Origin of the sequence: Microbacterium sp. Root166 (assembly GCF_001427145.1) — a bacterium.
Lineage (GTDB): Bacteria > Actinomycetota > Actinomycetes > Actinomycetales > Microbacteriaceae > Microbacterium.
Map to the genome: position 1 here is coordinate 1575202 of NZ_LMGL01000001.1, position 115343 is coordinate 1690544.

The 115343-nt window shown below is 66.9% G+C and carries 102 protein-coding genes and 1 tRNA gene (2 of these 103 only partly in view); 59 read left to right on the forward strand and 44 right to left on the reverse strand.

Annotated elements, in window-relative coordinates:
- A protein-coding gene (locus tag ASD56_RS07115) for an ABC transporter substrate-binding protein (protein ID WP_055962981.1) crosses the window boundary here: on the forward strand, nt 1–481 show its final stretch. It extends 803 nt beyond the left edge of the window; only the last 481 of its 1284 coding nucleotides appear in the window; its start codon lies off the left edge, out of view; it ends in the stop codon at nt 479–481.
- 117 nt (nt 482–598) lie between these two features.
- On the opposite strand, the gene ASD56_RS07120 is transcribed toward ASD56_RS07115, so the two are convergent.
- The 4 genes from ASD56_RS07120 to ASD56_RS07135 form a co-directional block, all read right to left on the reverse strand.
- Nucleotides 599–1315: an ABC transporter ATP-binding protein gene (locus ASD56_RS07120; RefSeq protein ID WP_055963815.1), complete on the reverse strand. Its 717-nt coding sequence runs from the start codon at nt 1313–1315 to the stop codon at nt 599–601.
- Between the two features lie 74 nt (nt 1316–1389).
- Nucleotides 1390–2421 carry an ABC transporter ATP-binding protein gene (locus ASD56_RS07125; RefSeq protein ID WP_442922387.1) on the reverse strand — a complete coding sequence of 344 codons (1032 nt, stop codon included), beginning with the start codon at nt 2419–2421 and terminating at the stop codon, nt 1390–1392.
- On the reverse strand, nt 2411–3388 hold the full coding sequence (locus tag ASD56_RS07130) for a branched-chain amino acid ABC transporter permease (protein ID WP_055962984.1): 978 nt from the start codon (nt 3386–3388) through the stop codon (nt 2411–2413). Before ASD56_RS07130 ends, ASD56_RS07125 begins: the two co-directional genes overlap by 11 nt.
- A gap of 3 nt (nt 3389–3391) precedes the next feature.
- On the reverse strand, nt 3392–4717 hold the full coding sequence (locus ASD56_RS07135) for an ABC transporter permease subunit (RefSeq protein ID WP_442922388.1): 1326 nt from the start codon (nt 4715–4717) through the stop codon (nt 3392–3394).
- A gap of 294 nt (nt 4718–5011) precedes the next feature.
- Between ASD56_RS07135 and guaB the strand changes: the two genes are divergently transcribed.
- Nucleotides 5012–6514: an IMP dehydrogenase gene (gene guaB / locus ASD56_RS07140; RefSeq protein ID WP_055962989.1), complete on the forward strand. Its 1503-nt coding sequence runs from the start codon at nt 5012–5014 to the stop codon at nt 6512–6514.
- 27 nt (nt 6515–6541) lie between these two features.
- Nucleotides 6542–7165 carry a TMEM175 family protein gene (locus ASD56_RS07145; RefSeq protein WP_055962992.1) on the forward strand — a complete coding sequence of 208 codons (624 nt, stop codon included), beginning with the start codon at nt 6542–6544 and terminating at the stop codon, nt 7163–7165.
- Between the two features lie 39 nt (nt 7166–7204).
- Here ASD56_RS07145 and ASD56_RS07150 read toward each other — a convergent pair whose 3' ends face one another.
- Nucleotides 7205–8659 carry an MFS transporter gene (locus ASD56_RS07150; RefSeq protein ID WP_055962995.1) on the reverse strand — a complete coding sequence of 485 codons (1455 nt, stop codon included), beginning with the start codon at nt 8657–8659 and terminating at the stop codon, nt 7205–7207.
- Between the two features lie 95 nt (nt 8660–8754).
- Here ASD56_RS07150 and ASD56_RS07155 point away from each other — a divergent pair, with 95 nt between their 5' ends.
- From ASD56_RS07155 to ASD56_RS07175, 5 genes are all read left to right on the forward strand, one after another.
- The gene (locus ASD56_RS07155; protein ID WP_157535791.1) at nt 8755–9396 is read left to right on the forward strand and encodes a TetR/AcrR family transcriptional regulator; all 642 of its coding nucleotides are present in this window, start codon (nt 8755–8757) and stop codon (nt 9394–9396) included.
- Between the two features lie 110 nt (nt 9397–9506).
- Entirely contained in the window at nt 9507–9785 is a 279-nt protein-coding gene (locus tag ASD56_RS07160; protein WP_055963001.1) for a DUF2277 domain-containing protein, read from the forward strand.
- A 76-nt stretch (nt 9786–9861) separates the two neighbouring features.
- The gene (locus ASD56_RS07165) at nt 9862–11550 is read left to right on the forward strand and encodes an ABC-F family ATP-binding cassette domain-containing protein (protein ID WP_055963011.1); all 1689 of its coding nucleotides are present in this window, start codon (nt 9862–9864) and stop codon (nt 11548–11550) included.
- Nucleotides 11551–11673: 123 nt separating this feature from the next.
- Complete coding sequence (locus ASD56_RS07170) at nt 11674–12792, forward strand: GuaB3 family IMP dehydrogenase-related protein (protein ID WP_055963821.1); 1119 nt, start codon at nt 11674–11676, stop codon at nt 12790–12792.
- Nucleotides 12793–12872: 80 nt separating this feature from the next.
- Nucleotides 12873–13658: an SURF1 family protein gene (locus ASD56_RS07175; protein WP_082541374.1), complete on the forward strand. Its 786-nt coding sequence runs from the start codon at nt 12873–12875 to the stop codon at nt 13656–13658.
- Between the two features lie 68 nt (nt 13659–13726).
- Here the strand turns inward: ASD56_RS07175 and ASD56_RS07180 are convergent, their stop codons facing one another.
- Nucleotides 13727–14695, reverse strand: a complete 969-nt coding sequence (locus ASD56_RS07180) for a hypothetical protein (protein WP_157535793.1) — start codon at nt 14693–14695, stop codon at nt 13727–13729.
- Nucleotides 14696–15002: 307 nt separating this feature from the next.
- Between ASD56_RS07180 and ASD56_RS07185 the strand changes: the two genes are divergently transcribed.
- From ASD56_RS07185 to ASD56_RS07205, 5 genes are all read left to right on the forward strand, one after another.
- The gene (locus ASD56_RS07185) at nt 15003–15530 is read left to right on the forward strand and encodes a DUF3817 domain-containing protein (RefSeq protein ID WP_055963020.1); all 528 of its coding nucleotides are present in this window, start codon (nt 15003–15005) and stop codon (nt 15528–15530) included.
- Nucleotides 15527–17110 carry a glutamine-hydrolyzing GMP synthase gene (gene guaA, locus ASD56_RS07190; RefSeq protein WP_055963022.1) on the forward strand — a complete coding sequence of 528 codons (1584 nt, stop codon included), beginning with the start codon at nt 15527–15529 and terminating at the stop codon, nt 17108–17110. The genes ASD56_RS07185 and guaA overlap by 4 nt, the downstream gene beginning before the upstream one ends.
- On the forward strand, nt 17107–18489 hold the full coding sequence (locus ASD56_RS07195; protein WP_055963024.1) for a glycosyltransferase: 1383 nt from the start codon (nt 17107–17109) through the stop codon (nt 18487–18489). The genes guaA and ASD56_RS07195 overlap by 4 nt, the downstream gene beginning before the upstream one ends.
- 76 nt (nt 18490–18565) lie before the next feature.
- Nucleotides 18566–19195, forward strand: a complete 630-nt coding sequence (locus tag ASD56_RS07200) for a ClpP family protease (RefSeq protein ID WP_055963027.1) — start codon at nt 18566–18568, stop codon at nt 19193–19195.
- The gene (locus ASD56_RS07205; protein ID WP_055963030.1) at nt 19192–19779 is read left to right on the forward strand and encodes a ClpP family protease; all 588 of its coding nucleotides are present in this window, start codon (nt 19192–19194) and stop codon (nt 19777–19779) included. Before ASD56_RS07200 ends, ASD56_RS07205 begins: the two co-directional genes overlap by 4 nt.
- Nucleotides 19780–20071: 292 nt before the next feature.
- On the opposite strand, the gene ASD56_RS07210 is transcribed toward ASD56_RS07205, so the two are convergent.
- Nucleotides 20072–20788, reverse strand: a complete 717-nt coding sequence (locus ASD56_RS07210; protein ID WP_055963033.1) for an MBL fold metallo-hydrolase — start codon at nt 20786–20788, stop codon at nt 20072–20074.
- An 80-nt stretch (nt 20789–20868) separates the two neighbouring features.
- Between ASD56_RS07210 and ASD56_RS07215 the strand changes: the two genes are divergently transcribed.
- Nucleotides 20869–21393, forward strand: a complete 525-nt coding sequence (locus tag ASD56_RS07215) for a TetR/AcrR family transcriptional regulator (RefSeq protein ID WP_055963036.1) — start codon at nt 20869–20871, stop codon at nt 21391–21393.
- Here the strand turns inward: ASD56_RS07215 and ligD are convergent.
- The 3 genes from ligD to ASD56_RS07230 all read right to left on the reverse strand — a co-directional run bounded on the left by ligD (nt 21390) and on the right by ASD56_RS07230 (nt 24217).
- A complete protein-coding gene (gene ligD, locus ASD56_RS07220; RefSeq protein WP_055963039.1) occupies nt 21390–22634 on the reverse strand; it encodes a non-homologous end-joining DNA ligase in 1245 nt (414 codons plus the stop codon). The genes ASD56_RS07215 and ligD overlap by 4 nt on opposite strands.
- Before the next feature lie 118 nt (nt 22635–22752).
- Complete coding sequence (locus ASD56_RS07225; RefSeq protein ID WP_055963826.1) at nt 22753–23094, reverse strand: helix-turn-helix domain-containing protein; 342 nt, start codon at nt 23092–23094, stop codon at nt 22753–22755.
- A 214-nt stretch (nt 23095–23308) separates the two neighbouring features.
- Complete coding sequence (locus tag ASD56_RS07230; RefSeq protein WP_055963041.1) at nt 23309–24217, reverse strand: Bax inhibitor-1/YccA family protein; 909 nt, start codon at nt 24215–24217, stop codon at nt 23309–23311.
- A 152-nt stretch (nt 24218–24369) separates the two neighbouring features.
- Between ASD56_RS07230 and ASD56_RS07235 the strand changes: the two genes are divergently transcribed.
- The 3 genes from ASD56_RS07235 (at nt 24370) to ASD56_RS07245 (ending at nt 27587) form a co-directional block, all read left to right on the forward strand.
- Nucleotides 24370–25380 carry a glycerophosphodiester phosphodiesterase family protein gene (locus ASD56_RS07235; RefSeq protein WP_055963043.1) on the forward strand — a complete coding sequence of 337 codons (1011 nt, stop codon included), beginning with the start codon at nt 24370–24372 and terminating at the stop codon, nt 25378–25380.
- Between the two features lie 99 nt (nt 25381–25479).
- On the forward strand, nt 25480–26487 hold the full coding sequence (locus ASD56_RS07240) for an ABC transporter ATP-binding protein (RefSeq protein WP_055963047.1): 1008 nt from the start codon (nt 25480–25482) through the stop codon (nt 26485–26487).
- Entirely contained in the window at nt 26484–27587 is a 1104-nt protein-coding gene (locus tag ASD56_RS07245; RefSeq protein ID WP_055963050.1) for an ABC transporter permease, read from the forward strand. The genes ASD56_RS07240 and ASD56_RS07245 overlap by 4 nt, the downstream gene beginning before the upstream one ends.
- Nucleotide 27588: 1 nt before the next feature.
- Here the strand turns inward: ASD56_RS07245 and ASD56_RS07250 are convergent, their stop codons facing one another.
- Nucleotides 27589–28527: a DMT family transporter gene (locus ASD56_RS07250; RefSeq protein WP_055963051.1), complete on the reverse strand. Its 939-nt coding sequence runs from the start codon at nt 28525–28527 to the stop codon at nt 27589–27591.
- On the opposite strand from ASD56_RS07250, the gene ASD56_RS07255 reads away from it, so the two are divergent.
- The 3 genes from ASD56_RS07255 to ASD56_RS07265 all read left to right on the forward strand — a co-directional run bounded on the left by ASD56_RS07255 (nt 28526) and on the right by ASD56_RS07265 (nt 30837).
- Nucleotides 28526–29935 (forward strand): aminotransferase-like domain-containing protein, encoded by a 1410-nt coding sequence (locus ASD56_RS07255; protein WP_055963054.1) that lies wholly within the window; start codon nt 28526–28528, stop codon nt 29933–29935. The genes ASD56_RS07250 and ASD56_RS07255 overlap by 2 nt on opposite strands.
- A gap of 114 nt (nt 29936–30049) precedes the next feature.
- Nucleotides 30050–30523: an SRPBCC domain-containing protein gene (locus ASD56_RS07260; RefSeq protein WP_055963056.1), complete on the forward strand. Its 474-nt coding sequence runs from the start codon at nt 30050–30052 to the stop codon at nt 30521–30523.
- Nucleotides 30520–30837 carry an ArsR/SmtB family transcription factor gene (locus tag ASD56_RS07265; RefSeq protein WP_055963058.1) on the forward strand — a complete coding sequence of 106 codons (318 nt, stop codon included), beginning with the start codon at nt 30520–30522 and terminating at the stop codon, nt 30835–30837. The genes ASD56_RS07260 and ASD56_RS07265 overlap by 4 nt, the downstream gene beginning before the upstream one ends.
- Before the next feature lie 10 nt (nt 30838–30847).
- Here the strand turns inward: ASD56_RS07265 and ASD56_RS07270 are convergent, their stop codons facing one another.
- The 4 genes from ASD56_RS07270 to ASD56_RS07285 form a co-directional block, all read right to left on the reverse strand.
- Nucleotides 30848–31576, reverse strand: coding sequence for a DUF72 domain-containing protein (locus ASD56_RS07270; RefSeq protein ID WP_055963061.1), 729 nt, complete (start codon nt 31574–31576; stop codon nt 30848–30850).
- A 70-nt stretch (nt 31577–31646) separates the two neighbouring features.
- Nucleotides 31647–32516, reverse strand: a complete 870-nt coding sequence (locus tag ASD56_RS07275) for a DUF6999 family protein (RefSeq protein ID WP_235565549.1) — start codon at nt 32514–32516, stop codon at nt 31647–31649.
- A gap of 1 nt (nt 32517) precedes the next feature.
- On the reverse strand, nt 32518–33207 hold the full coding sequence (locus tag ASD56_RS07280) for an iron-containing redox enzyme family protein (RefSeq protein ID WP_055963065.1): 690 nt from the start codon (nt 33205–33207) through the stop codon (nt 32518–32520).
- Complete coding sequence (locus tag ASD56_RS07285; RefSeq protein WP_055963068.1) at nt 33204–34346, reverse strand: 3-oxoacyl-[acyl-carrier-protein] synthase III C-terminal domain-containing protein; 1143 nt, start codon at nt 34344–34346, stop codon at nt 33204–33206. Before ASD56_RS07285 ends, ASD56_RS07280 begins: the two co-directional genes overlap by 4 nt.
- Nucleotides 34347–34439: 93 nt before the next feature.
- Between ASD56_RS07285 and ASD56_RS07290 the strand changes: the two genes are divergently transcribed.
- The 4 genes from ASD56_RS07290 to ASD56_RS07305 all read left to right on the forward strand — a co-directional run bounded on the left by ASD56_RS07290 (nt 34440) and on the right by ASD56_RS07305 (nt 36600).
- Complete coding sequence (locus ASD56_RS07290; protein WP_055963072.1) at nt 34440–34790, forward strand: hypothetical protein; 351 nt, start codon at nt 34440–34442, stop codon at nt 34788–34790.
- 137 nt (nt 34791–34927) lie between these two features.
- Nucleotides 34928–35491: an RNA polymerase sigma factor gene (locus ASD56_RS07295; protein WP_055963075.1), complete on the forward strand. Its 564-nt coding sequence runs from the start codon at nt 34928–34930 to the stop codon at nt 35489–35491.
- Nucleotides 35472–36182: an anti-sigma factor gene (locus tag ASD56_RS07300; protein WP_055963078.1), complete on the forward strand. Its 711-nt coding sequence runs from the start codon at nt 35472–35474 to the stop codon at nt 36180–36182. Before ASD56_RS07295 ends, ASD56_RS07300 begins: the two co-directional genes overlap by 20 nt.
- 70 nt (nt 36183–36252) lie before the next feature.
- The gene (locus ASD56_RS07305; RefSeq protein WP_055963081.1) at nt 36253–36600 is read left to right on the forward strand and encodes a hypothetical protein; all 348 of its coding nucleotides are present in this window, start codon (nt 36253–36255) and stop codon (nt 36598–36600) included.
- 11 nt (nt 36601–36611) lie between these two features.
- Here ASD56_RS07305 and ASD56_RS07310 read toward each other — a convergent pair whose 3' ends face one another.
- From ASD56_RS07310 to ASD56_RS07320, 3 genes are all read right to left on the reverse strand, one after another.
- The gene (locus tag ASD56_RS07310) at nt 36612–37106 is read right to left on the reverse strand and encodes a hypothetical protein (RefSeq protein WP_055963083.1); all 495 of its coding nucleotides are present in this window, start codon (nt 37104–37106) and stop codon (nt 36612–36614) included.
- Nucleotides 37107–37256: 150 nt separating this feature from the next.
- A complete protein-coding gene (locus ASD56_RS07315; protein WP_055963086.1) occupies nt 37257–37487 on the reverse strand; it encodes a DUF1232 domain-containing protein in 231 nt (76 codons plus the stop codon).
- A gap of 58 nt (nt 37488–37545) precedes the next feature.
- Nucleotides 37546–38370, reverse strand: a complete 825-nt coding sequence (locus tag ASD56_RS07320; protein ID WP_055963088.1) for a hypothetical protein — start codon at nt 38368–38370, stop codon at nt 37546–37548.
- Between the two features lie 95 nt (nt 38371–38465).
- Here ASD56_RS07320 and ASD56_RS07325 point away from each other — a divergent pair, with 95 nt between their 5' ends.
- Nucleotides 38466–39608 (forward strand): flavin-containing monooxygenase, encoded by a 1143-nt coding sequence (locus ASD56_RS07325; RefSeq protein ID WP_055963091.1) that lies wholly within the window; start codon nt 38466–38468, stop codon nt 39606–39608.
- On the opposite strand, the gene ASD56_RS07330 is transcribed toward ASD56_RS07325, so the two are convergent.
- From ASD56_RS07330 to ASD56_RS07340, 3 genes are all read right to left on the reverse strand, one after another.
- On the reverse strand, nt 39605–40411 hold the full coding sequence (locus ASD56_RS07330; RefSeq protein ID WP_055963093.1) for an MBL fold metallo-hydrolase: 807 nt from the start codon (nt 40409–40411) through the stop codon (nt 39605–39607). The genes ASD56_RS07325 and ASD56_RS07330 overlap by 4 nt on opposite strands.
- An 86-nt stretch (nt 40412–40497) precedes the next feature.
- Nucleotides 40498–40881, reverse strand: coding sequence for an SHOCT domain-containing protein (locus ASD56_RS07335; RefSeq protein WP_200947465.1), 384 nt, complete (start codon nt 40879–40881; stop codon nt 40498–40500).
- 127 nt (nt 40882–41008) lie between these two features.
- On the reverse strand, nt 41009–41758 hold the full coding sequence (locus tag ASD56_RS07340) for a patatin-like phospholipase family protein (RefSeq protein ID WP_055963099.1): 750 nt from the start codon (nt 41756–41758) through the stop codon (nt 41009–41011).
- Between the two features lie 83 nt (nt 41759–41841).
- On the opposite strand from ASD56_RS07340, the gene ASD56_RS07345 reads away from it, so the two are divergent.
- Together ASD56_RS07345 and ASD56_RS07350 are read left to right on the forward strand one after the other, a co-directional pair.
- Nucleotides 41842–42186 carry a DUF7882 family protein gene (locus tag ASD56_RS07345; protein ID WP_055963102.1) on the forward strand — a complete coding sequence of 115 codons (345 nt, stop codon included), beginning with the start codon at nt 41842–41844 and terminating at the stop codon, nt 42184–42186.
- On the forward strand, nt 42183–42440 hold the full coding sequence (locus ASD56_RS07350; RefSeq protein WP_055963105.1) for a hypothetical protein: 258 nt from the start codon (nt 42183–42185) through the stop codon (nt 42438–42440). The genes ASD56_RS07345 and ASD56_RS07350 overlap by 4 nt, the downstream gene beginning before the upstream one ends.
- Here ASD56_RS07350 and ASD56_RS07355 read toward each other — a convergent pair.
- Nucleotides 42437–43207, reverse strand: a complete 771-nt coding sequence (locus ASD56_RS07355; protein ID WP_162249508.1) for an EAL domain-containing protein — start codon at nt 43205–43207, stop codon at nt 42437–42439. The two genes, ASD56_RS07350 and ASD56_RS07355, sit on opposite strands and share 4 nt — an antisense overlap.
- 168 nt (nt 43208–43375) lie before the next feature.
- Here ASD56_RS07355 and ASD56_RS07360 point away from each other — a divergent pair, with 168 nt between their 5' ends.
- Nucleotides 43376–44188 (forward strand): alpha/beta fold hydrolase, encoded by an 813-nt coding sequence (locus ASD56_RS07360; protein WP_055963111.1) that lies wholly within the window; start codon nt 43376–43378, stop codon nt 44186–44188.
- Nucleotides 44185–45564, forward strand: coding sequence for a sensor domain-containing protein (locus tag ASD56_RS07365; RefSeq protein ID WP_055963114.1), 1380 nt, complete (start codon nt 44185–44187; stop codon nt 45562–45564). The genes ASD56_RS07360 and ASD56_RS07365 overlap by 4 nt, the downstream gene beginning before the upstream one ends.
- Nucleotides 45565–45607: 43 nt before the next feature.
- On the opposite strand, the gene ASD56_RS07370 is transcribed toward ASD56_RS07365, so the two are convergent.
- Nucleotides 45608–47047, reverse strand: a complete 1440-nt coding sequence (locus ASD56_RS07370; RefSeq protein ID WP_055963117.1) for an MFS transporter — start codon at nt 47045–47047, stop codon at nt 45608–45610.
- A 71-nt stretch (nt 47048–47118) separates the two neighbouring features.
- Here ASD56_RS07370 and ASD56_RS15995 point away from each other — a divergent pair, with 71 nt between their 5' ends.
- The gene (locus ASD56_RS15995) at nt 47119–47328 is read left to right on the forward strand and encodes a homocysteine S-methyltransferase family protein (protein ID WP_082541299.1); all 210 of its coding nucleotides are present in this window, start codon (nt 47119–47121) and stop codon (nt 47326–47328) included.
- Nucleotides 47329–47553: 225 nt separating this feature from the next.
- On the opposite strand, the gene ASD56_RS07375 is transcribed toward ASD56_RS15995, so the two are convergent.
- From ASD56_RS07375 to ASD56_RS07385, 3 genes are all read right to left on the reverse strand, one after another.
- The gene (locus ASD56_RS07375) at nt 47554–47850 is read right to left on the reverse strand and encodes a hypothetical protein (protein WP_157535797.1); all 297 of its coding nucleotides are present in this window, start codon (nt 47848–47850) and stop codon (nt 47554–47556) included.
- 367 nt (nt 47851–48217) lie between these two features.
- The gene (locus tag ASD56_RS07380) at nt 48218–49981 is read right to left on the reverse strand and encodes an ABC transporter ATP-binding protein (RefSeq protein WP_055963123.1); all 1764 of its coding nucleotides are present in this window, start codon (nt 49979–49981) and stop codon (nt 48218–48220) included.
- A gap of 240 nt (nt 49982–50221) precedes the next feature.
- Nucleotides 50222–50863: a TetR/AcrR family transcriptional regulator gene (locus ASD56_RS07385; RefSeq protein ID WP_055963126.1), complete on the reverse strand. Its 642-nt coding sequence runs from the start codon at nt 50861–50863 to the stop codon at nt 50222–50224.
- Nucleotides 50864–51020: 157 nt separating this feature from the next.
- On the opposite strand from ASD56_RS07385, the gene ASD56_RS07390 reads away from it, so the two are divergent.
- From ASD56_RS07390 to ASD56_RS07425, 8 genes are all read left to right on the forward strand, one after another.
- Entirely contained in the window at nt 51021–52355 is a 1335-nt protein-coding gene (locus ASD56_RS07390) for an ABC transporter substrate-binding protein (RefSeq protein ID WP_055963129.1), read from the forward strand.
- A gap of 14 nt (nt 52356–52369) precedes the next feature.
- The gene (locus tag ASD56_RS07395; RefSeq protein ID WP_055963132.1) at nt 52370–53305 is read left to right on the forward strand and encodes a carbohydrate ABC transporter permease; all 936 of its coding nucleotides are present in this window, start codon (nt 52370–52372) and stop codon (nt 53303–53305) included.
- A complete protein-coding gene (locus tag ASD56_RS07400; RefSeq protein WP_082541300.1) occupies nt 53302–54213 on the forward strand; it encodes a carbohydrate ABC transporter permease in 912 nt (303 codons plus the stop codon). The genes ASD56_RS07395 and ASD56_RS07400 overlap by 4 nt, the downstream gene beginning before the upstream one ends.
- A gap of 182 nt (nt 54214–54395) precedes the next feature.
- Nucleotides 54396–55886, forward strand: a complete 1491-nt coding sequence (locus ASD56_RS07405) for a GH1 family beta-glucosidase (protein WP_082541301.1) — start codon at nt 54396–54398, stop codon at nt 55884–55886.
- On the forward strand, nt 55886–57748 hold the full coding sequence (locus tag ASD56_RS07410) for a glycoside hydrolase family 3 protein (RefSeq protein ID WP_442922389.1): 1863 nt from the start codon (nt 55886–55888) through the stop codon (nt 57746–57748). Before ASD56_RS07405 ends, ASD56_RS07410 begins: the two co-directional genes overlap by 1 nt.
- 162 nt (nt 57749–57910) lie before the next feature.
- A complete protein-coding gene (locus ASD56_RS07415) occupies nt 57911–59245 on the forward strand; it encodes an MFS transporter (RefSeq protein WP_055963135.1) in 1335 nt (444 codons plus the stop codon).
- A gap of 90 nt (nt 59246–59335) precedes the next feature.
- A complete protein-coding gene (locus ASD56_RS07420) occupies nt 59336–60925 on the forward strand; it encodes a DUF5597 domain-containing protein (RefSeq protein ID WP_268777905.1) in 1590 nt (529 codons plus the stop codon).
- 45 nt (nt 60926–60970) lie between these two features.
- Nucleotides 60971–63586 (forward strand): glycoside hydrolase family 3 N-terminal domain-containing protein, encoded by a 2616-nt coding sequence (locus tag ASD56_RS07425; protein WP_082541303.1) that lies wholly within the window; start codon nt 60971–60973, stop codon nt 63584–63586.
- On the opposite strand, the gene ASD56_RS07430 is transcribed toward ASD56_RS07425, so the two are convergent.
- The gene (locus tag ASD56_RS07430; protein WP_055963141.1) at nt 63577–64581 is read right to left on the reverse strand and encodes a LacI family DNA-binding transcriptional regulator; all 1005 of its coding nucleotides are present in this window, start codon (nt 64579–64581) and stop codon (nt 63577–63579) included. The genes ASD56_RS07425 and ASD56_RS07430 overlap by 10 nt on opposite strands.
- A 189-nt stretch (nt 64582–64770) precedes the next feature.
- On the opposite strand from ASD56_RS07430, the gene ASD56_RS07435 reads away from it, so the two are divergent.
- The 5 genes from ASD56_RS07435 (at nt 64771) to ASD56_RS07455 (ending at nt 72125) form a co-directional block, all read left to right on the forward strand.
- A complete protein-coding gene (locus ASD56_RS07435) occupies nt 64771–67218 on the forward strand; it encodes a glycoside hydrolase family 2 TIM barrel-domain containing protein (protein WP_235565553.1) in 2448 nt (815 codons plus the stop codon).
- Between the two features lie 28 nt (nt 67219–67246).
- Nucleotides 67247–69451 (forward strand): beta-glucosidase family protein, encoded by a 2205-nt coding sequence (locus ASD56_RS07440; protein ID WP_055963147.1) that lies wholly within the window; start codon nt 67247–67249, stop codon nt 69449–69451.
- Between the two features lie 21 nt (nt 69452–69472).
- Complete coding sequence (locus ASD56_RS07445) at nt 69473–70261, forward strand: SDR family NAD(P)-dependent oxidoreductase (protein ID WP_055963149.1); 789 nt, start codon at nt 69473–69475, stop codon at nt 70259–70261.
- A gap of 26 nt (nt 70262–70287) precedes the next feature.
- Nucleotides 70288–71463 (forward strand): glycoside hydrolase family 1 protein, encoded by a 1176-nt coding sequence (locus tag ASD56_RS07450; RefSeq protein WP_055963152.1) that lies wholly within the window; start codon nt 70288–70290, stop codon nt 71461–71463.
- A 74-nt stretch (nt 71464–71537) separates the two neighbouring features.
- Nucleotides 71538–72125: a GDSL-type esterase/lipase family protein gene (locus ASD56_RS07455; RefSeq protein ID WP_235565554.1), complete on the forward strand. Its 588-nt coding sequence runs from the start codon at nt 71538–71540 to the stop codon at nt 72123–72125.
- An 18-nt stretch (nt 72126–72143) separates the two neighbouring features.
- Here ASD56_RS07455 and ASD56_RS16485 read toward each other — a convergent pair whose 3' ends face one another.
- The 7 genes from ASD56_RS16485 to ASD56_RS07485 all read right to left on the reverse strand — a co-directional run bounded on the left by ASD56_RS16485 (nt 72144) and on the right by ASD56_RS07485 (nt 79220).
- Nucleotides 72144–72386, reverse strand: coding sequence for a recombinase family protein (locus tag ASD56_RS16485; protein WP_235565556.1), 243 nt, complete (start codon nt 72384–72386; stop codon nt 72144–72146).
- A gap of 304 nt (nt 72387–72690) precedes the next feature.
- On the reverse strand, nt 72691–74481 hold the full coding sequence (locus ASD56_RS07460; RefSeq protein ID WP_082541305.1) for an AMP-binding protein: 1791 nt from the start codon (nt 74479–74481) through the stop codon (nt 72691–72693).
- Between the two features lie 201 nt (nt 74482–74682).
- Nucleotides 74683–75516 (reverse strand): alpha/beta fold hydrolase, encoded by an 834-nt coding sequence (locus ASD56_RS07465; RefSeq protein WP_055963161.1) that lies wholly within the window; start codon nt 75514–75516, stop codon nt 74683–74685.
- A 10-nt stretch (nt 75517–75526) separates the two neighbouring features.
- The gene (locus tag ASD56_RS07470) at nt 75527–76477 is read right to left on the reverse strand and encodes an alpha/beta hydrolase (RefSeq protein ID WP_055963164.1); all 951 of its coding nucleotides are present in this window, start codon (nt 76475–76477) and stop codon (nt 75527–75529) included.
- A gap of 155 nt (nt 76478–76632) precedes the next feature.
- Nucleotides 76633–77637 carry an ABC transporter permease gene (locus ASD56_RS07475; RefSeq protein ID WP_055963167.1) on the reverse strand — a complete coding sequence of 335 codons (1005 nt, stop codon included), beginning with the start codon at nt 77635–77637 and terminating at the stop codon, nt 76633–76635.
- Entirely contained in the window at nt 77634–78380 is a 747-nt protein-coding gene (locus ASD56_RS07480) for an ATP-binding cassette domain-containing protein (RefSeq protein WP_055963170.1), read from the reverse strand. The genes ASD56_RS07475 and ASD56_RS07480 overlap by 4 nt, the downstream gene beginning before the upstream one ends.
- A gap of 9 nt (nt 78381–78389) precedes the next feature.
- Nucleotides 78390–79220, reverse strand: coding sequence for a sugar ABC transporter substrate-binding protein (locus ASD56_RS07485; RefSeq protein WP_162249509.1), 831 nt, complete (start codon nt 79218–79220; stop codon nt 78390–78392).
- Between the two features lie 365 nt (nt 79221–79585).
- On the opposite strand from ASD56_RS07485, the gene ASD56_RS07490 reads away from it, so the two are divergent.
- Together ASD56_RS07490 and ASD56_RS07495 are read left to right on the forward strand one after the other, a co-directional pair.
- Nucleotides 79586–80545 (forward strand): LacI family DNA-binding transcriptional regulator, encoded by a 960-nt coding sequence (locus ASD56_RS07490; protein WP_055963176.1) that lies wholly within the window; start codon nt 79586–79588, stop codon nt 80543–80545.
- A 76-nt stretch (nt 80546–80621) separates the two neighbouring features.
- Complete coding sequence (locus tag ASD56_RS07495) at nt 80622–81620, forward strand: alpha/beta hydrolase (protein WP_082541308.1); 999 nt, start codon at nt 80622–80624, stop codon at nt 81618–81620.
- A gap of 237 nt (nt 81621–81857) precedes the next feature.
- On the opposite strand, the gene ASD56_RS07500 is transcribed toward ASD56_RS07495, so the two are convergent.
- The 3 genes from ASD56_RS07500 to ASD56_RS07510 form a co-directional block, all read right to left on the reverse strand.
- A complete protein-coding gene (locus ASD56_RS07500; protein ID WP_055963182.1) occupies nt 81858–82817 on the reverse strand; it encodes a hypothetical protein in 960 nt (319 codons plus the stop codon).
- Nucleotides 82818–83011: 194 nt separating this feature from the next.
- Nucleotides 83012–83542: a DUF4365 domain-containing protein gene (locus ASD56_RS07505; protein ID WP_082541309.1), complete on the reverse strand. Its 531-nt coding sequence runs from the start codon at nt 83540–83542 to the stop codon at nt 83012–83014.
- 83 nt (nt 83543–83625) lie between these two features.
- Complete coding sequence (locus ASD56_RS07510) at nt 83626–84333, reverse strand: SOS response-associated peptidase (RefSeq protein ID WP_055963187.1); 708 nt, start codon at nt 84331–84333, stop codon at nt 83626–83628.
- A gap of 104 nt (nt 84334–84437) precedes the next feature.
- Between ASD56_RS07510 and ASD56_RS07515 the strand changes: the two genes are divergently transcribed.
- Entirely contained in the window at nt 84438–86939 is a 2502-nt protein-coding gene (locus tag ASD56_RS07515; RefSeq protein ID WP_055963190.1) for a glycoside hydrolase family 2 protein, read from the forward strand.
- Nucleotides 86940–87003: 64 nt separating this feature from the next.
- Here the strand turns inward: ASD56_RS07515 and ASD56_RS16005 are convergent, their stop codons facing one another.
- From ASD56_RS16005 to ASD56_RS07540, 4 genes are all read right to left on the reverse strand, one after another.
- Nucleotides 87004–88782 (reverse strand): family 43 glycosylhydrolase, encoded by a 1779-nt coding sequence (locus ASD56_RS16005; protein ID WP_082541310.1) that lies wholly within the window; start codon nt 88780–88782, stop codon nt 87004–87006.
- A complete protein-coding gene (locus tag ASD56_RS07530) occupies nt 88779–91256 on the reverse strand; it encodes a glycoside hydrolase family 78 protein (RefSeq protein ID WP_055963199.1) in 2478 nt (825 codons plus the stop codon). Before ASD56_RS07530 ends, ASD56_RS16005 begins: the two co-directional genes overlap by 4 nt.
- A 167-nt stretch (nt 91257–91423) precedes the next feature.
- Entirely contained in the window at nt 91424–94699 is a 3276-nt protein-coding gene (locus ASD56_RS07535; RefSeq protein WP_162249510.1) for a glycosyl hydrolase, read from the reverse strand.
- Nucleotides 94700–95126: 427 nt separating this feature from the next.
- Nucleotides 95127–96509 (reverse strand): endo-1,4-beta-xylanase, encoded by a 1383-nt coding sequence (locus ASD56_RS07540; RefSeq protein ID WP_055963205.1) that lies wholly within the window; start codon nt 96507–96509, stop codon nt 95127–95129.
- A 343-nt stretch (nt 96510–96852) separates the two neighbouring features.
- On the opposite strand from ASD56_RS07540, the gene ASD56_RS07545 reads away from it, so the two are divergent.
- The 8 genes from ASD56_RS07545 (at nt 96853) to ASD56_RS07575 (ending at nt 105529) form a co-directional block, all read left to right on the forward strand.
- On the forward strand, nt 96853–97887 hold the full coding sequence (locus ASD56_RS07545) for a Gfo/Idh/MocA family protein (RefSeq protein ID WP_055963208.1): 1035 nt from the start codon (nt 96853–96855) through the stop codon (nt 97885–97887).
- Nucleotides 97888–98264: 377 nt separating this feature from the next.
- A complete protein-coding gene (locus ASD56_RS07550) occupies nt 98265–100439 on the forward strand; it encodes an MMPL family transporter (protein WP_235565558.1) in 2175 nt (724 codons plus the stop codon).
- A 99-nt stretch (nt 100440–100538) separates the two neighbouring features.
- Nucleotides 100539–101705: a sensor histidine kinase gene (locus ASD56_RS07555; RefSeq protein WP_055963214.1), complete on the forward strand. Its 1167-nt coding sequence runs from the start codon at nt 100539–100541 to the stop codon at nt 101703–101705.
- Nucleotides 101702–102361, forward strand: a complete 660-nt coding sequence (locus ASD56_RS07560; protein ID WP_055963218.1) for a response regulator transcription factor — start codon at nt 101702–101704, stop codon at nt 102359–102361. The genes ASD56_RS07555 and ASD56_RS07560 overlap by 4 nt, the downstream gene beginning before the upstream one ends.
- A 6-nt stretch (nt 102362–102367) precedes the next feature.
- Nucleotides 102368–102595 (forward strand): hypothetical protein, encoded by a 228-nt coding sequence (locus ASD56_RS16155; protein WP_157535799.1) that lies wholly within the window; start codon nt 102368–102370, stop codon nt 102593–102595.
- Nucleotides 102513–103688 carry an ATP-dependent DNA helicase gene (locus tag ASD56_RS07565; protein WP_082541312.1) on the forward strand — a complete coding sequence of 392 codons (1176 nt, stop codon included), beginning with the start codon at nt 102513–102515 and terminating at the stop codon, nt 103686–103688. The genes ASD56_RS16155 and ASD56_RS07565 overlap by 83 nt, the downstream gene beginning before the upstream one ends.
- Nucleotides 103689–103782: 94 nt before the next feature.
- Nucleotides 103783–104400, forward strand: a complete 618-nt coding sequence (locus ASD56_RS07570; protein WP_055963220.1) for a hypothetical protein — start codon at nt 103783–103785, stop codon at nt 104398–104400.
- A complete protein-coding gene (locus ASD56_RS07575) occupies nt 104378–105529 on the forward strand; it encodes a tyrosine-type recombinase/integrase (protein ID WP_055963223.1) in 1152 nt (383 codons plus the stop codon). Before ASD56_RS07570 ends, ASD56_RS07575 begins: the two co-directional genes overlap by 23 nt.
- A 144-nt stretch (nt 105530–105673) precedes the next feature.
- Here ASD56_RS07575 and ASD56_RS16160 read toward each other — a convergent pair.
- The 3 genes from ASD56_RS16160 to ASD56_RS07585 form a co-directional block, all read right to left on the reverse strand.
- Nucleotides 105674–105748: transfer RNA gene (locus tag ASD56_RS16160), tRNA-Met, on the reverse strand.
- Between the two features lie 89 nt (nt 105749–105837).
- Nucleotides 105838–106320 (reverse strand): heme-degrading domain-containing protein, encoded by a 483-nt coding sequence (locus tag ASD56_RS07580; RefSeq protein ID WP_055963226.1) that lies wholly within the window; start codon nt 106318–106320, stop codon nt 105838–105840.
- 10 nt (nt 106321–106330) lie between these two features.
- On the reverse strand, nt 106331–107347 hold the full coding sequence (locus ASD56_RS07585) for a helix-turn-helix transcriptional regulator (protein WP_055963227.1): 1017 nt from the start codon (nt 107345–107347) through the stop codon (nt 106331–106333).
- A 61-nt stretch (nt 107348–107408) separates the two neighbouring features.
- Between ASD56_RS07585 and ASD56_RS07590 the strand changes: the two genes are divergently transcribed.
- From ASD56_RS07590 to ASD56_RS07610, 5 genes are all read left to right on the forward strand, one after another.
- Nucleotides 107409–108524, forward strand: coding sequence for an ABC transporter ATP-binding protein (locus ASD56_RS07590; protein ID WP_055963231.1), 1116 nt, complete (start codon nt 107409–107411; stop codon nt 108522–108524).
- A complete protein-coding gene (locus tag ASD56_RS07595) occupies nt 108521–109318 on the forward strand; it encodes an ABC transporter permease (RefSeq protein WP_055963232.1) in 798 nt (265 codons plus the stop codon). The genes ASD56_RS07590 and ASD56_RS07595 overlap by 4 nt, the downstream gene beginning before the upstream one ends.
- Nucleotides 109319–109449: 131 nt before the next feature.
- On the forward strand, nt 109450–112509 hold the full coding sequence (locus ASD56_RS07600) for a hypothetical protein (protein WP_055963235.1): 3060 nt from the start codon (nt 109450–109452) through the stop codon (nt 112507–112509).
- A gap of 190 nt (nt 112510–112699) precedes the next feature.
- Nucleotides 112700–115183, forward strand: a complete 2484-nt coding sequence (locus ASD56_RS07605; RefSeq protein ID WP_055963238.1) for an ATP-dependent helicase — start codon at nt 112700–112702, stop codon at nt 115181–115183.
- 39 nt (nt 115184–115222) lie between these two features.
- Nucleotides 115223–115343 carry the beginning of an SseB family protein gene (locus ASD56_RS07610; RefSeq protein ID WP_055963241.1) on the forward strand. 983 nt of this gene lie beyond the right edge of the window, so only the first 121 of its 1104 coding nucleotides appear in the window; it begins with the start codon at nt 115223–115225; its stop codon lies off the right edge, out of view.

Sequence of the window (115343 nt, forward strand, 5' to 3'; positions counted from 1 at the left end):
GCAGCTGTACCTGGTCGACGGAAACCTGAAGAACTTCGGTGCGGACGCCAAGTGGCCGGCCGACGCCAGCATGGAAGGCGCCAAGGGCACCACTCCTGCCGGACCGCTCGAGGCCGACACCAGCTTCCAGGACCGTCTGAACGAGTGGTGGACGGGTGAGGGCAACACCGACCTGACCGACTTCTCGTACGCCAACGAGTCCTACGACGCGGTCATCCTGCTCGCGCTCGCCTCGCTCGCAGCCAACTCGACCGACCCGGCCGAGATCGCCGGCAAGCTCCAGGAAGTCTCTGGCGGCTCCGGTGAGGGCGAGAAGTGCGACAACTACGCCGACTGCGCAGCCATCATCCTCGGTGGTGGCACGGCCGACTACGACGGCTTCTCCGGCCCGATCACGCTCGACGAGAACGGTGACCCGACCGAGGCCACCGTCGGCATCTTCCAGTACGGTGCCGACAACAACTTCGAGCGCATCGGCTGAGTCCCGCGCACGAAAGGAAGGGCCCCGGAGCGATCCGGGGCCCTTCCCCTTTGTCCAAGGGCAAAAGAGAAGAGCGGATGCCTCGGCATCCGCTCTTCTCTTTGCGCTGTGTGCGGGTCAGTTGCCTTCGGTGCCCAGCGTGCCCAGGTACAGGCCGATGACCTTCGGGTCGTTCAGAAGGTCGCGGCCGGTGCCCTCGTAGGCGTCGCGGCCCTGGTCGAGCACGTAGCCGCGGTCGCAGATCTGCAGGCAGCGGCGGGCGTTCTGCTCGACCATGATGATCGTGACGCCGGCTTTGTTGATGTCGGAGACGCGGATGAACGCGTCATCCTGTCGCACCGGAGACAGACCGGCCGAGGGCTCGTCGAGCAGGAGCACGGCCGGGTCCATCATGAGCGCGCGTGACATGGCCACCATCTGGCGCTCACCGCCGGAGAGCGAGCCCGCACGCTGCTTGAGCCGCTTCCCCAGCTCGGCGAAGATGCCGGTCACGAAGTCGAGGCGCTCGGCGTACTGCTTCGGAGCCTGGTACAGGCCCATCTGCAGGTTCTCCTCGATGGTGAGCGAGGGGAACACGTTGTTCGTCTGCGGCACGAAGCCGACGCCCTTGGTGACGAGCTTGTCGGATTTCAGCCCGATGACGCTGTCGCCGTTGACGTTGACGACGCCCGAGCGCACCTTCACCATGCCGAAGATCGACTTCAGCAGGGTCGACTTGCCGGCGCCGTTGGGGCCGATGATGCCGATCAGCTCGCCCTTGCGGGCGATGAGGTTCGCACCGTTGATGATGTTGATCCCCGGCAGGTAGCCGGCATAGAGGTCGGAGACCTCCACGACGACGCGGTCGGTCCGCGCGGCCTCCGAGGAGCCTGCCCCGGTGGTCGAGGGGGCGGTGCTGGCAGCGTTGCTCACTTGTTCTCCTCCTCGGCGTCGGCGATCCCGGCCTCTTCGGCCTCTTTGATCTCCTCCAGCAGTTCTGCGGCCGACTCGTCGAGGTCGCCGGCGACGCGGCCGGTCACCACGCCGAGGTCGACGTCCTGGTGGCTGCCCAGGTAGGCGTCGATGACGGCCTTGTCCTGCATGACGGTCTCGGGCGGTCCCTCGGCCACGACTCGGCCTTCCGCCATCACGACGACCCAGTCGGCGATGTGGCGCACCATGTGCATGTCGTGCTCGACGAAGAGCACCGTCATGCCGAGGTCCTTGAGATCCAGGATGTGATCCAGGAGCGACTCGGTCAGCGCCGGGTTCACGCCTGCCATGGGCTCGTCGAGCATCACCAGCGTGGGCGAGCTCATGAGCGCACGGGCCATCTCGAGCAGCTTGCGCTGGCCGCCCGACAGCGATGCCGCGTAGTCGTCGGCCTTCGCGTCGAGCTTGAAGCGCGCGAGCAGCTCCATGGCCTTCTCTTCGTTGGCGTCGTCCTGCTTGCGCCAGATCGCGGGGATGATGCTCGAGAGGAGCCGCTCGCCCTTCTGACCGGTCGCGCCGAGCTTCATGTTCTCGAGCACGGTGAGCAGCGACAGCGCCTTGGTGAGCTGGAACGTGCGCACCTGACCCATGCGGGCGACCTTGAACGACGGGATGCCGGACAGGTTCTTGCCGTCGAACGACCACGTACCGCTGTTGGGCTTGTCGAAGCCGCACAGCAGGTTGAACAGGGTCGTCTTGCCGGCGCCGTTGGGGCCGATGAGGGCGGTGATCGCTCCCCGAGGGATCTCGAGGTGCTCGACGTCGACGGCGGTCAGACCGCCGAAACGCCGCGTGATGTTGTCGATCACCATGATGGGGTCGTTCTTGGCGACCCCCGGGACGGGCTCGCCCTTGGCCAGGCCTGTCGTCTTGGGGCGACGGATGCTGCCGGTGGTGGTGGCCGCCGGCGTCGAGCCGGTCACCGGCTCCACCGGCGTGCCGTCGCTCGAGGTGCCGTTATTTGACAAAGGTCAGCTCCCTCTTGTTTCCGAAGATGCCCTGCGGGCGGAAGATCACGATGAGCATGAGCGCGACACCCACCAGGATGAAGCGGAGCGTGCCGGCCTGCACCGACGACAGCGGCAGGATGCCGGAGTTCGCCAGGGCGGGGAGCACGTTGCCGAGGAAGCCCATGATCACCCAGAAGATGACCGAGCCGACGACGGGACCGAACACGGTCGCCGCACCGCCGAGCAGCAGGATCGTCCAGATGAAGAACGTGAGCGAGGTCGTGTAGGTGGCGGGCACGACGGCCGAGGGGAGCGCGAAGACCACGCCGCCCAGAGCGCCGAAGATGCCACCGATGATGAGCGCCTGCATCTTGTAGGCGAAGACGTTCTTGCCGAGCGAGCGCACGGCGTCCTCGTCCTCGCGGATGCCCTTGAGCACGCGGCCCCACGGGCTGCGCATCAGCGCCCACACGAGGTAGACCGCGATGGCGAGCAGGATGATGCCGAACACGCGCACCCACAGCTGGTCGGCGGTCCACGTCCAGGGGCCGAAGCCGTACGTGCCTTCCGGGAACGGGTTTGCCGCGCGGAAGCCGGCGTGGTACCCGCCGAGTCCGTCCGCGGAGTTGGTCCACTCGTCGAACAGCTGAGTGGTCAGCGCCAGACGGACGATCTCGGCCGCGGCGATGGTGACGATGGCGAGATAGTCCGCCCGCAGTCGCAGCGTCGGGATGCCGAGGATGATCGCGAAGACCACCGAGGCGAGGCAGCCGACGATGATGCCGACCCACCACGGCCAGCCGAAGCTGAGGATGGAGATGGCGTAGCCGTACGCGCCGAGGGCCATGAAGCCCGCCATGCCGAAGTTGAGCAGGCCCGCGTATCCGAAGTGCACCGCGAGACCGGTCGCCGCCAGCGCGTACGCGATCGTCTCAGGGCTGAACAGCCAGTAGGCCGTGTTGTTGAGAATCTGTCCCCAATCCATGGCCTAGCCCAGCCTCTCTTTACGGCCCAGCAGGCCTTGCGGCCTCACCAGGAGGATGATGATCAGCACAGCCAGAGCTCCGACGTACTTCATGTCCGGCGGGATGCCGAGCAGGGTGGATAGTTCGACCAGGATGCCGACGATCAGCGAGCCGATGAGCGCGCCGAACGCGGTACCGAGGCCGCCGAGGGTGACCGCGGCGAAGATGAGCAGCAGCACCTGCACGCCCATGTCCCACTTGATGCCGGGGCGGAAGTAGGCCCACAGCACACCGGCGACGGCGGCGAGAGCGGCCGAGAGCACCCACACGATGCGGATGACTCGGTCGACGTTGATACCAGACGCGGCGGCGAGGCCGGGGTTGTCGGAGATCGCGCGGGTGGCCTTGCCGATGCGGGTGCGCAGCAGCCAGTAGGCGACGGCCAGCAGCAGGACGATCGAGACGCCCATGGAGAGGACGTCGATCCACGAGACGGCGATGGGGCCGATGCGGATGTCGCGCGATGCGCCGGCGCCGGGCAGCTGGTACGTGCCACCGCCGATGAAGAACTGGTAGGTGTAGCGGATCGCGAGCGACAGGCCGATGCTCACGATCATGAGCTGGACCAGCCCGAGACCTCGTCGCCTCAGTGGTCGCCAGAGACCGGCATCCAGGACCCAGCCGAAGGCTGCGCCGAAGAGGATGACGATCGGGATGACGATCCACATCGGCAGGCCGATGTTGGCGAAGATCAGCGCGATGATGGCGCCGTACGTCAGCATCTCGGCGTGGGCGAAGTTGGTCAGGCCCGTCGTGCCGAAGATCAGCGAGACGCCGACGGCGGCGAGCGCCAGGAGCAGGCCGAAGTTGAGGCCGCTGACGAGGCGCTCGGCGAGCTGATCGAGGAACGAGGTCGTCAGCCGCTCGCCCTCGCCGAGGAAGAGGTTGATGATCTTCGTGCCGGTGGCGCCGAAGGCGACGTCGAACGACGCGGTCGTCCCGGACTTCGGCTGCGTGCCCTCCGGCAGCAGCGCGGCGTCGACGATGACGCCGTCCGGGAGGGTGTCCTCGTCGACCGTGAGGACGTACTCCTCTTTCTCGGGCACGTAGAGACGCCACTTGCCCTCGGCGTTGGTGACGGTCTCGGCTTCGAAGCCGTTGCCCTCGATCGTCATGGTCACGCCTTCGACGGGCTCACCGTCGAAGGTGATGACGCCGCCGAAGTAGAAACCGGTCTGCTCTTGATCGCCGCCGGGGGTGTCTGGCGCCTCTGCGGACGCATGCGCGCCCGTCGGCGAAGCGAGCAGCACCATCGCGGCTGCCATCAGCACACCGATGAGGACGACCACCCAACGGGCGTAACTCCTCGCGGTCACAGTCGTAGGACCCACAAAACCTCCAGTAGCGGCACCACGCGTCACCGAAGCTCGGGTCGCATCGGCCGTGAGACGACAGTACGAATCTAATGTGTCGTCGGTGTTTCGCCTACTCACCCCCTCATGCGCTATAAGCCGGGACGTCCGGGCGGCCGACGCACGGGAACAAATGGCTTGTTCCGCCGCTTAGAATCGAGTACGGAGCGTCACCGCGCACCGGCCGTCGTCGTCCACATCGAGAAACGCGCCGCGCGCGCAGGAGAACCCATGGAGCACCACGACCCCTTCGGCTTCGTCGGACTGACGTACGACGATGTTCTGCTCCTGCCCGGGCACACCGACGTGATCCCCAGCGAGGCGGACACGTCGTCCCGCGTCACCCGCCGCATCACGGTGGCGACGCCGCTGGTCTCCAGCGCCATGGACACCGTCACCGAGGCGCGCATGGCGATCGCGATCGCGCGCGAGGGCGGCATCGGCATCATCCATCGCAATCTGTCCATCGCGGAGCAGGCCTCCATGGTCGACCGCGTGAAGCGCAGCGAGTCCGGGATGATCACCGACCCGATCACCACGACGCCCGACACCACGATCGAAGAGGTCGACGGGCTGTGCGCCACGTATCGCATCTCCGGTCTTCCGGTCGTCGACGGGGACGGGCGCCTGGTCGGCATCGTCACCAACCGCGACATGCGCTTCGTGTCGGGCTTCGAGCGCCAGACGACGCTCGTGAAGGACGTCATGACCACCGAGGGCCTGATCACGGCCAAGGTCGGGATCGGCGCGAACGACGTCATCGCGACCTTCGCCAAGCACCGCGTCGAGAAGCTGCCGCTGATCGACGACGACGGCAAGCTCGCAGGCCTCATCACGATCAAGGACTTCGACAAGAGCGAGAAGTACCCGCTCGCGACCAAGGACGAGCAGGGCCGCCTCCGCGTCGGCGCCGCCATCGGCTTCTTCGGCGATGCGTGGGAGCGCGCCGAGGCGCTGCGCGACGCCGGCGTCGACGTGCTCGTGGTCGACACGGCCAACGGCCAGTCGGCCGGTGTCATCGACATCGTCACGCGCCTCAAGGCCGACGCGAGCTTCGAGCACATCGACGTCATCGGCGGCAATGTCGCGACGCGCGAGGGTGCGCAGGCACTCATCGACGCCGGTGTCGACGCCGTCAAGGTCGGCGTCGGGCCGGGCTCGATCTGCACCACGCGCGTCGTCGCCGGAGTGGGCGTCCCCCAGGTGACGGCCGTCTACGAGGCCTACCTGGCTGCGCGCGAGGCCGGCATCCCCGTCATCGCCGACGGCGGTCTGCAGTACTCGGGTGACATCGCCAAGGCGCTCGTCGCCGGCGCGGACACCGTGATGATCGGCTCACTGTTCGCCGGCACCGACGAGAGCCCGGGCGAGGTGGTCTTCGTCGGCGGCAAGCAGTTCAAGCAGTACCGCGGCATGGGCTCGCTCGGTGCGCTGCAGACGCGCGGCAAGAAGACCTCGTACTCGAAGGACCGCTACTTCCAGGCTGACGTCCCCACCGACGACAAGCTCATCCCCGAGGGCATCGAGGGTCAGGTCGCGTACCGCGGCCCCGTCTCGGCGGTGGCGTATCAGCTGGTCGGCGGGCTCCGGCAGTCGATGTTCTACGTCGGCGCCCGCACGATCGACGAGCTCAAGTCCAAGGGCCGCTTCGTGCGCATCACCGCCGCGGGGCTGAAGGAATCGCACCCGCACGACGTGCAGATCGTGGTCGAGGCGCCCAACTACAAGCGCTGAGGCTGACGTCGTCGCTAGCCTGACAGCATGATCCGGCAGCGACGGCATCCCGCCGCCACGCAGCGCACCGCGCGGCTGGAGGCGTTCACCGACGGCGTCTTCGCGATCGCGGCGACGCTGCTGGTGCTCGATCTGACGATGCATCCGCTCGGCGACGCGAGCACCGATGCCGGCCTCTGGGCGGCCCTGCTCGACATGTGGCCGCTGTTCCTCAACTTCGCCCTCAGCTTCGTGCTGCTGTGCCTGCTGTGGATGACGCACGTCCAGCAGTTCGAGCACGTGGCCCGCGTCGACGCCATGATGATCTGGCTCAACAACGCGCGGCTGCTGTTCATCGTGCTCGTCCCGTTCGCCACCGGTCTCACCACCGAGTTCTCGGACGAACTGGCCGGCAGGATGGCCATGCCGGTGACGTTCTTCCTGGCGATCCTGTGCAGTCGCCTGCAGTGGCTTTGGGCGACCCGCCATCGCGAGGTGATGCTTCCCGATCTCACCGACGCCCAGGCTCGCGCCTACGGCCGCGGCGCGACCAGCGCTCTGGTCATCGCGGCACTGGTCGTTGCGCTGTCGCCCCTCATCGGGTCCGCCGCCTTCCTGCTGTTCCTCTTCGACGGCGTCCTGACCCGGCTGCTGCGCAGACAGGGCGACTGACGCGACCGGATGCCGCGCCCGCCGCCCTTTCGCGGGTGATCAGCCGACGGGCTGCAGCTCGGCCGCGTCTTCTGCCGACGCCGGGGCCGCGGCATCCGCTGTCGTGCTCGACCGTCCCGACGGCAGCCACAGCGCGGCGATCGTCGCGGCGAGGAGCACCGCCGCGCCCGTGAAGACGGCCGGTCGCGCCGCGTCGACGTAGAGCTCCGGGGTGAGGGCGCCGCCGGCGCTCACGAAGATCGCGGTCATCACGGCCGTGCCGAGGGCGACGCCGAGTTCACGCACGGTCGAATTGACCCCGGACGCCTTCGCGTGGTCGATCAGGCCGAGCGTCGCGAGCAGCGCCGTCGCCGAGGGGGCGAAGACGAGTGCCATGCCCACGCCGGCCATGACGAACGGCACGATCAGCGCGGGGTAGTCGAGGTCGGTGGACATGATCGTCGCGATCCACGCGAGGGCGATCGCCTGCAGCCCGAGGCCGGTCACCATGAGCACGCGCGTGCCGATCCGCGGCGCGAGCATGCCGGCGATCGGCGCCACGAACATCGGCGCGAGCGTCCACGGCGTCGTCTGCAGCGCGGCCTCGAACGGCGTCGAGCCCTGCACGACCTGAAGGTACTGGATCAGGATGAACACCGCGCCGAACGTGCCGAAGCTGAACGCGAAGCCGATGATGTTCGTGACCGAGAACGAGCGGTCGCGGAAGAGCCGCAGCGGCACGAGCGGAGCCTTGGTGCGGGTCTGCCACCACAGGAACGCGGCCAGCAGCGCGGTGCCGAGCACGATCTCGGTGATGACCCCCGCGGAGTCCCAGCCGTCGTCGTTGCCGCGGACGATGGCGTGCACGAGCGCCAGCACGCCCGCCGCGGCGAGCACGGCTCCGGGCACGTCGATCCGCACGCGGGCGCCGAAGTCGTTGCGCAGCACGACGAGCGCCAGCGGGATCGCGATGATCGCGACGGGCACGTTGATCCAGAAGATCGCCTGCCAGTCCCAGCCCTCCATGATGGCTCCGCCGACGAGGGGTCCGACCGCGACGCCGAGGCCCGAGATTCCGCCCCAAATGCCGATGGCCAGGGGCCGGCGCTCGGCCGGGACGGCGCCACTGAGCAGGGCAAGCGACAGCGGCAGGACGCCGGCCCCGCCGAGGCCCTGGATCGCCCGCGCCGCGATGAGCTGGCCGGGGTCGGTGCTCAGCGCGGCCAGCACGGAGCCGAGGCCGAACACCGCGATGCCGATCGCGAAGACGGTGCGGCGCCCGAAGCGGTCGCCGAGGGCTGAGGCCACCAGGATCGCCGCGGCGAAGGTGAGCGTGTACGCGTTGACGAACCACTGCAGCTCCTCGACCGAGGCGCCCATCTGCTCGTGCAGCACGGGGAGCGCGTTCGTCATCACGAGGTTGTCGAGCGTGGCCATGAACATCGGGAGGGATGCCGCGGCGATGACCAGTGCGAACGGTCTGGCCCGGCGAAGGGAAGGGGTCTGGGTAGTCACGAGGGTCTCCAGTAGTAATTGGATGATTACTTACGAGGATCAATGTAGTAATCGACTGATTACAAAGTCAAGTCATCCGCTGATAACCTGTGACCATGACTCCTTCGAGCTCGGACGTCGCCGTCGAGCAACCTGTCGCAGACCCGGTCAAGCGGCTCTCCTCGGATGCCCGCCGCCTCCAGATCCTGCGCGCGGCGCTCGCCGTGTTCGGCGCCCGCGGCTACGAGGGCGCGACGACCGACGAGGTCGCCCGCGCCGCCGGGGTCAGCCAGCCGTACGTCGTGCGCCTGTTCGGGACCAAGGAGGCGCTCTTCCTCGCGACGATCGAGGACGCCCTCGCGCGGATGCTCGCCGGCTTCCGCGCGGCGCTCGCTGACGACAGCGAGGAGCCCGTCGGCAAGCGCATCGGCCAGGCGTACGTCGAACTGCTCGAGATCCGCGGGCTGCACCAGACGCTGGCCTACGCGTACCTCATGGGGAGCCACCCCACCATCGGGCCGGCCGCCCGCCGCGGGTTCGCCACGATGTGGCGCTTCATGCGCGACGAGATGGGCCTGGATGCCGACGAGGCGCGCTCCTTCATGGCCGAGGGCATGCTCATCAGCACGATGATCGGGCTGCGCCTGGTGGACGACTACGGGTCGGATCCGCAGATCACCGAGCTGTTCCGCTCGTGCTTCCCCACCGAGCTCCCGCACGTCCTCGACCTGGTTCCCCGCGGCGCCGAGCCCTGGTGATCTCGGCGCCATAAGAGCCTCCGAGGGGCGCGCGTCAGCAAGCCGGGGGTCTGGGGCGGAGCCCCAGAAAGGGATGACGGATGCCGGACCCCCGGCGTATCGTCGGGGGCATGTGCCGGAACATCCACACGCTCCACAACTTCGAGCCCGCCGCGTCCTCGGACGAAGTGCACGCCGCCGCGCTCCAGTACGTCCGCAAGATCGCGGGCACGACCAAGCCGTCGAAGGCGAACCAGGAGGCGTTCGACCGCGCCGTCCACGAGATCGCGCACATCACGCAGCACCTGCTGGACGATCTCGTCGCCGTCGCGCCGCCGAAGAACCGCGAAGAGGAAGCCGAGAAGGCCCGCGCCCGCGCGATCAAGTCCGGCCGGTACGCCGCGGCCTGACGCGACGCGCGGGAGCCGATAGTCTGGTCGGCTCCCCGAACGGCGATGGATGCCGCACGGAGCAGACAGGATCACCGTGGGGTACATCGACATCGCCGCCGTCTCTTACGCGCTGCCGGACGGCCGGCCCCTGCTGGACGAGGTCTCGTTCCGCGTGGGGGAGGGCTCGACGACAGCCCTGATCGGGCAGAACGGCGCGGGCAAAACCACGCTGCTGCGCATCGTCCGCGGCGAGACCCCGGCCCTGTCCGGCGTCGTCTCGATCGACGGCGGGCTCGGCGTCATGGACCAGTTCGTGGGACACGGCGAGCCCGGACAGACGGTCCATGACCTGCTCATCGCGGTCGCCCCCGATCGCGTGCGGCGGGCCGCGCGCGAGCTCGAGGACGCCGAGGCGGCGATCATCGAGCAGGACGACCTCGACACGCAGATGCGGTACGCCGGCGCGCTGGCCGACTACGCCGAGGCCGGCGGGTACGAGTACGAGACGGTGTGGGACACCTGCACGACCGCGGCGCTCGGCATCCCGTTCGCGCGCGCCCGGTTCCGCGAGCTGACCACACTCTCGGGCGGCGAGCAGAAGCGCCTCGCGCTCGAGGCGCTGCTGCGCGGGCCCGACCAGGTGCTGCTGCTCGACGAGCCCGACAACTACCTCGACGTCCCCGGCAAGCGCTGGCTCGAAGCGCGGCTGCGCGAGACCCCGAAGACCGTGCTGCTGGTCTCGCACGACCGCGAGCTGCTGGCCCGTGCGGCGGACCGGATCGTGACGCTCGAGGCCGGCGGCGCGGGCAGCACGGCGTGGGTGCACGGCGGCAGCTTCCGCACGTATCACCGTGCTCGCACGGAGCGCATGGCCCGCCTCGACGAGCTGCGACGGCGGTGGGACGAGCAGCACGTGAAGCTCAAGGAACTCGTGGCCGCGCTCAAGGTCAAGGCGACCGCGAACGACAGCTTCACGTCCCGCTACCGCGCCGCCCAGACGCGCCTGCGCAAGTTCGAGGAGGCCGGGCCGCCACAGGAGCGTCCGCCCGAGCAGGACCTCGCGCTGCGGCTGCGCGGCGCCCGCACCGGCAAGCGCGCCGTCGTGGCCGAGCAGCTCGAGCTCACCGGGCTCATGAAGCCGTTCGACGTCGAGATCTGGTTCGGCGACCGCGTCGGCGTGCTCGGCTCCAACGGCTCCGGCAAGTCGCACTTCCTCCGCCTGCTGGCGCGGGGTGGCAGCGACCCCGATGCGCGCCTCGGTCACGTGACGACGACGGGGGCGGGCCTTGCCCCGGTGGCCCATTCCGGCCGCGGCGTGCTCGGCGCCCGGGTGGTCCCCGGCTGGTTCGCGCAGACCCACCGGCACCCCGAGTTCACCGGGCGCACGCTGCTCGACATCCTCCACCGCGGTGAAGACGCGCGGGCGGGGCTGCCGCGGGATGCCGCGAGCTCGGCCCTGGACCGCTACGGGCTCGTCGGACAGGCCGAGCAGACGTTCGAGAGCCTGTCGGGCGGGCAGCAGGCGCGGTTCCAGATCCTGCTGCTCGAGCTGTCGGGTGCGACGCTGCTCCTGCTGGACGAGCCCACCGACAACCTCGACCTGGTGTCGGCCGAGGCTCTCGAGGACGCGCTCGGCCGCTTCGAGGGGACGGTGCTCACGGTCACCCATGACCGCTGGCTGGCGCGGTCGTTCGACCGGTTCCTGGTGTTCGGCGCCGATGGACGGGTCGCCGAGTCGGATGTGCCGGTATGGGACGAGGCGCGCGTGGTGCGGGAGCGATGAGCGAGCCGAGACGGTGCCGAGAGTGCACGGGTGACGGCATCCGCTCATCGGTGACGGTGATTCGTGCACTCTCGGCTCCATTCGGGCCGCGGGATGGCGCGCGGGTAGGCTAGGCGGGTGAGCATGGACATCGAACTCGGTCGCGCCAAGCGCGCACGCCGCGCGTACACGTTCGACGACATCGCGGTCGTGCCCTCGCGGCGCACGCGCAACCCCGAGGATGTCTCCACGGCCTGGACGATCGACGCGTTCCAGTTCGACATCCCGGTGCTGGGCGCCCCGATGGACTCGGTCGTCAGCCCCCAGACGGCCATCATGCTCGGTCAGCTCGGCGGCCTGGGCGTGCTCGACCTCGAAGGCCTCTGGACGCGGTACGACGACCCGACGCCGTTCCTGGCGGAGATCGCCGGTCTCGAGAAGGCCGCCGCCACGCGCCGCATGCAGGAGCTGTACTCCGAGCCGATCAAGCCCGAGCTCGTGCGCGACCGCCTGGCCGAGATCCGCGCAGCGGGCGTCACCGTCGCCGGCGCCCTCACGCCGCAGCGCACGCAGGAGCTCTACGAGACCGTCGTCGCGGCGGGCGTGGACCTCTTCGTCATCCGCGGCACCACGGTCTCCGCCGAGCACGTGTCCTCGGTGGACCAGCCGCTGAACCTCAAGAAGTTCATCTACGACCTCGACGTCCCGGTGATCGTCGGCGGCGCAGCCACCTACACCGCGGCCCTGCACCTCATGCGCACCGGCGCGGCCGGCGTGCTCGTCGGATTCGGCGGGGGCGCGGCATCCACCACCCGTGCCACTCTCGGCCTGCACGCGCCGATGGCGACCGCGGTCGCCGATGTCGCCGGCGCGCGCCGCGACTACCTCGACGAGTCCGGCGGACGCTACGTGCACGTGATCGCCGACGGTGGTGTGGGCACCTCCGGTGACATCGTCAAGGCGCTCGCGATGGGCGCCGATGCGGTCATGCTCGGCGTCGCGCTGGCGCGGGCGACCGATGCCCCGGGCCGCGGCTTCCACTGGGGTCCCGAGGCGCACCACGCGAAGCTTCCTCGCGGTCGTCGCGTGAAGGTCGACCAGGTCGCGACGCTCGAAGAGGTCCTCTACGGCCCGGCGCCCGTCGCCGACGGCACGGCCAACCTCATCGGCGCGCTGCGCAAGTCGATGGCCACCACGGGCTACTCCGACCTCAAGGAGTTCCAGCGCGTCGAGGTCGTCGTCGCGCCCTACTCCGCGGGATGAGCACGGTCGTGACCGATCGCGACCCTGCGGGCGGCGCCCCGGCCGAGCCGGAAGTGTTCCCGCCGACCCTGCGCGAGGTCATGCTGCGTCCGCAGTGGATCGGGATGCTGCTGCTGTGCCTTCTCGTCGCCGGCGTCTTCGCCTGGCTCGGGCAGTGGCAGCTGAGCCGCGCGATCGACACCGACCCGCCGCCCGCCGGCGCGACCGAGCAGGTGCGGCCGCTCGAGGACGTCGTCGCCCCGGGGGAGTACCTCGGCGAGCCGCTGGTCGGTCAGCGCGTCACGACGACCGGCACGTGGGTGCCGGGTGACTTCCTCATCGTCGCCTCGCGCTACAACGAGGGCGTCGAGGGCTACTGGGTCACCGGTCAGCTGCGGCTCGACGGCACCGATGCGCCCACCTCGATCGCCGTCGCCGTCGGCTGGGCGCCCACCGAACAGGAGGCTCTCGCGGCGGTGGAGCGTCTGGAAGCGGATGCCGCGGCCGGCGACGCCGAGCCGATCGAGGTCGGCGGACGCGTCATCTCGGACGAGGGCCCGTCCCTTCCCGGCAAGAACGACGACCCGCAGACAATGACGCGGATGTCGCCCGCTGCGCTCCTGGGGCGCTGGCACGACGTCGAGCAGCTCGAGGTCTACCGTCCCTACCTGGCCTCGGCCGAGGCATCCGGGGGTCTTGAGCCCATCTCGTCGCCGGCGCCGGACGACCTGTCGACGGTCAACTGGCTCAACATCTTCTACGCGGCCGAATGGGCAGTGTTCGCCGGGTTCGCGTTCTACCTCTGGTACCGGCTCGCGCGCGATGCGTGGGAGAAGGAAGTCGAAGACATCGAGGATGCCGCGGCCGAGGGCTCCGGGGAGTCCTGAGCCCCGACGCACGGGCCTTCCGCTGAGGCACGCGTCTTCCGCTGAGGCAGGCCGATCATCCGCGTGCTTCACCGGCGGCAGCATGCGTCACGCGCGCGCGTCGGTCCGGCCGTTCGTGAGGAGCGCCTCCGGACAGGGATGGGCCGGGCGGATCCGACGCAGGCCCGCAGCCCGCAGGGCATCGTCGAGCCGGTGTGGTGTGAGGACGTCGGACCATCCCACCGCGCAACGGCCCTGACAAGCCGGCGCAGCTCCATCTCGCGCCGTCGCTCATCGCGGATGATCTCATCCGCGGCGACGGCACCGCTGAAGTACTTGGCGTTGCCGTCGGCTTCTCCGACGATGCCCTGGCCGCGCCAGAAGAAGTCGGTTCTCGCGTTCTTCGTCGACAGGCGGAAGGCGACCTGGAGTTCGGGTGCCGGATATCCGAGGGCGTCGATGAGGACGCGACTGATGCTTTCGAGCACCGACTCGGAGCGTGCGTCGCAGGCAGCGACGGCGCGGAGGACGGCGGAGCGGCCCCGGCGATTCGACTGCGAGGCAAGGACCTCCGCGACCTGTTCCACCCTCAGCCCTCGGCGAAGCGCGGCGTCGAGGAGCGCCACCCCGAGCGCGTGCGGAAGAAGGCGGAGAAGGTCGACGGTCGTGTCGGCGAGCGAGGTGGCTCGGACGCCGTCGATGCGGACGATCTGCTTCGCGTCCGCGCTCGCGTGCACGACGTGACCGCCGTGGCGGTACCCGCGGGTGCGATCGGGGGCGAATGTGTGCACGTCGTGGACCTCGCCGAAGACGGGGAGGCGATGGACGATCGCTGCCGACTCGAGCGCGAAGATCGGATCGTCGAGCATGACCGAAGCCGCCCGCACACGAAGCTCGTTGCGCTCGTGGGGCCGAAGCGCGCCCCACTCTGGCGCGGGCGCGAATACTCCCCGACGCACGGAGATCACCGCACCCCGACGCCGGGCGGCCGACATCTCACGAATCCGGTCCTCGTGCCCGCTGAACACCAGCAGCGAGGTGAGTTCTGAGACGGCCACACCGACAGGGTCGTGGACCACGTGCCGCGGCATCCGTTGTCTCCGCCCATCGGTGTACAACCGCCGACTCGTGCTCCCGGTTGAGAAGCCGGCGCGTGCCACGGCGGCCGACTCACCGAGACATGCGGTTCTCGCTGAGGCATACCGATGATCGGCATGCTTCGACAGGCGCTGCATGCATCGACGCGCGCCGTGTGCCTCGACACAAGCGGCGTGCTTCGAGGATGCCGCGGCCGAGGGCTCCGGGGAGTCCTGAGCCCCGACGCACGGGCGGGAGGGCCGGAAAACCGCCGGTAGACTGGGGGCCATGCCCCGCGCCCCCAAGCTCGCTTCGTTTCCGGCGATCCGCGGAGCCCTGAAGTTCTACCAGGTCTGCGCCATCATCACGGGCGTCGGCCTGCTGCTGCTCGTGGCCGAGATGATCCTCAAGTACACGCCGCTGCACGTCGAGCTGTTCGCGGGCGGATCGGGCGGGTTCCTGTGGTTCGCGCCCGTCATCGCCGGGCCGGACTGCCAGTGGTGGTCGCTGTTCCTGCCGACCACCAACGACTGCGAGATGATGTCGGCCGGGGATGGCTTCAACATCTCGCTGTTCATCCTCGTCGCGCACGGCTGGTTCTACGTCGTGTACCTGTTCTCGTGCTTCCGCCTGTGGAGCCTCATGCGCTGGCCGTTCCCGCGGTTCCTGCTGCTGGCGCTCGGCGGCATCATCCCGTTCCTGTCGTTCTTCCTCGAGGCCGCAGAGACCCGTCGTGTGCGCACCTACCTCGCCGAGCGCGAGGCCGCCGAGGCATCCTCGTCCGAATCCGTCCCCGCAGTGGAAGGCAGCCGTTGACCGAGCAGACCGAAACCTCCCAGCGTCCTGTTCTGGTCGTCGACTTCGGCGCGCAGTACGCGCAGCTGATCGCCCGCCGCGTCCGCGAAGCGGGCGTCTACAGCGAGATCGTGCCCCACACGGCGTCGGCCGCCGACATCGCGGCGAAGAATCCGGTGGGCATCATCCTCTCGGGCGGCCCGTCCTCGGTCTACGAGCCCGGAGCGCCCGCGCTCGACACCGGGGTCTTCGACCTCGGCGTGCCGACCCTCGGCATCTGCTACGGCTTCCAGGTGATGGCCCAGGCGCTCGGCGGCGAAGTGGCGAACACCGGGCTGCGCGAGTACGGCGCGACCGACGCCGCGGTCACCGGCGACGGCGGCGTGCTGCTCGGCGGCCAGCCCATCGACCAGAACGTGTGGATGAGCCACGGCGACCAGGTCTCGCGCGCCCCCGAGGGCTTCGACGTGCTGGCCTCGACGACGGCCACGCCCGTCGCCGCCTTCGGCAGCGACGAGAAGCGCTTCTACGGCGTGCAGTGGCATCCCGAGGTGAAGCACTCCGATCACGGCCAGCAGGTCATCGAGAACTTCCTGCACAAGGCCGCGGGACTACCGGCCGACTGGAACAGCGGCAACGTCATCGCCGAGCAGGTCGAGCGCATCCGCGCCCAGATCGGCTCCGGCCGCGTGATCTGCGGTCTGTCCGGCGGCGTCGACTCGGCCGTCGCGGCCGCCCTCGTGCACAAGGCCGTCGGCGACCAGCTGGTCTGCATCTTCGTCGACCACGGCCTGCTGCGGAAGGACGAGCGCGAGCAGGTCGAGCAGGACTACGTCGCCTCGACCGGCGTCCGTCTCGTGACGATCGACGCACGCGAGCAGTTCCTCACCGCGCTGGCCGGAGTCAGCGACCCCGAGCAGAAGCGCAAGATCATCGGGCGCGAGTTCATCCGCTCTTTCGAGGCCGCTGAGAAGGCGCTCCTGGCCGAGGCGGAGGCCGACGGCGAGCCGATCCGCTTCCTCGTGCAGGGCACGCTGTACCCCGACGTGGTCGAGTCCGGCGGCGGCACCGGCACGGCGAACATCAAGTCGCACCACAACGTCGGCGGCCTGCCCGAAGACCTGCAGTTCGAGCTCGTCGAGCCGCTGCGCACCCTGTTCAAGGACGAGGTGCGTGCCATCGGGCGCGAGCTGGGCCTGCCCGAGGTGATCGTGGGACGCCAGCCCTTTCCGGGCCCCGGCCTCGGCATCCGGATCGTGGGTGAGGTCACCGCTGACCGCCTCGAGATCCTGCGTGATGCCGACGCCATCGCCCGAGAAGAGCTGACGCGCGCCGGGCTGGACGACGAGATCTGGCAGTGCCCGGTCGTGCTCCTCGCCGACGTCCGCTCGGTCGGCGTGCAGGGCGACGGTCGCACCTACGGCCACCCCATCGTGCTGCGCCCGGTCTCGTCCGAGGACGCCATGACCGCGGACTGGACCCGCCTCCCCTACGACGCGCTCGCGCGCATCTCGAACCGCATCACCAACGAGGTGCGCGAGGTCAACCGGGTCGTGCTCGACGTCACGTCGAAGCCCCCGGGGACCATCGAGTGGGAGTGACCGGCGACACCTTCGCCGGGCTGCCCGACGCGGACTATGTGCTGCTGGGCAGCAGAGTCGCGCTCGTGCTCGACGGCGGGTTCGCCGTCGCGGTGCCTCGGCGCCTGCGCCTCCTCGCCGAGGCCGGAGCCGTCGACCCGCTGCTGCTGAGCGTCGACGGCGCGGCGCCCGACGTCCACGCCGCGCAGCGGCAGGCGTTCGTGGACGCCGGGCTGCTCGAGCACACGACCTCTGCCCGCAACCTGTTCGACGACGTCGTCGCCGACCCGTCCTGGCTATGGGCGGCCGGCGAGCCGGCGGGTGCTCCGGTCGCAGGGCTGGAGTATCGAGCAGTGACGGATGCCGCGGGCGCGGCGATCCTGTCGCTGCCGGTGCTGCCGAACAACCCAGAGTGGCATCTCTCGGACGCGCCGGTCGTGATCCACGCGCCGGACGGCGACCGGTGGCTGCGCGGCTTCCGGTCGCTGTACATCGCCTGGCTCGACCGCATCGCCGACGAACGCCGTGCCGTCGCCGGTGATCCCGACCGGCTCTTCGTCGTGATCGTCGAGTCGCGGCAGATCGGCGAGACCCTGGTGGGTTGGGACGACCCGCGCGTGCGACTGGTGCACGCCGTGCACAACTCCCACCTGCCCGCGCCCCACGACGACCCCGACGCCGAGGTTACCGGTCTCTGGCGCCGCTGGCTCGCGACCGCCGACCGCTACGACGCCGTGCTCTGGCCGACGCGCGCGCAGCGCGATGAGATCGCCGCCAGGTTCGGCGACCCGGGAACCTTCCACGTCGTGCCGAGCACGATCGACCTGGGCGACGAGCCGGTGACGGAGCGCGATGCGCGACGGGTCCTCATGCTGAATCGCCTCGCCGACCAGAAGCGCGTCGACCTAGCTGTCCGCGCCTGGGCCCGCGTGGCCGAGGCCGTGCCGGATGCCCGCCTCGACATCTACGGCGAAGGTCCCCTCGAGGCGGAACTCGCCGACCTCATCGAGGTGCTCGGGGTCGCGGATTCGGTGCGCCTGCTGGGCCCGACCGACCAGCGCGACGCCTTGTTCGACCGTGCGGGGCTGTTCCTCGTCTCGACGGCGTTCGAGGGTCAGGGGCTCGCGATCGCCGAAGCGCTGGCCCGCGGGTTGCCGGTCGTATCGTTCGACGCCCGCTACGGCCCCCGCGACGCGATCGGCGACGCCGGCGTGCTCGTCGCGCCCGGCGACATCGACGGGCTCGCCGATGCCGTGATCGCACTCCTGCGCGACGACGCTCGCCGCGAGGCCCTGTCGATTCGCGCGCGCGAGGTGGCGGCATCCTTCGCCCCCGACGCCGTGCGACCCGCACTGGTGGCCGCGATCCGCTCAGCCGTCGAGAACCCGCCGCGCCGCTAGCTCCGCTCTGCCGTGGGCGGAGCCGCCGACGGCGGAATCGGATGCCGCGCCCTGCCGTCCGGCGCAGGCTGGGGTCATGGCAGAAGAAGGCAAGATCCCGATGTTCGGCGGCGCGGCCCGACGCGAGCTGTTCCATCAGCGCGTGCTCGTGCTCGACGGCCCGCTCGACGACGACAACGGCACGCTCCTCGCGACGCAGCTGCTCGCGCTCGCGGCGGAGGACGAGGCATCCGACATCGCGCTGTGGATCCATTCGCCCGGCGGTTCGGTGCCGTCGATGCTGGCGATCCGCGACGTGATGCGGCTGATCCCCAACGACGTCGCGACCCTGGCTCTCGGCCTGGCGTGCAGCGCGGGTCAGTTCCTCCTCTCCGCCGGCACGCCCGGCAAGCGGCGGGCGCTGCCGCACGCGAGGATCCTCATGCACCAGGGCTCGTCCGGCATCGGCGGCTCCACGGTGGACGTCGAGGTGCAGGCCGGCGACCTGCGGCACATGCGCGACACGGTGCTTGGCATCATCGCGTCCGACACCGGTCAGAGCATCGACCGCATCTTCGAGGACTCGCTCCACGACCGGTGGTACACCGCCGCGGAGGCTCTCGACTACGGCTTCATCGACGGCGTGGTCGACGACTTCGCGCAGGTGGTCCCACGCCGTCGGCGGGCAGCGGGCCTCGGACTCGGACCGGCGGAGGTGGCGGCATGACCTCGTACACGATCCCCAACGTCGTGGCGCAGCATCCGCGCGGCGACCGCGTCATGGACGTCTACTCGCACCTGCTCTCAGAGCGCGTGGTGTACCTGGGCACGGGCATCGACGCGGGCGTCGCGAACGCGCTGATCGCGCAGCTGCTGCACCTCGACGCCGACAACGCCGATCGCGACATCCAGCTCTACATCAATTGCGAGGGTGGCGATCCGTCGGCGATGCTCGCGGTGTACGACACCATGCAGCACGTGCGGCCGGATGTCGCGACCACCGTCGTCGGGCAGGCCATCGGTGTCGGCGCGGTCATGCTCGCCGCCGGGGCGGCGGGCAAGCGAGCGGTGCTGCCGCACGCCCGGGTAGTCCTGCATCAGCCGGCCGCGCAGGCGAGGGGCGCGATCCCGGATCTGATCCTTCAGGCCGACGAGCTCGTCCGGGTGCGCGGCGACGTCGAGGCGATCCTCGCGCGGCACACCGGCAAGGACCCGGCGCGCCTGCGCACCGACACGGACCGCGACCGGGTCTTCACCGCGGCGGATGCCGTGGCCTACGGCCTGGCCGACCGGGTGCTCGAGGAGCGCTGACCCGTCTCGCCTGTTCGCGCGGGCACCAACTCCTCAAATCTGAGCCGGAGATCGCCCACGGCCCGCGTGATCTCGGCGGACTCGCGGCCGAGCGACGCGGGCTTTGAGGAGTTGTGGCACGCGCGTCGAGGCGACCAGGCTGGGCCAGGTCAAGCCCGGCCCGCGCGGCGCGTTCGATCGCGTGTGCACAACTCCGGCAACCCGCACCTCCGCTCGGCCTGTTGCGCGTGATCTCGGGGCGTGATCGGCGGCCGCCGCTCGGATTGCCGACGTTGTGCACGTCGGCGCGGGGTCAGTGGCGGGCGGCAGCGCGGACGGCTCCGGCGATGTCGGCCGGGGTGCCGTTCCAGGGCGCGCCGTGCCCCGGCAGCACCCAGACCGCGTCGACGCCGGCGAGCCGGTCGAGCGAGGCCAGTGCGAGCGCCGGATCGTCGGTGAAGGGTGCGGGCTGCGCGCCCCCGCGCCCGGTCAGGACGTGGCGGGTCGTGAGTGCGTCCCCGACGAAGAGCGCCGAGGCCGCCGGAACGTGGATCGCGATGCTCCCGGGCGAGTGGCCGGGCAGGCCGATGATCTCGGGTGCGCCGGGCAGGTCGAGCACATCGCCGTCGGCCACCTCGACGACCTCGCGCAGGTACTCGGTGCGCCAGCCCCTCTTACGCAGGGCGTAGCTGAAGAAGCCGAGGGTGGGCCCGAGGCGCATCGGGCCCATCGGGGTCTTCGGCTTGTCGCCGCCCTTCGCCCGATCGGCATCGGCGGCGTGCACGTGGATCGGAACGCCGTGGTCGCGGCGCAGCCGCTCCGCGAATCCGAGGTGGTCGCTGTCGCCGTGCGTGAGCACCACACCGCGGATGTCGCTCAGGGACCGGTCGATCGACGCGAGTTCGGCGGTCAGGTCGCTCCAATGCCCGGGCAGACCGGCGTCGATCACCGTGATCCCCTCAGGCGTGACGACGAGATAGGCGGCGACGATGTCGTTGCCGATGCGGTGCAGGTGCGGGCCGAGTCGCATGGTGTCCTCCGGTGATTGTGATCGCTATGCTACGTAGCTATGATGGCTTACGTCAATAGCCATCGCAGGAGGTCAGTCGAATGCCTACGCCGGAGCGCACGTCCCTCGCCGCCATCGTCGACGCCGGGCGCGTCCTGCTCGAAGCCGGCGGGCCCGCGACTCTCACGATGCAGGCGGTCGCGCAGCGCGTCGGGGTTCGTGCCCCGTCGCTCTACAAGCGCGTCCGCGATCGCGAGGCGCTCGTGCAGCTCGTCGCCGAGGCGACCGTCGAGGATCTCGGGCGCCGGCTCGCGGCATCCGATGGATCACTCACCGCGCTCGCGCGCGTCTACCGCTCCTTCGCGCATGAGCACCCGGAGGGGTTCCGGCTGATGTACTCGGTGCCTGGCAGCGCCGATGCGCTGCAGCGGGCCAGTGAACCTGTCCTTCGGGCGGCCGGCGAAGCCGTCGGCCCGGACGAGGCCCTCGATGCTGCCCGGCTGCTCACGGCGTGGGCGACCGGCTTCGTGAGCATGGAGCTCGCGGGTGCGTTCCGGCTCGGCGGCGACGTCGACCAGGCCTTCGAGTACGGGCTCGCCCGGCTCGAGAGGGCGCTCGGGAACTAGTCGGTGCCCGGCTTGCCCGGCCAGACCTTGCCGGCCCACGGGTCGTAGTCGGCGATCAGCGCCTCCTGCGCCGGGCGCTCGGGCTCGGGCACGTGCTGCAGGTTCACCCGCACGCGGTACCAGAGCGAGCTCGAGCCGCGCATGCCGTCCACCATCACGTCGGCCGGGTGCAGAAGCGGGACGACGGACGGATGCCGCGCCTTCCACTGCTCGAGAGCGTCCAGCGCTTCGGGCTTGGTCTTGGTGCGGGCCACCTCGATCAAGGGCATCGTCGACTGCCTGCGGCCGTCCGGCCCGCCGGCGCGCGGCGGCTTCTCGGCGGGTCCGAGCTCCTTCGCGAGTGCGAGCAGCCCGTCGAGCGTGCCGATCGCGTCGTCGATGCCGCGGTGCGGGTCGCCGATCGCCGCGAAGCGCTCGAGCACCGTGGCTACGGTGAACTCCTCCGGCCGGCGAACGGCGACCTCGTCCCAGTCCATCGGCGTCGACACCCGGGCATCCGGCAGCGGTCGGATCGAGTACGCGGATGCCACGGTCCGGTCCTTCGCGTTCTGATTGAAGTCGATGAACACGCTCTCGCCGCGCTCCTCCTTCCACCACCGCGCCGTCGCAAGTCCGGGCGCCCGGTTCTCGACCTCGCGCGCGAGAGTTTCGGCGGCAAGCCGGACCTGCTTGTAGTCCCAGTGCGGTGCGATGCGGACGAGGATGTGGAGGCCGCGGGATCCGCTCGTCTTGGGCCAGCCGATTAGCCCGACGTCGTCGAGCACCTCGCGCGCGACCATGGCGACATCGACGATCTGCGCCCAGTCCACGCCGGGCATGGGGTCGAGGTCGATGCGCAGCTCGTCGGGGTGGTCGAGGTCCTCGGAGCGGATCGGGTGCGGGTTGAGGTCGAGGCAGCCGAGGTTGACCACCCACGCCAGGCCCGCGGCATCCCGGATCACCGCCTCTTCGGCAGAGGTGCCCCGGGCGTACTGCAGCGTCGCGGTGTCGATGAAGTCGGGGTGGTTCTCGGGCACGCGCTTCTGGAAGAACGCCTCTTGATCGATGCCCTTCACGAAGCGCTTGAGCACCATCGGCCGTCCGCCCGCTCCGCGCAGGGCTCCTTCGGCGACGGCGAGGTAGTAGGTCACGACGTCGAGCTTGGTCAGCCCTGGCCCTGGGAACACGACCTTGTCGGGGCTCGAGATGCGGACGTCCTGTCCCTCGATCTCGAGGATCTCCTCTTTGCGTGCGGGACTCATCCGCCCACGCTAGCGGCGCGTCCCGACGTCGGCCAGAGGCTGTCGGCCCTGTTCATCTGTGCGAGTCAGACCCTCACGGGCGCCGCGAAGGTTGATTTCGCACAGACGACGCCGAAGCTCAGGCCGCGAGTGAGTAACTCGCGCGGACGCCGACCACCGCGCGCTCGACAGCGTGCGAGCGGAGGTCGTCCACGACCGCGGCGGTGAGCTCCACCAGCGTCACCTCGAGGGCTCCGGCGACGGCGGCGATCATCTCGCTCGAGGGCTCCTTGAGCCCGCGCTCGATCTCGGATAGGTACTGCGGCGAGACGCCGGCGCAGTCGGCCGTATCGGCGAGGCGCTCGCCGCGTTCGTGCCTCAGTCGCCGCAGCCTGTCGCCGAGCGCGTCACGCCACAGCGGCTCTGGCTCGCGAGGCGTCCGCGGTGCGGGCTTGGTCGGCAGGTGGATGATCTCGGCCATGCGGTCACGATAGAACGCGGATGCCGCAGCCTTCGACCCGTTCCGCTCAAAGCAGAACGGCCGCTCGTGCACAGAGTCGGAGATCCTGCGCGACACGCGGGGACGCGGCATCCGATGGCGGCGTGTTGCCCGCCGAATCCGATTCTGTGCACAGCGACAACGAGAACGGCCGCCCGGAGAACCGGGCGGCCGTTCGAGCGCGGAGCGCGTAGGGCTAGTTGCTGCCGCGCACAATGGCGATGATGCGCAGGATCTCGACGTACAGCCACACGACGGTGACCATGATGCCGAAGGCGCCGAGCCAGCCGTACTGACGGGGAGCGCCGTTGCGCACGCCCTGCTGGATCTGGTCGAAGTCGAGCACGAGCGAGTACGCGGCCATGATGACGACGAGGACGCCGATGATGAGGCCGAGCGGGATGCCCATGATCGTCTCGCTGAGCATGCCGAACGCACCGTCGGTGACGCCGGTCCACATGAGCACGATGTTGATCAGCGAGAAGACGAGGTAGCCGACCATGGCGATCAGGAAGACCTTGGTGGCCTTCTTCGAGGCGCGGATCTTGCCGCTGGCGAAGAGCGCCAAGGTCACGCCGACGACCGAGAAGGTCGCGAGCGTCGCCTGAACGACGATGCCGGGCCACATGAACTCGAAGAACGCGGAGATGGCGCCGACGAAGAGACCCTCGAACGCGGCGTAGGCGAAGATCAGCGCGGGGCGGACCTTCTTGCGCGAGGTGAAGATGATCACCATCGAGAGCACGAAGCCGCCGAGTGCGCCGATGAGCCACGGGGCCATCGACGGGTTCGGGTTGATGGCGGTGACGCCCGCCATCGTCCAGACCCAGCCGGCGACAGCGGTGACGAGCAGGACGGCGAACAGTCCGGCGGTCTTCCAGACGGTGTCCTCGACCGACATGCGGTCGGTCTCGATGGCGCCGGCGGCGGGGGCGGAGTACATGCCTTCCAGGTGCGCCTGGGCTGCGGCATCCGTTCCGGCGCGCTGCGCCGTGGCGTACTGCGTCTGCGCGGCGGGCGGCGGAGTCAGGCCGACCTGCCGGCCGCCGGCGGTCTTCGGGTCCTGGAAGGCCGGGCTGTTGAACGCGGGGTTGTTGAGGGCCACTGCTCTCACACTCCAAGTCGAGGGGTTCGGTACAGCGCGTTGCTGTGGATCAACGATATCCGACACGCCGCCCGATGAGGCAGACGGCGGCTGGAAGCTGGCTTTGATTCGGCGCCGGGAGCGGCGTCATCCCGCGCCGGTAGCCTGAGACGATGCCCCGCCGGACCCCGCTCGTGATCGGCCACCGCGGTGCGCCCGGATATCGCCCCGAGCACTCGCGCTCGTCGTACGACCTGGCGCTCGAGCTGGGCGTCGACGCCGTCGAGCCCGACATCGTCGTCACGCGCGACGGCGTGCTGGTGGTGCGGCACGAGAACGAGATCTCGGGCACGACGGATGTCGCGGATCGCCCCGAGTTCGCCGACCGCCGGACCACGAAGACCATCGACGGCACCGAGCACACCGGATGGTTCGCCGAGGACTTCACGTGGGACGAGCTCTCGACCCTGCGCTGCCGTGAGCGCCTGCCCGAGATCCGGCTCTCGAGCGCGAGCTTCGACGACGAGCAGCGCGTGCTGCGGCTGCGCGATGTGCTCGACCTGGTGCGGGCCGGCTCGCTCGAGCAGGGGCGCGAGATCGGCGTCGTTCTCGAGATCAAGCACGTGACGTACTTCGCCTCGCTCGGGTGGGACGTCGCCGCCATGGTCGATGCCGAGCTTCGCGAGGCCGGCTGGGCGTCGGGGGAGTGGCCGCTCACGATCGAGGCGTTCGAGTCGACGGTGCTCTACGCCCTGCAGGACCGCGGTGTCGTCGCCGCGTACGTCTACCTGCTCGAGGCCTCGGGTCGGCCGTTCGACCTGCTCACCGCGCACGGCAAGGCGGCGCTGACCTACCGGCAGACGGCGGCCCCCGCCGGGCTCGACCAGCTCGCCGGCCGGGTGGACGGCATCAGCGTCGACAAGCGCATGATCCTCGCGCCCGACAAGCTCGGACGCACCAGCGGACCGTCGAGCGTCGTGGCCGACGCCCATGACCGGGGTCTCCGGGTCTTCACCTGGACCTGCCGCCCCGAGAACCGCTTCCTGATCCCGCAGTTCCGCGGTTCGGGTGGTCCGTCGGCCTTCGGCGACTGGGAAGCCGAGTGGGCGGTGATCCGGGATGCCGGAGTCGACGGCGTCTTCGTCGACCACCCCGATCTCGGTGTGGCGTTCTTCCGCTCCTGAGCGCGCCGCGCGCCGGTCCGTCGCGTCTCGCCAAGCGAGGGCTCAGGTCCGCCGCGCGCCGGAGGCGACGGGATCGGGGGTGTGGCTAGGGTGAGTCGCGTGACCTCCCCCGGCATCGTCGTCGAAGGAGTCCGTCGCGCGTTCGGTGAGGTCCAGGCGGTGCGGAGCGTGACCCTTCGGGCGAGCGCCGGCCGCGTCACGGGACTCGTCGGCCCCAACGGCTCCGGCAAGACGACCCTCCTGCTCATGCTCGCCTCGCTGCTCGCCCCCGATGCGGGCACGATCCGCATCGGCGGCGTCGACCCGGTGACCGATCCGCACGCGGCCAGAGCGCTCATCGGGTGGATGCCCGATGCCCTCGGCGCCTGGAACTCGCTGACCTCGCGCGAGACGCTCGTCGTCACGGCGCGGCTGTACGGGATGCCGAAGGCCGACGCCGCGGCGCGGGCAGAGGTGCTTCTCGCCGAAGTCGGTCTGATGCCACTGGCGGATGCCCCGGCCAAGGTGCTCTCGCGCGGACAGAAGCAGCGGCTCGGGCTCGCCCGGGCGCTTGTGCACGACCCGCAGGTGCTGCTCCTCGACGAGCCCGCCTCGGGCCTGGACCCCCAGGCCCGCATCGACCTGCGCGTGCTGCTGCGCCGGCTCGCCGCCGAGGGTCGGACCGTGCTCGTCTCGAGCCACATCCTCTCCGAGCTCGAAGAGGTCGTCGACGACGCCGTCTTCCTGCTGGCGGGCGAGACCGTCGACCCCGGTCGCGTCGCTGCGGCCTCTCGCCGCGCGCGCACCTGGCGTGTGCGGCTGGCCGGGGCCGAGGCATCCGTCGCCGCACCTCAGGTCGCGGTTGCGCTGAGGATCGACGCTGCCGCCGCGGTCGTGGATCGCCGCGATGTGCTCGTCGCGTTCGACTCGGACGAGACCGCGGCCTCTGCCCTGCGCGAGCTCATCGCCGCAGGCCTCCCCGTCGCCGAGTTCGCCGCAGCGCAGGGCAGCCTCGAGCACACGTTCCTGGACCTCGGCAGCGGCGTTCCGCCTCAGGCGCCTCCGTCGCCGGCGCTGCCACCGACAGACCTGCCCACCGGGCCGACGAGCGAGGGGGCCTCCGAATGAACGCTCAGCGCCTCGGCACGGTCGTCCGCCTCGAGCTGACGCAGCGCACCCGCAGCATCGCCTGGTACGTCCTGCTCGGCGTGTTCGCGCTGTTGCTGCTCATCGTCACGGTGCTCTCGTTCCTCGCCTACAGCTGGGCGCAGCAGGAGCAGGGCTCGGCGATCTACTCGACGATCGTGTACATCACGCTGCTGCTCATCGTCCTGGTATCGCCGACGTTGAGCGGCAACTCGGTCAACGGCGATCGGGATGCCGCGACCCTCGCTCCCGTGCAGGTGACCCTCGCGACCACGGGCGAGATCCTCTTCGGCAAGGTCATCGCGGCGTGGATCACCGGCCTGGCCTTCGTCGCGGTGTCGGTGCCGTTCCTCATCGCCGCGACGCTGGCGGGCGGGGCGGATGCCGTCACCATCGTCGTCTCGCTGCTCGTGCTGATCGTCGAGGTCGGGATCATCGCCGCGATCGGCGTCGGCCTGAGCGGCATCATCGCGCGCCCGCTGTTCTCCGTCGCCACCACGTATCTCGTCGTCGCCGCCCTCGTCGTGGGAACGCTCATCGCCTTCGGGCTGATCGGCGCGACGATGCGCACCGAGCAGGTGAACAACACGCGGTCGATCGACTGGTCGGAGTACGAGGACGGCACCTTCCCCTGCATGCCGGGGGAGGAGTCGTCGGACGACTACCCCTGCGAAGAGGACCCCACGCCGGCGTGCGGCGAGTGGGAGCAGTGGACCTATGAGGTGCCGCGCTTCGACCGGGTGTGGTGGTTGCTCGCCGCCAACCCCTTCGTGATCCTCGCCGATGCGACGCCGAGCCAGTTCGACCGCTTCGGCAACCCGGTGGACCTCTTCGGCCAGATCAAGTTCGGCGTGCGCATGGCGCAGCAGCCGCCGGAGAGGGAGACCTTCTACGACGAGTGCACGCAGACTCCGCTCGAGCAGAATCCGCCGACCGCCGAGGAGACCATCGCGCAGAGCACGCCGAGCTGGTTCGTCGGGCTTGCGCTCCAGATCCTGCTCGCCGCCGGCCTGCTCTGGTGGGCCTACGCGCGGACCAGCACGCCGGCGCGCCGGCTGCCCCCGGGCACCCGCATCGCCTGACCTACGGGCCGCCGCGGAGGAGGCGCTTCGGGTCGAGCCGGCTGCGGACGGCGAGCCCTGCGCACAGGATCACGGCCGCGCCGCCGACGAGCGTCTGCCAGGTGAGCGGTTCGCCGAGGAGCAGCGCGGCCCACAGGATCGTCAGCACGGGCTGGACGAGCTGGATCTGGCTCACGCGGGACATCGGGCCGATCGCCAGGCCGCGGTACCAGGCGAAGAACCCGAGGAACATGCTGACGGCCGCGAGGTAGCCGAACGCCGCCCACTCCACCGGTGTGGCCGACGGCGGCTGCTGCATGACGGAGATCGCGGTGAGCACGATCATCAGCGGCGCGGCGAGGACGAGTGCCCACGAGACCGTCTGCCACGAGCCCAGCTCGCGCGAGAGCATCCCGCCCTCGGCGTACCCGATCGCCGCGGCGAGGACGGCGCCGAAGAGCAGCAGGTCCGACCAGTGCAGGCCGCCGAAGCCGCCGCTGTGCACTGCGGCGAACAGGACCGCTGCAACGGCGCCGAGACCCGCGAACACCCAGAACGAGCGGGCAGGGCGCTCGCGTGCACGGAGCACCGCGATCACCGCTGTCGCCGCCGGAAGCAACGCGATCACGACGGCGCCGTGGGTGGCCGAGGCGGTCGTGAGCGCGAAGGACGTCAGCAGTGGGAAACCGGCCACGACCCCGCCCGCCACGATGGCCAGGCGCGCCCACTGCCGGCGATCGGGCAGCGCCTGCCGGGTGAGCGCCAGGGCGGCCGCGGCGAGGGCTGCGGCGACCACTGCGCGACCGGCGCCGATGAACAGCGGGGGGAAGCCACCGAGGGCGATGCGCGTGAACGGGACGGTGAACGAGAAGGCGAGGACGCCCAGCAGGCCCCACAGCAGCCCGGCGCGCATGGATAGCGCTGGGGATTCGCGGACGATAACGCTACTCTGTGCTGACATGGGCAACGATAGCACCGACCGCATCGTCGCAGGACTGCGCCGCTGGATCTCGTCGGCGCCGCCCGGCGCCAGGGTTCCCTCGAGCCGGGAGCTGACCGCGGAGTACGGCGCGAGCCCGGTCACGGTGCAGAAGGCGATGCGCGCGCTCGCCGCATCTGGGCTCATCGAGAGCCGTCCCGGCGTCGGCACGTTCGTGCGGGCGACCCGCGCGGCTCGTCCGGTCGACTACGGGTGGCAGACGTCCGCGCTCGGCGCACCGCAGTCCCGGACGCTGGCACTGCCCGCCGCGCAGCGCTCGACGGCTCCGGATGCCATCGGGCTCCACGCCGGCTATCCCGACCGCGCACTGCTTCCCGAGCGGCTCGTCCGGGCCGCCATCACCAGGGCAGCGCGGACGGATGCCGTCATCTCGCGTTCGCCGGTGGCGGGGATGCCCGAGCTGCAGTCCTGGTTCGCGACGGAGCTGGCCCACGCGGCCCCGGCCGGCGTGACGCCCGCCACGGCGCGAGACGTTCTCATCCTCTCGGGGAGCCAGAGCGGACTGAGCTCGATCTTCCGGGCGCTCGTGGGGCCGGGGCATCCGCTCCTCATCGAGTCGCCGACGTACTGGGGCGCCATCCTCGCGGCGGCCCAGGCGAACGTGACCCTCGTGCCGGTGGCCTCCGGACCCGACGGCCCCGACCCCGTCGACGTCGAGCGGGCGTTCGAGCAGACGGGCGCGCGCGGCTTCTACGTGCAGCCGAACTTCGCCAATCCGACCGGGGCGCAGTGGTCCGTGCAGCGCGGCCGCGAGGTGCTCGAGATCGCACGGCGCCGCGGCGCATTCCTCATTGAGGACGACTGGGCGCACGACCTCGCGATCGACGCCGATTCGCGTCCCCTCGCGGCGTTCGACGACGACGGTCACGTCATCTATCTCCGCACCCTGACCAAGAGCGTCTCGCCCGCCCTGCGGGTCGCCGCCGTCACCGCGCGTGGGCCTGCGCGCGACCGCATCCTCGCCGACCGTGCGGCCGAGTCGATGTACGTGAGCGGGCTGCTCCAGGCGGCAGCGCTCGACGTGGTCACGCAGCCGGCCTGGCGCACGCACCTCCGGTCGGTGAGGGGTCTGCTGGGGGCACGGCGCGACCTGCTGGTGGCATCGCTGCGCGAGCACGCGCCGCAGGCGCACCTCGAGCTGGTTCCGCGCGGGGGGCTGAACCTGTGGCTGCGGCTCGCCGAGGGCACCGACCCTCAGGACCTGGCGCGTCGGTGCGAGAGCCGCGGCGTGATCATCGCCGATGGAACGGAGTGGTTCCCGGCCGAGGCATCCGCTCCCCACATCCGGCTGAACTACTCCGGACCCGATCCCGAGCGCTTCCCCGAGGCGGCCCGCATCATCGGCGAGGAACTGGAGCGCTCGTCCTGAGGCTTACTGCAACCGCATGGTTGCTTTCCGAGAGGCCTTGTGCAACCATCGAGTTGCAGTGACTGTGCAACTTCGAGGTTGCACGGCAAGGACGAAAGGAACAGGATCGTGAGCATGACAGTCAACCCGTCGTCGGTCGTCGACGACGCCGCATTCTCGGTGCAGCGCACCATCCGCATCTCGGCACCGGTCGAGAAGGTCTGGGCGGCCGTGACCGAGCCCGCGCACATCTCGCGCTGGTTCGGGCAGGCGGCCTTCGAGGGGACCGGCGCCGGCGCCCGGGGAACTCTGACGTGGCCGGATCGGGACCCGATCCCCGTCCGCATCGAGGCGATCGACCCGCGGCGCACCGTCTCGTACCGCTGGGGCAACGACGACGCCAGCGGCGTGGTGCCCGAGGAACTCGACGACGCACACTCGACCGTCTTCACCTTCACGCTCGCCGAAGTGGCCGGCGGGACCGAGCTGACGGTGGTCGAGACCGGCTTCGAGAACACCTCGGACCCGGCCGCGAACCTCGCCGACCACCGCGAGGGCTGGAACGGCGAGCTCGACAAGCTCGTCGCGCTCCTCGAAAGCGGCTCGTGACGACCGAGACCCTGGTTCCGGTGTTCGCCGCCCTCGGCGACCCCACCCGGTGGCGCATCCTGGCGGCGCTCGGCGAGGGGGATGCCTCGGCATCCGCCCTCGCCGGGCGCCTGCCGGTGAGCCGCCAGGCGATCGCCAAGCATCTGGCTGTTCTGCAGGAGGTCGGCCTGGTCGAGACGGTGCGCGTGGGCCGCGAGGTGCAGTACCGCATCGTCGGCTCAGAGCTGAGCGCCACCGCGCGACGCCTCGACGAGTTCGGCGCCGCCTGGGACCGCCGCCTGCAGGCCATCAAGGAGATCGCCGAGGGGCTCTGAGGAGCAGCGGTCATGCGCCGGTGAGAACCTTGAGCGTCCGCGCGTTGCGGACGGCATGACCCTCGCCGTCGTTGTTGAAGTACGCGTAAACGGTGTGCCCCGACCGACGCCATTCGCCGATGCGGTCGGCCCACCAGGCAAGATCGTCGTCCGAGTACGAGCCCGCGTAGAGATGCTCGGAGCTCGGTCCGTGCAGGCGCACGTAGACGATGTCGGCGGTGGCTCGAAGGATGCACGGCAGCTGAGCTCCGCTCATGACGCAGTACGCGCTGCGATGGCGGGACAGCAGATCGAAGACCTCGTCGTGATTCCACGACGGATGCCGCAGCTCGACCGACGTCCGCATCCACGGCGGCACCCGGCCGAGGAAATACCCCAGGCGTTCGTCGTCTCGCTCGAGCGTGGGTGGCAGCTGCACGAGCATCACCGCCCGGCGATCGCCGAGTTCGTGCCAGCCGGCGGTCATCCGGTCGACCCACACCTCCGGTTCGAACAGCTTGCGCGCGTGCGTCAGCCCGCGCGGCGCCTTCGCCGACATGGCGAACCCCTGCGGGAGCCGCTCAGCCCACCCCGCCCAGCGCGGCGCCGGTGGCCACCGGTAGAAGCTCGCGTTCAGCTCGACCGTGTCGAACTCGGCGGTGTAGACGTCGCGTCGCCTGGCCACCGGGAGGCCCGGGGGATAGAGGACGCCGTCCCAGTGGTCGTAGCTCCACCCAGACGTTCCGATCCGAACGGTCAAGCGCCCTCCCTCGTCGAACGGCCCCCAAGGTACGGCGGGTCGCGCCGGCGGGCGACGGGCTTGACAGCGCTCAGTCGAAGGCCGCCGGCGTCTCGCGCGGATACGCCCCGCCGGCGAGCTTCACCAGACGCGCGTGGGCGTACTCGCAGACGAGTGCGTGGCGGTAGACCATACGCGGCACGTCGACGTTCGAGTCCATCCAGAGGCTCAGCCCGCCGAGCTTCCAATGCCGGAAGGTGTCGTCGTCGCAGACCAGCGCCAGGATCTCCATGAACGAGTCGTCGAACCGGATCGAGTGCACCGCCCGGCGATACTCCTCGAGCGTGAGCGCCATCGAGAACGGGATGTTCATGAAGCACAGTGCCGTCTGGATGTCGAGGCGGAGGAAGCGGCGCTGATGCCGCTCGGCATCCAGCCAGGGGATGTCGAGCTGGGTGAAGTCGAGCGCGGCCGGCGCGGTCAGGGGCACGCCGTCCAGCGCGATGAGCACGTCGTACACGTTGACGTCGTGCTCGACCACCGCGGAGTCGCCGAGGCCGGCGAGCGTCTCCGGCCTCAGGGTCACCGGCTCCATCGGCACACTGGTGTTGCGGATGATGAAGTTCACCAGGTTCGTCTCCACCACGAAGTGGCGGATGAGCAGCTCGACGGCGTCGGGCGAGACGAAATGGCGCAGGAACCACACGCAGAGGAAGTCCATCGTCCGCAGCGGCATCCACCGGAACGGGAGCACGCGCTTCACGATCGAGATGAGCGCCACCAGGACGCGTGAGAAGACGCGCACGATCGGGTACAGCCAGCGCCGCGACAGGCGCCGCTGATCGTCGATGATCAGCCGCACCAGCGACCGGTCGAGCGGGACCGACGGATCCGAGTAGATCGCCTCCCACATGCTCGGGTCCGAGCGCACGAACTCCGGCATCGTCGGTCGCCCGGCCATCTCAGCGATCCAGCTCTTCCAGCTGCAGCGCGTAAAGGCGAGCGACCACCTGTGCGCAGCGCACGATGTCATCGGCGGCGGCATCGTCGATCATGCCGGAGGTGAGGATCGCATCCATGTCGCCGGTGTGCGCGGCGTCCGCCTGCTCGTGGTAGCGCATGAAGTGCACCTGATTGTCGGCCAGCCCGAGGACCTCCTGGAAGCGCGCGGCCCATCCGGCCGCACGCTTCGCGCCGAGTCCCTCGATGATGAACATCGCCCCCAGCAGCCCGACCGGGTTGGGCTGGGCCGCGTAGTGGAACATGTACCCGGACAGCGCTTCCGAGCCGACGTTCTTCCGCCCCGCCCGCAGCTCGGTGAGCGAACCCCCGACCGCGACGTAGTCCCGCTCGATCATGAGGTAGTCGCGGTGCTCCTCCTCAGCGTGGCGGATCGCGGCCGCTCGCAGCTCGAAGTGCTCGATGTCGAAGCTCGACGCCGCGCGTGAGATCCACGGCGAGCCGTCGACGACCTGCTGGCGGAGGTTGAACAGCAGCCGCTTGTAGTCATCGAGGGTCACGGTTCCCTCGTCGAGCCGGCGCAGCACGGGAACCTTCGCCAGGTGCTCCTCGAGCTGGGTCCACACGGCAGCGAGGCGGTCGGGCAGCGTGCTGGCATCCGTCGAGGCAGGAATGGTCGTGGTGTCGGTCATGCGGAGGCTCCTTGTGATCCGGGCGGGGCGACGACGGTCAGGTGGGCGAACGCGAACGAGAAGCGTCCGGACTCGGGCACAGCGAGCAGCACGGTCTCTCCGGGGGCGAACCGGCCGGCGTGCCACGCCTCTTCGAGCGCGATGAAGATACTCGCGGATCCGGTGTTCCCGCGGGTCTCGAGGTTCGAGAACCAGCGGTCGGTGTCGAGCGTGGGGATGCGGCGGCGCAGTGCCTCGAACGCGACGTCGCGGAACATGTTCGTGCTGTAGTGGCACACGACGTGGTCGAGGTGATGGACGTCGACCAGGCCGATGTCGACGAGCTCTTCGAACTGCCGGATGCCGGTCTGTGCGAGGTCGTCGAGCATGCTCACGTCCTGGCGCAGCACGAACATGCCACGTGCCTCGGCTTCGTCGATGCCGACGTCCTGCCAGGTGTCTCCCACACGGGTCTCGGGGCCCGCCATGCCGGCTCGCATGCAGACGTCGTGCTCGTGGGCGAGGGAGACGTGGCGCACCCAGTCGACGCGCAGCGACGGCTTGGTCGGGTGCGGCTGGAACTCCACGACGACGGCCCCGGCGCCGTCCGAGAGCATCCAGCGCAGGAAGTGCGAGTCCATCCCCGCCCGGATGCCGTCGAACCGGCGCTGGCGCAGGCTCCTGCTCGGCAGCTCGGAGCCGACGACGGCCGCGACCGGGTGGTCTCCGAGGCGGATCTTGCTCACAGCCGCGTCGAGCGCGGCGAGGCTGGACGCGCACACGCCGGACGCCGACAGCAGCTGCATCGGGCCGCCGCCGAGGCGGCCGTGCACCATCGAGGCGAAACCGGGGACGAGCACGTCGCCCATGGTGGTCGCACACGCCAGCATGCGAAGGTCGGCGGCTCCGATCCCGCGATCGTCGAGAGCGGCTTGCAGAGCCTTGACCGCCAGGCCCTCGTTCAGCTCGGTCGGCTCGCCGCGCTCGTCGAGCGCGTAGTGACGCTGACGGATGCCGTTCGACTCGAGGATGCGGCGGCGGATGCGCTCGGTGACCTTGTCGTCGCCGCCCAGACGAGCGACGATCCCGTCGTTGTCGACCGGATCACCGGGGAGGTACCGGCCGAAGCCGGTGAGGTACGCGGTGGCGGTCGTGCCCATGGGTCGACCCTAGGCCACGCGGCTCGGGCGGCGTCTTTGCCACGGCTGTCAAGCCCCTGCAGGCGCTGCGGCCGCCGCTTCTAGCGTGGAGTCATGACCGACACGACGGCATCCGATTCCTCTTCCGACGCAGTGCTCGGCACCGGCGACCCCGCCCTGCAGCCGCTCCGCGACGGAGACACCTCGATCGAACCCGACCCCACGCGGGACCCCGCCCAGGCGGAGTGGGACCGCACCGCCGCGCGAGACGAGGGCGTCGCCGACGACTTCGCCGGCCCGACGGCGACCGGCGACGATCCGGCTCACATCCCCTCGGACGACGACGAGATTCCAGCTGAGGATCTCCCGCGCCGCTCCGAGCAGCCCGAGACGCAGGGAGTCGACCCCACACTCGCGGGGCTCGGCGAGGAGGGTCAGGGGGACCTCTCGCCCGAGGACCTCTGAGTCCACTCCGCACGATCGGATGCACGCCCGGTGCATCCGAATCCGACCTCTGCGCCGAACACCACTGTGAGCCCGCACCAGGGCGTACGGTTGACGGCACCACGGGCACGGCGGCCCGAACGGGAGGCGAGAGTCGGATGGAGCGCGACGCGGAAGCGGAGGCGCTGCTGAACGCGCGTTTCCGCGCCGGCGACGACCGGGCGCTCGAAGAGCTCTATCGCCGGTGGTCTCCCGTCGTCTTCACCCTCGCGCTGCGCTCCCTGGGCGACCGCAGTGACGCCGAAGACGTCACCCAGCGCACCTTCGTGTCGGCCTGGACCTCGCGCACCAACTTCGACCCTGCCAAGGCCAGACTGTCGACCTGGCTGATCGCGATCGCGAAGCATCGGATCGCCGACACCCATGAGTCGCGCGCGAAGGTGCGGGCCATCCAGGCCGAGCTCCAGCGCACCACCCGACCGGAAGATCTCGTCCGCGAGCCGCCCGACCTCGCCGAGACGCTTCTCGTCGCCGCCGAGCTCCAGGAGCTCGAACCCGATGCGCAGGCGGTGATGCGGCTCGCGTTCTTCGACGACCTGACGCACCAGCAGATCGCGCACCGGCTCGGGATGCCGCTCGGTACCGTGAAGAGCCACATCCGGCGCAGCCTCACTCGCATGCGCAACAGTCTGGAGGTGACCCGTGTCGCACATCGACCCTGAACAGCTCGCGCTGCTCGCGATGGACGAGCCGGTCGAGTCTCCCGACGACCGCGCTCATCTCGCCGCGTGCCCCGCGTGCACGGCCGAGCTGGTCGCGATGCGCCACGCCGCCCTCGTCGGGCGCGCAGCCGTCGACGACAGCGGACTGGAGACGCCGCCCGATCGCGTGTGGCTGAGGATCTCGGAGGAGCTCGAACTGGGTGATCGCACGCCGGAGCCCGACGCCGAGCGCGAGAACGAATCACGGCCACGACGGCGTCGCGGTCGGACGGTATGGGTGCTCGCTGCGTCGCTCGCCTTCGTCGTCGCGCTCGGAGCCGGCGTGTGGGGGATCACGAACGCCGTGCGACCGACGGCGGTGGCCGCGGCATCCCTCACGGCCTTCCCCGATCATCCCGGCGCGAAAGGCACCGCCACCGTCGAGGAGGACCGGGACGGCACCGTCACGCTCACCGTCAGCCTGGACGGAGACGCCGGCGGAGACGGCTACCGCGAGGTCTGGCTCATCCGAGGTGACGCCTCCGCGCTGGTCAGCCTCGGGATCCTGGACGGAGACCGCGGCACGTTCGTGGTGCCGGCGGGCATCGATCTGGCGGAGTACAGCCTCGTCGACATCTCGGTCGAGCCGCTCGACGGCGACCCGTTGCACTCGGGCGACTCCATCGTGCGCGGCGAGCTGGAAGCGGCGTAGGGTCGTCCCGGGCCGCGATCCCGATGTCAAGGCCCGTGCCGACGAGCTCGACGCGGCCTATCGTGCAGTCATGAAGCACGTCACGTATGCCGAGAAATCGCTGCTGATGGATGACGAAGCCGCCGATTCGCTGCTGGAGTACGCCCGGGTGCTGGCGCTCGCCTCACGGGCGGACACCGTGTCGGTGCGCGCGATCGGAAGCGATGGAAACACCGTCGATGCGGCCTTTCTCCTGAACGAGGCGAGCATCATGATCGTGGAGTCCACGAACTCGACGGTCGAGGCGCCCGACAACCGCGAAGCGGTGCAGTACATGCAGGAACGCATCGACCGCCTCCGGAACCCGCGCGGCGCGGAGGCCGAGGAAGAGGGCGACCTGCTCCGGCATGGAGACATCGACCTGCCCGGATCTCCCTGACCGACGGTGCGTCAGTAGAACTGCCGCATGGCGGCGGCGTGGATCGGGATGTCCACGATGTCGTGCCAGCCGAGTGCGACGTCACCCGCTGCGCTCGCGTTGCCCGTGACGGCTTCGAGGATGCGGTCGCGCAGCAGCTCGCCGTCCTCCCAGCCCGTCACGTCGAGCGTGACCACGTCGATCGACTGGCCCCGCGTGCGCTCGAGGGTGGCGTGCATGCGCGTCGAGGTCTGTGCCGCCGTCGCCAGGCAAGTGCCTTCCGGCAGGGAACCGCCGTGGGTGTACGCGACGAGGACATGCGTGAGGCGCGGATAGGTCGCGGCGAATCCGGCGACCTCTCGCGACACCTGCTTCAATCGCTTCTGCGCCGCGTGGCGGGTGGCCTCATGCCGGAGGTCGAGCCCCCACACGAGCGCTCGCGGCGACTCAGAACCCGGCGCCTGGATGACGGTCAACGGGGAGAGTACGGCGAGGTGATCGCCGCGGACGATCAGGTCTGCAGTCATGGTGCTGCCTCTCAGTGCGCTGGTCGAAACGTGCCGACCAGACTTCCCGGCTCACCTGTCCCTCGGACTCTCCGAAGGACCGCGATAGACGATACGCCTCCGACGGGCAGGTGAGGGCCGCGGCGCGCGTGTCTGAAAACTCGCTGAGGTTCAGGTCTTCTTCGAGTCGATGCCGGCCCGCCAGCGACCGTGTTCGCGAGCAAAGAGGACGCCGAAGACAGCCCAGACGCCGAGGTCGTCGGCGAATCCGAGGGGTCCGAGGATCAACTCCGGGATGAGGTCGATCGGCACGAACGTGTAGACCACGGCAGCGATGCCGACGACCCAGGTCGTCGGCGCCACGCGATGCTCGCGGTTCTTGATCGCCTTGAGGAACCCCATGTGACCAGTCTGCGCCCATTTCTGGCCATGACCACTCGTGGCGCAGGATTCACGGTGACTATGGGGTATCGAGAAAGACCCCGATCCGGTCGCCCTCGAGCACGAACTGCAGAGCGCTGTCTTCAGGGAACTGCGCGCGGATCTCGTCCGGACTGCTGCTGTCGACGGGAAGCTCGAGCGAGGTGGGGAAGTCACCCACGCGGCAAGCGGAGTACATCATCCCGTTGTACGTCCAGCTGTCAGGCGTGGAGTCCGCCTCGGGAATGGTCTCGGTCGCGGCGGCGGCGATGCAATCGGTGCCCGTAGGACCGTAGAAGCCGCCGGTGGTCTCGAAGAGAGTCAAGCCGTTGAACTGCCAGACCCGTGAGCTGGGGCCGGCGCCCATCCACCCCGGGGGAATCGGAATCGCGGGCACCGGCTGGAGAGTCGCGATCTGCTCCGCGCCACTCGAGACGTTGACCGGGGCGATGTACGTCAGTCCGAACGTGATGGCTGCTGCTGCAGCAGCGGATGCCGCCACCGACAGTGCCCAGAGGACCTTGATCCCTCGCGACAGACGCCGCTTCTTCGGCGGGACGAGGTCTGCGACAACCGTGGTCGCGGGCTCGGGTTCCCCTGGCGACGACGTCGCAGCCGCCGGCGTCGCCGGAGCTGCCGGCGCCGGAATCGGCGCCTCGATCGGAACCTCGGCCCGCACGACGATCGGCGCAGGCGACGGAGGCTCTGCCGCGGTCGCGCCGGCATCGGCATCCGTCGCCGCGCGGCTCTGGGTCTCGAGCTCGTGGAGCCGGCGCAATGCCGCGGCATCCTGCTCGATGTCCGCGCCCGGGCCGTACGCCCGCGCGCGGAGCTCCTGCAGTTCGTCTCGACTCACGGTGTCCATCCGGTGCATCGTCTCACGGCGGGCACGGGAACCACCACGACGCGCGCTTCTCGACGCGGGAGGCGCACGGCACTAGCGTTTCGCGTGGAGGGGCTATGCGCGCGGACGTGCTTGTCGTGGGGGCCGGGCCGGCCGGACTCGCGGTGGCGGCCTGCCTGCGCCGTCGGGGAATCGAGGCGCTCGTGGTCGACCGCGGCGACGCCGTCGGAGGTTCGTGGTCCGCCCGCTATGACCGGCTCCATCTTCATACGCCCCGCATCCAGTCGGCTCTTCCCGGTCTGCGCATGCCTCGACGGTTCGGCCGATGGGTCGGCAAGGACGACATGGCCTGGTACCTGCGGGTGTACGCGCGGCATCATGCTCTGGAACCACGGCTGGGCACCGAGGTGCGGCGCATCGAGCGCGATGGCTCCGGATGGGTGGCCGTGACCGCCGACGAGAAGATCACGGCGCGGGATGTCGTCATCGCGACCGGGTACAGCCACACGCCGATCCAGCCGCGCTGGGCAGGTCAGGCCGGCTTCGGCGGAACGGTGGTCCACGCGTCCGAGTACCGCAGCGCCGGCCCGTATACCGGCAGGCGAGTGCTCGTCGTCGGCGCCGGCAACACGGGCGCCGAGATCGCCGCCGACCTCGCCGAGCACGGGGCCGCCGAGGTCAGCCTGTCGATCCGCACGCCCCCGAACGTCATCCCCCGACAGCTGGGTCCGGTGCCGACCACGCTGATGGCGATCCCGATGGACTTCCTGCCCGCGTGGCTGGTCGACCCCCTCAACCGCCTGCTGCAGCGCACGGTGCTCGGAGATCTCACCCGTTACGGGATGCCGGCGCCCGACCTCGGAGTCGTCGCCCAGACGCGCGCGACCGGTGTCACGCCGACCATCGATGTCGGGCTCGTCGCAGCGCTCCGCGCGTCGCGTGTCGTGCCGGTCCCGTCCCTGGAGCGCTTCGACGGACCGGAGGCGGTGCTGATCGACGGCAGCCGGCTCGCACCCGACGCCGTGATCGCCGCCACCGGGTACGCGACCGGGCTTTCGCCGCTCGTCGGTCACCTCGGTGTTCTCGACGAACGCGGTGTTCCGCTCGTGACCGGACCACGCGCTGCGCCGGGCGTGCCCGGCCTGCGGTTCGTCGGGATGTCGAATCCGCTGAAGGGCCAGCTCTTCCAGATCGGGCTTCACGCTCGCGCGGTCGCGAGGGCGATCGATCGTGACAGGCGATCCGGGCTTCGCGGCTAGCTGCGCGATCGGGTGACCTGCCCGAGCTGGAACTCGTGCACGTCGGGCAGCCACTCGAGGGGCGCTGCCGGGCCGATCCGCGGGTCGTCGAAGGTCCCGCCGTCACGCAGGGTCTCGACGTACGCCCGGTCCGACGCGATCCGCTCGCGCAGACCGCCGGCGTCGCCGACCGAGCCGTGCCCGGGGATGACGACGTCCACATCGTCTGTCAGCTCGTCGAACAGGCGCAGAGTCGCGAGATAGTCGTCGATCGGGCTCTCGGCCTGCAGATCGAGGAACGGCATCAGGATGTCCGAGAGCATGTCACCGGCGACCAGGACCCGGCCGCCCTCGATGACCAGCGCCGCATGCCCGGGCGCGTGGGCCTGGTGCTCGATGATCCGGATCGCGGGACCATCCCAGGGAATGTGCGAGGTGCCGGCGGGCAGGCCTGAGATGAGACCGAGCAGCTCCATCGGGATCTCGTCCGCGTGCTCAGGCGGCAGTCCCTCGGCGATCTGCTCCTTCCAGTCCGCGCTGGAGAGCACTTCTCGAATGGATGCCGCGCCCCGCGCGGTCCCGTACCGCGGCACGTCGCCGAACTCGGGATGCCAGAGCAGGTGGTCCCAATCGGGGTGCGTCGAGAACCCGGCGACGACGGGCTGCCCCAGGCCGCGAACATCGTTCGCGAGGCACTCCAGGTCGTCGAGCGTGATGCCCGGGTCGATCAGCAGCACGCCGTGCCGGCCCTGCACGACCACGGAGTTGCTTTGGAGGAATTCGCTCTCGTGGACGAACACGCCCGCGGCGATCTGCGTCAGCATCGCCCCAGTCTCGACGGTGGCCGGTCCGAGCGGAAGCAGAGAGAAGCCCGCGCCGGCAACGCCGGCGCGGGCTTCTCAGCGCGAGGTCAGGCCAGGGCCTTGGCCTTCAGCGCCTCGTACTCGGCCTGCGTGACCGCTCCCGAGTCGAGGAGCTTCTTCGCGGATTCGATCTCGCTCGTGGGCGAGGAGGTGCCGGCGACGCTGCGGATGTAGCTGTTCGCCTCGTTCTGAGCCTGACCGCGTCGCTCGAGCTCACGCTGGGTCATGCCCTGGCCGCGGGCGATCAGGTAGATCAGTGCGGCGAGGAACGGGAGGACGACCAGGAAGATGACCCAGCCGGCCTTGCCCCAGCCGTTCAGGGTGTGGTCGCGGAACAGATCCATGATGATCGTGATGAAGATCCAGATGCACGCGAACAGGATGTAGAACCAGAACACCCAGAGGAGAAAGTCCCAGAAGCTACCAGTCATGGCGATTGCCCTTCGTCTGCGCGGAAGTCCGCGGGTTGCGGCCGCTTATCGTGCCGATGCCACCTTCCCGCGTATCGGCGCGGGACTCATCACCCTCGAAGGATGACGAATGCGACGCGGCTCCCGGTCAGACGTCATCCAGTGCGGCGGTCGCCGCTCTCCGGCCCTCGGCGATGAGGCGCGGCACGTCCTTCATGGTCCATTGGGCCATCCGCTCCATTTCCGGCTGGACCAGCACGACGGTGGGATCGTTCGCCAGGTCCGCGATCTTGGTGACCGTCCGCATCATCCGCACGTTCTCCCATTTGGCGTGGAGATGGACCACGATCACCCGCTCGGCACCGAGCTCCCGCGCCGCCGTGTGGGGAACGTTGTCGACCATGCCGCCGTCGGCCAGGAGCCGGCCGCCGAGATGGACGGGCGGAAGCAGCCCCGGCACCGCGATGGTGGCACGCAGCGCTGCGCTCAGCGGACCTTTGTCGATCGTCACCGCCTGGCGGGTGCGCAGGTCGGTCGCGACCGCGCCGAATCTGCGTGGCAGGTCCTCGATGCGCGGGTCCTCGCCCAGCAGCCGGTGGATGGCGTCCGTGACGACGCGCGTGTCCAGCAGCCCCCAGCGCGGCTGGGCGGTGAAGCGCGCGATCCGGTTCCAGCGGAACCTCCGGGCGATCCGCTCGATCGCTTCTCCGTCGAGTCCGGCCGCATACGCGGACCCGACGAGTGCACCGGAGCTCGTCCCCGTCACGATTCCAGGTTGGATGCCGCGTTCCTCGAGGACCTGGAGAACTCCCACGTGCGCCGCGCCGAAGGCGCCGCCGCCGCTCAGCGTCACGGCGAGGCGAGGATCGCCGAGCGGGCGAGCGGACTGCGGGGGCACGCCGCCACGCTACTCGCGATCGGCTTCCGCGGAGGGCCGCGCGTTCCGCAAGCGTGCCAGACTTGCCTTCGAACGGAGGATGTATGGGCAAGCTGATCTATGGCGCGCCGACGTGGTCGATCGACTTCGATGACCGCGAGCTCGCACACCTGCGGATCGTGATCATGACGAAGCTTCGTCGTGGCGAATCGTTCTCTCTCTCGTGGGAGTCGGACTCGACGAGCGGGATGGGCCGCAACTCGATCTGGCTGCACCAGGCGATCCCGTTGCAGTTCGTCTTCTTCGGCGGACGCGAGCCCGCCCTCAACCGGGCATGGGTGGAAGCGCTGATGGCGAAGGCGAACAGCGGGTCAGGGCTCGAGGTCATTCCCGAGCCCGAGCCGCGCGGCACGCCGAGCCCCTCCAACGGCGACAAGGAGCAGACATGACAGTTTTCAACCGGCTGACCGTCGACGGACGGGACTACTTCCTTCCGGACCCGGTGACCGACCTGAAGGACAAGATCCTCGAGGCGATTCGCGCCGGCGGCGGGTACGTCACCATTCCCCCGTTGCGCTCCGGCCCGGGCATCGACGTGCTCTTCTCCCCAGGTATGCCCGTGACGTGGACGCAGATCGACGTCGGCGGCGAGACCGAAGAGACCTCCCGCGGCGCCTCGGCGGCGGAGTTCTCCGACCTCTAGTCCTGCTCCTGCTCGAGCAGCGCGTCGAACGCGGGACGCCCGAGGGGACGACTCACCAGAAATCCCTGGATGCGATCGCACCCGAGCTCCACGGCGCGCTCGAACTGGGCCTCTGTCTCGACACCCTCCGCCACGACTCGCAGGTCGCGTTCTCTGGCCAGCCGCATGGTGTCCATGAGGACGTCGTCCACTTCCGGACTGAGGGACTGGATGAGAAGCCGGTCCAGCTTCACCTCGCTCACGGGCAGCTGCTCCAGCTGTGCGGTGGAAGCATGTCCGGTTCCGAAGTCGTCGAGTGCCACGCCGATCCCCGCACTTCGCAGGCGCTCGAGCTCGCGCACGACGACGACGGCGTCGCCCAGGGGCTGCGACTCGGTGATCTCCACGATCAGCGACCCTGCCGAGATCGCGTGCTGTTCGAGCCTCTCCTGGAGGTGATCGACGAACCTCCCGTCGGTCAGCTGCACCGGCGACACGTTGACGGATGCCTCGATGGCCACGCTGCGCTTCTGCCAGTGGGCGATCAGATCGAGTCCGTGGTTCAGCATCAGCCGGCCGAGTGCCCGGATCGAACCGGTCTCCTCCGCGACCCGGATGAAATCCTCGGGCGGCACGAGCCCCCGGAGAGGATGCCGCCACCGGCAGAGCACCTCGGCAGCGACGATCGACCGCGTGCCGAGATCGAGCTGCGGCTGGAACACGGCGAACAGCTCTCCGCCGGATTGCGCCGAGAGGAGATCCGTCGCGAGCTCCGTGTCGATCGTCACGATGACAGTCAGCCCCACAACGGCCTTTGAGGCAAGCCTCCAGCGAAGACGGCGCCGACGGCGTAGAGTGCTCCTCCTTGCCACTCGGCTACTCGCCATTGGACCGACCAATCGCCTACGATCGCCTTGCGCGTCCGTCGGATGCCGAGAACGACCTCAGGAGTACGGATGGCAGCGGCCCGAGTGCTGGACCCCTTGCGACGGAACAACGTGAGCATCAGCGGTGATCCGGATGGACAGATCATGCTCTTCGCACACGGATTCGGCTGCAGTCAGGCGGCATGGGAACTCGTCGCCCCGCACTTCGAACGCGACTACAGGGTCGTCCTCTTCGATCACGTCGGCTCGGGCGATTCCGACGTCGCCGCCTACGATCGCGGCAAGTACGACTCCCTCGACGGCTACGCCGACGACGTCCTCGAGATCCTGCACGCGCTGGACGCACACGAGGTCGTGTTCGTCGGGCATTCCGTCAGCGCCATGATCGGAGTCCTCGCGGCGAATCGGGAGCCCTCCCGATTCAGCGACCTGATCCTGATCGGGCCGTCACCCCGCTACATCAACGACGAGTCGTACCGGGGCGGATTCGAGGCGACCGATATCGCCGGGCTGCTCGACACGCTGGACGCCAACTACCTGGGGTGGTCGGCGGCGACCGCTCCGATCATCATGGGAAACGACGACCGTCCTGAGCTCGGAGCCCGACTCACCGCGAGCTTCTGCAGCCTCGATCCCGAGATCGCACGGCACTTCGCGCACGTCACCTTCCTCTCCGATAATCGCCGCGACCTGTCGCAGGTGTCGGTTCCCACACTCGTCATGCAGGCCGGCCACGACGCGATCGCACCCGAGGACGTCGGGCGCTACGTGCACTCCGCCATCCCTGCGAGCGAACTCGTCCTTCTCGAGACCACGGGGCACGTGCCGATCCTCTCGGGCCCGGATGAGGTCGTGGCGGCGATGAGAGCCTTTCTGTCATGAGCTCTCCCGACGACCCGTGGTTCCGGCTCGCGCCGTGCGGTCTCATATCGATGTCGCTCGGCGGCGTGGTGACGGAGGCGAACGAGACGTTCCTGACCTGGACCGGGTACGCCGCCGAGGAGGTCGTCGGGCGCCCGTTCCTCGCCGTGCTCGATCCGGGAAGCAGGCTGTTCTTCGAAACCCGGCACCTGCACATCGTGCACCTGGAAGGGGCGGTCAACGAGGTCGCCCTGACCGTCATGCGCAAAGACGGCACGAGACTGCCGATGCTCGTCAACGCGTCGCTCGATCTCGAGGCTCAGCTCGTCCGGACCGCCCTCTTCAGCGCCAGCGAACGGCACCTGTACGAGACCGAGCTGCTGGCCGCCCGCAAGATAGCGGAGTCGTCCGAGGCCCGGGTCCGGATCCTTCAGGACGTGTCGAGCGCCTTCGGATTGAGCGCCAGCGACGAGGATGTCGCGCAGTCGTTCGTCGACGTGGCGCGGGAGGCGTTCGACGCGAAAGCCGCGATGGTCATGCTGCTCGACGACGAAGCCGTCCTCACGCGCGTCGCCGGCACCAATCCTCTGGAAGGACTGGTGGCCCCCGTCACGTCGCTCCGCAACACGGCTCACGTGACCGTGGTGGAGGAGACGAGCGCACGGGAGGAGTTCCCGGAACTGGCCGCGGCCATGCGCACCCAGCGGATCTCGTCGCTCAGCATCACGCCTCTGCTGGCAGACGACCGGCGGCTCGGCATCCTGATCTGCTTCTTCGGCCGGCGGACGGAATTCGACGAGCACTTCTTCGATCTGCAGCACGCGCTGGGGCGACAGGCGTCGCAGACGCTCGTACGCGTCCGGCTGCAGCGACAGCTCGCCTACCTCGCCCTGCACGATCAGCTGACGGGTGTCGCGAACCGCCAGCTGCTGCAGCAGCTGCTCGACGACGCGATCGACGACGCAGTGAGAACGTCTGAACCCCTCGCCGTGCTTTTCCTTGACATCGACTCCTTCAAGGAGGTCAACGATCGGTTCGGTCACGCCACCGGAGACGCAGTCCTCGTGGAACTGGCCGCACGGCTGCGCGACGGCGTCCGCGGCGGCGATGTCGTGGGACGCATGGGCGGCGACGAGTTCGTCGCCATCTGCGCGAACGCAGACATCAACGCCGCCGCAGCGATCGCCCACCGCATCCTCTCGATCACGCGGGCACCGTTCGCGGTCGGAGCCGCTGAGATCGCGGCATCCGTCAGCGTGGGGGTCTCGCTCTACACCCCCGGCGTCGACGAGCGCCCGGACGGCGCGAGCCTGCTCGTCCGTGCGGACGGCGCCATGTACGACTCGAAGGGCGCGGGCAAGAACCGGGTCACGATCGAGACGATCGCCCGCGGATAGCAGCGACGGGAGTCACCATGCACGTGATGCTCTCCCGCGCGTCTCAGGTTCCCGCATCCGCGTCGACGGGCCGCCGTCGTCGCCCCGTCAGCGATGGCCGCAGCGCAGGGAATGTGAGAACGGCGACGAGCACCGCTGCGGCAGCGGCGATGGCGGCCGCGAGGTTGGCGGCCTGAAGCCCCGCTTCCGCGGCTGCCAGCGTCGTGCCGCCGGCATCGAGGGTGGTGGCGCGCCGCGCGGCGTCGATCGCGCCGAAGACGGCGATGCCGATTGCTCCGCCGATCTGAGCGGTCGCAGAGGCGAGGCCTGAGCTGACGCCCGAGTTGCGGGCGGCAATGCCTTCCGCGATGACGAGGGTCGTGGGGGTGAAGCTGAACGCGACGCCCGCTGCGGCGACGATGAGCGCCGGGAGGACGCGGAGCAGGTACGAGTCGCCGTTGTCGACGGCGGCGAGCAGGAGATGCGCGATGACGAGCAGCACGAGCCCGATGGCCGCGACGCGCTGCGGACCGAGCCTGTTGAGCGCCTTCGGCAGGAGGAGGATGCTGACGGCGAAACCTGCGAGCGATGTCGGAAGCATGGCGAGGCCCGCGATCGCCGGGTCGTACTCGAGAACCTGCTGAAGCAGAAGGGCGACGAGCACGAAACAGGCGACGCGGGCGCCGCCGCCGAGGAGGTTGACCGCGATTCCGCCGCTGACCCGCGCGTCTCGGAGGATCCGTGTGGGCAGCACGGGGTCCGCGGCTCGCTTCTCGACGAGGCCGAAGCCGACGAGGCACAGCCCGGCGACGATGGCCGCGGCGATCACCTCGACCGAGAGGAGTCCGCTGTGCGGTGCCGAGAGCACTCCGAAGACGATGGCGACTGCCGCTCCGGTGAGGAGGGATGCGCCGGCGGCGTCGAACGGGCGTGCCTCAGCGCCCTTCCCGGTGGGCAGGATCGCCCAGCCGGCTGCGCCGATGACAGCTGCGACCGCCGCCGTCACGAAGAGAACGCTCTGCCAGCCGAACGCCGCCGTGAGCAGTCCGCCCACGGTGACGCCGGCCGCACCTCCCACGGTGGAAGCGGCTCCCCAGCCGCTCATCGCCCGCACCCGTTCGCGCCCCGTGAAGGTGGCGAGGATCACCGACATGGCCGCCGGGCTCAGCATCGCCGCGCCCACTCCCTGGACGAGACGCGCCGCGATCAGCATCATGTCCGTCGTCGCAAAGCCGCCGAGCAGGGAGCCTGCGACGAGGACTCCGGCTCCGAAGAGGAACATGCGGCGGCGGCCGAAGACGTCCGCGGCGCGGCCCGAGATCAGCAGCAGCCCGCCGAACGTGAGGAAGTAGGCGTTCAGGACCCAGGCGGTTCCGACCGGGCTGAGGCCCAGGTCTGTCGCGATGGACGGAAGCGCCACATTCAGGATGCTGGAGTCCAGCATCACCACGAACTGCGCGGCGACCAGGGTGAGGACAAGCGGCAGCGTCGGGGATCTACGCATGTGCAATCGCCTCCAACACCTGGAGAGCTTAGCCCCGTGTCAGGCAGGCATGCCGTGACGGAACTTTCGGGATGAGGCCGCAGCGTGCCGTCCGGCGACAGCCCTCGTGCACATCGGCTCCGGGGGAGACGTGGGATGGCGCCGCACGTCGATGGGTCGGTGAGCGCGGATTCGACATGGCGCTCACGACCGCCTGGGCCGAGGCCGGCGCGCGGTTCATCGGCGGATGCTGCCGAGTCGGCCCGTCAGCGATTGCCGCGATGGTGCGCGTGCTGAGTTGAGCTCGGGACGCTGCCTTCGCAGGTAGACGCGACGGCGGGAGTCGAACTCAGGCAGGGCGGTTTTCGGGCCACTAGATTTGGGCGAGATCCGCGGATTCATGCGGATATCGAGGTCCATGGATGCCGTTGGATTGCGGTGATTCTCGGCAAGTGTGGGCAAAGTGTGGGCACGGCGTGGGCGCCGGAGAGGCCACCGTGCCTGGTGGCTAGCGCCAGTCGAGCGGCTCACGTCTCGGAGGGCGCGAACAGTCGGACCGAACCCGGATGCAAACGCTCCAACTCCGTCGCCCACGCCCGATGCAAGCTCCCAGTCGCCTCGATCGCGATCACGACCCGCCCCCGGGCTGCGTGACCGTTGACCGCGTGTTCCAGCTTCTCGATCTCGGCGCGCGAGACCGGGCTCGAGGCTGGCTCCGTCAACAGCCCGTCACCATCGCTGACCCAGACCCAGTTCAGCACCTTCCCGGGGTCGATCGCCACCACCAGAGTCGAGAGTGTGAGCGGCGCTTGCAGCAACATCACCGAGCTCCTCACCCACCGAACGGCGATCAAGGCCGCGTCATCAGCGGTAGTCGCAAGTGATCACGACAGCCATCGCCTCGACGGCCCATCCTCAGCCTGCGCTCGTCGGTGTCAATGTCGTTCATGCTCGCTCCGCTGCGCGTGCTCCACATTGACATCTCCCACGCTCCGGCAGTGGCTGGCCGCCTATCGACGCGATGGCCTACTCATGACCTATCAGCAATCCCTCGTGTCGAGCACTTCGCCACCCGAGACCGCTGGATCGGTCTGATGTCGGGACGAGGATGCAGGCTGACTTCTTGTCTTGCTCATGTGCGAGCACCACCCGGGTTTGTGATCCGTTCCGCTGTTCCCCTCCAAGTCACTCTCAAGACGACTGGGTGAGATGGAGCTGGGCATAGCGGCCACCCCGGGTCACCAGGTCGTCGTGTTTGCCGATCTCGGCGACACGGCCCCGCTCGAGGACGACGATGCGGTCCGCCTTCCGGATGGTTGAGAGCCGGTGCGCGACGACGAGGGTCGTTCGTCCTTCCATGAGTCTCGCCAGCGCCTCCTTGACCAGGCCCTCTGACTCGGGATCCAGAGCGCTGGTCGCTTCGTCGAGGAGCAGGATTCGCGGGTTTCGGATCAGCGCGCGCGCAATGGCGAGTCGCTGTCGCTGACCGCCGGACAGACGCGCCCCTCGCTCACCTACGACGGTGTCCCAACCGTTGGGCTGGTTCTGGACGAAGTCGAAGGCGTTGGCGGCCCGCAGCGCGTCCGCGATCTCGGGATCCGTCACGTTGGTGAGTCCGTACGCGATGTTCTCCCGAATGGAACCCTCGAATAGGACTGAGTCCTGCGGAACCACGGACACGAACCGCCGGACGGCCCGCAGATCCAGTTCCTCCATATCGATGCCGTCAAGCAGGATGCGGCCACTGGTCGGACGGGCGAAGCCAAGCGCCAGGTTCAGCAAGGTGGACTTGCCAGAGCCTGACGAACCGACAAACGCAACGGTTTCACCTGCAGCGATGTCTATCCGAATGTCATGGATAGCATCGGCGTCCGCACCGGGATACCTGTGGCATGCGCCTTCGAAGGTCAGCTGGCCTGCGACTCTATCGACGCGACGCTTGCCTTCGTTGTGCTCCAGATCAGGTTCTTCCAAGACCTCCGCGATTGACCGCACCGACTCCACGCCTCGTGCCGTCACCGGTATCAGCATGAGGAGCGAGGTAAGCGCCTGAGTGAGGAGAGCAAAGTACGTCGAAAGGAGGACCACCTCCCCGGGCGTGACAGGAAGGAAGCCGGTGAGGGAAACGATTGCAGCCAGCGCGAGACACGCGACGCCGAGCAGTTGCATGGTGATCCACGAGACCGTCGACACGTGCGAGTTGAGGACATCGAGCCGTAGACCCGCGTTGCGGACACCGTCTGCACCGCGTGCGACCCGATTGACCGCAGTCCCTTCCAACCCGTGCGCTCGGGTAACAGGTATCAACGATGTCATCTCGCCGACTCGTGTTGCCAGCCCTTCCATCTCACGACGAAAGACCGCGTTCGGTCCGACCGTGCGTCGCCGCAGGGACGCGCGCAGTCCGATTGCGATGGGGACTGTGAGCGCGTATACAGGCAGGAATGCGGGAACTGCCAGAGCGGTCATCACTGTCGCACCGACGAGCACGATGACCGACGACAAGATCGGCGGCGTGACCTGCTGCAGCATCGTCTCAATGTTTTCGACGTCCCGAACGACCTTCGTCTGCAACACCGAGGAACTCACTCGACTGCGATAGCCGATGGATAAGATCTGCATCCGCGCCGACAAGGCGTTGCGCAGGTCCGCGCCGGTGTCGCGAACAATGGTCATGTACTGATGGGTGTAGAGCAGAGTGTTCGGGTAGTTCTGCACTAAGAGCAACGCCGCAACACCGAACCAAACGAGCACGTCGCTCACTGCGCCGCCGTCGGCGACCACGTCGATGATGGCCGCCGTTACGACCGGCAGGAACCAGACCGGTATCTCTTTGATTGCGAAGGCGGCAATGGCGACCGTCAGGCGGACCGGTCGCCTACGAAGAAGCCGAAGAATCGAACGGACGGGACGGGCGCCATCTACTCGTGGCGCGACAGCGTACCCGCCGCTCAACGCACGTCCCGGTGGGTTCCACGCAAATACATCGTCGTCTCCTCAGCGCCGATGCAACGGCGTCGCTCGCGCTCCGCCAACCCTATTGCGAATAAGAAACGCCTGGTACAAATTCTCGGGCCCAGATCGGCGACTCTCCGCCTATGGGTCGCGAGGAGTGATCACTTTCGGCGACTCACGTCCCATCAGTTGTGGGATCCTCCTGACGGGCCGCTCCTGACGAGTGCCGACAAGCAGCGGCTAGGCGACACCGCTAACAGTGCCCTCGAAGGCCTCGGGGATGGTGGATTCGAAGAACAGGCCCATGGGTTTTGCCATGTCAGCGGAGGGGTCGATCAGCCACTGCAGCTGGACCCCGTCCCAGGCCGCTAGCAACAGCCGGCTGAGCGTGTGCGGGTCTCGAGCGCGGTCGATTCGCCCAGCGCCCTGGTCGTACGCGAATGCTGCCGCGAGCTCCGCGGACTTGCGTTGATACCGAAGGGTGAACCACTCATGCGCGGGGTGGCTGGGCGAGGAGGACTCGGCGGCAAGGATCGCGAAAAGTCTGAGCAGTTCCGGGCGGTCGACGCTTGTCCGCACACGTTCGAGCGTGGCGAACACGACTCCACGATCTCTGCAGGCCGCGTCGAAATCGAAGTCTTCGTCGCCCGAAGTTGTCTTGTCCGAGCGCTCGAGCACCGCCTCGAGCAGCTCGTACTTGGTGCCGAAGTGGTGAACGATGCTCGTCAAGCTGACGTCGAGCTGGCGGGCGATGTCGCGGAGTGAGCCGCCGTGGTAACCGCTGGTAGCGAAGACCGTCGTCGCGGCATCGAGGATGTCGCTCGAACGTTGCGCTGACTTCGCGTAAGGGCCACGGGCTCCGGTCTTCTTCGGTGCGCTCATCTTCGTGACACTACCCATCTCCGGCCTGCCGCGTCATCTCCGACAGGTAGCCGCGAACCTCCATGAAAATGTAGCACGTGTTTTGGATTCGGTGTATGGTTTACAACACCAAGGGCGGCTTGCACTCGAGCCTCGCCATGTTCACAAGGAGGTAGACATGACCACACGCGCATCCCGCGCACGACGAATCGCTGTTGCAACGGGCGCGTTCGTCGCAGCATCGGTGCTTCTCGCCGGCTGCACCGGAGGCGGTACGGGCGGCGGAGACTCGGGAGAGTCCACCCTCGACGTGATGTTCGGAGCCCAGGACCTGAGCGATGAGCAGATCGCCGAGTTCGAAGCCGACAACCCCGGCGTCAAGATCAACGTCATCGTGTACGACCAGGCGCGCCTGAACACGATGCTCGCTTCGGGAAACCCGCCGGACGTAGCCTTCGGCAACGCCGTTGGCAGCGCGAACTTCAACGCACGAGGACTCGCGACGGACCTGACTCCGTACCTCGAAGAGAGCGACGTGCTGAAGGAAGATGACCTGCAGCCGGTCAACAACGCCTTCCGCTGGGACGGCGAGAAGGCTGGCGAGGGCCCGCTGTACGGCATTGTGAAGGACTGGAGCCAGGACAACGCGCTCTGGTACAACACGGCGCTGTTCGACGCCGCTGGCGTCCCGTACCTCAGCGACACCGAGCCCATCACCTACGACGAGCTCCTCGACATTTCGAAGAAGCTCTCTGTGATCAATGGCGGAACCACCGAGGTCTATGGCCTGGGTATGGAGTGGCAGTGGACCCTCTACGGCCCGATTGCAGCGATGGTGGAGAGCCAGGGCGGCAGCCTCTTCAACGACGACCTGACCGAAATCGACTTCACCAGCCCTGAGGCGCAGCGCGCGCTGCAGTGGTTCGTTGACTACGGCAAGTCGGGCGTCGGCCCCACCTCACTCAACCCGCTGCCGGACGGGTCGGACTACTCGACTTTCGCCGCGGAGCGTATGGCCATCAGCCAGGATGGCTACTGGTTTGGCGGGAACTTCGCCGGCGACGATGCTCTCAAGACGGTCCGGTTCGCGCCCGCGCCCGTGATGGGCGACACCCCGGTTCCGATGAGCTTCGGCGGCGCTGGCGCCTGGATCCCCGAGGGATCCGACAACAAGGACAACGCCTGGAAGTTCATGGAGTACTTCATGGCCGGTCCGCCGGCCGAGGCTCGCGCGTCCAGCGGGTGGGGCATCCCTTCGCTGAAGTCCCTGGCGGACAAGCTCCCTCAGGAGCAGGACTACCAGAAGCAGGCGTACGAGGTCGTGCAGAACCAGGCCGATCTCACCGTGCCGCTGCCGGACTCGCCGTACATCTCGGCCGGGCTCCTGCAGGACTCGATTGACAAGTACCTGCAGCAGGCAATCAAGGGTGAGGTGACCGTGGAAGAGGCGGGCGCGAAGCTCACCGATGAACTGAACGAAGCTCTCCAGCAGGGCATCGACCAGGTCGGCTAAGGAGAAGTACCGCGATGGCTCGCAAATGGAGCAGATACCCGAAGCGAACGTTCTACGCGTTCGTCTCACCCTGGGTGATTGGATTCCTGCTGCTCACCGCAGCACCCATGGTGTACGGCTTCGTTGTGAGCCTGACCAACTTCGATGGCAGCTCACCCAAGTTCAAGTGGGTGGGACTGCGCAATTACGTCGAACTCTTCTCCGACGGCGACATGTGGGCGGCACTGGTGAGGACACTCGCTTTCACCGCGATTGTCGTGCCGCTCACTGTCGGCGGATCACTGTGGCTCGCAACAATCATCAACCGGCGACTGAGGGCAGTGGGGCTATGGCGCACCGTCTTCTTCTTGCCCTCAGTCGTTCCGGTGGTCGCCATGGCCATCATGTGGAAGCTGGTCCTCAATAAAGACTCCGGCATCCTCAACGCCGCCCTCGGGGTGGTCGGTATTCCGCCCGTCGAGTGGCTTATCGACCCGACCGTCTTCTACTCCCTCATCATCCTGATGCTGTGGGGCCTTGGCGGCGGCATGATCATCATGCTCGCGGCGCTCCAGGGGGTCCCCGTCGAGTTGGAGGAGGCGGCCACCGTAGACGGCGCGAACAAGTGGACAGTATTCCGCCACGTCACCATCCCTATGATCTCGCCCATCCTGTTCTTCCAGGTGGTGACCGGAGTCATAGCGGCATTGCAGATCTTCATCCAGCCGATGCTCCTCACCAACTCCGCCGGAATCTCGACGGTCGGCGGAGTGCCGGAGAGCACCACGCTCTACATGGTGCAGGTCTACCAAGAGTTCTTCCTCAGTAACCGGTTCGGCTACGGCTCCGCGATGCTCTGGGTGTTCTTCATCATCATCCTCGGGCTGACCTTCGTTCTTCTGCGATCGAGTCGGTCCTGGGTCTACTACGAGGTCGATACCGAAGCCGAGCGCGAGGGAGCAGAGCGATGACTGTAACCGACACCCCGATCCCCGCAACGGAAACCGCTGCGCTCGTCACGCCCTCGACGCGCAGGTTAAAAGGGCGGAACAAGTCAAAGAAGCGGCCCGGCGCAGGGACCTACATCCTGATCCTTCTGTTGACCGTCTTCTTCATCGGCCCGTTCATATGGCTGGTGCTGGCGGCCCTGAAGACGCCTGCTGAGTGGGCTTCGCTACCCATCCAGATCCTTCCTGAGGTGCCACAATGGAACAACTTCGTTCGCGCCCTCGGTGACATCAACTTCCTCGGCTACGCCGGCAACTCCTTGTTCCTGGCGACGACCTACTCCGTGCTCATCACCTTGTCGAGTGCCTGCGTCGGATTCGGGTTCGCGCGGTTGCGCGCTCCCGGAAAGAACACGCTGTTCATCGTCGTACTGGCGACCATGATGATCCCGCAGATCCTGACACTGCTGCCGACGTACGTGCTGTTCTCTCGCATCGGTCTGGTGAACACCTACTGGCCCTGGGTCCTCTGGGGACTCGCTGGCTCGCCCTACATGATCTTCCTGTTCCGCCAGTTCTTCTCCTCGCTGCCGAAGGAACTGGAGGATGCGGCAATCATCGACGGAGCTGGATGGTTGCGGATTTTCACTACGATCTTCCTGCCGTTGTCGCGACCGGTACTCATCACGTCGTTCCTGCTGATGTTCACCTGGACATGGGGCGACTACATCGCCCCGGCGTTGCTGTTGGATCTGGACCGCACCACGCTGTCGGTCGCCATCACTGCGTTCTACCAAGACCCGAATGGCAACACGATTCCGACGATCCAGGCAGCCGCGGCAGTGCTGTACATCGTGCCGGTGCTTCTGATCTTCTTCTTCGCCCAGAAGTACTTCGTCAGGTCACAGGTCTCGTCGGGTATCAAGGGTTGACGACGGCCGGAGGCCGCCCCCACTGTCGTGAGCGCACGACTATGGCGAGCACTCACGAGGGGCGCTCTTTCTGGCGGAACCCGCGGCTGAATGAAGGCCGCCGCGCAGCAGCATCAAAGTCGCCAGACTCAGCACAACTGGTGGGCGACTTGCAGAACACACGTCAATGAAAGGACGTTTCAATGTACGAGGGCTTCGTCCAGTCCGGGCACCTCACCTTTCCGTCGGATTTCATCCTGGGCGCGGCGACCGCTGCCTACCAGATCGAGGGCGGAGCGACTGAGGGCGGACGCGGCCCGTCCATTTGGGACAGCTTCAGCCACACTCCCGGGAAGACCGAGGACGGGGCCACGGGCGACGTCGCCGCCGACCACTTCAACCGCACGCACACCGATCTCGAACTGATGTCCGCGCTGAACCTCGACGCCTACCGGTTCTCGATCTCCTGGCCGCGTGTCATGCCCGCAGGTGAGGACGTCGTGAACCAGGAAGGACTGACGTTCTACTCGAGGCTCGTCGACGGACTCCTCGCCAGGGGCATCGAGCCCGTCGTGACACTCAACCATTGGGACCTGCCTCAGGCACTCGAGGACAAGTACGGAGGATGGCGAGGCCGCGAGACCGCGTACGCGTTCGAGAAGTACGCCGAGATTGTCGGCGCGGCCCTCGGCGACCGGGTCGCCGTCTGGTCCACCCACAACGAACCGTGGAACAACTCCTTCTCCGGATACGGCAGCGGGGCATTTGCGCCCGGCGGGACGAGCCACGCAGATGCCCTAAAGGCGGCTCACCACCTAAACCTCTCGCACGGACTGGCGGTGCAGGCGCTCCGACGAACCGTCACACGGGCAGATGCGCGCATCTCAGTCGCCCTGAACGTCTTCCGAGTCGAAGCCGACACACCAGAGGATGCCGAGGCCGCGCGACTCTTCGATGCCGTGGCCAATCGCGTGTTCACCGGGCCCATGCTGCGCGGCGAGTATCCCGCAGATCTTCTTGAGGACACGAAGGCGTTCACCGACTGGAGCTTCTTGCAGCCGGGCGACCTTGAGATCTGCCACCAGCCCTTGGATCTGCTCGGGATCAACTACTACGAAGTGATGCACGTGCGTCTCGACCGCAGTTACGTGCCCGGTCAGGATAAGAAGGGCGGGACGGCTTTTCCCGGCTCCGAGCGTATCGAGTTCGTCCGCCGCGAGGACCTTGAGCGGACCGGGATGGACTGGGGCATCGAACCCCGAGGTCTCGAAGACCACCTGGTAGCGCTCTCGCGGGAGTTCCCGGGTCTGCCCATCATGGTCATGGAAAACGGAACCGCGTTCCCCGATGAGGTCCTCACCTCCGAAGCCGGGTCTTTCGTCGTCGACCGGCAGCGCGCACGCTACATCGCCAGTCATGTGGAGGCCACACATCGCGCACTTGAGCGGGGTGCGAACGTCGTCGGGTACCTCGTGTGGTCGCTGCTGGACAACTTCGAGTGGGCCGCCGGGTATGGACCACGGTTCGGCATCATCCATGTCGACTACGACACCCTCGAGCGCACACCGAAGCTCAGCTCTCATTGGTTTGCGCAGCTGTGCGCCTCCCGCACGATCCCGATCCTCGTCCTTCCAGCCGAAGAAGAGGCGCGCGTCCGCTCCTTCGTGTCCGCCGCGTCCCCCACAGGTATCTGATGGCGTACATGGGCGGTGGACAGCCCGAGCGATCAACCAGCCCCGATGGGATCCCGTACCGGGACCTGAACGGGAACGGGGTCATGGACCCTTACGAGGATCCACGCAGGACACCGCAGGATCGCGTGGAGGACCTTGTCGGGCGCCTATCCATCGAAGAGAAGGTCGGCCTGCTCTTCCAAACCGTGATCGAACCGGGCCCCGACGGGACGCTGTTGGAGACGCCTGGACGAATTAGCAAGTCGCCGACCAGCGCCGTCGTCCAGGGCAAATACATCAACCATTTCAACGTCCATCGGCTCGAATCGGCGCACCACGCGGCTATCTGGAACAACGCACTCCAGGCCATGGCGGAGAAGACGCCGCACGGGATTCCGGTGACCATCTCCACCGACCCGCGGCACTCCTTCACAGAGAACAGCGGCGTCGCGTTCTCCGCAGGGCCGTTCTCGCAATGGCCAGATGCCCTGGGGCTCGCGGCGATCGACGACCCTGACGTCATCGAGGACTTCGCGCGCCGTGCCGGCGAGGAGTACCGAGCAGTGGGAATCCGCGCCGCCCTCCACCCCCAGATCGACCTCGCGACAGAACCGCGGTGGGCAAGGCAGCTGCAGACGTTCGGCGCAGACTCAGAGCGCGTCGCCAGGTACACCAGCGCATACATTGCCGGTTTTCAAGGAGACGAACTCGGAGCGGAGAGCGTGGCTTGCGTCACCAAGCACTTCCCCGGAGGAGGCCCCCAAAAAAACGGGGAGGACGCGCACTTCCCGTACGGCCGAGAGCAGGTATACGCCGAAGGCGCCTTCACCGACCACCTCCGCCCGTTTCTCGCAGCCATCGAGGCGGGCACGGCCGCAATCATGCCCTACTACGGGATGCCGGTCGGGCTGGAGCTCGACGGAGAGCCCGTCGAGGAGGTCGGGTTCGGGTACAACCGCCAGATCCTCACCGGTCTACTCCGGGAAAAGCTCGGCTACGACGGCGTGGTCCTCACCGACTGGGAGCTCGTCAACGACAACTTCGTCGGCGATCGGGTCCTGCCAGCCCGCGCATGGGGTGTTGAGGAGCTTGACGCGAGCGGGCGAATGCTCAAGATTCTGGGCGCCGGCGCGGACCAGTTCGGCGGTGAAGAATGCACCGAAGTGCTTCTAGAACTCATCCGGAGCGGTCGAGTAGACGCGTCTCGCATCGACGAGTCGGTGCGGCGCATCCTTCTTGTGAAGTTTCAACTCGGCTTGTTCGACAATCCCTTTGTCGACCCCGAACATGCAGCCGCCGTCGTCGGCTCGGCGCCCCACCGCCAAGCGGGCCTGCAAGCGCAAGCGCGCTCGGTGACCGTGCTCGAGAATCGCGGCTCGCTCCTACCCCTCCGCCGAGGCCAGCGAATCTATCTCGAGGGAGTCTCGCCCGCTGCGGTCGCGGACTTCGCCACAATCGTCGATGACCCGGCAGAAGCGGATCTTGCGCTCATCCGCATACACGCCCCGTTCCAGCCTCGCGACGACCTCTTCCTCGAGGACTATTTCCATCAAGGCTCGCTGGAATTCGCTCCGGGACTGATATACCGGCTTCGGAATATCGGTGCCACCACCCCAGTGCATCTCGACGTCATCATGGACCGGCCGGCGATCTTGACTCCGCTTGCCAGCTACATGACGGGCCTCACCGCCAGTTTCGGCGTCAGCGACCACGCTCTTTTGCTCGCGCTCACAGGTGAAATCGCCCCACAGGGCGCTTTACCCATCGAAATTCCCCGCACCGCCGCCGCAGTCGAGAGCGCCCACGAGAGTCTTCCGGGGACGGATGACCCGCTCTACCCCCTTGGTTTCGGCCTTCACATTGAAGCCGTCGTCCGGCGGTGAGGAGCGCCGTGGAGCGGGTCGAAGTCACCACGGCAATGCGCGAAATCCGGAATTGACACGCGTCAAAATGAGTGCTTCCCTTGTCCAAACGACACCGACTTGGCCCCGCCAAGGCTCCGGAACCCGAGTGCCCGATGACGGGCCAATGACAAAGGCAAACCCATGAGACGCAAAGACGCGGCAAACATCCCGCCGAACAGCACCCCCATCGAGGAAGTGTCACAACTCACGCTGCGGGCCGAAGAGGTGGACGACGATCCCACGACCGCGGAGCTCCGAATCCCGAAGGTCGGCTTCGGATTCAAGTTCGCATACGGGCTGGCCTACTTCGGCTTCTTCCTCTGCCTCTTCATGCCCGCGCTGTTCAGCCTGCCCTACAAGATCCAGCTCATCGACCCGGCCAGTAAAGAGACCGCGCTCGGTCTGGTCGTCGGCATCAGCGCCATCGTGCTCCTGCCCATCGGGCCGATCTTCGGGGTGCTGAGCGACCGGAGCAAACTCTCTTGGGGGCGTCGCCGTCCATTCCTGCTCCTGGGCCTCGGTGCGTTTGCAGTCAGCGCGACCATCATCGCCATCGCGCCGACCGTCCCCGTAGTTCTCGTAGGCTATGTCATCGCTCAACTCGCCGGGGGGCTTGTCGGTGCTGCAATGAATCCGGCGCTGGCGCAGTACGTCCCGCCTGCGCAGCGCGGAAAGCTCGGCGCGCTCAGCGGGGTGATGGCGTCAATCGCGGGAGTCTGCGCCAGCCTTATCGGCAGCTTCCTGCTCGGCAACCTTCTGGTGCTCTTCCTCCTTCCGGTAGCCGTGTTCGCAGTCGGCGTGCTGATCTGGATCTTGGTCATTCCCGACGGGCCGGCTCCTGACAGGTTCCAGGCGGTGACCGTCGGCGCCTCCCTGCGTTCGCTGCTGTTCAACCCGCGCAAACACCCAGATTTCAGTTGGGTCTGGCTCGGCAAGTTGCTCATCGGAATCGCCACAGCGTTCTTCAGCACTTACCAGCTGTACTTCCTTCTCGACCGCTTGGGATTCACCGCAGAGCAGGCGGGCCAGCAGCTGGCGGCCGTCGGCGGTCTGGCGCTGCTCGCGACCATCGGCTTCACCATCGCGGGCGGCTACCTGTCGGACAAGCTCCGCCGGCGCAAGGTCTTCATCTACGTTGCAGCATCGATGATTGGCACCGGCATGGTCATCGCCGCGTTCTCTTCGAACATCACTGTTTACATCGTCGGTGCAGTCCTGCTGTCGGCAGGATCGGGGGCGTTCAACTCGGTGGACCTGGCCCTCGCCTCCGACGTTCTTCCCGATAAGGAAGCCGGTGGCAAGTGGATGTCGATCTACCAGGTGTCCGGCACCATCGCCACGGCAATCGGCCCCGTCATTGCACCGCTCCTTCTCGCAATCGGTGGCGGAGGGAACTACACGGCGATGTTCATCGCAGGTGGCCTGGTCGCCGCGGGAGCTGCATTCACCGCCTCGCGCGTACGAGGCGTCCGATAGCCCGAGCGCGGCGGGCGGTCCCGAATCGCCCGCCGCGCTCGCACCACCCAATGCCCATCCATCGATCCGAATGGAAGCCCGTTGAACAGAGTGACATCCCCCTGGATCGGCCCCTACCTCGCCGTTGACGGCCACCCTTTTGTCGTGGTCGGCGCCGAGGTACACAACTCCAGTTCCAGCACCACGCGGGCTATCAGCCGGTCCTTCGATGCGGTTCAGCAGTTGGGCGCGAATACTGTGCTGGCACCGGTCGCCTGGGATCTGTTCGAGCCGACCGAAGGCAGCTTCGACACGCACTTGCTGGACGCGATGATTCACGGTGCGCGAGCTCGCGGGCTCAAGCTCATCCCGCTGTGGTTCGGGTCGTGGAAAAACGCTGCGTCCACCTATGTTCCCAACTGGGTCAAGCGGAATCCCGACCGCTTCTCCCGTTCAGTGCTTGGCGACGGCCGGCGCATTCAGCATGTGACGCCATTCGGTGGGCAGGCGCGCGACGCGGACGCACGCGCTTTCGCGGCCGTGATGCGCCGGATCGCCGAGGTCGACACCGACCACACGGTCATCGCCGTGCAGGTGGAGAACGAGATCGGCTTGCTCGGTGACTCGCGCGACCGAAGCGAGCTCGCTGAGGCACGCTTCAACTCGCCCGTGGAAACAAATGTGATTGATGCAATCGCCGGGGACACAGAAGCGCCCCTGCATGCGGAATGGGTAACCGCAGGACGTCGCACTGAGGGCACCTGGGCTGAAGTGTTCCCCGCCGGCGACCGTGCGGACGAGGCGTTCATGGCCGCCGCTTTCGCGCGGTATACGCAGGTCGTCGCCGCCGCGGGCCGCGCAGAATTGAACCTTCCGCTTTTCGTGAACGCCTGGCTTGACCGCGACAGCGTTCTCGACGGCCCGGTTGCCCTCGCCGGTGGAAAACGTCCCGGACAGTATCCAAGTGGCGGCCCAGTGCTTCCGGTCGCTGCGATCTGGGAGGCCCTCGCGCCCGACATCGACTTCCTTGCCCCCGACATGTACGTCGATGATGCAGCGCCGGTGTTCGCCGGATATAAGGCCCGACGCGACCGCTTGTTCATCCCCGAACTTCGCGGCGACGCCCCCGGTATCCCCCAGATGTTCGAGGCCATTGGCGGACACGCCGCATTGGGGGTCGCGCCGTTTGGCGTGGACTCCTACATCACCGATGACCCCGAGATCGCGCCGCTCACCGATGCGTACGGCCTCCTCCGCGCGGCCGCCGCCGTCATTGCCGAGAGCCCTACAGCTCGCATGCGGGCAATCACGCTGAACGAGGACAACCCCAGCGCCGAGTTCTCCATCGGTGACGTTCGAGTGAATATCCACACGAAGGACGAATGGGGTTACGTCACGCCGACGTACCCGGGCTACGCCATCGTCATCGAGGATGGCGACGACGCGGCGTATCTCATCGGCCGGGGATTCTGGATCACCCTCGCCGCCGCCGAGGGCCTGACACCGGCCTTCCTGTCCGCGACCGCATTCGAGCTCGAGGACAGCGAACTCGTACCGGTCTTCCGCCTCAACGGCGATGAGACCGCATCCGGCACGCTCATCCCGTTCCCATTCCCGAACACGCCCCTAGTTCCAGGACGCGCCATTCCCACTCGCATCCCCGAGACCGGCATCGTCCGGATCTCCGTCTACGCGGTCTGACGGCCGCCTCGATCCCGACGCTCCCGAAACACGAACGGACCGCCCATGAACGACGAATACCGTCCCTACCTCGATCCGACTCAGCCCGTAGGCGTACGAGTCCGGGACCTCCTCGACCGAATGACCCTTGAAGAAAAAGCTGCGCAGACTGCTTCCCCGTTCGGTACCGCAGTCGACGCGCACCAGCCGCCAGCACTCGGATGGGGGACAGCGACGGCAGCCATTGCCGCGCTCAACCTGCCCCCGCGTGAAGCCGCCGCGCGGGTCAACGAACTGCAGCGCAAACACATCGAGGACACCCGTCTCGGAATCCCCGTTCTGCTCGCTGAAGAAGCGCTACTCGGATTCAAAGTGCAGGGCGCCACCACATTCCCCGACGCCATCGCGCAAGCCGCGACCTGGGATCCCGACCTCATCGCCGAGATGGGCGCGGAAATCGGCGCACAGATGACCACGCTCGGAGCGCGCATGGCCCTCTCCCCGCTCGCCGACGTGGCACGGGACCCGCGCTGGGGACGGGTCGGCGAGACCTACGGTGAGGACCCCTATCTCGTCGGCGCGACCGCGTCAGCATTCGTCCGCGGCCTCCAGAACTCGAACCCGGATGCTCCCGTCATCGCCGCGCTGAAGCACTTCGTGGCCTACGGCGCCAGCGACGGTGGACGCAACACCGAGCCGGCGCAGGTGGGAGATCGACTGCTTCGAGAGTTCTACGGTGTCCCGTTCGAGATGGCAATCCGCGATGGTGGCGCCAACGGCATCATGCCGTCGTACAACGATCTGGACGGCGTTCCCGTCACCGGATCACCCGAGCTTCTCGATGACCTGCTCCGAGGTGACTACGGATTCGATGGCCTAGTCATCTCCGACCTCGACGCCATCGGCCAGCTCCACACCAAGCACGGCGTGAGCGCATCCTTCGTCGCGGCGTTCGCTGACGCGATCCGCGCGGGCGTAGACATCGATCTCGATAACCGCGTCTCGACCGACCGGGTGGTGGAGGCTGTTCAGACCGGCCTGCTCAGCGAGGTCGAACTGGACCGCGCTGTGGCCGCGATCCTGCGCGCAAAGTTCCGACTTGGGCTGTTCGAGAATCCCTACATCGACATCGATTCCGTGCCGGAAACTCTTGACTCACCCGCGGCGCGGTCGCTGGCCCGGCGTGTCGCCGAGGAGTCCATCGTTCTGCTCAAGAACGACCCCGTCGACGGCACGCCCCTCCTGCCGCTGTCCTCCGCGCCCGGCACCGTAGCGGTCATTGGCCCGAATGCCGACCGGCCGCTCGGACAGCTCGGGCACTACGCGTATCAGGTGCTCGACAGCATGACCAAGCGGTTCGCCCTCGCCGCCAACCCCCAGGCGCGGCTTGAAGATGTCGAAGAGCTGCGGGGAAGAACCGGCGCCGACGACGCCACATTGCTCGTTGAGACAGTTCCGCTTGTGACGTTCCTGGAAGGCATTCGCGACCGGCTCGGAGACGATGCCGACGTTCTCTACGAGGCGGGCTGCCCGGTCGAAAGGATCGACCGCTCTGGTATTCCCGCCGCTGTGGAGGCTGCACGTCGGGCCGAGGTTGCGGTACTGGTGGTGGGTGACCAGGCGGGAATCAACGGGTTCGGAACTGTCGGCGAGGGGCTCGACAGCGCCACGTGTGAGCTGCCTGGCGTCCAAAGGGAACTCGTGGAAGCGGTCCTCGACACCGGCACGCCGACTATCGTCGTCTTGAGCCACGCGCGACCGTACATCCTTCGTTGGCTCGCCGACCGGGCTCCCGCAATCGTGTCGGCCTGGCTGGGCGGCGAGGAAGCGGGTGCGGCCACGGCGGCAGTGCTCTTCGGCGACGTGAATCCGGCTGGACGCCTCCCCATCGCGATGCTTGAGAACGTCGGATCGGCCCCCGTCCCGTATTGGCGGACGTTGCAGGCGTCAGACAGCTATGTCGACGGCTCTGCCGGCGCCCTGTTCCCCTTCGGTCATGGGCTCAGCTACAGCCAGTTCGAGTACAGCGACTTGCAGCTCCAGACGCCCGAGGTTGGGACTGACGGTGTGATCCGTGCGACCTTTACCGTCAAGAACACCTCAGAGCGCGCCGGCGACGAGGTCGTTCAGGTCTACGGCCGCGACCTGGTTGGACGCACCGTTCGCCGCACCCGGGTGCTGCTCGGCTTCAAGCGCCTCATGCTGGCTGCAGGCGAGGAGCAGAGCGTTCTTGCGGAGATTCCCTCGGAGATGTTCGCACTCTGGGACCGCCGCGACGGCTGGTTAGTCGAGCCCGGGGCTGTGCGACTGTTCATTGGAGGGTCATCGGCTGTAACCCCTCTGCGCGGCCGAGTGGAATTGGTCGGCGGGTTGCATCGATGCGCGCATAACCGCGCACTCTGGAGCACTGTGACACCCGGCGCCGACATGCCTGACATCGCTCCCGGAGAGATGGTCGGGGGCGCACCGGCGGTCGCCCCACTCACCTCGGAGAGCACCATCGGCGACTGGCTCGAGCATCCTCATGGACGCACCGTGCTCTCGTCAGCACTCGGCGGCGCGGACGAGGATGCGCTCGCCCAGGCAGTCGGACTCACCCTCGACCAGCTCGTAATGTACAGCCAGGGCGCGTTGCCGGCGGACTTGCCGGCGACGCTCCTGGCCAGTGTGAATCAGCATTGACGAAGAATGGGGCGGGTCGAGCGCACGTGCGCTCGACCCCGCGCGGTGCTCCCGCCTTCCACAATTGACACCAATGACCGCACGGCGCCGAACGCGTCTGCGGGCATCGTTTGAGCCCCGTGCAGCAGTCCGCGCACAATCTCGTGGGCGCTGAAGCGCACGTCGAAGTCGATAGTGGTCAGTGACGGTTCGGTCACGCCGGACGCCGACGTATTGTCGACGCCGATGATTCCGATGTCGCGGGGAACGTCCCGTCCCGCATGCCGCGCGGCGGCCAGGATGGCCATCGCCGCATCGTCGTTGTATGCCGCGACGCCGACCTCGGATTCAGGCAACAGCCGAGCCGTGGACGCGCTGCTGTTGCGCTCGAGCGTCAGGCGCAACGTGGGCAAAGTCTGCACGCCGGCTGCGCGGGCGGCGTGCAGGGCACCTTGCTCGCGTGCGAGGGCGAAGGGTTGTTCGCGGAGATCCTCCGGGAGCGCCACGGCGATGGCAGAGTAGCCGCGCTCGATGAGATGCTGCGCCTGGATGGCGCCGACCTCGTGGTCGATTCTCGACTGCAATTCGCGCGGTTGGTCGACAACTACGACTCCGAGCTTCCCCAGACGCGCATGCTGGTCCGGAGTAAGCGGGGCAGGGCTCCAGAGTCCGGCCGGCCGCAGGGCGAGGACTGCTTCGTCGATTTGCGCATCGCCCGAGGAGAGTCGGATCAGGTTGGTCTTTCCAGCTTCAGCGAGTTCCTCGGTGACGCGGTCGATGAGTTCACGCAGGCGTGGCCCGAGCGAGATGTTTGGCAGCAGAGTGATGACGACGTCGCTCGTCCCCCGTGCGAGGGCGCGGCCCGCCATGGAGGGGCGGTAACCGAGGTCCCTGGCAACCTTCTGAACGTGGTCGACCATATCGGGCTTGAACCTGTGACCGTGACCGTTCAGGATCTGGCTCACGGTCGAGCGGGACACGCCAGCCTTTGCGGCGACATCGGCGCTATTCGTCATCCTCGGCTCCTCCTGTCGCCGCCGTAAGTCTATGGTGAAGCGACGCAAAGTTGTTGCGCGTCAATCCACGACTAGTTCTCGTTCTCGCGATTCGGGTTGGGCGCCCCTCCAGCTTTTGACACGCGTCAATTGTTGTGTTTCCATGGGATGAAGGCGGCTTTCCGTCTGGCTTGGAACTTGAGGACGACGATGACTCTGATGCGCCCCGCGCTTGCGACGACCGACATCACTCTGTCTGGGTGGGTCGTCCGCTCCGAAGACGCTGCTGAGGTGAAGGTGCGTCTTCCGGACGATGCCATGCTGCGGGCTGGCCGACACCCGGAGGCCCCCGGCGGTGCCGAGTCAGGATGGTTCCTCGGCGGCGATTACGAGTACTGCACCTCGTGGGACGCGCCTGCAGGTCAGGGCCAGATTGCTCTCGTCTTTGAGGGCGTGCAGGGTGACGCCGAAGTGCGGGTGAATGGACAGTACGTCGGGTCGGTCCGCAGCGGTTACACCGAGAGCGAGGTCGATGTCAGTGACGCCGTGCTGCGCGGCGTGGCCAACGACATCCGAGTGCACGTCCGCCACGTTGAACAGCCCTCCGAACGCTGGTATCCGGGCTCCGGCCTCTACCGGCGGGTGCGGGTGCTTGTGCGACCACCTGTCCACTTCGGACGTGACTCCGTCCGCGTGCGCACGACGCACCTGGAGTCCTCGCGCGCCAGCGTCTCCGTTGACGTGCGCCTGTCGGGTCCCGTCGCGGGGGAGACGACCGTCGATGCGCAGCTCTACGCCGACGGCGTCTTGGTTGCGAGTGGAAGGGTCGCCGCGGCTAGCGGGACGATTGCACTCGACGTCGTCAACCCGCGCCCCTGGACCGCCGACGATCCCTTCCGCTATGACCTGCGGGTGACGGCCACCTCGGACGAAGAGGTTCTCGACACGTGGAGGGCACCTGTCGGCCTTCGCACGGTTACTGTCGATGCGCAGCAGGGTTTGCGGGTGAACGGGCGACGCGTGCTTCTGGCAGGCGCGTGCATTCACCACGACAACGGGCTTCTGGGTGCGGCCACCCACCGGGCGGCAGAGTTCCGCCGCGTCCGCTTGCTGAAAGAGGCCGGCTTCAACGCGATACGCAGCGCCCACAACCCGCTTTCCCGCGACATGCTCGATGCCTGCGATGAGCTGGGCATGTACGTCGTCGACGAACTTGCGGACTACTGGTTTGCTCGGAAGACGCAGTTCGACCACTCCGACCGCTTCCGGGACACCTGGCGGAGCGATGCCGACGCGCTCATCGCGAAGGACCGGAACTATGCAAGCGTCATCATGTACGCCTCGGGCAACGAGATTCCGGAGACGGCGACAGCCGCCGGTGTAGAACTCTCGCGCGAGATCACCGAGCACTTCCACGACGCCGACCCGACCCGGCCTGTAACGCTGGCCATCAACCTTTTCCTCAACGCGATGGTTGCGATGAACGCCTCACCGTACGCGGTAGACGGCGATGGCCCTGAACCAGCGATGGCGGGCAGCACCGAGGCGAATGTGATGATCAACCACATCGGTCGCATGATGAGCGTTGTCTCCCGCCTTCCCCGTGCCGACAGGGCGTCTCGTGACGCGTTCGCCACGGTCGACGTCGCCGGATACAACTACGGCCTCGCCCGCTACAAGGGAGATGTACGCCGCTACCCGCACCGGGTCATCTTGGGCTCGGAGACTCTCCCCGGCGACGTCGCGAAGGCCTGGCGTCTCGTTCAAGACATCCCCGCCGTCATCGGAGACTTCGTTTGGGCCGGCTGGGAGTATCTCGGGGAGGCTGGCGTCGCAGTTTGGGTGCCGGGGAAGAAGGCCGGCCTCGCGAAGCCCTACCCATACGTCATCGCAGGCCCAGGCATGTTCGACCTCACCGGACGCCCGGACGCCTCTCTCCGCTTGGCCCAGGCGGCGTGGGGAGTGCTTGACGAGCCCGCCATCACGGTGCGGCCCCTTGATCGCGTGGGCCGCCCATACGTTCGTTCGGCCTGGCGGATCACAGACGCCGTCGAAAGCTGGGCGTGGCGTGGCAGCGAGGGAAAGCGCGCCGAGGTCAGCGTCTACAGTGCGGCCGACGAGGTCGAGCTGGTGTTGAACGGACGTTCCGTCGGCCGCCGTGGCGCCGGGGAGAAGAATCACTACAGAGCCGACTTCCACGTCCGGTGGCGGCCCGGCGTACTACTGGCTATCGCGTACCGCGCCGGCGAAGAAGTGGGACGCAGCGAATTGCGATCCGCCGCCGACGAGCTGAACATCAACGTGCGGCCCGAATCCGATGTGCTCAGCGCTGACGGCGACGACCTCGCATTCGTGCACCTTGAACTGACTGACAATGATGGGGTCGTCGAGATGCTGAACGAAGACACCATCGAGGTCGAGGTCACGGGCCCGGCAGAACTCATCGGCCTCGGCACGGCGAACCCGGCGCCTGAAACTTCATTCCTGTCCTCGAGCACGAGCACCTACCGCGGACGTGCGCTTGCGATCCTGCGCTCCACGGGAGATGCCGGAATCGTGCGCGTACTCGCACGCTCGCGCAGGCGCGGCGAAGCGATAGCCGACATTCTCGCAGTGCCAACCGAATCCGCACACGCAGTGACACCGCGCGACGCCTGACACCGACGCCGCACCACCTGGAGACACCATGTCCGACACCGCCATCGACATCGATCTGAATGACAAGCTCGCAATGCTCTCAGGGGAGAGCTTCTGGGAAACGCACTCGGTGCCGTCAGCCGGCATTCGTTCGTTGACTCTCGCCGACGGCCCGTACGGCCTGCGCCATCAGTCGGGACAGCACGACAATCTCGCCATCTTCGCCAGTGATCCCGCTACTTGCTTCCCTCCGGGCGTGGCCATCGGCTGCAGCTGGGATGTAGGGCTCGCCGCTCGGTTGGGGGCCGCGCTTGGACGCGAGGCCGTGGCCCAGCAGGTCGACGTGGTCCTTGGCCCGGGAGTGAACATCAAGCGCAGCCCGCTGTGCGGTCGCAACTTCGAGTACCACTCGGAGGACCCGCTCGTTTCCGGAGTGCTCGGTGCGGCATTCACCGCCGCTCTTCAAGCGGAGGGTCCGTCTGTCTCTGTGAAGCATTTCGCTGCGAACAATCAGGAGACGAACCGGCAGACCATCAGCTCCGACGTCGACGAGCGCACGCTGCGGGAGATCTACCTGCCCGCGTTCGAGCGCGTCGTGAGGGAAGCGCGGCCGCGCACGGTGATGGCGTCGTACAACAAGATCAACGGCGTTCACACCTGGGCGAACCCGTGGCTGCTGACGAAGGTCCTGCGGGAGGAGTGGGATTTCGACGGCGTGGTCATGTCCGACTGGAGCTCGGTAACGGATCCCGTCGCCGCCGTCCAAGCCGGACTCGACCTCGAAATGCCAGCCGAGTCGGGACGCGTCATGCAACTTCGCGCCGCGGTGGAGGGCGGAGTGCTTGACCCGAGCATCGTCGACGCAGCTGTCGCTCGTTTGACTGCTCTCGCGCTCACACCTCGCCCCGAGCCCGTCTACGTCGATGAGGCGGCGCACCACGCGCTCGCTCAGGAGCTGGCCGAGGGCTGCCCGGTGCTCCTGCGGAACGAGCATCAGGTCTTGCCCCTTCCCGCAGGAGTTGATGTCGCGGTCGTCGGGGTTCTCGCAACGCAACCGCGGTACCAGGGAGGTGGGAGTGCCCACGTCAATGCGACGCGGGTGGATGAGCCGCTGGCCGAGCTGCGGACCATCGTCGAGTCCGGTGGCTCGACCGTTACCTACGCCCCCGGCTACCGACTCGATGGTGCTGACGACGACCAGCTCGCCGACGAGGCCGCAGCGGTCGCGCGTCGCGCAGATGTTGCCGTGGTCTTCGCCGGTCTTGGCGAAGACCAGGAATCGGAAGGATTCGACCGGGACACGCTGGATCTCCCCGCAAACCAGGTCGATCTCATCCACCGCGTCGCGTCCGCTGCTCAGCGCACCGTTGTCGTCCTCTCGCACGGCGGGGTTGTCAGCCTCGAGGGTTGGCACGACGATGTCGACGCGATCCTGGACGCCTTCGTGCTCGGTCAGGGGGGCGGCCGTGCAATTGCCCGCCTCCTCACTGGCGAGGCGACTCCGTCCGGGCGGCTCGCGGAGACCATCCCGCTGCGGCTCGAGGATCACCCATCCTGGCTGAACTTCCCTGGCGAGCAGGGCCATGTGCGTTATGGCGAGGGGGTCCTCGTTGGGTATCGGTACTTCTCCACCGCTGGTGCCCCGGTGCGTTACCCGTTCGGATACGGGCTGTCGTACACCTCTTTCGAAACCGCGCTGGCAGGCGTCGAAATCACCGGCGACGACTCGGCCGTCGCCACCGTCACCGTCCGCAACTCCGGGCGGCGCGACGGCGCTCACGTGGTCCAGCTGTATGTCTCGACGCAGGCCGGGGACGTGCGCCGTCCGTTGCGCGAGCTGAGAGCGTTTGGAAAGGTGACGCTCGCGCCCGGCGAGTCGACCGAACTGCGACTGGAGCTCGACCGTCGCGCGTTCGCATACTGGGATATCGGACTTGACGACTGGACTGTCAAGCCCGGTGAGTACGTCATTCAGTTGGCTGATGACGCCGCGACCGTGGTAGCAGAGAAGACCATTGAACTGTCCGGCGACCGCGTCGCTGCCGCGATCACGCTGGACAGCCCTATCGCGGCATGGCTCGACCACCCCGTCGTCGGCGAGAAGACCAATCAGACTCTCGGGTTCGCGTCAGCGGAGATCAGCGCGGAGCAGTTGGCGCAGGTGCGGTCCATGACCATGCGCCAGTTCGTCCGCATCTCGGGACTGCCCATACCTCTCGACGTCCTCGAAGCAATCGCCGACCAGACTCGCTGATCAATAGACCGGAGCCCACAATTGAACCTCGAAGGAAAAGTCTTCGCCGTTACCGGCGCCGGCAACGGAATGGGGCGTGAAGTCGCTCTGGAGCTTGTCAGGAAGGGCGCGAAGGTCGCGGCCATCGATCTGAGCGAAGAGGCACTGGAGCGGACTGCGGAGCTGTCCATCGCCCCAGGCCGCGTCAGTACGCACCGCGCAGATGTGACGGACGCCGAAGGCGTCGTGGCGCTTCCCGGGCTCATCGAAGAGGCGCACGGGCAGCTGGACGGGCTCGTGAACATCGCCGGGATCATCCACCGCTTCGTGCCGTCTGCAGAACTCACCCGCGAAGAGCAGGAGCGGGTGTTCAAGGTGAATTACTGGGGGACTGTCAACATGTGTCAGGCGTTCCTGCCGGCACTGCTCGAGCGCCCGGAGTCGTCCGTCACCAACATGTCGAGCCTTTCCGCTCTCGTCGCGTTCGCGGGACAGACCGTTTACGGTGCGAGTAAGGGAGCTGTCAAGCAGTACACCGAGGGTCTTTATCAGGAGTTGCGTGGTTCTGCCGTGCAGGTGAGCGCCATCTATCCCGGGAACATCTCCACCGAGATCAGCAAGAACTCGGGCGTCGCAATGATTGACAGCGGCGGACGCAAGGTGCGCGCGACGACCCCGCGGAACGCGGGGATCGCCATCGTCTCAGGCATCGAGCGCGGGAAGTTCCGGATCATGGTCGGTAATGACGCCAAGCTGTTGGACCGACTCGTGCGAGTCGCACCACGCTGGACAACCAATCTCATCGCCAAGCAGATGGCATCGGTCCTCTGACCGCCGAACGAGAAGACGGGTACAACATGAGTTCCTTTCCTGACGGCTTCCTCTGGGGCGCAGCGACGGCTGCGCACCAGGTAGAGGGCAACAACCTCAACAACGACTGGTGGCGACTCGAGCAGGTGGCTGCCGACTACGGGGTGCAGCCCAGCGGTGATGCACTCGACAGCTACCACCGATACCGCGAAGACATGCAGCTGCTCTCCGACCGCGGCTTCACCGCCTACCGGTTCAGCCTGGAATGGTCACGCATCGAACCCCTTCCCGGCAAGTTCTCCCGCGCGGAACTGGGCCACTACCGACGCATGATCGAGACCGCGCGTGAGCTCGGTCTCGATCCCATCGTCACCATTCACCATTTCACCCACCCCCTGTGGTTCGACGACCGTGGAGCCTGGCTGTGGGACGGTGCCGTCGACGCGTTCGTTCAGTACGTCGAGCAGGCCTGCACAATCCTCCACGACGTGCGCTGGATCATCACCATCAACGAGCCGAATGTGCTCGCCATCACCCACGGCGGCCAGCGTCAGGTGGCTATGGGTAACCCATACCCGCAGAACGCGCTGCCCGACCAGGAGATCGGCGACGCGCTCATCGCCGCGCACCGGGCAGCCGCTCCCGTCGTACGCCGGCTCACGGACGCGAAAGTTGGCTGGACGGTGGCGAACCAAGCGCTCACCGCCACCTCTGGCAACGAAGAGAAGTTCGCCGAGGTGCAATACCTCATCGAGGACAAGTACCTCGAAGTCTCGAGGGACGATGACTTCGTCGGCGTCCAGTCCTACACGAGCCAGCCGGTGGACGCCGACGGCATCGTGCCGCACCCGCCGGCTGACGACAACACGCTGATGGGTTGGGCATACCGCCCCGATGCGCTCGGGATCGCGGTTCGCCACACTCATGACGTCCTCGGCGGGGACGTACCGATCCTCGTCACCGAGAACGGTATCGCTACGGACGACGACGAGCGACGTATCGCCTACACGACGACGGCGCTCCGCGACCTGGCAGCGGCCATCGCGGACGGTGCTGACGTCCGCGGCTACTTGCACTGGAGCCTTCTGGACAACTTCGAGTGGGGCCACTGGGGCCCAACGTTCGGTTTGGTGGCCGTCGACCGAGAGTCGTTCGAGCGACGTCCGAAGCCGAGTTTGGATTGGCTCGGTACTGTCGCCCGCCGAAACGCGGTCGAAGATTGAACGTCAACGGCTCGGATCCGTGAACTGACATGCCCAAGAAGCGACAGAGCCTCCGGCTTCGAGCTGCCCTCTACGTGACCGAGAAGAAGCTTGGAAAGGCTCAACGCTCCCGCCGCAGTCAGTTCGAGATTCTCACTCCACCGCCGAGGAGCATAGTTCTACTCGGCGACAGCATCACTGAAGGCGGTATGTGGGACGAATGGCTCCCTGAATACCATGTCGTCAACCGCGGGATCGGCGGCGAGACCGCAGCCCAAGTGCTGGAACGAATCGACAGTGTGGCCTACGACCCGGCCGCCGTGTTCCTCCTGATTGGCACCAACGACCTAACGCTCGGATACTCCATTGAGTCCATCACGGAGAACGTCGAGAAGATCATCGAGCGCGTGAAGGAGCTAGCTCCGGGCGCTCCGATCCACGTCCAAAGTGTCATGCCTCGAGGTCCGAGATGGCGGCAAACGGTCCTGCGCTTGAACGCCGCCGTGAGTCAAGTCGCTCGGCGGACAGGAGTCCAGTACATCGACCTATGGCCTGCCCTCGAGGGTGTCGATGGCGCACTGAAACGGAACTACACAATGGATGATCTTCACCTGACCGGCGCGGGATACCGCGCCTGGGTCGAGGTGTTGCGTCCCATCATGGCGACAGTGCGGCGAGCTTGAAGAAGCTGAGCGTGGCGGCTACATCAGGTCCATAAGATCCGGACGGCACCGCGTGCGCCTCGCGGCGACCAGGCGGGGGCCGACTGCATGACGCAGATCGGGGCGGGCGAGCTCCACGACGTCCGAGCCCTGCACCTGGCGCCCGTAGAAGTCCGCCCTATCAACGAACACCTCGATGCATCCTGCTGCAGTGAGCGCATCGGTCTGAGCATCGGGGTTCTGGTCCCGAGTGGACACTCGCGCGTATCCCACCTTTGCCATGAGCACACCGTAACGCAAACGTTCCTCGTGATACGTAGATTTTGTACACGGCTATGTACAGCAATGGCGATGTCGATTGTTTCGTCGGAGCGGCCGTCTCACAAACCTTCGTTTACGTACGTGCGCGGCTCCGGTGTCGCGGGGGGCAGCCCTTGCTGTGACTCCATCGAGGCGTCGGCGCTCGTCCCCCAGCTCGATGCGTTCGGCGAGCTGTTCCAGTCCGGACCGCAACTCTAGGGCTGTGGCCCCATTCGGTAGGGTCATCCGGTTCCGGACCAACGCACGGGAGGGGTGTTGTCGTGGATCAGTCTCGCCGCGTGCTGATTGTGGTGGTTCGCAAGGTAGGAAATTGGTCGTCGCGCCACTCGACACAGCTCTCATTGCCGGCTGCGATCCGCTCTTCTCGCTGTCGGAGCTCAACGCGTCGAATCTTTCCGGAGATTGTCTTGGGAAGGTTGGCGAACTCGATGCGGCGAATGCGCTGAAATGGTGCGAGGTGCTCGCGGGCGAACGCCAGGATCGACTCAGCAACCTCCGGGCTGGGCTGGGTGCCTGCGGTGAGGACGACGTACGCCTTGGGGACGGACAGGCGGAGGTCATCGGGCGCCGGGACGACGGCCGCTTCGACGACGGCGGGGTGCGCGACGAGGACGCTCTCCAATTCGAAAGGGCTGATCTTGAAGTCGGACGACTTGAAGACGTCATCTGATCGGCCAATGTAGGTGAGGTAGCCGGCTTTGTCGCGGGAAGCGATGTCGCCCGTGTGGAAGCGTCCGCCCGCGGTGGACTCTGCGTTCCGCTCCGGGTCGCCAACGTATCCAGTCATCAGGTTGAGCGGCCGCTCGGTCAGATCGAGGCAGATCTCGCCCTCGTCTGCAGACACGTTGGTGATCGGGTCGACCAGGATAACGGGGCACCCGGGAAGAGGCCGGCCCATGGATCCGTCGGTGACTTGCTGGCCGGGTGAGTTTGCGACGATGGCCGTCATCTCGGTCTGGCCGTACCCGTCGCGAATGGTCAGGCCCCAGTGGGAGCGAACTTGATTGATGACCTCTGGGTTTAGCGGCTCTCCGGCAGAGATGATCTCGCGCAGCGCGCCGGCACCATTGGAAAGGTCGGCTTGTATCAGCATGCGCCACACTGTCGGCGGAGCGCAGAAGGAAGTGACCTGCTCGCTACGGATTGCATGCAGCAGCGCCGCCGCATCGAAACGCCCATAGTTATAGACGAAAACGGTGGCTTCAGCGAGCCATGGGGCGAAGAAACAGCTCCACGCGTGCTTGGCCCACCCCGGAGAGCTGATTGCAAGGTGGATATCACCGGGACGAAGACCCAGCCAGTACATCGTCGTCAGGTGTCCCACCGGGTAGGACACGTGGGTGTGCTCGACAAGTTTCGGGCGGCTGGTGGTCCCAGACGTGAAGTAGTGCAGGAGCGCATCGTCAGACCGTGTTCCCGGGTGTCGTAGCGGTCCCCGGTCGTCGCTGAATGCGTCGTCGTATCTCGCCCACCGGGCCATCGAGTCAGATGCACCAGCATCGCCGCCGACCTGGACGCCGGTGAATGGGTGAGGCACAGTGGCGAACTTCTGCACGTCGGAGTGACCGGCGATGACCCATCGCACTGATGCGCGGTCGATCCGCTCGGTCAACTCGCTGCTACCGAGGGCGATCGTCGTGGGCAGGATGATCGCGCCGATCTTGATGAGAGCGAGCATGCTCTCCCATAGTTCAACCTGGTTGCCAAGCATGACCATGACTGCGTCGCCCCGTGTGACGCCAAGGTTGTTAAGCCACGTCCCGAGCTGGTCAGAACGCACCGCCATCTCGTCGAATGTGCGGGTCACCCGTGTGCCATCCTCTTCGACGATGATCAGTGCGTCCCGGTGGTTCGCTCGAGCGATGCGGTCGAACCACTCGATGCCCCAGTTGAAGTTAGCGCCGACGTCGGGCCACTTGAATGCTGACACTGCACCCGGCAGGGAGTCGCGCATCGATATAAGCTTGTCCCGGGCGTCTGTCAGCGCCCGAAATGCTCCGCCGTCAGCGGAAGTACCCGCAATTTCTGATGTTCGTGGCGACGGTTCGATCGTCATCCTTCAACCTCCACTTCTCGCGAAGATTGCAGGTGCAATCTTTCGCTCTTCTGCCTTGGTAGCTGTGCGGGTCACTGTCGCAGGCTGATCCCGACGGGTTGAACGTGCTCGGGAGACCTCTTCGGAAGGAGGTGCGGAGAGCAGGCGGCCCTTCGGCTCTACCCAGGGCCTGGCCTTGGACCACTCATGGCAGCTCTCGCTTCAGGCGCTGGGCGATGCACGTCGGGCCGTCTGTACAATCTCGTGGACGAAATCCGGCCACAGGGGTTCCGCTATTTCATGTCCCAGTCCCCGGAACTTTCGCAGCCGTGATCCTTTGATCTGCCGATGAAGTTCGTCGGAAGCGTGGTGGTCGATGAGAAGATCCGCCTCACCGGTGAGAATCGTCGTGGGGGCGGTGATCGATGCGACAGCCTCGAACCGATCGTCCGCGGTCATGACCGCTCGGGCCTGCCGGACGTTTCCCCCCTTTACCGGATCGCGGTCAAATGACATCTCAGCCAGTCGCTGCAGCCAGTTCGTGTCCTGCGGGTAGGCCGCCGAGCGACATGCCTCCTCTCCAGCCAAGAATTCCACAACCGCCTGCTCCCTCGACAGGGTCGCGTGGTCTTGCAGGATCTCGCGGTCGTAAGCCGGTGGGAGCAACCACTGCAGTGAGGCGCTCGTATAGAACAGGGTCAGCGAGGCGACCAGGTCACGGTGACGGATGGCGAGTTCCTGGGCGATCATCCCGCCCATTGACTGGCCGACCACATGAGCTGGGGCGACGTTGAGCGCTTGGATGAGGCCAGCGATATCTTCGGCCATGTCCGCGACCGTGTAGTTTCGATTGTCGAATTTCTGGGAAAGGCCGACGTCTCTGTTGTCCACCCGAATGACGAAAAACCCTTGGTCGACGAGGAGCTGACAAAACTCCGGCCGCCACTTGATCATCTGCGCGGTGAGACCCTCAATGAGAACGAGCGGCATCCCTGCGTCGGGTCCGAGAGTGTCGTAGAAGAGGGTGGTGCCGTTGGCGACGGTGATCGATGGCATGGCGTTTTCTTTACTTCGTCGTTGAGATAGTGGAGACGGAACGTAGCGCCGTGATGACGGTCTCGCGCCACACTCGAGCAGCGCCCACCACTTTCGTCATCATGGGGCTCGCGTGGATCTGACCGTCAGCCATCGTGTAAGTGACGGAGACCCCTGCCTCTTCCAGGCGACGCGCGTACAGCTCGCAGCTGCCGCGGGTGAGGTCGAACTCCGACGTGAGGATCACCGCCCGGGGAAGGTGCGACAGATCCTCAGCCAACGCGGGTGACACGTAGGGACTTTTCGCGTCGGCGGGGTCGGTGAATAGGTCGCGGGTGATCTGGTCGATCTCCGGGGCTTCGAGGATGTATCCGTAGTCGTACTCGTGGAGTTGTGTTTTCCAGGTGAGGTCCAGGGCAGCAACTTCGAGCAGCTGCAGTGCGATCCGGGGACCGGACTGATCCCGGGCCATGAGGCAGACACTGGCGGCGATGTTGCCGCCGGAGGATTGACCGCCGATGATCAGGCGTTCTGGGTCGACGCCGAGTTCGTCAGCATGCTCGGCAACCCACTGCACTGCCGTGTAGCCATCATTCAGGGCGGTGGGAAAAGGGAACTCTGGGGCGAGGCGATACCCGACCGCGACCACGACGGTGTCGGCCCCGACGCAGCGTTCGCGGCAAGTTCCGTCGTTGAGGTCGTAGTGGATGGACCCGCCGCGGAATCCGCCGCCGAAGAAGAACACGTACGCGGCGCGCGGACCAGGAGTGGGGGGGGTGTAGATGCGCAGTTCAATCGTGCCGTGCTCCACCGGGATCTCGACCAGCTTGCGGTTCGCCACCTCCGGATAGGGTTCGGCGAGCTGCGCCGCGATGCTGTTCAAAGTCGCCTTCTCGGTCTGCATCCGCACGACCGGATCATCGATGAGAGCGGGCGGCGGAAGTTGAGTGAGCAGGTTCGCGACGACGGGATCGATGGGCAAGAGAGGCTCCGTTGCGTCAGGTGATACTGGTCAATTGTCGGTCGGGGGATGATGTGGACGTGGCTGCGTGAGCGACACCCAGGAAGGGGTGGCATCACCCGGGTCGAACGTTTGGCGATGATCGACCCGGGTGAGCGGTGAGGGTCTCGGAGCGCCTAGCTGCGGCCGGCCTTGAATCGTCGAGCACGGCGGAACTGATCGACCGCCACTGCGACGGCCAGGATGATTCCGATGAAGATGTTCTGATATAGCGGGTTTACTCCGCTGGTCGCGAGACCATTGTTGATGACGCCGAACAGCAGTGCGCCGAGGGCGCTGCCAGTGATCGTGCCAATGCCCCCGAACAGGCTGGTGCCGCCGATGATGATGGCGGTGAGGACTTGGAAGGTGAGGGCGTTTCCGCCGGCGAGCGGTGACGCGGCGAAGATGCGTGAGGCGCCCAGAAGCCCGGCCAGGGCGGCAATGCCGCCGCTGGTGGCGAACAGGATGAGGTCCACGCGCTTCACCCGGATGCCGTTGGCCATCGCCGCGGCTCTGTTACCGCCGGTCGCTCGGACGTTATAGCCGAACGGGGTACGTTCAAGCAGCAGATGGAACACGATTCCGATGGCGACGGCGATGTAGATGAGATTGGGGACACCTAACAGGGAGCCACTTCCGATGGCGGTGAACGCCTCCGGGAACCCGAACACGTCTCGTCCGCTGGTGAGCACTACGGCTACCCCGCTGGCGACGAAGAAGGTGGCAAGGGAAGCGATCAGCGACGGGATCCCGAGGAACACCGACATCGCGCCGGTGACGAACCCAGTGCCTGCACCGACGAGGACCCCGGCAAGGAGCGCCAGCGGCCACGGCACTCCTGCGAGCATCAGCAGCCCGCCGCTCACGGCGCCGAGCGCGTAGACCGCTCCGACCGACAGGTCTAGCCCGCCCGCGACGATGATCAGCGTGACCGGGCACGCGACGATGAAATACAGTGTCGCCGACCTGAGGACCTCGAGGATGTTTCCTACGGTGAGGAAGGCCGGGTTGGCGAGTTGAAAAATGACCGACAGGAGGAGGATGACCGCGACCAGCCCGAGGAGTTGGGTGTAACGGCCCCAGTCGATGCTTCGTTCCCTTCTGTCAACGGTGTGCGGGGGTTTTACGGTGGAGGTCATTGGGTAGCTCCTGTGATGAGTGCGATGATTTCTTCCCGCGTCGTCTCCGAGCGCTTCCGCACTCCCGCGACACGTCCGAGTCGCATCACCTGGATGCGGTCGGCGAGTTCCAGGACGAGGCTCATGTCGTGGCTGACGATGATGACCGCGTTTCCGCGATCGCGAAGAGTGCTGATCATCTCGGCCGCTTGAGCAGTTTCGCGGACACCGAGCGCGGCGGTCGGCTCGTCAAGCAGGGCGATGTGGCCACCGGTGCGCATGGCTCGGGCGATTGCGATGATCTGTCGTTGACCGCCCGAGAGCATCCCGATTTGAGTACGCACGGATGAGACAGTCACTTTGAGTTCGTTAAGGAACTCGCGCGACTCCCGCTCCATCCGGGCGCGGTCAGCGAAAAAGCCTCGGCGAGGGATCTGCCCCAGAAACATGTTCGTCGCCACGTCCAGGACCTCCACGAGGGCGAGATCCTGGTACACAGTCGCGATTCCGGCTTCGCGGGCGTCGGCGGCGGTGTGGAAATGGCGTACCTCTCCGTCGACCGTCAGGTGTCCGGCGTCGGGTCGGTAGATTCCGCTGATCGTGCGGATCAGGCTCGACTTGCCGGCGCCGTTGTCACCGACGACGGCGAGGATCTCCCCCGGGTAGGCATCCAGTGCCACGTCCTGCAAGGCGGTGACGTGACCGAACGACTTGGTGATGCTTCGGAGCTGTAGCGCGGGGGTGGCCGTTGTTGTGTTCTCCATGGCGAGGAACTACTTGTCGTCGAGTTCGGCGTCGAGGTTCTCCTCGGTGACGAACGTGGTGCCGGTGTCGGTGAGCGCGGGAACGTCCTCGCCCTTACTGACGGCTACGGCGTAGTCGATGGCCTGGGTCGCCATGCCGCAGAAGTTCTGCTTGCTGGCACCGTAGAGGGTGCCTTCACGGATGCCGGCGATGCTCTGATCCGTCAGGTCGTTGACCACGCCGAAAACCTTGCCCACGGCGTCTTTCTCTTTGATCGCCGTGGTGATACCCGCAACCGCGGTCCCTTCCCACGAATACACGATGGTGGTCTCGGGATGGGCGGTGAGCCCGCGCGAGACGACGTCGGCGGACTGCGAGGCGTCTCCGCCGTCGAACACGGTATCCACAATGGTGACGTTCTCCGGGGCGTTGGCCTTCAACGAGTCGAGGATCACGTCTCCGACACCGCCCGGGCCGTTGGTCAGCAGCAAGACGTTCTGCTCGCCGTCCAGCTTCCCGATCTCTTCGGCGACCTGCTTGCCGTACGCCGGGTAGTCGGTTCCCACCGCGAAGTCTTGAAGCTCAGTGGCATCCCCTGTGTTCACCGTGCCGATGATGATGCCGGCGTCCTTCGCGCGCTGCATCAGCGGGTTGAACTGTGCCGGCTCGATGGGCACCATCACAATGGCGTCATAGCCCTGCGTGATGGCCTGAGAGATTCGGTCCACGGTGAACGCGTTGTCAGGGACCAATGTGGTGGGGCCGGAGGTGTCTCCCTTGATTCCGAGCTCTTTCGCGTGGGCCGTGAAGCACTCATCGAACTTCGCCCAGTCCGCATACGACGGCAGCGGGTTCGCCATGTAGATGCTCTGCAACCCCTCGGGTGACGAGGACTCATCTGCCTGGCCCGACGAGGTGGAGCATCCCGCTAGCGCGAGCACGGCGACGGCGCCGACGGCACCAACCAGAGTGGCCCTCCCCAGCCGAGGGCCGATGAGGCCCGATGCGGTGCGGGCGGGGGCAGTTTCCAAATATGACTTCATCGTCCTTCTCTTCCTTGAGGTGCGTGTGACATGCGGGTTTAAGAAGCAATGCTGCGTCCGGTGTTTGTACGTATAAACAGTTGCTTATTCGTATAAACAACGCTACTGTAGCGATAGTAGTTGCGAAGCGCAACTCCACACAGTCGGAAGGTGTTCGGATGGCAAGGGTGACTTCAAGAGACGTGGCAGAGGCCGCGGGTGTTTCCCAGGCGACGGTGAGCTTTGTCATGAACGGCCGGCATCTCAACCGCATCACCGACCACACTCGAGGTCTGGTTCTTCGCACTGCCAAGGAGTTGGGCTACGTGCCATCGGCGTCGGGCCGAACCCTGAAGTCTGGGCGCAGCAACGTCGTGACGTGCATCGTCCCCGACATGCGGCCCTCGGAAGCGGTTGAGGTCTTCAAGCGCGCGCTCAGCGGGGCTCTCGCAAATGCCGGCTACGCGTGCGTGTTCGTTCACCCCGCCGCCGGACTGGACGTTGCCGCTGACCTCTGGAAATACCTCGAGCCGTGCGCCGTCGTCGGGCTCGACAAACTAGGGACCGAAGACGCCAGAAGATTGCGGGACGCAGGAACCCCCGTCGTCGACGGACTGCTACTCCCGGGAGACGAACAGATTATCGATCAGCACGAGATCGGTGCTCTGCAGATGCGCCACCTGGCAGCGCTGGGTCATCGTCAGATCGCATATGCGGCCTCCGACGAGGCGAGCGAAGACCTAGTGACCGATCAGCGAATCGCTGGTGCTCGTGACGCGTGCGAAAAGCTCGGGCTGCCGGAGCCCCGGATTGTGAGACTCGGCTACACGCCCGAATCCGCGCGAGATGCCGTGATCCAACTCACAGACGGCGCAGCGCCTGCTTCGGCCGTTGCCGTGTTCGGCGATGTTCTCGCGCTCGCGCTGCTGGCAGCTGCGCGGGCGCGATCAGTTGCTGTGCCTGCGGACCTGGCGATCATTGGTGTTGACGACATTCCGCTGGCCGCGCTCTCCGTGCCGCCGCTCAGCACCATCGCGATGGATCTCTCCGGAGCGGCTCACGCCCTTGCTCACCACCTCACCCATCTCATCCAGACGCCCGAAGTAGCCCCACCGGCGTTCCACGCCGGCGCCCTCAGCGTCATCGACCGCCAGACCGCGTGACATCGCGAGATCCATCATTGGTTCCCGGCAGAGCCGCTGCGAACCACCCACATCACAAAGACGTTCAGGTGTACACATGAAGAATCCCGAGCCCCGTCCAACCCCCAAGAAGTCATTTGTCGCTGACGCAATCCTGTCGGCAATGCAGAAAAACTCCAGGTTCAGCAACTCCTACCGACCGGTCGCCGAACCGACAAGATCGGTCGCGGACGGCGGCACGCTACGAATCAGTGACATCCAATATGGCACCCGGTACCCGAACAGCTACCTAGACATCTACGTGCTCGGCAACGACTTGATCACCAAGCGCCCCACATTCATCTACGTACACGGCGGAGGGTTCGTCCTCGGCGACAAGATCAGCCCCGATCCCGCAGCGCAGGGAGACGGAGGGTTCGGAGTGGTCCGCGACCCGATCATCGACGCTGGCTATAATCTCGTCTCCATCGATTACGCACTCGCCCCGGAGTTCAAGTATCCCGTACCTGTCATCCAGCTCTCCCAGGCGATCGCGTTCCTGCAAGACCACGCGTCCGACTACGGATTGAACATGGACCAAGTTGTCATCGGCGGAGCGTCAGCAGGAGGACAGATCGTGGGGCAGTTCGCCCTGATCGAGTCCGACCCGATCTATTCTGAGCGCGTCGGTATCGAGCCGGTCATGAACGGCAACCTCAAAGCGGTTGTACTCGACAGTGCCGTTATCGACACCAGCCGCGCCGGCAAAACCCAGACGCGCAAGATGGTGACGAACCTCTTGTTCGGACTTGCCCGACGGGCCTACCTCGGACGCTCGGCCAGGTTCCTTAGAGAGGCTGACATCCTCGGCAACGTCACCAGCAACTACCCCCCAACGTTCATCTCAGACGGCAATACAGGCACGTTCCCGGACCAGGCAGGAGACTTGCACAATAAGCTCAACCAGCTCGGAGTGAGCAACATCCTGAACGTTTATCCGCGCACCGAAGTCGCCCTCGGCCACGCATTCATGGTGTCGCCGTCGAAATTCACCACAGACTACAACCGGCTGAAGGTCGATTTCCTCTCGCGGATTCTCGCTCCTGGGGAGCAGTGAATTGCCTCACCCTGAGCCTGCCACCTGGGATGTGAGCTCAGCCGACTCGATTTGAGGCGTTCAGAACCGGCGACGAAGCCCGAGCCGGTGTGTGCCCGATCAGCGACCAGCTTCAACGAGCTTCGGCGTACCTGCTGCTCGTCCGGGCGCGCACGGAGCTGAACACATCACGAACCTACGGCTGACGTTCCGCCGCCTCTCGACTGTAAACCTTCGTTTGCGTACAAACCACGCGGATTAGGTCTGGACGCCCTCCAGCGTGGCCGACAGCGGCTGCGGTTCAGCGATACCTTCCAGGAACGCGTACCGACCCGGGCGCGTCTGCACCTTGCCTTGAACTACAACCGTCGTACCACCATGCATCCACTCGTGGAGCACTCCTAGCTGGTCGGCGCGCACTCGCATCTCTACGCGGCTCTTGCGACCGCCGCTCGGCCCGGGGGCCTGAATGACGATCTCGCCGAACACTTCACCCTTGATGTACTCGATACGAATGATCGGACCGACCAGCACCCGGAGCGGATCTTGGTTCGACCTCCCCAGGACCCGCGCTGCGTCAGTGAGGAGCTCTCGCGCCTCGGCCGGTATCGCCACGGAACGAGGCAGAGTTTTGCTAGCGGGTTCGGCGCCGGCCCAGATGAAGCTCGTCTCGAAGAAGGAGATGTCCGGTTCCGCTAGAGCGGTGGCGACCTTGCTGAGCAGTTCCTTCGTGCCACCTGCGTAGACAACGGGGAGGAGGGAGCGGGGCGTCGGCGCAGTTCCGGGGTCGACTACTTGACGTTCGAACGCGTCCAGCGCCTGCGCAAGCGTCCGAGTAACGCGACGCTCGTCCGACTCCGGGATGATCTGGTCGACGCCTTCGAGTGTGGCCTCTTCGGGCGGTTCCGGCTCGTTGATGTGCAGCAGGACGGGGAACACGAAACTTCCCACTTCAGTGTGGCCAAGTCGCGCTTGCGCCGCGATCTCGTCGCCGGCCTTCACGTAGTTCTTGATGGTCTGGGTTGGGCGTCGTGCGGCGGTGGCAGCGGCGCGGATCATCCCGAATGCGCTGTTGATAACGGTGGCCGCGGACTCGAGCGGGATGGAATCGCCGGAGGCATTCACGCGGAACCGCATGAAGTCATAGTTCTTGTGCTCGATCGCCCGCTCGATATCGCGGGGGTTTTCCTTCGCGGGAGCGGCGATGCGTTCCAGCACTCCATCCCACTCCAGAGTGTCTCGGCGAAGACTGTGCGGCACGTATAGCTCGCTCGAAGTACCGGGGAGCGTCCATAGAGCTGCGCGATCGCTCGTCCGTGCTTGGATCCATTCCCGCCGTAAGAGCTCAGCGGTGATGTCCGCGACAGCGTGAGAAGGTGCGTTGCCGAAGTGCGGGCGGTGGCTACGGGGGCTCACGTCACTACCCCGTCCGCGATGTCGTAGGCCAGATCGCGCCACTCGTAAATGGATTCCCCGGTCAGGCGATCCGAGCTCGTGAACATCATGGATGTGGTGTCCGTCGTGACATCGAAGCGTCTCCCGAAGGCGACGGCGTTGTGGCGAGTGAATGCAACGTCATAGTCCAGCCACCCCGGAATGTCGCTGGGCACCTTGACTACGACGACGAAGACTGGCGTGTCGCTGGCCGTCCACTTCTTCGTCCATCCCGGCTCCAGCGGCAACGTGAACTTGCTTCCACGGACGCTGAATTTTGATGTGCACTTGATCTGCACCCGTACAGGCATCCGCGCGAAGTCGACAGTGCCGTCGATGGCCATGATGTCTTCGTCAACGTTCGTTTCGGTGAACGAGGCGCCAGCGTGAGCGCACAATGCACGAAGGTATGCAGCACCGTAACGTGCTCGGCGACCGTTGTCGGTGAAGTCCACGTGTGCGGATTGCAACAGACGGCTGGGCGTCGCACCGGTTGCCGCCGTGGTCATGCGCTCACTCTAGGGCCCGCGGTGCCAGCCTCGTCGTCACCACTGTTGGACTATCGCGGTCCCGTTCCGGCGGGCGCGCGAATTCACCCCAGTGGTTCGATGAGAGTCGGGTCCGTGGGGTCGGCGGTTCGGGTGTTGTTGACTTTGCGGTCGACGTCGTAGCTGGTGATCATCGCGGCCACCCGGTCGGATTCGACGGTGAGAAGCTGCACCATGTCTTGTTTGCCGGCGTCGTCCAGCTTGTCCGGCGATAGGTATTCGTCCCATACGTCCGCCTCGAGGAACACCGGCATCCGGTCGTGGATCTCCCCCGAGGCATCCCGCGCCGGTCGAGTGATGATCGACGCGGACACTTCCCAGTCGTCCTCGACCTTCCGGGCGGTGTAGATCCCCGCGGCCGCGAGCAGCCCGCCGTCCTTCGAGTGCAAGAAGTGCGGCTGCTTGTTGCCGGCGGTTCCGGTCCACTCGAAGTACCCGCGCATCGGGAACAACGCCCGCGAGGACGCGAACGCGCCTTTCCAGAGCCCGCTGGTCGCGGCGGTCTCGATGCGGGTGTTGAAGTTCGGCCGCTTGGAGTCCTTCATGAACGACGGATGGAAGTTCCACACCGCCGCGTCGAGCTGCCGGCGAAACTCTCCCGTGTCCGGGTGGGCGCGTTCCCGCACGATCGGGACGATCTGGGTCGGCGCGATGGAGTACCTGGGGGTCCATTCGCGAAAGTCGCCGCCGTCTGCGACGAAGTCGCGGATGATCTCATCGGTCTTGGCGTTCAGGGCAGCAGGCGTAATCACGCGAGCAGCGCCTTCCGTGAAACTAGAACGGTTGCTACATTTTTCCTTACCCGCTGACTCTCGCCGAAGAGACGTCAGACATGGAGACTCGAATCGGAGAAGATATGACGAGCACCACCCACGCCTCATCGGCGGCGGCGACATCGCCTACCTCCCAGGCGTACGTCACATCATTTGACTCCGGCTGGGAACTCCGGCCCAAGGTCAGCCTCTTCGCCCAGATCGCCGGACGTCCCGATGGCCAGCAAGTGCGGCTGCCCCACGACGCGGTCATTTCGCTTCCGCGCTCTCCCGAAAACGCAGCGGAGCAGGCATACTTCCCCGGCGGCGTGTTCGAGTACTCCAAGACCTTCTTCGTTCCCGAACACTGGGAGGGCAAGCGAGTCGGCATCGAGTTCGACGGTGTCTACCGAGACGCGGTCGTGTTCATCAACGATGCGGCCGTGGCGCAGCGACCGTACGGCTACTCCGCATTCACAGTGGAGTTCGCGCCGTACCTGCACTTCGGGAGGGAGAACACCGTACGCGTGGAGGCCCGCTCGTGCCAGGACTCCCGCTGGTACACCGGTGCAGGCATCTACCGTCACACTCGGCTGTTCGTCACAGACCCTGTGCACATCGCTCCCAATGGCGTGCGCATCACCACTCCGGACATCGACGACGAGCGGGCCGTTACCGAGGTCGCGGTAGACGTGCGCAATCTGAGCGCGTACGTCTCCACAACAGATCTCGAAGTCGCACTTCTAGACCCCAGTGGCCGTGTCGTCGCGCAGGGGCTCGTCCCGGTGACAACAGTGCCACAGGAGACCGAGACGGCCCGACTTCGTCTCTACGTGCGAGACCCGCTGCTATGGCGGACCTATACGCCGTACCTCTATACGGCGCGGGTCAGCCTCCGCGGTTCATCGACCCATGAGGAGCAGGCCATTCCGTTCGGCATACGGTCGCTGAGGCTCGATCCGCGCCACGGCCTTCGCATCAACGGCGAGGTCGTCAAGCTGCGGGGGGCCTGCATCCACTCCGACAACGGCATCCTCGGGGCAGCCGCATTCGCTCGCGCGGACGAACGGCGGATCGAACAACTCAAGGAAGCCGGATTCAACGCGATCCGCTCCGCGCATAACCCACTTAGCTCTACCGTCCTCGCGGCGTGCGACAGGCTGGGCATGCTCGTGATGGACGAAGCGTTTGACGTGTGGACCGAGCTGAAGTCGCCCCAGGATTACACGCTTCGGTTCACTGAATGGTGGGAGCGGGACATCACGGCGATGGTGGCGCGTGACTTCAACCACCCCTCGGTAATCTTCTACTCCGTCGGCAATGAGATCTTCGAGACAGGCGACCCCCTTGGCTCCCGCCTGGGTCGCCGGATCGCAGAGAAGCTGCGCGAACTGGATCCCACGCGGTTCATCACTGGGGGCGGCAACGGCCTGGTCTCCACGCTGAGAGACCTAGCGGCCGCTCTCCGAGAAATCGATGAAGCCGTGCAGGACCGGCCAGAAGACATCAACGCGCTGATGGCCGAGGCCGGGGAGCTGCAGGAGAACTGGTACTCAACCGACCTCGTCACTGCGCGCACGGCCGAATCGTTCGGCGTGCTGGACGTCGCGGGGATGAACTACAGCGAGTCGCGATACGAGCTGGACAAGACGCGCTTCCCCAACCGAATCATCGTCAGTACTGAGACCTTCCCCACGAAGATCGCCGCCAACTGGAAGAGGATCGAAAAGAGCCCTCGACTTCTCGGTGACTTCACGTGGACCGGATACGACTATCTCGGCGAGGTGGGAATAGGTCGAGTCATCTATCCCGATGAATACGCCGGTTTCGAAGGACCCTACCCCTGGATCTCGGCCTGGTGCGGCGATCTGGACCTCATCGGCTTCCGTCGCCCCCAGTCCTACTATCGCGAACTCGCTTACGGGCGGCGGTCAGAGCCGTACATCGCCGTGGAGCGACCGGAACTCTATGGCAGGGAATCCAAGCGCGGACCGTGGAGTTGGACGGAGGCCATCAGCAGCTGGTCATGGGACGTTATGGAGGAGACACCGATTCGCGTCGAGGTATACGCCGACGCCGACGAGGTGGAGCTGCTGCTCGAAGGGGAGCCGCTGGGTCGCGTCAGCGTCGGAGAGCGGATGGCGCTTGTCGCGGACTTTGACACGAAGTACAAGCGAGGCATCCTCACGGCCATTGCCTATCGCGGTGGCAAGGAGTCTGGGCGGACCACGCTCGCTTCGACAAGCGGATCGACGGTGCTCGCGCTTACTCCGGATCGCCGGGAGATCCGTGATTCCGACGGCGACCTTGTCTTCCTCACCGTGGAACTCACTGATGAGAACGGGCTCGTCGAAACGAGCGCCGACCGTCCTGTAACGGTGGCGGTGCAGGGCGCAGGTGTGCTCCAAGCATTCGGCAGTGCGCGTCCTCGGACCGAGGAACGTTACGACGCCGACGTCCACACGACGTATGACGGCCGCGCGCTACTCGTCGTTCGCCCGACCGGTGAGGGAAAGATCGTGGTGACTGCCACCGCGGAAGGACTTGAACCAGCGCACGCGTGGGTCAACGTCATCGCCGCGTCGCGTGATCAGTCCCCGAACTAGGCGACCTCGTGTGCGGCCAAGCGCGACGTCGGCCGCACACTGAGGAAGCTCCTGGTCGCCGCGCTCACTGAGCGTCCACGAGCACAGGTTCACCGGTGGTCACACCGCCGGGACCGAAGCTGTCGACCGCGATCCAGTAGGCGTGCCCCGCGTTCAGCGCCGTCAGGCTGAGATTCGTAGCGCCGAGCACCTGCCAGCAGTGATACAGCCGGTCCTCGGAGCGGCCGTAGCGCACGTTGTAGCCGTCAGCGCCGACGCTCGCAGACCAGGACACTGCCGCGTCGAGCGGGCTTGTGCGCACGGCCTGCGCGGTGACTGGCTCCGGCGCCGGCACATCGTGGTAGCCGAACACTCGCACGCCGCTCAGGGCGAACGGTGCGCCCCACGGGACGGACACGCCAGTGACGCGAATGAATCGCAGCATCGCACCTTCTGGCAGCTGTACAAGCCGGTGCGGGCGGTCAGACATGTCTGTCCGGCCGTCGTGGAGGACTTGCCACTGGGACCCGTCGCGCGAACCCTCCAGCAGGTACCGGACTGGGTGGTCTTGCGGGTGTACCGCTCTGAGCGCCACCGGCTGTTCGTCGGGGTCACGGCGGGGACGCCGGGGCTTGTGCCGCGCGAGCTGGTGGTCTGCAACGTTGACCTGGACCGCGTAAACGTCCCTGGCATCGCGGAGGTCGAGTGTAAGGCTCTCGCCCGGGTCGGCACTGTTCGCGACCCAGCAGGTTCGGACGTCCTCATCTGCTGCAAGTTCTGGCGCGTGACCAGGAGCCGCTGAGGTTGCCGAGGCGCGTGCACGGTAGGACTGCAGCATCCACCCTGTGCTGGTCCCCGTCCATGGATCCACAGGACCTTCGGGCACGAGTGTGGGGTAGTCGCCGAAGGTCTGATTGCAGAAGAGAACCCCTTCGTCGTCGAAGCCGGCGGGGAAGATGCCGAGGCGACGCTCGAAACGGTGGTTGACGGAGATGCGCATGGTGGCTGCGTGCCACCAGTTGCCGTAAGCGTCCTGGAAGGTGCTTCCGTGGCCCGCGCCAGTGATAAATCCGCCGGGCTTGGAGGAGAACGGGCTGTGAGGTGAAGCAGCGAACGGGCCGAGGGGCGATGGAGCGGTGTAATACCCGTCCGCGTAGACGTTGTATTCGGTACCCGGTCCGGCGTACTGCATGTAGTAGGTGTCACCCCACTTTGTCATCCACGCGCCCTCGAGGTACGGCGAGGTGCTGTGTGTGCCGAACACTCGAGCACTAAACCGCTCACGCAGTGTGCGAGGTGGGTCCATCTGATTGTCCTCGCCGTTGCGCTCCCAACCATGGTCTTCCGGCTGCCCCGACAGCACGTCGATTGCATCACCAACCGGATTCAGGGAGCTGCCCTCAACTTCGACTCCTCGAAGTGGCTCGACGTTGGAGCAACCCCAGTAGAGGTACTTTCGGCCGTCGCTGTCCTGAAAGAGGTTCGGATCCCACCATGCGAATGTGCTTTCTCCGACGCGCTGGAATCCTTCCGTGAGCGGGTCCCGTGAACGGAAGATGGGGCTGCCCGGCTTTCGGCGAGATGCGGTGACGACCAGTGCGCCGTCGACCTCCCGCACGTCGGGGGCGTAGTCGCCCGCCGGGAGGTCTGGAGCCGCCTCGAACTCCCACTGCGTCAGGTCCGTGGAGTGCCAGTAGCCGCCACTCATCGATGCGAACATAAAAAAACGGTCGCCGAAGCGGACCACGGATGGGTCTGCTGCCTCCCGGAAGACGGCGCGCAACGGACCGCGCGCGAAGTCCTGGTAGCGGTACGCGATATCGAGCGGGTTGCAGAAGACTCTCCCGGCAGATGTGTTCGTCACAGGCTCGCCAGCGCGTCTTGGAGGTCGCGCTCCAGTTCGGGCGTGCTGTGAGGGATAGCAGGTAGCATCATGGCGAGTGTGACGTGTGCCGCCTCCGGGCCGGACGCATCGATGGGGAATGGCAGGTGCTTCTTGAAGACGCGCGTGAGTGAGCGCCACGCGGCGCGGTCCTCAGCGAGGGTGCCTAGCGGCGTGTCAAAGGTGTACGGAGCTCGCTCGCTGACGGCCACCTCGTACGCCCACGAATGAGTACCCGCTTCGACCTCCGGTCGCGCAGCATCCGGGTGGCCGGGAAGTACCACTTCGGCGGACGAGCCTGCGGGGACGGTCACGGTTACCGTGGCTTGGCCGCCTGTGACTTGCCAGGAGATCTCGATGCGGCCGAGTGTGGTGTCGTGCACGAGTTGAGCGGAGGTGAGGTCTGCTCCAGGCTGCGGTGCGATGCGGATCCGCCGGTAGCCGGGCTCGAGCGCTTCCAGTCCTCCGATGACGCGGTGCATCCATTCCGCGATGGAGCCGAGAGCGTAGTGATTCAGTGAGGTCATTCCAGTGGAGTTGAGGGAGCCATCGGGCCGGACGGCGTCCCACCGCTCCCAAATTGTCGTGGCGCCCTGCGTGACGGGGTACAGGAATGACGGGCACTCCTGCTCGGTGAGCAGGAGATATGCGGTGTCAACGTGTCCGGTCTGAGAAAGCGCATGCGCGACCAACGGGGTGCCGACAAAGCCGGTCGACACGGTGTACCCGCTCTTGGCTACGAGGTGAGCGAGGCGGGCGCCGGCGCGCTCGCGCTGGGCCGGGTCGAGGAGGTCGTAGCAGATTGCGAGCGAATATGCAGTGGCAGAGTCGCTGACGAGCCGGCCGGAGGGTGCGACGTACTCGTTCCGGAACGCGCTTGCCACTCGCTCGCCCAAGGCGGCATAGCGGGAAGCCTCATCCGAGAGACCGAGTGCGCGGGCGCTGTCCTCCATCTGCCGGGCGGTCCGGACAAGACAGGCTGTGGCAACCAGATGCCTGTCAGTCTTGCCGCCACTGGCGTCCTCGGCGGGAGCGTCGGGGTCGAGCCAGTCGCCGAACTGGAAGCCGGAGCCCCACAAGCCGGTCCCATCCAGCAGGCTTTCGACCTGGTCGAGGAAGGCGGTCATCGCAGGCCAGTTCTGGCGGAGGATGTCCACGTCGCCGTACTCCCAGTAGAGTGTCCACGGTAGGCCTACGATCACATCGCTCCACAAGGCAGTGGGAGCCGACGGGGTCCCGGAAACGTCGGGTACGTACCAGGGCACGTATCCCTTCTCTCGCTGTTCCGCGGCCACGTCCTTCAGCCATGAGCCGAGCATGGCGCGCACGTCGTAGAGGAACGCTGCCGTCGGTGCGAAGGCGTGCAGGTCGCCGGTCCAGCCAAGCCGCTCGTCGCGTTGGGGGCAGTCGGTGGGGACGCCGACGAAGTTGCCTCGCATGGACCAGACCACGTTTTCGTGCAGCCGGGAAAGGAGTGGGTCCGATGTCTCAAGCCACCCGGTGCGCTCCATGTCGCTATGAACGACGATGGCGGTGAGGTCTTCAGGGTCGAGATCGCCCGGCCATCCCTCGACCTCGACGTAGCGGAAGCCGTGGAACGTGAACGCCGGCTCCCATGTCTCCGGCTGTCCGCCTCGGAGGGTGTAGACGTCGGTTGCCTTGGCCGTGCGCAGCGTCTCGTATTCCGGCTCGCCGTCCGATGTGAGCAGCTCAGCGTGCCGCAGCGTCACGGTTTGCCCGGCGGCGCCGGTGACCGTAATGCGGACCCATCCAGTGATGACCTGACCGAAGTCCACGACGGTTCGACCCGAGGGGGAGGTGGTCACGGCGGCGACAGGCAATTCCTGGGTACGGCGAATGGGGGGTGGTCCGTCGCCAGTGAGAACGGCGAGATCGACATCCTGGGGGGTGGCCGTTCGCCAGCCTGAGTCGTCGAAGTCGGGCGTGTGCCAGCCGACCGGCTCCTGACAGGCATCGTAGGTTTCGCCGTCGTAGATGCTTGCGGCGCGGACTGCGCCGTCGGCGACACGGAACGTCTCGTCGGTGGCGATGATCTCAGTGCGGTCGTCGTAGGTGAGAGTGAGTTCCAGATACAACGCGGGCCGGTCGGTGTAGTGATGGCGTTTGTGTTCGAAGCCGATTCGGCCCGCGGCCCACCCTTCGGCAACGACGGCGCCCAAGACGTTCGGGCCCTCGACGATTTCGTTGGTGACGTCGTGTTCGCTGACCCCGATGCGGTGGCGGTACGAGGTCCACCCCGGAGCGAGAACGTCGTCACCGACGCGATGACCGTTTACGAATGTTTCGACGATGCCGAGTGCGGTGGCTCGGAGCGTCGCGGAACGCAGGCCCGGCTCGACTGTGAATGTTCGGCGGAAGTAGGGAGCAGGGTCACCTTCGGAAGACGGGCGATCCGCCGCGATAAACCGCGCATGAGTGATTGGAGATGCGGTCATTAGTCGTGGCCCTTCCGTTGCGCCTCGAGAGGTGAATCGCCGCACTTCATCGTCCGTCGGCAATTCAAGGCAATCACAACAATTGACGCGCGTCAAACCCCGGAGGGTGCTAAACGATATCTGGGGCCAAGCGGGGTGGGGCTCACGCCCCACCCCGCTCCTCGGTCCTATCGAGCGGGCGGGAACGGCTCGTACGTGACCGTGGTCTCGCCGGTGGCCGAGATCCCGTCGACATTACTTGTCGCCGTAATCTTTGCCTCACCTGAAGGGATCGAACTCAGCTTCGTATTCACGGACGTGCGCACAGTCTTCCCAGGTAGAACGTTGCGAACGGTTTTGCGTCCGAAATCTGTCGAGACCGTGATGTCAGCGCGCACAGCACTCCTGTTGGTGACCGACACGCTGAGATGCACCTTTCCCCCAGGGGCGCCGACGCTGACCTCACCCGTAACCTCGAGAGTCGGCTCAAGGGCGGATTCGCCGTAGGGAAGTAGCCGCACGGGGCCGGTGAGCCCGTAGACCTGCGTGCCCTTCAACACGCCGCCAGCCTGTGTCGGGGCCTGCGCGAGCACGGCGTTTCGCATGGTGGTCGACACCCGCACAACAATCGTGTTCTCACCGCTCTTGAGGTATTCGCCGATGTCGATCCGGGTCGGATTGATCTGGCTGGCGCCCTCGACGACATGTCCGTTCACCGTCAAACGGTAGGTGTGAGGGTTTCTCCCGAGGTCTAGGTAAGCTCCGTGCCGGTCACCCCACTGGTCACCCAAAGCGACCGTCGTCGTATACGTGCCCAATCCCGACACGGTGCCCAATCCAGGAAGCTCGTCCCAGCCAGGTAGCGCGCCGTTGGCGCCGGCATGTACCGCCATGGAATCCAGTTGGGTTTTCTTCGTGACCAGTCCCTCTGCAGGCTTCCCCCACGACTCGACTTGGAGATTCCACGAGTCAAGAGTTTGGCTGCCGGGCACATCTCCCACGTCTGCTCGTACCGCGTATCCGCCATTGGTCGTGCCCGTGATGGTGGCCGCGCTCGAAGAACGTGCGTAAGCGACACCGTCCCGAACAACCACGTCCCCGGTCGCCGTCACCAAGTGGTCGCTCTGCTCGTGTCCGAAGGCGGTGTCGTCGGTGGTCACCGCGATGGCGGTCGTCTCCCCGCCGCTGAGGCGCACAGGCACGGTCACTCCCGCTCGGTTCGTCTGGTACACCGGCGGCGGCTCGATTGCTCCCGACCAGGCGTCCATGACGTACGGGCGTCCCTTCCCGGTAAGCGTCACCGAGGTCTCAACGGTGGATTGTGATGCATTGAAGATCCAGTAGTAGGTGGTCTTGGCGTCGCGACGCTGGATGATCTGCAGATGCGATGGACCTTCCACTGCTGCGTCGGGCGAGACGCCGGCCGTCCGGAACGCGGCCGGGAGGTCTGCGGCGGTTCTTACCGTCGTGACGTTCCTCCGGGCTAGCAGTGTCGAGATGACCTCAGCGAGGGCGGCGTCCTCGTTCAGGCCCTCTCGGGTATCGATTGCGCGTTTCGGCGCCTCACCGACAATGAACACCGGGATTCCCGCCTTCGCCAGCTTGAGGATCTTCTTCGCGCTAGCAACTGACATGCGAGGTTCGCCGTTCACCACGAACGCCTTGTACGCGGGTCCGTCCGGCGCGATTCGTCCACCACCGAGGTCGATGTCAGCGAGCCCTGCCGGCGACACGTAGCCCCAGGTGTACCCGGCGCCGGAGATCGTGGAGTTGTCCAGCGGGCTGGCAAACATCCCGCTCGAGCCCTCCGTGTACGCCAGGAAGTCGCTCTTGAGCTGGCCCTGGCGTAGCACGAACTGACTCCTGCCCAGGTACTCGTTGACCGACAACTGGTCGTCCCACGAGGGCTGTCGGGTGTCCCATGTCTCGCCGATGCCCGTCACAGGGACGAACGGGTTCCACCCTGGCCACGCGTTCGGCCCGCCGAAGACGAAGTTGAGGCCGCGGTGGCCGTTGCTCTGCGGGAATCCGTGGTACTCGATGAGGGTCGAGCCTGTTGAGAGTGACTGATTCAGACGGTAGAGCATGTCAGGCCACAGGGCGCGCCAGGAATTTTCGCCGTCTGGGCCGAGGAACGCGCAGCATTCGGTGGGAACGACATCTGCGCCGCTCAGCGCCGCCGCCGCCGCGACAGCACGAGAGTCAATCGTTTCCGCCTCGGGAATGTCCAGGGCTCGCCAGGCGTCGTCGGCAATCATCGCGACGGGACCGTGGCTGGAGTACGTCTGGTACCGGAGGTCCATGCCGAGCGAGTCGGCCCATCTGTCCAGGGGGTCGATGTGATGAGCAATGAAGTTTTCGCTCATCGTGCGGAGCCAGTCGTGCTGGATGCGCTCAGCGGAACCATCGTCGAAGGTGAACGCGGCGGACTCTGTGAATCCGACGGCCGGGAGACCCTTGATCAGGCTGTATCCGCGACGCTGTTCGAAGTCGTCGAGCAGATTGGGTGTCCAGTTGGTGGCCTCGGTCAGTTCGAGCGAGTCGAGCCACATGGCGCCGGCGTTGCGAGCAAGGAGCTCGCGTACCTTCGGCGTGAGGATTGGCTCCCACGCGGCGATGAGTGCCTCTGCGCCCCCCGATCCGAAATGGTCCGCGAGGTAGGTGTTGCGGAGCAGAGCGTCGATGCCCGCGACGGGCCGGAGTCCACTGCCTTGGCTGTAGAACGCGAGGATGAGCCAGTTGGCATCGCCAGGCGTTGACGGCGCAGTCCAATTCAGTTCGAGTCCGGTGGCGCTGCCGTCGGCTCCGGCGTTAGTGACCTCGTTCGTCAGATCGGTGACGCTCGCGCGGACGAGGGGCACCGGAGAGTCGCCGGAACAGGTTGTCGCGCATTGCACGGCAAGCACTGCCTGGAGGTCGCGCTTCTTCACGCCCGCGGCAAGAGCGGACAACGGAATCTGGCCGGAGAAGCTGCCGCCGGCCGCGATTACCTCGCTCCGTCCCAACCCCAGGGTTTTCGCGGTCGCGGAGCTGTCCGGGCTTGCCGCGACTCCTGCGGACCAGCCCGGTGCGATGAGCGCGTCGATGGTGAGGTCGTTCTCAATACCGGCTTCGAGAGCAGTCGTGAAGTTCGTCGTCCAGTTCGGAGTGCCGAAAAGGGCGGAGCGGTCGTAGACCTGCGCGAGAACTAGCTCGTTGTAAGTGGCGCGGCCGATTCCCTGGCCCGCCATGTCAGTGATGTCCTTGCGGATGTCGGCAGGATCACCGTTACCGGCTGCCACCCAGTATCGATTCGATGGGAGGTACTCCGATTCGGGGTTAGCGAAGGCGTCTGCAATCACTGGTGCCGCGGTGCCGGTCGACGGTTGTGCACCGGCGGGCGTTGCTATCACACAGGCCGCCAGCATCGCCGCGGCGGTCGTTAGGCTCGCGGCCCTGAAGCCACGAGAGTTTACACGTTTCATTTTGCTCCCTGGGTGTTGGGTGTCGGTCGTTGCTGGGGTGGTTTCATTCCGCCGGCTGAAAGAGTCGGCGCGGGTTGGTGGTGGCCGACGGGATGCCGGAAACCCCGTGTGTGATGCGTCGCGCATTGGCGCGAGGAGGCGCCGTCGATCGTTCTGCCTGTGGCCAGTGGTGCTGCGCGATCCGAGAGAAGTGTCCTGCCGGGCGGCGGACTCATTACTTGGACGTCGAAGAAGAGGGGTCGATGCGGGGGCTCGACTTCAGTTCTCGGATCGCGCACCGAACCCGCGTGGGGTTGTTCATTGGAGGGAGGCCCGCGCCGCGGCGAACAGCGCGGGCCCCTGATGGTCAGTCGATTTCAACTAACGAGCGTTTGCGAGTCGGTCGACTGTTCACCATCGTGACGGCAGTTCGCGAAGTGCGCTCATATCAGCCGCCAGTGCTCTCGGGTGCCGCGTTCTTGACCTGCACCTTGGTCTTCGTCGTCTGCGTCACGCCTTCCGAGTTGACGAGCTCGGCGCTGTACTCGTACGTGCCGTTCGGCTTGCCGCTGAATGAAGTCTCCACCCACTGCGACGACACGTTGACCGCATTCAGCGGCTTGGCGTCGACGAGGACGCCGTTCTCGTAGAGGCGGTAGAAGCTCCCCGGCGTTCCGTTTCGGAGTTGCATCGTGACCGTGTACTCGCCGTCGTGCGCTCCGTTCCCGCGCGTGCTGGACAGGGTCGCCTTACTGGGCTTGTGGTCATTTGCGACGAAGGACTGCAGCGCATCCCGAACCGCGAAGTAGGCAGGCTTGGGGTTGAACTCCTCGTCGAACATGGTCGGCTTCGCGCCGGGCAACCAAGTCCAGAGGTGCTTATCGGTGAAGCCCCACACGCTGATGTCGGTAATTCCGGCGGCCAGTGCCTCCGCGACGACGTCGGCGTAGATCTCCGCCTGCTGCGCCGGGTCGTACGTGTGCACGTCCAGTTCAGTAATGCTCACTTCGAGGCCGAGTGCCGTGTAATCGTTGACGATGCTCGTTAGTACGCCCGGGATGGGTCCCTGGAGCGTCTCGTGCATCTGAAGCCCCACGCCGTCGATGGGTACTCCGTCGGTAACCAGTCCTTCGACGAGGTCGTAGAGCTCCTGCCGCTTGACCGGGTCGAACTCGACCATATTCTCGTTGATGAACAGCTTCACCGTCGGGTCTGCTTCGTGCGCGATGCGGAAGGCCTCGGCGACGTATCCGGGGCCAAGGCGGTCGTAGAACAGGTTGTGCTCGAGCCCGGTCCCACCGAACGTCGGGAAGGGCTCAGTCACAACATCCCAGCGATCCATCCGGCCCGTGTATCGCTGCATGGTTGTCGTGAAGTGATCCACTATGGCCTGACGGAACTCCGCCGGGTCGGTCTTCGCGACAAGGTAGTCCGGATTGAACGACCGGGAGATCCCAGCGTGGGCTTTGGCCTCCATCCCGTTCTCCTCGGCGAAGGCGACGAGCCGGTCGAGGCCCTCGAAGTCGAAGTTGCCTTCCTCGGGCTGGACCATATTCCACTTGAACTCGTTCTCAGGCGAGAGGCTGTTGAACTGTTCGGCCAGGGTTTGCCCATACCGTGGGTCGGTGAAGTAGTTGGCCGGGCGGTCGTCGGTGGTGGAGTTGGAGGCCTTGACTGACCCGGACCCGAACAGGATCCCGGCCTCTTGCGCGAGCTCTCTGATGGTGGCTCCCGTGTCGGTGTCGGGTTCGGCTGCGGACGCAGCGGCAGTGGACAAGGTCAGTCCGAGGACGACTGTAGACGCAAGTGTGATCTTGCTGAACGCTTTCATAGGGACTCTGTCTCTTGCAGCGTGCCGTTGCTGCGACTCCTTCGTCAGCCGACAGGCGTTTGGCACGGAATGATTCTTGGCGCGAGTTCGACGGTGAATGGTGCCGGTGAGAGGGGCCCTCCTTGACTCTTCCTCGAGTGCGGACGAGCGCGGCGAGGCGCTGCGGGGAAATGTAGCAGGTGTACCGCATTCGCGGTAGACCCGACCCGATCAGGCCCGGTAACGTGGCCGAAGTGTCAGAAATAAATCTCGTACGTATGTAACAATTACCGCGATGGGTCGTGCCCGCGATACAAGAAGACCACTCGCCAAGCCGTCCCACCCACCTGAGCAAAGGCCGTCAATGTCGCTGACCATCCCCGCTCCACGTCTCCCGGATCCCTATCAGTGGCCGTCGTTCAGATGGGGAGTGATCGGCACGGGGATCGGCCGAAGCTTCGTTCGCGCCGTTGCGCAGCAGACTCGTCAGCGAGTAGTTGCGGTGACGGCGCGGGATCAAGCGAAGACTCACGCTTTCGCAGCCGAGTTCGGAATCGAGACGGTGCACTCGTCTGTCGAGGCGCTCGTGAACGATCCGGGTCTGGACGTGGTGTACATCGCATCGCCCCATCCGCTGCACAAGGAGCAGGCGCTCGCCGCCATTGCGGCGGGAAAGCACGTGCTGGTGGAGAAGCCGATAGCGATGTCGGCCGTTGAGGCGAACGAGATCACCTCCGCAGGTCGTGCGGCGGGGGTGCTCGTCATGGAGGCGATGTGGACCCGCTACCTCCCACAGGCCGACGTGATTCGACGCGTTATCGCGGATGGAATCATCGGCGACGTACACCAGGTGCAGGCCGACTTCGGCTTCGTCTCCCAATACGACCCATCGAATCGTCTATGGGCTCCCGAACTCGGCGGGGGTGCACTTCTGGATGCCGGGATTTACCCGGTGTCCTTCTCCTCGTCGATTCTCGGATCACCCACCCTGGTGCGAGTGGCAGGTGACCGCGGTCGGGGTGGGGTCGACACACGGGTGGACATCTTGCTGGCGGCGCCGCGCGGCCGGGCCCTTCTCTCAACCTCGATTACGACCCAGCTTCCGACCATTGCATCGGTTAGCGGCTCGGAGGGCGGGATCACCATCGGAGCGCCGTTCTTCACACCCACTCAACTGACGGTGACCCGTGGGGCGGCGTGGGACGGAGATCGTGCGGTGTTCAGCACGCCCGAGCTCGCTCGTAACGACGGCGGGATTGGTCTGCAGGCCACGGCGCTCGCGCAGTACGTCGCGGAAGGACGGCTCGAATCGCCGCTCCACCCGCACTCAGAGGTGGTGGACGTGATGCGCGTCCTCGACGTTGCTCGTGAAGTCGTTTCGCGCGCCCCGCTCGATTAGCCGCCCGCGAGCTCGCTTCTTTTTGCTCGCGCTCGCCATACGACCAGAGAGCTTCAGATCTTCGCATCTCGCGCAGTCGCTGGCTGACGGGTCGAGCTCGCGGTCGTCCCGCAGCAAACTTCTCTGGCGAGATGCCGACGCTTGCTCTCCCCGCCCGCCGGGTCCGCTCAGCGTGTCTGCCGCGCGAGCTGCCATTCATCCCCCTACCGCCTGCTGCGCACGCGGTAATCGACAGCCTGCGTTGAGCGGATGTGCCTGAGCGGAGTTCTCGAGAGGCTCGAAGAGACCTGTTTACGCCTAAGCGCTCGACGAATGGATTACGCATGGCAAGGCTCCTAGCCCGACTCGGGCGACTCTCGGCAAGACACCGTTGGGTAGTGATCATCGGATGGTTGGCGGTGCTGACCGGTTTCGCCGTGGTCGCGCTATCCGGTATGCGGTTCAGCGACGGCGGGTTCGATGTCCCCGGCACTTCTTCCAGCAGAGCCATGTCTGTGCTCGAAGAGGAATTCCCCTCAGGTGCGGACTCGGATGGGCCCACATTGCAGTTCGTTGTGGAATCTCGCGATGGCGACATAACGGATCCCGAGAATCTGGTGACCCTGACCAACGCGCTCGAAGCGATCCGTGCGGTGGACGGCGTAGGCGCAGTCAGCGACCCGCTGGATCCTGCCCGGCCTTACATATCGGCCGACCTGACGACCGCCGTGGCCACGATTGAGGCCGACCGAGGGGCTGACGAGGAGGAGCTACCTCACAAGATCGCCGCGATCGCTGATGATCTCGATGACGAGGGGATGAACGCTGAAATCGGCGGGACCATTGCTGAGGGCGTCCCCGAGATTCTCGGTCCAAGCGAAGTTGTTGGAGCTGCCCTCGCGTTTCTGGTGCTGCTCCTCACCTACGGCTCACTGGTCGCGGCCGGCGCCAACATGTTCGGGGCGTTGATAGGTGTCGGTGTTGGCATCCTGGGAGTGCTCGGCTTCTCCGTCGTCACGCCCATCGGCTCCGTCACGCCGATTCTGGCGGTGATGCTCGGGCTAGCAGTCGGCATCGACTACTGCTTGTTCATCATTGCAAGGTTCCGTTCCGAACTACGAGAGGGTGCGAGCGTTCAGGACGCCATCGGACGTGCAGTGGGAACGGCCGGCTCCGCGGTCGTCTTTGCCGGAGCGACCGTTGTCATTGCTCTGGCTGGGCTGACGGTCGTCGGTATCCCATTCCTCGGTGAGATGGGCCTCGCTGCAGCCTTCGCCGTCGCGGTTGCGGTGGCCATGGCGCTCACCCTGGTCCCAGCCATGCTCAGTCTCATGGGAGCCCGGGCGCTATCCGCACGGGATCGGAAGCGCCTTGCACAACGAGTCGATGGCGCGCTCTACGTGCCGAACGTCGCGACACGATCCGAGAAGGGATTCCTCGCCTCCTGGGCCCGTGCTGTCACCCGACATCGAGCACTCAGCCTGATGGGTGGGACGGCGCTCCTGACGCTGGTGGCTCTGCCGCTGCTGTCGATGCAGACGACGCTGAACACCCCTGGAGGCGAGGACCCGGATTCCACTCAGCGCGCGGCGTACGAGCTCGTCGCCGACAAGTTCGGCGATGGGTCACAGGATCCGCTGGTCGTGCTCGCGCAGGGCAGTTACATCGAGGTATCGCTACCGGCAGTGGTCAACGAACTCAGCGAACTTGATGGAGTAGCCACGGTGATGCCAGTCGGGGTCTCGGATGATGGTGACACGGCGATGCTCACAGTCATGTCGGAGTACGGTCCGCTTGATGACCGCACCAGGGATCTCGTCAAAGACATCCGAGCCGAAAGCGGAGGTCCAAGCAACGTCGAGTTGCTCGTGACAGGGGCGACAGCCATCGGGCTGGATTCGGACGAGCAGCTTCAGTCCGCGCTCCTGCTCTACATCGTCCTCATTGTCGGACTTTCGCTGATCCTCATGGTCGTTCTCTTCCGGTCACTCCTCGTGCCGCTCGTTGCCACACTCGGGTTCCTCCTGTCTCTGGGAGCCGGCCTCGGGGCAACCGTCGCGGTGTTCCAATGGGGGTGGTTGGACGTCATCGTGCCGTCGCCACAGGGCAACCCGCTGCTCAGCCTGCTGCCTATCGTGGTCACGGGCATCCTGTTCGGCCTGGCGATGGACTACCAGGTATTCCTGGTGTCGCGGATGCATGAGGCTCATGCGCGGGGACTCACCCCGCTCGAGGCGATCCGCACCGGCTTCCGCCACTCCGCCGTGGTCGTCGTGGCGGCAGCGGCAATCATGGCGGCCGTGTTCGGTGGCTTCGCGATGAGCCCGTCCTCGCTCGTCGGGTCCATCGCGCTAGCGCTCACCGTCGGCGTGGTCGCTGACGCCTTCATCGTACGTATGGTGCTCGTGCCCGCCGCGCTCGCTGTGCTCGGCCGGGCTGCATGGTGGATGCCCGCGTGGCTGGACCGCCTGCTGCCGACCATTGACGTCGAGGGTGCGGCGCTGGAGGGCGATGCTCCTTCTGCCTCGCCCAAGCCCATTCCCGCACGGGAGGCGGTCGGCGCGCACCAATAGCCAGCGTTCGGTGACCGCGAGCCCCGCGGTCACCGGACCCGTTTCCGCGGTTCGCCCTCCCGGGGTGGGTCACAACTATGCGATGGGAGAATCGAGCTCATGAGCGCCTCGCTTGACGTGCCGCGCCGCACTATCCGCCTCGGCAAGTGGGAGCTGCTGCTCGACTTTGCAGCCGTTGCGGCGGCCATCTTCGAGGTGGGTGAGATCGTCCGCACGGGCTCGTGGGCCGCAGTGCCCGTGCTGGTCATTGCTTTGGGCGCAGTCGTCGCCCGTCGGCACTATCCCGTCGCGGCGGCGGTGGTCGCTGTGCTCGCGAGCGGACTTGTCCTGCTACTGCCGGCAAACGCTGTGCCAATTTGGGTTCTCGCCGAAGTGGTTCTGTTCACGCTGGCGCTCCGCGCCCGGCGCGCGGTGACCCTTGTCCTTGCGGGCACCCACGCCGTTGTCTTGTACACCGGAGCCGTGGTGGTCTTTGGGGACGCGCCGTATGAGCCAGTTGCGCTCATCCTGCCCGTGTGGACCGCAGCAGTCGTCGCGACGGGCTTGGCACTGCGGGCCAACGACGATTACGTCCGTGCGCTCGAGGAGCAGCACCGGTCCGCGCTTGCCTACCGCGACAGCGAGGTGCAACGACACGTCGGCGAAGAGCGGCTCCGCATCGCCCGAGACCTGCATGACTCGGTCGCGCACACCGTCTCCATCATCGCGGTCCATGCGGGAGCGGCTGAACGCTTCATCGAGCGCAACCCCGAACGCGCACGCCAGTCGCTGCGCGAAGTGCGTGCGGCCTCACGTGCCGTCATCGGAGAGCTGCAGGATGTCCTATCCGTACTTCGCGGCCGAGAGCGGGGTGATGACGTGACCGAAGCGGTACCTGGCATCGAAGGGCTCGACGCACTCATCCGTTCGACCCGCGACGCGGGCGTGGAGGTTCGGGCACAGATCTCTCCTACCCATGACATCGACCGTGCAGTTAGCGTCACGGCGTATCGCATCGCTCAGGAATCGCTCACGAATGCCCGCAAGCACGGAGCGGGCGACGCTGATATCGAGGTTTCGGTGAGCGGCGATCAACTCGTCATCGCTGTGAGAAACGCTCTTGCCGGCAAGGCGCCTCCTACCGGCGAGGGGTTCGGGCTCCTCGGCATGCACGAGCGTGCAGCAAGCGTCCACGGTTCCGTGAGAACCGGCGTCGAGGAGAATCAGTTCTTTGTGCGCGCAGCGCTGCCCACCCACCCGCACCAGCGAGAAGGAGCGGCTTCATGACCGGCGTGGTGCTCGTCGACGACCAAGCCATGATTCGAGCTGGCCTTCGGAGCGTCCTCGAATCGGCGGATATCGAAGTCGTCGGCGAGGCCGGCGACGGGGCGGCCGCACTAACCGTGCTGCGGACCACGCGGCCGGATGTCGTGCTCATGGACGTGCGGATGCCTGGTGTCGATGGTGTCGAAGCCACCCGACGCATCCGCGCGGACGCCGATCTGGCGAAGCTCCCCATCCTTGTGCTGACGACGTTCGACGGGGACGCGCACGTGCTTGCAGCGCTGCGCGCTGGTGCCGACGGATTCCTCAGCAAGTCGGCTGAACCCGACGAATTGATTGACGCTGTCATTCGGACGGCGGCCGGTCAGTCGAGCTTGTCGCCGGCGGCCTCGCGCGCTGTGGTGTCGCACCTTGCGCACGCCAGCGCGCCCGCTCAGGCTGATCCCGAGCTCGCGAATCGTGTGGCCGCGCTGACGCCCCGCGAACGTGACTTGGTGATAGCAGCCGCCGCCGGCGAAGACAACGCCGCCATAGCCAGGCGTCTGTTCCTCTCACCGCTGACCGTCAAGACTCACCTGAATCGAGCGATGATGAAGCTGGACGCTCGAGACCGCGGTCAGCTGGTGTCCATCGCGTACCGCAGCGGCCTGATGAAGTAGCCCGGAATGAGCGGAGACATCCTCAATCTGCTTCAGGTCATCTTCGAGCACGCGCTCACCACCGGGTTGATCTGGACCGGGGTGGTTGTGCTCGCGGTGACCGTGACGGTGGTCGGGCTGGCGTTCTCACCAACCGCCCGGCCGCGAGTGCGTGCGCGCGACGAGGCCACGAGTACCTTGCTCACGCACGGAACGCCACGGTCGGACTCGCGAAGGCGCCGCGCCAACGTGTGAAGCTTGCGGGCGCAGCAACCTCATATGCGTACCCGGCGACCTCGATGTCACAACAGGCTCCCCGTATCTTGGCCCGGCCCGGTTCCCGCTCACGCCGAGAGATCGCATCGTCGTCGATGAAGCCGGAATGGTCGATCTGCAGGCCGCGGATGCGCTCACCGAGCTCGCCCTCGAAACCGGTGCGGGCCTGGCCATGGTGGGCGATACCCACCAGGCTCTGCCCGTCGGTCATGGCGGAGCGATGGGCACCGCCCTCCGGTTCGCGACCGTCGCCGTCGAACTCGACACCGTGCGTCGTTTCGCGGATCCCGAGTACGGTGCCCTCACCCTCCAGCTACGAAACCCGCGCGACAGCGACCACGCCGTACAAGTAGCTACGGATCTGGCCGACCGGGGACATCTGCGCGCAGTCCACAGCGCCGATGAGGCGAGAGCAACAATGGTCGATGAGTTCTTCCGCTGGCATGCGCGCGGCCAGCGAGTGGCACTGGTCTGCGCAACCAACCAAGAGGCCGACGCGGTCAACGCCGCGATTCAGCAGCGACGCATCGATGCCGGCGAACTGGATCCGTCACGGCTGGCGATGGGAATGGGGGAGCAGTGCCTGCTCGAAGGCGACCAGGTGCAGACGCGCCGCAACGATCGACGCACCGGCGTAGAGAACCGCGCCACGTGGATCGTGCACGGCATCAATGCGGACACCCTTGACCTGGTCTCTCCCACCGACAGCGGACAACTGCGCCGGGTCACCCGCGCCTACGCCCTCGAGCACGTCCAGCTCGCGTACGCCTCCACCGTCCACGGCGTTCAGGGCGAGACCACCGACGCCGCCATCGTCGGCCCAGACGTAGACGCCGCAGGGCTCTACGTCGGTCTCACCCGCGGCCGCCACCACAACGAGGCGATCTGCATTGCAACAACGGATGCCGCCGCCCGCGCCAGCCTCGCAGCAACCATGCTCCGCGGCACCACAGAACTCACCATCGCCGACTCGATGCGAGCAGCGGACGCACAGCTACGCCGCGCGGCGCGGGAACGCGACACGCAACAGGTGTACAGCGCACCGTCAGCCGGGCCCGGGGCGTCGCTCTGAGTGGGCGTGCGTATGTCGCCCCGTCACCGTGCCGACAATTGGCCGGTTTTGCGGGCATCGGCCAGCAAGTCGGTTAAAGAGAACCGTCGAAGGGATGCTGTGCGCGGAGGGCGACCCGGATCCGTACTCACGGACCGAGGAGGAGATCGCGCATGCGGAGTTCCGTCTCGAATACTCCGAGACGTCCGGGCGCTATGAGATCGCGTCGTTCGGAATCGACCGGAGAAAGGTGCCGGTCGAGATCACCGGAGCTCTCTGGCGGACCATCCGCGTTCATGAGACGACTCGAATGGCGATCGAACTCGCGCTCCCGTTCTGGACTCATCCCATCACCATGCTTCGGGCCATCAAGAGCAATCCCCACAACGAAATCGACTTCTACGCGGACGAGCTGCCCGACGATGATGGACTTCTTCTTGCCGCGCTCGTCTACCGGATCGGACAGATCTCAGACGAAAAGCCGGCGATGGCTGTGGCGGAGACACTCGGGCTGAAGCAGCGGACCGCAACGAACTGGATCCAACGCGCACGGGCAGCCGGCTACATGGACCGCGTCGATCATGAGAAGGACCTGCGGCGGATCGCGAAGACCATCGAGCCGAAGGTCGCACCGCGTCAACTGACGCCGGAAGAGGTGGCGGACGTCATCGCGAAGCACAAGGAAGCCCGGAGGAAGGCGAGGGAGACCGATGGGGACCGTCGAAGCGTATGAGACCATCTCCGGCCGTCGGTACCGGGTTCGATATCGCACACCTGAGCACCGGCAGACCGACAAGCGCGGCTTCCGCACCAAGCGCGAAGCCGACCTCTTCCTCGCAACCGTCGAGGTATCCAAGGCGACGGGCGAGTACATCGATCCCGCCCGCTCGCGCACGACAGTCGCCGAACTCGGCGCCGACTGGCTGGCCGCGAAGAAGACACGGCTGAAGCCGTCGAGCTACGCCGCGATCGACGATACCTGGCGGGTCTACGTCGAGCCCCGCTGGGGAAGGGTGCAGGTGTCCGCGATCACCCACGGCGACGTTCGAACATGGGTGACGCAGCTCGCCGCCGGAACGGCGAAGACCAACCGTCAGCAGCATCCGCGAACGATCAAGCAGGGCGCGCGACCCAAGAGCGCAACCGTCGTCATCCGAGCCCATGGGGTTCTGGCATCGATTCTCGACCTCGCGGTCAAAGATCGTCGCATCCCGAACAACCCCGCCCGCGGCATTGATAACCTCCCGCGCAAGCTCCGCAAGCCGCACCGATACCTCACGCACGAGGAGATCGAACGCCTCGCAACCGCTTCGGGAGACCACGCCACCCTCATCTACCTCGCGTCCTACACCGGGCTGCGCTGGGGCGAACTCACCGGACTCCGAGTGCGGGATGTCGACGCGCTTCGGCGTCGACTTGCGGTGAACGAGAATGCTGTCCGCGTCGGAACCGAGATCCATGTCGGTACGCCCAAGACGCACGAGCTCCGCTCCGTTCCTTATCCCGAGTTCCTCGAGCTCCCGATTGCGCGGCTCTGCGAAGGCAAGCCGCGCAATGCCATCCTGTTCGGGGACGGTGTCGAGCACATCCAGCGGCCACGCGCCTCCGGCAGCTCGCGCTCGTGGTTCGTGCGCGCCCTCGACGACGCCGGCCTCGAGCGCATGACCATCCATGACCTCCGCTATACCGCAGCGTCCCTCGCCATCAGCTCTGGCGCAAACGTCAAAGCGGTACAGCGAATGCTGGGTCACGCGTCTGCAGCGATGACGCTCGACGTCTACGCGGACCTCTTCGATGACGACCTCGACAGCGTCTCGACGTCGCTGAACGCCGCTCGCGTGGCCGCCATCACTCGCTCCTGATCGACCTCGATCAACCCGCGTGAGTGCGGTTATCCACAGGTATGCCCGCGAAAAGTGTGGGCAAAATGTGGGCAAACGGCCGTTCGCCGAGAAACCTGAGAATCGCGATCCCAGTCAAGACAAGGGATCGGAGCCCGTTGAACGTGGACGCGACGGCGGGAGTCGAACCCGCAACGCTGCCGGGTATGAACCGGAGCCCGGTCCCACCGGATCGCCGCGATCCCACGACGGTATCCGCCACCCCCGACCTCGCGGGGAAGGATGAAGCGCTGTTGCGTCACGCGTCGCCGTATGACGGCGACCTCGCGTCAGCCGGCGAGTTCGGCGCTGTACGCGCGCAGGTGCTCGACCACGAACGCGTGATCCTGCGCCTGCGGCAGACCTGATACCCCGACCGTGCCCACGACGCCGACTCCGGCGATCGAGACAGGGAACACTCCGCCGTGAGCGGCGTAGAGCGACGTGTCCAGGCGCGCCTCGGTGTCGAACTCCTTGCCCGCCGCGCGGAACGACAGACCGACTCCATAAGAGGAACGTCCGTAGCGACGCGCGACCCGCGTCTTGCGGTCGAGCCAGCCGTCGTTGTCCGCACTCGATCCGGGCAGCGCGGTGTGGAACACGCGTGCCTCGCCGAAGGTGATGCCGATGACGATCGGCAGGCCCGCCTCGAGTGCGGCTGCGCGCATGCGCGAGCCCAGGGCCCAGGCATCCGCCAGATCGAAGCGCGGAAGCACGATCTCGCGCTCCTGCTGCTCGACGTGATCCAGGGTCTCGCGTGCGTCGTCGCTCATGACGTCGACCCTACGACGCCTCCATGTGCGCGCGTGCCGGCATGACCCGTCGCGGCGGCGGAGGAGCGTCGATGGCCCGCAGCATCCGCTCGAGCGACTCGCGCAGCTGCGACCGTGCGGGCTCCTGAAGGTCGGTCGTGTACTCGACGCCCTCGGGAATCCACATGAGGCCGTACATGGTCTCGCGCCAGTCCGCTCCGCCGACCGGCCAGCGCGTGTGCGTGTCGTCCTCCGCTTCCGCGCCCTGACCCCACTGGCCGAAGTACTCGCGCATGGTCTCGAGGGGCAGCTCCATCACGGCATCCGCCTCGACGGCCTGGCGCACCCACGAGCGCGCCACGAAGATGAACTCCTCGATCTGCTCGGGGGTGAGCGGCTTGGGCTCGAAGAGGACGCGGGTGTGCTCGACGGCTTCGAGGCGGTCGACGCGGAAAGTGCGCCAGTCGGCCTTGTCGAGGTCCCAGCACAGCAGGTACCAGTGCCTCTCGGCCGGCGCGAGCGCGTGCGGCTCGACGCGCCGCCGTGTGACCTCTCCCGATGCGGCCGTATAGGAGAAGCGCACGCGCTCGTGGTCGCGGCAGGCCAGAGCGAGCTCTCCCAGCACTTCGCTCGAGACCGCGGCACCGGCGTTGATGCCGGTGGGCTGCACCGTCTCGGCGAGGGCGTTCACCCGGCGTCGCAGGGGCGCGGGCAATACCTGCTCGAGCTTGGCGAGCGCGGTGATGGTCGTCTCCGGACCGCTGACGAGGCGCTGGGATGCCGCGACCCGCAGCCCGATCGCCATCGCCACGGCTTCTTCGTCGGTGAGCAGAAGGGGAGGGACCGCGCTGCCGGCTTCGAGCCGGTAGCCGCCGGCGGATCCCGGTGAGGACTCGATGCGGTAGCCCAGATCGCGCAGGCGCTCCACGTCGCGCCGGACCGTCCGCTCGGTGACGCCCAGACGGTCGGCGAGCTCGGACCCCGGCCAGTGCCGGTGGGTCTGGAGCAGGTTCAGGAGCGAGAGGGCTCGGGTCGTCGTGTCGGACATGATTCAAGATTGCCCTACTATGCGGACCGGATGTGTCCGCAATGGTTTCTACCCTTGATCCATGGCGAACGAACCGATCATCGAAGCGCAAGGCCTGACCAAGCGCTTCCCAGACCAGCAGAAGAAGACTGCCAAGAAGAAGAGCGTGGAGGCAGTTTCCGATCTCACGTTCCAGGTCGCGCGAGGCGAACTCGTCGCGTTCCTGGGACCCAACGGCGCGGGCAAGTCCACGAGCCTGCGCATGCTCACCACCCTCATACCGCCGACCTCGGGCACCGCCCGCGTCGTCGGGCACGACATCCTCAGCCGGCCCGCCGACGTCCGCGCCCGCATCGGCTACGTCGGGCAGTTGACGAGCGGCAGCTTCTCGCAGCGGGCTCGCGACGAGCTGCTCAGTCAGGGCGCGTTCTACGGCATGTCCAAGGCCGCATCCAAGGCGCGGGCGGACGAGCTCATCGAGTCGCTCGACCTCAGCGGCTTCGCGAACCGCGCGGTCCAGCAGCTGTCGGGCGGGCAGAAGCGCCGGCTCGACGTCGCTCTCGGGCTCATGCACGCGCCGCCGCTCATCTTCCTCGATGAGCCCTCGACCGGGCTCGACCCGCAGAGCCGGGCGAACCTGTGGCAGCACATCCTCGATCTGCGCCAGAAGTACGGCACCACGGTGTTCCTCACCACGCATTACCTCGAGGAGGCCGACCGCTACGCCGAGCGCGTCATGGTCATGGACAAGGGCCGGGTCATCGCCGACGACACGGCGACGGCCCTGAAGGCCAACCTCGCCGGCGACGTGCTGACCTTCGGCTTCGCCTCGAAAGCGGATGCCGCGGCCGCCGTCGCGGTGATCCAGAGGCTCACCGATCGCGAGGTGCGGCTGACCGAGGACGGGACCGTCAGCCTGACGGCTCCGGACGGCGATGCGCTGCTGCCGACCGCGGTGCGGGCGCTGGACGCCGCGGGCATCCAGGTGGCGCGGGCAACGGGAGTGCCGCCGACCCTCGACGACGTCTTCCTCGCGCTCACCGGCCGCACGCTGCGCGAGGCGGGCGAGGGCGAGCCGACGGAAGAAGAGGACTCGACGGGGCAGGGCGACGGGCCCGACGAAAAGAATAGGGATGCCGCGGATGCGGCATCCGGATCCGCCGAACTGGCGGCAGAGAAGACGGGAGCACGCCGATGACCACGACGCAGACAGAGGCCCGCCCCGACACCGCGGTGCGGGCGAACCCCGCCCGTGACACGTGGAACGTGCTGACCCGTGAGCTGAAGCCGGTGGTGCGCGATCCCTTCACGCTGATCTTCAGCCTGGTGCAGCCGTTGGTCTTCCTCGGCCTGTTCGCGCCGCTGCTGATCGGCTCGTCGGGGCAGCCGGTGGGGGAGACCCTGCAGTGGTTCGTCCCCGGCGTGCTCGTGATGATCGTGCTGTTCGGCACCGGGGCGACGGGGTCGAACCTTCAGTACGAGATGATGACGGGCTCGCACGAGCGGACCCTGGTCGCACCGCTCGCACGGTCGTCGCTGCTGGTCGGGCGCGCGCTCAAGGAGATCGCCCCGATCGTCGTGCAGGCTCTGCTCATCGTGCTGATCGCGTGGCCGTTCGGGTTCAGCATCAACGTGCCCGGCCTCATCATCGGCCTGGCGCTGCTCGCGGTGTTCGGAGTCGGGCTGGGCTCGCTGTCGTACACGCTGGCGTTGAAGACCAAGGATCGCGAGTGGCTCTTCTGGGGAGTCCAGCAGACGCTGATCTTCCCGCTGCTGATCCTCTCGGGCATGCTGCTTCCGCTCGACACGGCGCCGGAGTGGATGCGGGCGGTCGCCGCCGTGAACCCGATCAACTGGGTCGTGCAGGCCGAGCGCGCGCTGCTGGCCGGCGACCTCGGCGCCACCGCGGTCCTGTGGGGCTGGGTCTCGGCGCTCGTTCTCGCGGGCCTCGGGCTGTGGGCCGGAATCCGGGCCATGCGCAAGAGCAGCTGACGCCGTCATCGTCCACGGATGCCCTCTTCGCCTCACGGCGGGGAGGGCATCCGTCGCGAGTGGGCTCCGCACCGTGGCGGCTGGGGTCCGCTGCGTCAGAAACACCCCGTCGGACGCACTAACGTAATGCCATGACGATGGCGACCCGGCGAGGCATCCTCGCTGTCGTCACCACTCTGGTGCTGCTGGCCCTCGGGGTCGGACTCGGCGTCGTCGTCGGCGATGCGCTCGGCATCCGCACCGAGCCGGCCGAGCAGATGCAGCCCGCAGCGCCGACCGCGCCCGAGATCGGCGCCATCGTCCCGGCGCCGCGCATCGCCGGCATCGACACCCCCGGCGGGCCGCGGTACGAGGCCGCCGTGCAGAGCCTCAACGAGGCTGTCGAGACGGCTCAGCTGCAGGAGGGCGAGGTGTCGATCGAGGTGTTCTCGGGCGGCGCAGACGATGCCGGCGAGACCTACCGGCTGACCGGCACCCCGACGGCCCTCCGCATCGAGGCGGCCGGAGAGGCTGGCGGCGTCCGCGGCCTGTACGACCTGGCCGAGCAGATCCGCACCGGCCGCTCGATCGCCGAGCACCTCGGCGAGGAGGTCACCTCGCGCCTTCCGTTCCGCATGGTCGACATGGGCGCCGTCGGCGTCGAGCCCGACCCGGCCGCGTGGGAGGCGGGCGACGACTATTCGCACGCCTCGAAGGCGTTCGACCAGGTGCTCCTGCCCGAGGCTCCCTACATCGACGAAGCGGCGCTCGCCGAGGCGTTCGCCGACTTCGACGAGTTCATCCGGCACTCCCTCGCCAACGGCTACACCGCCGTGGCGTTCCCTGGCTTCGTCGAGTTCGTCGCGTTCGACGAGGTCGCGGACGGCATCGTCTACACCGACGGCGACGAGCACCGCGCGCAGGCCATCGCGCTGCGCGAGGCGTTCGGACCGTTCTGGCAGCACGCCGACGAACTCGGCATGGACGTGTTCCTGCGCACCGACATGCTGACTCTGACGACGCCGCTCGAGGAGTACCTCACCGAGCGGTTCGGCTCGCTCGACACCGAGAACCCCGAGCTGTGGGACGTCTACGCGGCAGGACTCGACGAGCTCTACGCCGCCCAGCCCGCGCTCGACGGCATCCTCATCCGCATCGGCGAAGCCGGGCAGGTGTACGACGTCGAGGGATGGGACTACTACTCGCAGCTCGCCGTCCGCACCCCCACCGCCGTGCGCGCGATGCTCGAGACGCTCAGCGCCCAGGCCGAGGCATCCGACCGCGAGGTCATCTTCCGCACGTGGAGCGTCGGCGTCGGCGCCGTGGGCGACATGCACACCAACCCGGCGTCGTACGAGGCCGTGCTCGGAGGCATCGACTCACCCGCGCTCATCGTGTCGACGAAGTACACCCTGGGCGACTTCTACAGCTGGCTGCCGCTGAACAACACCCTCGAGCAGGGCGAGCAGCGACGGATCGTGGAGTTCCAGTCCCGACGCGAGTTCGAGAACTTCGGCGCCTTCCCCAACGACCTCGGCCGCGAGTACCAGTACGCGCTGCAGACGCTGCTCGCCGCCAACGACAACATCGAGGGCGTGTGGGTCTGGACGCAGGACGGCGGCCCGTGGCGCGCCGGCCCGATGACGCTGTACCTGAAGGCCGGGTTCTGGCAGCTGTTCGAGCTCGACACCGTCGTGGCCTCGGCGCTCGCCCGTGACCCGGACGCCGACGTCGCCGACGTGACCGCCGGCTGGGCGCGCCAGTGGTTCTCGGACGATCCGGCCACCGTGGGCGCGATCGTCGAGGCGATGGACCTGTCGCGCGAGGCCATCGAGCAGGGCATGTACATCGAGACGTTCGCCGACCAGCGGGTCTTCGCGATCGGCCTCGAACCCCCGCCCATGATGTGGATCTTCGAGTGGGACATCCTCACCGGCGACTCCGCCGTGCTCGACGTGCTCTACGCGATCTCGCGCGACGCCACCGGCGGCGACATCGAGGCGGCGATCGAAGGCGGCCGCGAGGCGGTCGCGACGGTCGAGCAGATGCAGCAGGCGGTGGCGGCGACGGATGCCGCGACCTGGCACGATCCGTGGATGCACGAGGCGTTCACCCGCACGCTCGCCTACGAGGCCGACGTGCTGCGGCTGCTCGCGGCCTACCGCGCGATGATCCTGCACCAGGGGCAGTGGCACGACACGCTCTCGCCCGACGCGTACGCGGCGTGGGATGCCGACCGCCAGGAGTTCGAGACGCTGGCTGCCGCGCACCTCGAGGCTTACGAGGGCGACATCGACTACCCGGCGTACAACCTCACCGCCGCCCAGCTCGGCGTGGAGCGTGCGGAGCGCGACCTCGCCATGGCCTGGATCGCCCGCGTGCTGCTGGTGCTCGCCCTCGCGTGGGTGGTCATCGGGATCCTGGCCGCGCGGACGCGGCTGGTGCGCCGGCCGGGTGCCGCCGCCGCGCGGGTGTCGTGGATCGCGTCGATGCGCCCGTGGCGTGCGCGCGAATCGACCCTGGGCATGCTCGAGCTCGACCGCTGGCTGCTGCTGATCGTTCCGGCGGCGCTGCTGGTGGCGACGCGCGCCGTGCAGACCTCGTTCCTGTCGTGGACGCACCTCGTCGTCGTCTTCGCCGCGTGGGCCGTGTTCGCCCTCGTGGCCCGCGCCTTCCTCGGCCGCCGTTCGCCGTGGCCCGCGATCGCCGCGGTCGGCGGAGTGGTGGTGCTGCGCTGCATCGTGACGCTCTTCGCCCTGTCGTTCTCGGGCCCCGGCGGCTACTGGTTCGCGTTCTGGACCGAGCCGGTCATGCGCACGATCTACATCGCCGTCGCGTTCGCCCTGTTCGTCTGGGTGTTCATCGCCGCGGGCTGGGCGCTCGCCGCTCAGGTGCGCGCGCGCCGCGCGACCGGCTACGTGCTCGCGGCCGTCGGCGCCGGGCTCGCCGTGCCCGCGGCGATCATCGGCATGATCGGGCTCGAGGGCGCGCTCACCGCCTGGAATGACGAGATGGGCCTGCTGCCGTGGGGCCTCGCGCGCATCCTCGGCATCACGACGTACCTCGAGATCCCCGCCGAGACGCCGTGGATCGCCGCGGCCTTCGGCGCGCTGCTGTTCCTCGCCGGGCTGCTGCTGGCGCTGCCGTGGAAGCGGCGCGGGGCCGCGGCATCCCCTCCCGCCCCCCTGGTGGGCGTCGACGCCGAAGCCTGACGAGCAACCTCCCTACCGGACGCCCCGAGAGGGCTGTGCGGCGTCGGCGCTCGCGGCTTCCACAGGAGATCCGGCCTTCCACAGGAGGAATCCGGCCCGGATGTCCTGCGGTAGGCGGGTTCTCCTGCGGAGCGCGGATGCCGCCACCCCGCCGCGCGGTGTCGGCGTGCGCGCCTAGACTTGTCGGGACATGACCGACGCCCCGCTTCCTCTCATCGTCGGCGCAGATCACGGTCCGCAGCCCACCGGCGCGCGCCCCGACGACGACCTTCTCGCCGGCCTCAACGAGCCGCAGCGCGAGGCCGTCACGTACCGTGGCCCGGCGCTGCTCATCGTCGCGGGCGCCGGCTCGGGCAAGACGAGCGTGCTCACGCGCCGCATCGCGAGCCTCCTGCGCACGCGCGAGGCCTGGCCGAGCCAGATCCTCGCGATCACCTTCACGAACAAGGCCGCGGGCGAGATGCGCGAGCGGGTCGAGCAGCTCGTCGGCGAGACGGCGCGCGGCATGTGGATCTCGACGTTCCACTCGGCGTGCGTGCGCATCCTGCGACGCGAGGCCGAGCAGTTCGGGTTCACGAAGGCCTTTACGATCTACGACTCCGGCGACTCCCGCGCGCTCATCAAGCGCCTGGTGAAGGAGCACGAGGCCGACGCCTTCGGGCTCACCCCCGCGGCCACGCAGAGTCGTATCTCGAAGCTCAAGAACGAACTCGCGGATGCCGAGTCCTACGCCCGGTCGGCCAATATGAGCGACCCGGCCGAGCGGGTGTTCGTCGAGCTCTTCGCGGCCTACCAGCGCGAGCTGCAGCGCGCGAACGCCTTCGACTTCGACGACCTCATCGGGCAGACGGTGTTCCTGTTCCGGGCGTTCCCGCACGTCGCGGACGTCTACCGTCGCCGGTTCCGGCACATCCTGGTCGACGAGTACCAGGACACCAACCACGCCCAGTACGCGCTCATCCACGAGCTGACCCGGCCGATCGGGTCCGACGCCGGACCCATCGCGTCGTCCGGCGGCATGATGATCTTCGACGCCGACCCGGCCGAAGACCCTGACAAGGCCGGCGCATCGCTGACCGTCGTCGGCGACTCGGACCAGTCGATCTACGCCTTCCGCGGTGCCGACATCCGCAACATCAGCGAGTTCGAGCGCGACTACCCCGGCGCGAAGGTCGTGCTGCTCGAGCAGAACTACCGCTCGACGCAGAACATCCTGTCGGCCGCGAACGCCGTCATCAGCAACAACTTCGACCGCAAAGACAAGAAGCTGTGGACCGACGTCGGCGCCGGCGAGCAGATCGTCGGCTTCACCGGCTACTCGCAGCACGACGAGGCGCAGTTCGTCGCCGACGAGACCGAGCGGCTGCGCAAGGCCGGCATCGACTACTCGCAGATGGCCGTGTTCTACCGCACCAACTCGCAGTCGCGTGCGCTGGAAGAGATCTTCATCCGCTCGGCGGTGCCCTACAAGATCATGGGCGGCACGAAGTTCTACGAGCGCGCCGAGATCAAGGACGCGCTGTCCTACCTCGTCGCGGTCGCGAACCCGGCGGACGAGATGGCGATGCGACGCATCATCAACCGGCCGCGCCGCGGTATCGGCGACGTCACGATCGAGGCGATCGCCCGCTACGCCGTCGATCAGCAGATCACCTTCCGCGACGCGCTCGCGAACTCGTCGGCCCTGGGCGTCGGCCCCAAGATCCAGGCGGCCATCGCTCATCTCGACGCGGTGCTGGCCGAGGCATCCGCTCTCATGCTGCCCGCATCAGGCGAGCTCGCTCCTCCGACGGCGGTCGCCGAGGGACTGCAGCTGCTGCTGAACAAGAGCGGCTATTACGACGCGCTGCGGGCCAGCAAGGACGCGCAGGACGAGGCGCGCATCGAGAACCTCGACGAGCTCGTCGCGGTGGCGCGCGAGTTCACCCGCAACAACCCCGAGGGCACGGTGCTCGATTTCCTCACCGAGGTCGCGCTCGTCTCGGATGCCGACGACCTCGAGGATGCCTCGGGCTCGGTGTCGCTGATGACGCTGCACACCGCGAAGGGCCTCGAGTACGACGCCGTCTTCGTCACGGGCGTCGAGGAAGACCTCATCCCGCACCGCATCTCGGCGAACGAGCCGGGCGGGCCGCAGGAGGAGCGCCGACTCTTCTACGTCGGCATCACCCGCGCGCGCAAGCGCCTCTACCTCTCGCTCGCCATGACGCGCGCGCAGTTCGGCGAGGTCACGGTGGCAATGCCGAGCCGCTTCCTGCAGGAGATCCCGAGCGAGCTGCTCAACTGGCGCCAGTCGCCCGGCGACGTCAACTCGCGCGGCGGCACCCAGTCACGCGCGCTCAACGCCCGTCGCGGCTCGGGCTCCGGCTACGGCGGCTCGGGTGGCTCGGGCTTCGGCGGCTCGGGCAACCGCTACGGCGACGACCTGGTGCCGCTGCCGCGGCGCCAGCCGACCGGCTCGATCGACCGGTTCGCGAACAAGATCCCCGCGAAGGTCCGCGACAACGGCGACATGGAGCTGGCTCCGGGCGACCGCATCCGCCACGACGACTTCGGCGACGGCAAGGTCGATGCCGTGACCGGCGAGGGCGCCAAGCGCGTGGCCCACGTGCGGTTCGAGAAGGCAGGACCGAAGAAGCTGCTCATCAAGATCGCGCCCATCGAGAAGCTCTAGCCCACGGAGCGCCGAGACGCCCGGGTTAGGCTCGGAACCATGGCTCTCTTCTCCCGCCGGCCCAAGGACGCGTCCGGTTCGACCTCTCCGCAGCCCGCCGATCAGGCGACGGAGGATGCCGCGGCCGCCCCTGCCGGCGACGCTTCCGCCCAGACGCCGG

Bases quoted from the DNA above. Each gene is read 5' to 3' on its own strand.
- ASD56_RS07585 (WP_055963227.1), bottom strand. From the start codon at position 107,347: ATGTCCGACACGACGACCCGAGCCCTCTCGCTCCTGAACCTGCTCCAG.
- ASD56_RS07235 (WP_055963043.1), top strand. From the start codon at position 24,370: ATGCCCCGCCGGACCCCGCTCGTGATCGGCCACCGCGGTGCGCCCGGA.
- ASD56_RS07205 (WP_055963030.1), top strand. From the start codon at position 19,192: ATGACCTCGTACACGATCCCCAACGTCGTGGCGCAGCATCCGCGCGGC.
- ASD56_RS07495 (WP_082541308.1), top strand. From the start codon at position 80,622: ATGAAGAATCCCGAGCCCCGTCCAACCCCCAAGAAGTCATTTGTCGCT.
- ASD56_RS07370 (WP_055963117.1), bottom strand. From the start codon at position 47,047: ATGCGTAGATCCCCGACGCTGCCGCTTGTCCTCACCCTGGTCGCCGCG.
- ASD56_RS07540 (WP_055963205.1), bottom strand. From the start codon at position 96,509: ATGAAAGCGTTCAGCAAGATCACACTTGCGTCTACAGTCGTCCTCGGA.
- ASD56_RS07315 (WP_055963086.1), bottom strand. From the start codon at position 37,487: ATGGGGTTCCTCAAGGCGATCAAGAACCGCGAGCATCGCGTGGCGCCG.
- ASD56_RS07590 (WP_055963231.1), top strand. From the start codon at position 107,409: ATGGCGAACGAACCGATCATCGAAGCGCAAGGCCTGACCAAGCGCTTC.
- ASD56_RS07160 (WP_055963001.1), top strand. From the start codon at position 9,507: ATGTGCCGGAACATCCACACGCTCCACAACTTCGAGCCCGCCGCGTCC.
- ASD56_RS07595 (WP_055963232.1), top strand. From the start codon at position 108,521: ATGACCACGACGCAGACAGAGGCCCGCCCCGACACCGCGGTGCGGGCG.
- ASD56_RS15995 (WP_082541299.1), top strand. From the start codon at position 47,119: ATGAGGCCGCAGCGTGCCGTCCGGCGACAGCCCTCGTGCACATCGGCT.
- ASD56_RS07290 (WP_055963072.1), top strand. From the start codon at position 34,440: ATGACCGACACGACGGCATCCGATTCCTCTTCCGACGCAGTGCTCGGC.
- ASD56_RS07280 (WP_055963065.1), bottom strand. From the start codon at position 33,207: ATGACCGACACCACGACCATTCCTGCCTCGACGGATGCCAGCACGCTG.
- ASD56_RS07450 (WP_055963152.1), top strand. From the start codon at position 70,288: ATGAGTTCCTTTCCTGACGGCTTCCTCTGGGGCGCAGCGACGGCTGCG.
- ASD56_RS07255 (WP_055963054.1), top strand. From the start codon at position 28,526: ATGGGCAACGATAGCACCGACCGCATCGTCGCAGGACTGCGCCGCTGG.
- ASD56_RS07395 (WP_055963132.1), top strand. From the start codon at position 52,370: ATGGCTCGCAAATGGAGCAGATACCCGAAGCGAACGTTCTACGCGTTC.
- ASD56_RS07460 (WP_082541305.1), bottom strand. From the start codon at position 74,481: ATGACGATCGAACCGTCGCCACGAACATCAGAAATTGCGGGTACTTCC.
- ASD56_RS07440 (WP_055963147.1), top strand. From the start codon at position 67,247: ATGTCCGACACCGCCATCGACATCGATCTGAATGACAAGCTCGCAATG.
- ASD56_RS07605 (WP_055963238.1), top strand. From the start codon at position 112,700: ATGACCGACGCCCCGCTTCCTCTCATCGTCGGCGCAGATCACGGTCCG.
- ASD56_RS07580 (WP_055963226.1), bottom strand. From the start codon at position 106,320: ATGAGCGACGACGCACGCGAGACCCTGGATCACGTCGAGCAGCAGGAG.
- ASD56_RS07260 (WP_055963056.1), top strand. From the start codon at position 30,050: ATGACAGTCAACCCGTCGTCGGTCGTCGACGACGCCGCATTCTCGGTG.
- ASD56_RS07400 (WP_082541300.1), top strand. From the start codon at position 53,302: ATGACTGTAACCGACACCCCGATCCCCGCAACGGAAACCGCTGCGCTC.
- ASD56_RS07330 (WP_055963093.1), bottom strand. From the start codon at position 40,411: ATGCTGACGCAGATCGCCGCGGGCGTGTTCGTCCACGAGAGCGAATTC.
- ASD56_RS07385 (WP_055963126.1), bottom strand. From the start codon at position 50,863: ATGAGCGCACCGAAGAAGACCGGAGCCCGTGGCCCTTACGCGAAGTCA.
- ASD56_RS07155 (WP_157535791.1), top strand. From the start codon at position 8,755: ATGACTCCTTCGAGCTCGGACGTCGCCGTCGAGCAACCTGTCGCAGAC.
- ASD56_RS07535 (WP_162249510.1), bottom strand. From the start codon at position 94,699: ATGAAACGTGTAAACTCTCGTGGCTTCAGGGCCGCGAGCCTAACGACC.
- ASD56_RS07415 (WP_055963135.1), top strand. From the start codon at position 57,911: ATGAGACGCAAAGACGCGGCAAACATCCCGCCGAACAGCACCCCCATC.
- ASD56_RS07575 (WP_055963223.1), top strand. From the start codon at position 104,378: ATGGGGACCGTCGAAGCGTATGAGACCATCTCCGGCCGTCGGTACCGG.
- ASD56_RS07285 (WP_055963068.1), bottom strand. From the start codon at position 34,346: ATGGGCACGACCGCCACCGCGTACCTCACCGGCTTCGGCCGGTACCTC.
- ASD56_RS07600 (WP_055963235.1), top strand. From the start codon at position 109,450: ATGACGATGGCGACCCGGCGAGGCATCCTCGCTGTCGTCACCACTCTG.
- ASD56_RS07410 (WP_442922389.1), top strand. From the start codon at position 55,886: ATGGCGTACATGGGCGGTGGACAGCCCGAGCGATCAACCAGCCCCGAT.
- ASD56_RS16485 (WP_235565556.1), bottom strand. From the start codon at position 72,386: ATGGCAAAGGTGGGATACGCGCGAGTGTCCACTCGGGACCAGAACCCC.
- ASD56_RS07360 (WP_055963111.1), top strand. From the start codon at position 43,376: ATGGCAGCGGCCCGAGTGCTGGACCCCTTGCGACGGAACAACGTGAGC.
- ASD56_RS07275 (WP_235565549.1), bottom strand. From the start codon at position 32,516: ATGGCCGGGCGACCGACGATGCCGGAGTTCGTGCGCTCGGACCCGAGC.
- ASD56_RS07335 (WP_200947465.1), bottom strand. From the start codon at position 40,881: ATGACTGGTAGCTTCTGGGACTTTCTCCTCTGGGTGTTCTGGTTCTAC.
- ASD56_RS07505 (WP_082541309.1), bottom strand. From the start codon at position 83,542: ATGACCACGGCGGCAACCGGTGCGACGCCCAGCCGTCTGTTGCAATCC.
- ASD56_RS07295 (WP_055963075.1), top strand. From the start codon at position 34,928: ATGGAGCGCGACGCGGAAGCGGAGGCGCTGCTGAACGCGCGTTTCCGC.
- ASD56_RS07405 (WP_082541301.1), top strand. From the start codon at position 54,396: ATGTACGAGGGCTTCGTCCAGTCCGGGCACCTCACCTTTCCGTCGGAT.
- ASD56_RS07310 (WP_055963083.1), bottom strand. From the start codon at position 37,106: ATGACTGCAGACCTGATCGTCCGCGGCGATCACCTCGCCGTACTCTCC.
- ASD56_RS07515 (WP_055963190.1), top strand. From the start codon at position 84,438: ATGACGAGCACCACCCACGCCTCATCGGCGGCGGCGACATCGCCTACC.
- ASD56_RS07485 (WP_162249509.1), bottom strand. From the start codon at position 79,220: ATGGCGAACCCGCTGCCGTCGTATGCGGACTGGGCGAAGTTCGATGAG.
- ASD56_RS07145 (WP_055962992.1), top strand. From the start codon at position 6,542: ATGATCCGGCAGCGACGGCATCCCGCCGCCACGCAGCGCACCGCGCGG.
- ASD56_RS07430 (WP_055963141.1), bottom strand. From the start codon at position 64,581: ATGACGAATAGCGCCGATGTCGCCGCAAAGGCTGGCGTGTCCCGCTCG.
- ASD56_RS07320 (WP_055963088.1), bottom strand. From the start codon at position 38,370: ATGGACACCGTGAGTCGAGACGAACTGCAGGAGCTCCGCGCGCGGGCG.
- ASD56_RS07345 (WP_055963102.1), top strand. From the start codon at position 41,842: ATGGGCAAGCTGATCTATGGCGCGCCGACGTGGTCGATCGACTTCGAT.
- ASD56_RS07200 (WP_055963027.1), top strand. From the start codon at position 18,566: ATGGCAGAAGAAGGCAAGATCCCGATGTTCGGCGGCGCGGCCCGACGC.
- ligD (WP_055963039.1), bottom strand. From the start codon at position 22,634: ATGAGTCCCGCACGCAAAGAGGAGATCCTCGAGATCGAGGGACAGGAC.
- ASD56_RS07225 (WP_055963826.1), bottom strand. From the start codon at position 23,094: ATGGCCGAGATCATCCACCTGCCGACCAAGCCCGCACCGCGGACGCCT.
- ASD56_RS07130 (WP_055962984.1), bottom strand. From the start codon at position 3,388: ATGGATTGGGGACAGATTCTCAACAACACGGCCTACTGGCTGTTCAGC.
- ASD56_RS07555 (WP_055963214.1), top strand. From the start codon at position 100,539: ATGAGCGCCTCGCTTGACGTGCCGCGCCGCACTATCCGCCTCGGCAAG.
- ASD56_RS07365 (WP_055963114.1), top strand. From the start codon at position 44,185: ATGAGCTCTCCCGACGACCCGTGGTTCCGGCTCGCGCCGTGCGGTCTC.
- ASD56_RS07435 (WP_235565553.1), top strand. From the start codon at position 64,771: ATGACTCTGATGCGCCCCGCGCTTGCGACGACCGACATCACTCTGTCT.
- ASD56_RS07170 (WP_055963821.1), top strand. From the start codon at position 11,674: ATGGACATCGAACTCGGTCGCGCCAAGCGCGCACGCCGCGCGTACACG.
- ASD56_RS07545 (WP_055963208.1), top strand. From the start codon at position 96,853: ATGTCGCTGACCATCCCCGCTCCACGTCTCCCGGATCCCTATCAGTGG.
- guaB (WP_055962989.1), top strand. From the start codon at position 5,012: ATGGAGCACCACGACCCCTTCGGCTTCGTCGGACTGACGTACGACGAT.
- ASD56_RS07465 (WP_055963161.1), bottom strand. From the start codon at position 75,516: ATGCCATCGATCACCGTCGCCAACGGCACCACCCTCTTCTACGACACT.
- ASD56_RS07570 (WP_055963220.1), top strand. From the start codon at position 103,783: ATGCTGTGCGCGGAGGGCGACCCGGATCCGTACTCACGGACCGAGGAG.
- ASD56_RS07425 (WP_082541303.1), top strand. From the start codon at position 60,971: ATGAACGACGAATACCGTCCCTACCTCGATCCGACTCAGCCCGTAGGC.
- ASD56_RS07215 (WP_055963036.1), top strand. From the start codon at position 20,869: ATGCCTACGCCGGAGCGCACGTCCCTCGCCGCCATCGTCGACGCCGGG.
- ASD56_RS07390 (WP_055963129.1), top strand. From the start codon at position 51,021: ATGACCACACGCGCATCCCGCGCACGACGAATCGCTGTTGCAACGGGC.
- ASD56_RS07245 (WP_055963050.1), top strand. From the start codon at position 26,484: ATGAACGCTCAGCGCCTCGGCACGGTCGTCCGCCTCGAGCTGACGCAG.
- ASD56_RS07560 (WP_055963218.1), top strand. From the start codon at position 101,702: ATGACCGGCGTGGTGCTCGTCGACGACCAAGCCATGATTCGAGCTGGC.
- ASD56_RS07175 (WP_082541374.1), top strand. From the start codon at position 12,873: ATGCTGCGTCCGCAGTGGATCGGGATGCTGCTGCTGTGCCTTCTCGTC.
- ASD56_RS16155 (WP_157535799.1), top strand. From the start codon at position 102,368: ATGAGCGGAGACATCCTCAATCTGCTTCAGGTCATCTTCGAGCACGCG.
- ASD56_RS07350 (WP_055963105.1), top strand. From the start codon at position 42,183: ATGACAGTTTTCAACCGGCTGACCGTCGACGGACGGGACTACTTCCTT.
- ASD56_RS07185 (WP_055963020.1), top strand. From the start codon at position 15,003: ATGCCCCGCGCCCCCAAGCTCGCTTCGTTTCCGGCGATCCGCGGAGCC.
- ASD56_RS07305 (WP_055963081.1), top strand. From the start codon at position 36,253: ATGAAGCACGTCACGTATGCCGAGAAATCGCTGCTGATGGATGACGAA.
- ASD56_RS07530 (WP_055963199.1), bottom strand. From the start codon at position 91,256: ATGACCGCATCTCCAATCACTCATGCGCGGTTTATCGCGGCGGATCGC.
- ASD56_RS07325 (WP_055963091.1), top strand. From the start codon at position 38,466: ATGCGCGCGGACGTGCTTGTCGTGGGGGCCGGGCCGGCCGGACTCGCG.
- ASD56_RS07250 (WP_055963051.1), bottom strand. From the start codon at position 28,527: ATGTCAGCACAGAGTAGCGTTATCGTCCGCGAATCCCCAGCGCTATCC.
- ASD56_RS07210 (WP_055963033.1), bottom strand. From the start codon at position 20,788: ATGCGACTCGGCCCGCACCTGCACCGCATCGGCAACGACATCGTCGCC.
- ASD56_RS07480 (WP_055963170.1), bottom strand. From the start codon at position 78,380: ATGGAGAACACAACAACGGCCACCCCCGCGCTACAGCTCCGAAGCATC.
- ASD56_RS07475 (WP_055963167.1), bottom strand. From the start codon at position 77,637: ATGACCTCCACCGTAAAACCCCCGCACACCGTTGACAGAAGGGAACGA.